At 53.6% G+C, this 115,343-nt stretch carries 85 protein-coding genes and 2 tRNA genes (2 of these 87 cut by a window edge); 49 read left to right on the top strand and 38 right to left on the bottom strand.

Features of this window, described 5'->3' with window-relative positions:
• The 4 genes from SH287x_RS00615 to SH287x_RS00600 form a co-directional block, all read right to left on the bottom strand.
• Positions 1-334: the 5' portion of a four-helix bundle copper-binding protein gene (locus SH287x_RS00615; RefSeq protein ID WP_479516475.1), read on the bottom strand. Its footprint begins 83 nt before the window's first position; the window shows 334 of its 417 coding nt (coding positions 1-334); its start codon is at positions 332-334; the stop codon falls past the left edge of the window.
• A 276-nt stretch (positions 335-610) separates the two neighbouring features.
• Positions 611-1,108 (bottom strand): hypothetical protein, encoded by a 498-nt coding sequence (locus SH287x_RS00610; protein WP_479516473.1) that lies wholly within the window; start codon positions 1,106-1,108, stop codon positions 611-613.
• A gap of 119 nt (positions 1,109-1,227) precedes the next feature.
• A complete protein-coding gene (locus SH287x_RS00605; RefSeq protein WP_479516472.1) occupies positions 1,228-1,785 on the bottom strand; it encodes a DUF2760 domain-containing protein in 558 nt (185 codons plus the stop codon).
• Between the two features lie 130 nt (positions 1,786-1,915).
• Complete coding sequence (locus SH287x_RS00600; protein WP_479516471.1) at positions 1,916-3,229, bottom strand: homoserine dehydrogenase; 1,314 nt, start codon at positions 3,227-3,229, stop codon at positions 1,916-1,918.
• Positions 3,230-3,720: 491 nt separating this feature from the next.
• On the opposite strand from SH287x_RS00600, the gene SH287x_RS00595 reads away from it, so the two are divergent.
• Together SH287x_RS00595 and mqnC are read left to right on the top strand one after the other, a co-directional pair.
• On the top strand, positions 3,721-4,752 hold the full coding sequence (locus SH287x_RS00595) for a menaquinone biosynthetic enzyme MqnA/MqnD family protein (protein ID WP_479516470.1): 1,032 nt from the start codon (positions 3,721-3,723) through the stop codon (positions 4,750-4,752).
• The gene (mqnC, locus tag SH287x_RS00590; protein WP_479516468.1) at positions 4,721-5,962 is read left to right on the top strand and encodes a cyclic dehypoxanthinyl futalosine synthase; all 1,242 of its coding nucleotides are present in this window, start codon (positions 4,721-4,723) and stop codon (positions 5,960-5,962) included. The genes SH287x_RS00595 and mqnC overlap by 32 nt, the downstream gene beginning before the upstream one ends.
• Before the next feature lie 303 nt (positions 5,963-6,265).
• On the opposite strand, the gene SH287x_RS00585 is transcribed toward mqnC, so the two are convergent.
• The gene (locus SH287x_RS00585) at positions 6,266-7,615 is read right to left on the bottom strand and encodes a Gfo/Idh/MocA family protein (RefSeq protein ID WP_479516467.1); all 1,350 of its coding nucleotides are present in this window, start codon (positions 7,613-7,615) and stop codon (positions 6,266-6,268) included.
• Positions 7,616-7,904: 289 nt separating this feature from the next.
• Complete coding sequence (gene ilvE / locus SH287x_RS00580) at positions 7,905-8,771, bottom strand: branched-chain-amino-acid transaminase (protein WP_479516466.1); 867 nt, start codon at positions 8,769-8,771, stop codon at positions 7,905-7,907.
• 545 nt (positions 8,772-9,316) lie between these two features.
• On the opposite strand from ilvE, the gene SH287x_RS00575 reads away from it, so the two are divergent.
• Positions 9,317-10,690, top strand: coding sequence for a Gfo/Idh/MocA family protein (locus tag SH287x_RS00575; RefSeq protein WP_479516465.1), 1,374 nt, complete (start codon positions 9,317-9,319; stop codon positions 10,688-10,690).
• Positions 10,691-11,135: 445 nt separating this feature from the next.
• On the opposite strand, the gene SH287x_RS00570 is transcribed toward SH287x_RS00575, so the two are convergent.
• From SH287x_RS00570 to leuS, 3 genes are all read right to left on the bottom strand, one after another.
• The gene (locus SH287x_RS00570; RefSeq protein ID WP_479516464.1) at positions 11,136-12,260 is read right to left on the bottom strand and encodes a hypothetical protein; all 1,125 of its coding nucleotides are present in this window, start codon (positions 12,258-12,260) and stop codon (positions 11,136-11,138) included.
• A 107-nt stretch (positions 12,261-12,367) separates the two neighbouring features.
• Positions 12,368-13,465 carry a tetratricopeptide repeat protein gene (locus SH287x_RS00565; protein WP_479516463.1) on the bottom strand — a complete coding sequence of 366 codons (1,098 nt, stop codon included), beginning with the start codon at positions 13,463-13,465 and terminating at the stop codon, positions 12,368-12,370.
• A 645-nt stretch (positions 13,466-14,110) separates the two neighbouring features.
• On the bottom strand, positions 14,111-16,939 hold the full coding sequence (leuS, locus tag SH287x_RS00560) for a leucine--tRNA ligase (RefSeq protein WP_479518750.1): 2,829 nt from the start codon (positions 16,937-16,939) through the stop codon (positions 14,111-14,113).
• A 620-nt stretch (positions 16,940-17,559) separates the two neighbouring features.
• On the opposite strand from leuS, the gene SH287x_RS00555 reads away from it, so the two are divergent.
• The 4 genes from SH287x_RS00555 to SH287x_RS00540 all read left to right on the top strand — a co-directional run bounded on the left by SH287x_RS00555 (position 17,560) and on the right by SH287x_RS00540 (position 26,924).
• Entirely contained in the window at positions 17,560-22,473 is a 4,914-nt protein-coding gene (locus tag SH287x_RS00555; RefSeq protein ID WP_479516462.1) for an outer membrane protein assembly factor BamB family protein, read from the top strand.
• Positions 22,474-22,565: 92 nt separating this feature from the next.
• Positions 22,566-24,953 carry a carboxylesterase family protein gene (locus SH287x_RS00550; protein WP_479516461.1) on the top strand — a complete coding sequence of 796 codons (2,388 nt, stop codon included), beginning with the start codon at positions 22,566-22,568 and terminating at the stop codon, positions 24,951-24,953.
• Positions 24,954-25,328: 375 nt separating this feature from the next.
• A complete protein-coding gene (locus SH287x_RS00545) occupies positions 25,329-26,321 on the top strand; it encodes a DUF1559 domain-containing protein (RefSeq protein WP_479516460.1) in 993 nt (330 codons plus the stop codon).
• Between the two features lie 162 nt (positions 26,322-26,483).
• Positions 26,484-26,924 (top strand): hypothetical protein, encoded by a 441-nt coding sequence (locus SH287x_RS00540; RefSeq protein ID WP_479516458.1) that lies wholly within the window; start codon positions 26,484-26,486, stop codon positions 26,922-26,924.
• Positions 26,925-27,045: 121 nt separating this feature from the next.
• On the opposite strand, the gene uvrB is transcribed toward SH287x_RS00540, so the two are convergent.
• Positions 27,046-29,169 carry an excinuclease ABC subunit UvrB gene (gene uvrB / locus SH287x_RS00535; protein ID WP_479516457.1) on the bottom strand — a complete coding sequence of 708 codons (2,124 nt, stop codon included), beginning with the start codon at positions 29,167-29,169 and terminating at the stop codon, positions 27,046-27,048.
• 230 nt (positions 29,170-29,399) lie between these two features.
• Here uvrB and SH287x_RS00530 point away from each other — a divergent pair, with 230 nt between their 5' ends.
• Positions 29,400-30,788, top strand: a complete 1,389-nt coding sequence (locus SH287x_RS00530; protein ID WP_479516456.1) for an RtcB family protein — start codon at positions 29,400-29,402, stop codon at positions 30,786-30,788.
• Between the two features lie 112 nt (positions 30,789-30,900).
• On the opposite strand, the gene SH287x_RS00525 is transcribed toward SH287x_RS00530, so the two are convergent.
• Positions 30,901-32,910: a sigma 54-interacting transcriptional regulator gene (locus SH287x_RS00525; protein ID WP_479516455.1), complete on the bottom strand. Its 2,010-nt coding sequence runs from the start codon at positions 32,908-32,910 to the stop codon at positions 30,901-30,903.
• A gap of 589 nt (positions 32,911-33,499) precedes the next feature.
• Between SH287x_RS00525 and SH287x_RS00520 the strand changes: the two genes are divergently transcribed.
• Genes SH287x_RS00520 through SH287x_RS00505 form a run of 4 tightly spaced genes read left to right on the top strand, consistent with a single transcriptional unit; the run spans position 33,500 to position 37,642 of the window.
• A complete protein-coding gene (locus SH287x_RS00520) occupies positions 33,500-33,787 on the top strand; it encodes a putative quinol monooxygenase (RefSeq protein WP_479516453.1) in 288 nt (95 codons plus the stop codon).
• Between the two features lie 60 nt (positions 33,788-33,847).
• Positions 33,848-35,521: a dihydroxy-acid dehydratase gene (gene ilvD / locus SH287x_RS00515; RefSeq protein WP_479516452.1), complete on the top strand. Its 1,674-nt coding sequence runs from the start codon at positions 33,848-33,850 to the stop codon at positions 35,519-35,521.
• A 43-nt stretch (positions 35,522-35,564) separates the two neighbouring features.
• Complete coding sequence (locus tag SH287x_RS00510; RefSeq protein WP_479516451.1) at positions 35,565-36,773, top strand: AAA family ATPase; 1,209 nt, start codon at positions 35,565-35,567, stop codon at positions 36,771-36,773.
• Positions 36,770-37,642 (top strand): DUF4276 family protein, encoded by an 873-nt coding sequence (locus SH287x_RS00505; protein WP_479516450.1) that lies wholly within the window; start codon positions 36,770-36,772, stop codon positions 37,640-37,642. Before SH287x_RS00510 ends, SH287x_RS00505 begins: the two co-directional genes overlap by 4 nt.
• Before the next feature lie 131 nt (positions 37,643-37,773).
• On the opposite strand, the gene SH287x_RS00500 is transcribed toward SH287x_RS00505, so the two are convergent.
• Both SH287x_RS00500 and SH287x_RS00495 read right to left on the bottom strand, forming a co-directional pair.
• Positions 37,774-38,226 carry a hypothetical protein gene (locus SH287x_RS00500; RefSeq protein WP_479516449.1) on the bottom strand — a complete coding sequence of 151 codons (453 nt, stop codon included), beginning with the start codon at positions 38,224-38,226 and terminating at the stop codon, positions 37,774-37,776.
• Positions 38,227-38,434: 208 nt separating this feature from the next.
• Positions 38,435-39,451 carry a DUF1559 domain-containing protein gene (locus SH287x_RS00495; protein ID WP_479516448.1) on the bottom strand — a complete coding sequence of 339 codons (1,017 nt, stop codon included), beginning with the start codon at positions 39,449-39,451 and terminating at the stop codon, positions 38,435-38,437.
• Between the two features lie 253 nt (positions 39,452-39,704).
• On the opposite strand from SH287x_RS00495, the gene SH287x_RS00490 reads away from it, so the two are divergent.
• Positions 39,705-39,778, top strand: a tRNA-Ala gene (locus SH287x_RS00490).
• A gap of 34 nt (positions 39,779-39,812) precedes the next feature.
• Here SH287x_RS00490 and SH287x_RS00485 read toward each other — a convergent pair.
• From SH287x_RS00485 to SH287x_RS00470, 4 genes are all read right to left on the bottom strand, one after another.
• A complete protein-coding gene (locus tag SH287x_RS00485; RefSeq protein WP_479516447.1) occupies positions 39,813-41,987 on the bottom strand; it encodes a tetratricopeptide repeat protein in 2,175 nt (724 codons plus the stop codon).
• A gap of 222 nt (positions 41,988-42,209) precedes the next feature.
• Complete coding sequence (gene smpB, locus SH287x_RS00480) at positions 42,210-42,692, bottom strand: SsrA-binding protein SmpB (RefSeq protein ID WP_479516446.1); 483 nt, start codon at positions 42,690-42,692, stop codon at positions 42,210-42,212.
• Positions 42,693-42,805: 113 nt separating this feature from the next.
• Positions 42,806-43,750 carry a signal recognition particle-docking protein FtsY gene (gene ftsY, locus SH287x_RS00475; RefSeq protein ID WP_479518749.1) on the bottom strand — a complete coding sequence of 315 codons (945 nt, stop codon included), beginning with the start codon at positions 43,748-43,750 and terminating at the stop codon, positions 42,806-42,808.
• A gap of 205 nt (positions 43,751-43,955) precedes the next feature.
• The gene (locus SH287x_RS00470) at positions 43,956-44,936 is read right to left on the bottom strand and encodes a DUF1559 domain-containing protein (RefSeq protein ID WP_479516445.1); all 981 of its coding nucleotides are present in this window, start codon (positions 44,934-44,936) and stop codon (positions 43,956-43,958) included.
• Between the two features lie 554 nt (positions 44,937-45,490).
• Here SH287x_RS00470 and SH287x_RS00465 point away from each other — a divergent pair.
• Both SH287x_RS00465 and hemQ read left to right on the top strand, forming a co-directional pair.
• Positions 45,491-47,995, top strand: coding sequence for a cytochrome c peroxidase (locus SH287x_RS00465; protein WP_479516444.1), 2,505 nt, complete (start codon positions 45,491-45,493; stop codon positions 47,993-47,995).
• A 289-nt stretch (positions 47,996-48,284) separates the two neighbouring features.
• Positions 48,285-49,124: a hydrogen peroxide-dependent heme synthase gene (gene hemQ, locus SH287x_RS00460; RefSeq protein ID WP_479516442.1), complete on the top strand. Its 840-nt coding sequence runs from the start codon at positions 48,285-48,287 to the stop codon at positions 49,122-49,124.
• A 158-nt stretch (positions 49,125-49,282) separates the two neighbouring features.
• Here hemQ and SH287x_RS00455 read toward each other — a convergent pair whose 3' ends face one another.
• Positions 49,283-49,729 carry a hypothetical protein gene (locus tag SH287x_RS00455; protein ID WP_479516441.1) on the bottom strand — a complete coding sequence of 149 codons (447 nt, stop codon included), beginning with the start codon at positions 49,727-49,729 and terminating at the stop codon, positions 49,283-49,285.
• A gap of 89 nt (positions 49,730-49,818) precedes the next feature.
• On the bottom strand, positions 49,819-50,787 hold the full coding sequence (locus SH287x_RS00450; protein ID WP_479516440.1) for a DUF1559 domain-containing protein: 969 nt from the start codon (positions 50,785-50,787) through the stop codon (positions 49,819-49,821).
• A gap of 556 nt (positions 50,788-51,343) precedes the next feature.
• On the opposite strand from SH287x_RS00450, the gene SH287x_RS00445 reads away from it, so the two are divergent.
• The 5 genes from SH287x_RS00445 (at position 51,344) to SH287x_RS00425 (ending at position 60,184) form a co-directional block, all read left to right on the top strand.
• Entirely contained in the window at positions 51,344-52,078 is a 735-nt protein-coding gene (locus SH287x_RS00445; RefSeq protein WP_479516439.1) for a hypothetical protein, read from the top strand.
• 124 nt (positions 52,079-52,202) lie between these two features.
• Positions 52,203-53,306 (top strand): cis-3-hydroxy-L-proline dehydratase, encoded by a 1,104-nt coding sequence (locus SH287x_RS00440; protein ID WP_479516438.1) that lies wholly within the window; start codon positions 52,203-52,205, stop codon positions 53,304-53,306.
• A 126-nt stretch (positions 53,307-53,432) separates the two neighbouring features.
• The gene (locus SH287x_RS00435) at positions 53,433-56,369 is read left to right on the top strand and encodes a S9 family peptidase (RefSeq protein WP_479516436.1); all 2,937 of its coding nucleotides are present in this window, start codon (positions 53,433-53,435) and stop codon (positions 56,367-56,369) included.
• A gap of 187 nt (positions 56,370-56,556) precedes the next feature.
• Positions 56,557-57,927 (top strand): ABC transporter permease, encoded by a 1,371-nt coding sequence (locus SH287x_RS00430; protein WP_479516435.1) that lies wholly within the window; start codon positions 56,557-56,559, stop codon positions 57,925-57,927.
• A 487-nt stretch (positions 57,928-58,414) separates the two neighbouring features.
• A complete protein-coding gene (locus SH287x_RS00425; RefSeq protein ID WP_479516434.1) occupies positions 58,415-60,184 on the top strand; it encodes a hypothetical protein in 1,770 nt (589 codons plus the stop codon).
• Positions 60,185-60,413: 229 nt separating this feature from the next.
• Here SH287x_RS00425 and SH287x_RS00420 read toward each other — a convergent pair whose 3' ends face one another.
• Positions 60,414-60,803, bottom strand: coding sequence for a translation initiation factor (locus tag SH287x_RS00420; protein ID WP_479516432.1), 390 nt, complete (start codon positions 60,801-60,803; stop codon positions 60,414-60,416).
• A gap of 23 nt (positions 60,804-60,826) precedes the next feature.
• Positions 60,827-62,170 carry a histidine--tRNA ligase gene (hisS, locus tag SH287x_RS00415; protein WP_479518748.1) on the bottom strand — a complete coding sequence of 448 codons (1,344 nt, stop codon included), beginning with the start codon at positions 62,168-62,170 and terminating at the stop codon, positions 60,827-60,829.
• 343 nt (positions 62,171-62,513) lie between these two features.
• Here hisS and speA point away from each other — a divergent pair, with 343 nt between their 5' ends.
• The 6 genes from speA (at position 62,514) to SH287x_RS00385 (ending at position 71,742) form a co-directional block, all read left to right on the top strand.
• On the top strand, positions 62,514-64,424 hold the full coding sequence (speA, locus tag SH287x_RS00410) for a biosynthetic arginine decarboxylase (RefSeq protein ID WP_479516430.1): 1,911 nt from the start codon (positions 62,514-62,516) through the stop codon (positions 64,422-64,424).
• A gap of 177 nt (positions 64,425-64,601) precedes the next feature.
• A complete protein-coding gene (locus SH287x_RS00405) occupies positions 64,602-65,984 on the top strand; it encodes a leucine-rich repeat domain-containing protein (RefSeq protein ID WP_479516429.1) in 1,383 nt (460 codons plus the stop codon).
• A 104-nt stretch (positions 65,985-66,088) separates the two neighbouring features.
• Complete coding sequence (locus tag SH287x_RS00400; protein ID WP_479516428.1) at positions 66,089-66,916, top strand: dienelactone hydrolase family protein; 828 nt, start codon at positions 66,089-66,091, stop codon at positions 66,914-66,916.
• 216 nt (positions 66,917-67,132) lie between these two features.
• Positions 67,133-67,360: a hypothetical protein gene (locus tag SH287x_RS00395; RefSeq protein WP_479516427.1), complete on the top strand. Its 228-nt coding sequence runs from the start codon at positions 67,133-67,135 to the stop codon at positions 67,358-67,360.
• 104 nt (positions 67,361-67,464) lie between these two features.
• Positions 67,465-69,042 carry a hypothetical protein gene (locus tag SH287x_RS00390; protein ID WP_479516425.1) on the top strand — a complete coding sequence of 526 codons (1,578 nt, stop codon included), beginning with the start codon at positions 67,465-67,467 and terminating at the stop codon, positions 69,040-69,042.
• Positions 69,043-69,849: 807 nt separating this feature from the next.
• Positions 69,850-71,742 carry a GYF domain-containing protein gene (locus tag SH287x_RS00385; protein ID WP_479516424.1) on the top strand — a complete coding sequence of 631 codons (1,893 nt, stop codon included), beginning with the start codon at positions 69,850-69,852 and terminating at the stop codon, positions 71,740-71,742.
• A 397-nt stretch (positions 71,743-72,139) separates the two neighbouring features.
• On the opposite strand, the gene SH287x_RS00380 is transcribed toward SH287x_RS00385, so the two are convergent.
• The 3 genes from SH287x_RS00380 to SH287x_RS00370 all read right to left on the bottom strand — a co-directional run bounded on the left by SH287x_RS00380 (position 72,140) and on the right by SH287x_RS00370 (position 76,441).
• Positions 72,140-73,591 carry a threonine synthase gene (locus tag SH287x_RS00380; RefSeq protein WP_479516423.1) on the bottom strand — a complete coding sequence of 484 codons (1,452 nt, stop codon included), beginning with the start codon at positions 73,589-73,591 and terminating at the stop codon, positions 72,140-72,142.
• A gap of 150 nt (positions 73,592-73,741) precedes the next feature.
• A complete protein-coding gene (locus SH287x_RS00375; RefSeq protein WP_479516421.1) occupies positions 73,742-74,863 on the bottom strand; it encodes a citrate/2-methylcitrate synthase in 1,122 nt (373 codons plus the stop codon).
• A gap of 360 nt (positions 74,864-75,223) precedes the next feature.
• Complete coding sequence (locus tag SH287x_RS00370) at positions 75,224-76,441, bottom strand: hypothetical protein (protein ID WP_479516420.1); 1,218 nt, start codon at positions 76,439-76,441, stop codon at positions 75,224-75,226.
• Positions 76,442-76,859: 418 nt separating this feature from the next.
• On the opposite strand from SH287x_RS00370, the gene SH287x_RS00365 reads away from it, so the two are divergent.
• The 17 genes from SH287x_RS00365 to trpA all read left to right on the top strand — a co-directional run bounded on the left by SH287x_RS00365 (position 76,860) and on the right by trpA (position 95,384).
• On the top strand, positions 76,860-77,090 hold the full coding sequence (locus SH287x_RS00365) for a hypothetical protein (RefSeq protein WP_479516419.1): 231 nt from the start codon (positions 76,860-76,862) through the stop codon (positions 77,088-77,090).
• A gap of 139 nt (positions 77,091-77,229) precedes the next feature.
• Positions 77,230-78,915 (top strand): cytochrome c, encoded by a 1,686-nt coding sequence (locus tag SH287x_RS00360; protein WP_479516417.1) that lies wholly within the window; start codon positions 77,230-77,232, stop codon positions 78,913-78,915.
• Positions 78,916-79,013: 98 nt separating this feature from the next.
• The gene (gene coxB, locus SH287x_RS00355) at positions 79,014-79,829 is read left to right on the top strand and encodes a cytochrome c oxidase subunit II (protein WP_479516416.1); all 816 of its coding nucleotides are present in this window, start codon (positions 79,014-79,016) and stop codon (positions 79,827-79,829) included.
• Positions 79,830-79,936: 107 nt separating this feature from the next.
• Entirely contained in the window at positions 79,937-81,733 is a 1,797-nt protein-coding gene (locus SH287x_RS00350; RefSeq protein ID WP_479516415.1) for a cytochrome c oxidase subunit I, read from the top strand.
• Between the two features lie 148 nt (positions 81,734-81,881).
• Positions 81,882-82,859 carry a COX15/CtaA family protein gene (locus SH287x_RS00345; protein WP_479516414.1) on the top strand — a complete coding sequence of 326 codons (978 nt, stop codon included), beginning with the start codon at positions 81,882-81,884 and terminating at the stop codon, positions 82,857-82,859.
• Positions 82,860-82,863: 4 nt separating this feature from the next.
• The gene (cyoE, locus tag SH287x_RS00340; protein ID WP_479516413.1) at positions 82,864-83,784 is read left to right on the top strand and encodes a heme o synthase; all 921 of its coding nucleotides are present in this window, start codon (positions 82,864-82,866) and stop codon (positions 83,782-83,784) included.
• 83 nt (positions 83,785-83,867) lie between these two features.
• Complete coding sequence (locus SH287x_RS00335; protein WP_479516412.1) at positions 83,868-84,923, top strand: cytochrome c oxidase subunit 3; 1,056 nt, start codon at positions 83,868-83,870, stop codon at positions 84,921-84,923.
• A gap of 59 nt (positions 84,924-84,982) precedes the next feature.
• Positions 84,983-85,363 (top strand): cytochrome C oxidase subunit IV family protein, encoded by a 381-nt coding sequence (locus SH287x_RS00330; RefSeq protein ID WP_479516410.1) that lies wholly within the window; start codon positions 84,983-84,985, stop codon positions 85,361-85,363.
• 224 nt (positions 85,364-85,587) lie between these two features.
• Entirely contained in the window at positions 85,588-86,694 is a 1,107-nt protein-coding gene (locus tag SH287x_RS00325) for a VWA domain-containing protein (RefSeq protein WP_479516409.1), read from the top strand.
• Positions 86,695-86,716: 22 nt separating this feature from the next.
• Complete coding sequence (locus SH287x_RS00320) at positions 86,717-87,742, top strand: tetratricopeptide repeat protein (RefSeq protein ID WP_479516408.1); 1,026 nt, start codon at positions 86,717-86,719, stop codon at positions 87,740-87,742.
• Between the two features lie 253 nt (positions 87,743-87,995).
• Positions 87,996-88,907 carry a DUF1559 domain-containing protein gene (locus tag SH287x_RS00315; protein WP_479516406.1) on the top strand — a complete coding sequence of 304 codons (912 nt, stop codon included), beginning with the start codon at positions 87,996-87,998 and terminating at the stop codon, positions 88,905-88,907.
• A 170-nt stretch (positions 88,908-89,077) separates the two neighbouring features.
• Positions 89,078-89,551, top strand: a complete 474-nt coding sequence (locus tag SH287x_RS00310; RefSeq protein ID WP_479516405.1) for a peptidase associated/transthyretin-like domain-containing protein — start codon at positions 89,078-89,080, stop codon at positions 89,549-89,551.
• 368 nt (positions 89,552-89,919) lie between these two features.
• Positions 89,920-90,663 carry a 30S ribosomal protein S2 gene (gene rpsB / locus SH287x_RS00305; protein WP_479516404.1) on the top strand — a complete coding sequence of 248 codons (744 nt, stop codon included), beginning with the start codon at positions 89,920-89,922 and terminating at the stop codon, positions 90,661-90,663.
• A 395-nt stretch (positions 90,664-91,058) separates the two neighbouring features.
• Complete coding sequence (tsf, locus tag SH287x_RS00300; RefSeq protein WP_479516403.1) at positions 91,059-91,895, top strand: translation elongation factor Ts; 837 nt, start codon at positions 91,059-91,061, stop codon at positions 91,893-91,895.
• 207 nt (positions 91,896-92,102) lie between these two features.
• The gene (pyrH, locus tag SH287x_RS00295; protein WP_479516402.1) at positions 92,103-92,882 is read left to right on the top strand and encodes a UMP kinase; all 780 of its coding nucleotides are present in this window, start codon (positions 92,103-92,105) and stop codon (positions 92,880-92,882) included.
• Positions 92,883-92,988: 106 nt separating this feature from the next.
• Positions 92,989-94,206, top strand: a complete 1,218-nt coding sequence (gene trpB, locus SH287x_RS00290) for a tryptophan synthase subunit beta (RefSeq protein ID WP_479516401.1) — start codon at positions 92,989-92,991, stop codon at positions 94,204-94,206.
• A gap of 362 nt (positions 94,207-94,568) precedes the next feature.
• Entirely contained in the window at positions 94,569-95,384 is an 816-nt protein-coding gene (trpA, locus tag SH287x_RS00285; protein WP_479516400.1) for a tryptophan synthase subunit alpha, read from the top strand.
• A 51-nt stretch (positions 95,385-95,435) separates the two neighbouring features.
• On the opposite strand, the gene SH287x_RS00280 is transcribed toward trpA, so the two are convergent.
• The 8 genes from SH287x_RS00280 to SH287x_RS00245 all read right to left on the bottom strand — a co-directional run bounded on the left by SH287x_RS00280 (position 95,436) and on the right by SH287x_RS00245 (position 105,205).
• Entirely contained in the window at positions 95,436-95,852 is a 417-nt protein-coding gene (locus SH287x_RS00280) for a flagellar hook assembly protein FlgD (protein WP_479516399.1), read from the bottom strand.
• A 168-nt stretch (positions 95,853-96,020) separates the two neighbouring features.
• The gene (locus SH287x_RS00275; RefSeq protein WP_479516398.1) at positions 96,021-98,432 is read right to left on the bottom strand and encodes a flagellar hook-length control protein FliK; all 2,412 of its coding nucleotides are present in this window, start codon (positions 98,430-98,432) and stop codon (positions 96,021-96,023) included.
• A 100-nt stretch (positions 98,433-98,532) separates the two neighbouring features.
• Positions 98,533-99,210, bottom strand: coding sequence for a hypothetical protein (locus SH287x_RS00270; protein WP_479516397.1), 678 nt, complete (start codon positions 99,208-99,210; stop codon positions 98,533-98,535).
• Positions 99,207-99,650, bottom strand: a complete 444-nt coding sequence (locus tag SH287x_RS00265; protein WP_479516396.1) for a flagellar export protein FliJ — start codon at positions 99,648-99,650, stop codon at positions 99,207-99,209. Before SH287x_RS00265 ends, SH287x_RS00270 begins: the two co-directional genes overlap by 4 nt.
• 301 nt (positions 99,651-99,951) lie before the next feature.
• Complete coding sequence (locus tag SH287x_RS00260; RefSeq protein WP_479516395.1) at positions 99,952-101,307, bottom strand: FliI/YscN family ATPase; 1,356 nt, start codon at positions 101,305-101,307, stop codon at positions 99,952-99,954.
• A complete protein-coding gene (locus SH287x_RS00255; RefSeq protein ID WP_479516394.1) occupies positions 101,304-102,065 on the bottom strand; it encodes a FliH/SctL family protein in 762 nt (253 codons plus the stop codon). The genes SH287x_RS00260 and SH287x_RS00255 overlap by 4 nt, the downstream gene beginning before the upstream one ends.
• 440 nt (positions 102,066-102,505) lie before the next feature.
• Entirely contained in the window at positions 102,506-103,501 is a 996-nt protein-coding gene (gene fliG / locus SH287x_RS00250) for a flagellar motor switch protein FliG (protein ID WP_479516393.1), read from the bottom strand.
• Positions 103,502-103,555: 54 nt separating this feature from the next.
• The gene (locus tag SH287x_RS00245) at positions 103,556-105,205 is read right to left on the bottom strand and encodes a hypothetical protein (RefSeq protein WP_479516392.1); all 1,650 of its coding nucleotides are present in this window, start codon (positions 105,203-105,205) and stop codon (positions 103,556-103,558) included.
• 667 nt (positions 105,206-105,872) lie between these two features.
• Between SH287x_RS00245 and SH287x_RS00240 the strand changes: the two genes are divergently transcribed.
• The 4 genes from SH287x_RS00240 (at position 105,873) to SH287x_RS00225 (ending at position 110,051) form a co-directional block, all read left to right on the top strand.
• Positions 105,873-106,517: a carboxypeptidase-like regulatory domain-containing protein gene (locus tag SH287x_RS00240; protein WP_479516390.1), complete on the top strand. Its 645-nt coding sequence runs from the start codon at positions 105,873-105,875 to the stop codon at positions 106,515-106,517.
• Between the two features lie 243 nt (positions 106,518-106,760).
• A tRNA-Gln gene (locus SH287x_RS00235) sits at positions 106,761-106,831 on the top strand.
• A 627-nt stretch (positions 106,832-107,458) separates the two neighbouring features.
• Entirely contained in the window at positions 107,459-109,411 is a 1,953-nt protein-coding gene (locus tag SH287x_RS00230) for a GTPase (protein WP_479516389.1), read from the top strand.
• A gap of 124 nt (positions 109,412-109,535) precedes the next feature.
• On the top strand, positions 109,536-110,051 hold the full coding sequence (locus SH287x_RS00225) for an REP-associated tyrosine transposase (RefSeq protein WP_479516388.1): 516 nt from the start codon (positions 109,536-109,538) through the stop codon (positions 110,049-110,051).
• Between the two features lie 56 nt (positions 110,052-110,107).
• On the opposite strand, the gene SH287x_RS00220 is transcribed toward SH287x_RS00225, so the two are convergent.
• Positions 110,108-110,281: a hypothetical protein gene (locus SH287x_RS00220; RefSeq protein WP_479516387.1), complete on the bottom strand. Its 174-nt coding sequence runs from the start codon at positions 110,279-110,281 to the stop codon at positions 110,108-110,110.
• Between the two features lie 300 nt (positions 110,282-110,581).
• On the opposite strand from SH287x_RS00220, the gene SH287x_RS00215 reads away from it, so the two are divergent.
• Positions 110,582-111,775 (top strand): S1C family serine protease, encoded by a 1,194-nt coding sequence (locus SH287x_RS00215; RefSeq protein ID WP_479516386.1) that lies wholly within the window; start codon positions 110,582-110,584, stop codon positions 111,773-111,775.
• A gap of 50 nt (positions 111,776-111,825) precedes the next feature.
• Here SH287x_RS00215 and SH287x_RS00210 read toward each other — a convergent pair whose 3' ends face one another.
• From SH287x_RS00210 to SH287x_RS00200, 3 genes are read right to left on the bottom strand one after another with little or no spacing between them, the layout of a single operon-like run.
• Positions 111,826-112,017 carry a VOC family protein gene (locus SH287x_RS00210; protein ID WP_479516385.1) on the bottom strand — a complete coding sequence of 64 codons (192 nt, stop codon included), beginning with the start codon at positions 112,015-112,017 and terminating at the stop codon, positions 111,826-111,828.
• A gap of 48 nt (positions 112,018-112,065) precedes the next feature.
• Positions 112,066-112,476, bottom strand: a complete 411-nt coding sequence (locus tag SH287x_RS00205) for a DUF1398 domain-containing protein (RefSeq protein ID WP_479516383.1) — start codon at positions 112,474-112,476, stop codon at positions 112,066-112,068.
• Positions 112,477-112,507: 31 nt separating this feature from the next.
• On the bottom strand, positions 112,508-112,960 hold the full coding sequence (locus SH287x_RS00200) for a MarR family winged helix-turn-helix transcriptional regulator (RefSeq protein ID WP_479516382.1): 453 nt from the start codon (positions 112,958-112,960) through the stop codon (positions 112,508-112,510).
• Positions 112,961-113,327: 367 nt separating this feature from the next.
• On the opposite strand from SH287x_RS00200, the gene SH287x_RS00195 reads away from it, so the two are divergent.
• On the top strand, positions 113,328-113,873 hold the full coding sequence (locus SH287x_RS00195) for a DUF4256 domain-containing protein (RefSeq protein ID WP_479516381.1): 546 nt from the start codon (positions 113,328-113,330) through the stop codon (positions 113,871-113,873).
• A gap of 234 nt (positions 113,874-114,107) precedes the next feature.
• On the opposite strand, the gene SH287x_RS00190 is transcribed toward SH287x_RS00195, so the two are convergent.
• Both SH287x_RS00190 and SH287x_RS00185 read right to left on the bottom strand, forming a co-directional pair.
• On the bottom strand, positions 114,108-115,070 hold the full coding sequence (locus tag SH287x_RS00190; RefSeq protein WP_479516380.1) for a DUF1559 family PulG-like putative transporter: 963 nt from the start codon (positions 115,068-115,070) through the stop codon (positions 114,108-114,110).
• A gap of 265 nt (positions 115,071-115,335) precedes the next feature.
• A protein-coding gene (locus SH287x_RS00185; protein ID WP_479516378.1) for a serine/threonine-protein kinase crosses the window boundary here: on the bottom strand, positions 115,336-115,343 show its end. It continues 4,138 nt past the right edge of the window; 8 of the gene's 4,146 nt are visible here — the last part of the coding sequence; the start codon falls outside the window, past its right edge — the gene reads right to left on this strand; the stop codon is at positions 115,336-115,338.

Here is a 115,343-nt window from a genome sequence, read left to right as displayed (position 1 = left end):
CGCTGCACATCTTCACGCAGTCGAGGCACGTCTTTTCGCACAGTTCACAAGCAGCTTTCCAGTGCGGTGATTTGGTCTCGATCATCCCTGCGCACACAATGCACATCGATGAGCAGATCTCGCAGCACTTGGCACACTCGGGACGATCTTTCTTGCAGCATTCAATGCAGTCAGCACAGACTGCCGCACACTCCCGGCATTGTTTGGCGCAATCATCTTCAGCGACGATCGCAGACGCTGTCGCTGAACGCGTCAGGCTGGTGGTGCCAGTGGCGGCCAAGGAGGCAATTGCAATCGCACCCAGCATCGAATTCAAAGCAGTACGACGATCCATGATGAAAACCTTCTCTTAATCAATGAGGCAATGAACGCCTGGCCGGTGGACAGCAAACAACGCGTCTTTCCCTGACCAGAGCGAGTAAATTTCGGAAATGCAGAGATCATGAGCACGCACAATGCGTGAACTCATCGGGCCAATGACAAGCGTTAGCGATGGGCTTTCGTTGGGCGTGCTGAAAAGAAAATCGGCGACTCAACAAAGCACAACGAGAACCTGTGATCAACTTCACACTTCAGAGTGAGGGAGGATCAACAGAGATGCCAGAGACGCTCAACATTGCCAACTGCAATGGAGCTTCTGCCTGTCTGGAGGCGAGAAGTGAGGACTTTCTGTGGGATTGATGGGGACATTCACCACCCAGCAGCAGCTTCCGGGAAGATCGGCTGCAACGGGGAGAATGGCAGTCACCAGGCTCAATAAGCCAGCCGCATCATAGTCCACCATCGTCGAGGGAATGGCATGGTCAGGAGTAGCCGCCTCAAGAATGGGACAGGTCTGCCCGGGATTAAACAGGCCATAAGGATCTAGGCAGCAGTGAAGATGCACGCTTTCTGCTGGTTGATGGCAGGAGTCCGTCCGTTCTGCCTGTTTTTCCGTGCCGGAGGTACGGCAGCAGTGGCCAGCCTCATCCTGGGAAAAAGACGTCAGGGAAGGATCAACTTGCCCAGCGATCTGCCTTGAGCCACAGCACTGTGTGAGCAGAATCGCCGGGACGTACCCCGAGCCAATCTGCAGCAAGCACAGAGCCATAACAAAGGCACGCGACACGATCCCGTTCCTTACTCGATTTGTAAGTCCCGATCACTCAGAAACGCAGACACACCTCGTCCGCCAGAATTCGCTCAACACATCATACGCAAGAACGGAGAAAAGCGAGAGACCAGTTTTCAAACTTCCAGTTCTGCAGCGGCAACAATCAACGCCACCTCTGGCTTTCCTGAAAATTGGGGCAACTCGCATTTTGTGGCCTGCCAGCCCCCATGCACGATGTTTCCCGTGAAGGGAGGCCCGCCATCGACCTTGCCTGTGACTGTCCAGCGGTTGCCAATCTCCCCGGCTTCGACTGTCGCGCGCGTCCCCTCATCGCGAGTCTCAATCCGCTCCAGGCCAAAGACGCGACTCACCACTTTACGGCAATCGCGGTGAATATCCTTCGCCACTGCCCCCACTTGAGCGTCGTCAAACCCTGTCAAATCTTCCTGCAAAAAATCAACCAGTCGAGCCTCCCGCTGAAGCATCGCCAGCAAAGTGACAGCAGGATTCTGAGTGGGTGGAGTGACCACAGCCACGGGAGACTGAGGCTTGACGGGCGGTACGACAGCAGGTGCCGGTGCTTCTGAAGGAATCAGCGTTTTGCCTGCCAATGCACCTTCCACCAGAGCCGCTTTTTCATCGTTGAACAAAGTGCCAAAAAAGGCTTTGAACGCGGTTCCCAGATGGATCATACCGACTCCGTTTCGTTCCGATTCAAGGCTCTATTCACGTAGGGCAGGCTCCCGCCTGCCTTTCTTGATTGAGGATCAGGTGATCGTGGCTAGCAGGCGGGAGCCTGCCCTACGAATCATTTTCGATCCTTTAATCCGCGACCGCCAGACACACGCGCGGGCCGCGAACGCTGCTGGAAAGCTCCAGTTCGCTCAGCGCCTCACGTAACTGACCGGCTGATGTCCGATGTGTCATGATGATGAGCGGCACGACCGGGGTATTGCTCTTGGGATCCACTTCAGGAGCCTCTGGCTGGACGATGGAAGCCAGGCTGATCCCCTTCGCCCCCAGAATCCCCGTGACTTCAGCCATCACGTTGGGCTTGTCTTCCACCCGCAGGCGGAGGAAGTACCGGCTTTGCGTCTGGTCGGCGTGCATGACTGGGAATTCGGGGTTGTCTCGCCAAAGGTCAAGACGGTTGAACGTCAACTGAGCGCGTCCCACCGCTAAGTCGATGAGGTCAGCCGCACAAGCAGACGCTGTGGGCGCCTGGCCAGCCCCACGGCCGGAATACCACATTTTTCCCACCATGTCCCCTTCCAGCAGCACGGCATTGAACGGGCCAGAAATCTGAGACAGCGGCGTATCCTTCTTGATCAGAGTAGGCCGCACACTCATTTCCAGTTGACCACTGGTAAGCCGTGCCTGAGCCAGCAACTTGATGTGATAACCCAGATCACTGGCACATTTGAGGTCGCTGAGATCGAGGTGATCGATGCCCTGAATATCAAACTGATTGGTCGTGACCCGTGTTCCAAAAGCCAACTGGCAAAGAATCCCCAGCTTTTGCCCCGCATCCAGACCACTGACATCAAAAGTGGGATCAGACTCGGCATAGCCCAGATCCTGAGCCTGCTTCAGCGCAGTATGGTAATGCTGCTCATGCGTCTGCATCTCGGTGAGGATGTAGTTGCTGGTGCCGTTGAGAATCGCCTGAATGGCAATAATCTGGTTCGCCGCCATCGACTGCCCTACGGCTGCGATGATGGGGATCCCCCCCGCCACCGCCGCTTCAAAGCAGACGGTGCGACCATATTTTTTGGCGGCGTGAAAAATCTCGTCGCCATGTTCACATAACAACGCTTTGTTCGCCGTAACAACATCTTTGCCCGCTTTGAGAAGCGAAAGAATGACTTCTCGCGCCGGGTGAATCCCGCCCATCAATTCCATGGCAACGGTAATTTCCGGATCATTGACCACAGCATCAATGTCGTTGGTCAAGACACCTGGCTCAAGACGGATGTCTCGTGGCTTATTCAGGTTGCGAACAACGGCTCGTTTCAGTTGAATCGATCGGCCGGCCCGTTCGGTGATCCGGTCAGGGTTCTCGGTGAGAATCCTGGCCACACCGGTTCCGACATTTCCCAGACCAATAATTCCAACCTGCAAGGGTGCAACCGACATAAGGTGTCCGACGATCTCAGAAGGAAGCCCCACGATGAGAGACAGAGACAAACTGTCATCTCAATTCAGGGCATCTGAAAGTTAAGTTTGTTGTGGGATTGCGGTTCTCCATGAGTGGAGAACAACTTCCGTACGACCAAAAGAACATAACCAGAAGAAATCGTAATGACCACGCCAGCCCCATTCCACACAGCGGCGGCTGGCGAGAAATTTCACTTGAAGTACACCGCAGTGAAAATCATGTAACAGACATCAGCCAAACAACTTGTAAATCTTCATGCGATAGGCCAGGCCATATTTTGAATAACACCATCTCTCGTCGCAGAACGGTTCTCCAGAATGATTTGGCTCCTTCAAACGACAAAATCTTCTCGTGACCGTAAAACCTGTATCCTGCTTGGGCTGATCCGAGTTCAACATCGGGATAATCCCGGCTGACAGAAAGGAGGTCTCCGATTTCCACAAACTTCTCTTCATTTCAAGTGGGGGCGGTGACGTACCTCAACTCCAAGCCGCTAATTGAAGACCTGGAGCATTTGCTTCCCGAGGCCACATTACGGCTCGATTATCCCAGTCGTCTGGCGGATGATCTGAAGGTCGGTCGGCTGGATGTGGCTTTAATTCCGTCGATTGAATACTTCCGTATTGCCGAGCATGCCGCTTGCCGGGTGGTGTCCGATGCCTGTGTGGCCACACACGGTGCGGTGCATAGTGTGAAGCTTTATACGCGCGTCCCCTGGCAATCGATCCGAACGGTCGCCCTGGATGAAGGGTCGCGAACCAGTGCGGCTCTTGCGAGAATCCTGCTTCATGAGCGATATGGGCTGCTCCCCGAGCGACAACCTTTTCCGCTTTCGACACGCATTGAAGAGACCACCGCCGACGCAGTGCTGATGATCGGTGATCGAGCCATGTCTTCCCCGCGAGAAGAATTCCACGATGTGTGGGATCTGGGCGAAGAATGGCTCAAACAGACCGGCTTGCCGTTTGTATTCGCCATGTGGGTCGCCAGCCCTCAATTCTGTGCAGAAAGCGATGGCACAAAAAACTCCGCGATCAACACCAACGCAAACATCACTGCCAATCCTCATCAACCGGTTCAAAAAAACAGTTCCCACGAACCTGATGACGTTCCTGTTCCCTGGAGCCTGCCTGTCGATAACATACCTGAGAAAGCCATGACTCAGGCCAAAGCATCACGACTTCAAGGCTTGTGCGGTGGTGAATCAAGTCACGATCTGGGACGATGGAGGCCGTCGCAGCGTTTCGAGACATTGCAACGACAACTTGCCGAATCACGTGATCGCGGGGTGGCTCGCATCGAAGCCATTGCTCGCCGCGAAGCGCCACTTTTGCAGATGACGACAAAAGAAATCATCCGCTATTTCACCGAGAATCTGTTTTTCACATTGGGATCAGACGAACGACAGGGCTTGCAGTTGTACTATCAGCTAGCCGCTTCGCTCCAACTGGCCCCTCGAGGAGTATCCTGTGACTTCCGCGATCCAGTCGCTGCTCGATAAAGCTGTTGCCGGCGAACGCCTGACCTTCGAGGAAGGGGTGGCCATCCTCTCTTCCCATGATCTGCCGGCCATTGGTGAAGCGGCCCACCGGGTCACGACCCGCCTGCATCCCGAGCCATTTCGCACATACAACATTGATCGCAACATCAACTATACGAATGTCTGTACGGCGGTCTGTGATTTTTGTGCCTTCTATCGTCCACCCAGGCATGCGGAAGGTTACGTTCTTTCTCAGGAAGAACTTCTCCAGAAGATTGAAGAGACCGTCGCACTGGGCGGAGACCAGATCCTTCTTCAAGGAGGGCTGCACCCTCAATTTAAGCTGGAATGGTATGAAGAGATGCTGCGGGGAATGAAGTCAGCCTTTCCTCAGGTCAACATTCACGGGTTCTCGCCGCCAGAGATCTATCACTTTACAAAAGTGAATAAGCTGCCACTCAAGACCATTCTGGAACGCTTGCGAGATGCTGGCCTGGGAAGTCTTCCCGGCGGTGGTGGCGAAATCCTGGTTGACCGCGTCCGTAAAGAAATCACTCGCGGTAAAGTGATGACCGACGACTGGCTGGACGTGCATCGCGTCTGGCACGAACTGGGCGGCAAATCGACCTGCACCATGATGTACGGCCACGTCGAAACATTGGCCGAACGAATTGAACACCTCGAACGCCTCAGGCAACTTCAGGATGAAACCGGCGGCTTTACCGCTTTCATCTGCTGGTCATTCCAGCCCGATCACACCGATATGGCGCACATTCCACCCGCCGGAGCGTTCGAGTACCTCAAGACGCAGGCCGTCGCGCGGCTCTATCTGGATAACATTCCGAACATCCAGTCATCGTGGGTAACTCAAGGCGAAAAAATCGGCGGATTGGCTCTCTTCTATGGTGCGAACGACATGGGAAGCCTCATGATCGAAGAGAACGTGGTGGCGCAAGCCGGGACTGTCCACCACCTCACGCTTTCGACGATCCGACGGCTGATCGAAGATGCGGGCTACATTCCCCGCCAGCGGAATGTCTTCTATGACTACATCGACCAGTACCCTTTGGCGGAAGGAACCTTGTTACCCGATCTCCCTGTGAAGTCCGTTTCTGCGGAGAATTCTTCCACCGGATCGTGCGGTACCAACACTTCTTCCTGCTCCACCTCAGTGGCAACAGAAGCAATCACCGCGACCCAAGGCAACCTTCTGCCAATCCTGAAATCGTAGACCTCGTCAAGCTTGTCCATTATTGGACGCCCCGTTGTTCGCATCGCAGCATGCGACACCTATTCCGATTTAAAATAGCGATCTGTGTGCCATGCTTGCGGCTTTGCGCATCTCTCAACGCGCCGTTGATTTCTGGAATGCGTATTGCTACTCAGCACACGATTTATTTATGAACCTTGCGACATAAAGGAAGCCCGGTTTCTATGACAGAAACCGGGCTTCTCATCGTGCCCATCACTTGTAACTCAATTCCCGGAATTTCATGTCAACACCAGGAATCAAGACAAGGACTTTCACCGTTCCTTAGGTCAATTCCCAGCCCTTGCGGTATTCGCGGGTCAGGAACTTGTTGGCGTCGGGAATGTTGGTGACCTTCATGTTGACGCCATCCCACTCGATTTCCTTACCGGCACGCAAAGCGACGTTGCCCAGCAGGACGGTTTCGGTCAGGCGGCAAGCGTAATCAAAGTTTGACATCGCCAGTTCAGGCTTGTTTTCCTTGATCGCGTCAGCGAATTCCTTGAAGTGGCCAGGGGAAACCTTGTATTCGGGCTTCACATATTCCTTCCACTGGTCGGAAGGAAGCAGTGTGTAGGTGCCGTGATAATCGTTATCCGAGAAGATGCTTCCCTTCTCGCCGATCACCAGCGAACCGCTCGCGCCCTGCTTCACACCAGGCATCAGTGAAGGATCAGGACGATTGCCACCATCGTACCAGTGGAGGGTCACTGGGCCGCGCTTGTCGTTTGCCTTGAACTTGTAGGTGATCTTCGAGTTCTTGGGATACGACTCGTTTTCAATAATCCCCGATGATTCCGCGACCACGGAGACCGGATCAAACAGGTCAAGCGCCATCACCGACATATTCATCGTATGACAGGCCATGTCGCCCAGGGCGCCGGTGCCAAAGTCGAGCCAGCCACGCCACTTGAAAGGAGCGTAAGCCGCATTATAAGGACGGAAAGGAGCAGGCCCGAGCCACAGATCCCAGTCGAGATTCTTAGGCACCGCTTCTTCACCAGCAGGACGTCCCAGACCCTGTGGCCAAATCGGGCGGTTCGTCCAGATGTGAACTTCTTTCACAGCACCCAGATCACCCTTGCGAATGATCTGAACCGCTTCACGCAGGCCGCCTGAGGAAGTCCCCTGGTTCCCCATCTGGGTGCAGAGCTTCTTTTCATTGGCGAGTTGGTGCAGCAGGCGGGCTTCTTCAATGGTGTAAGTCAGTGGCTTCTGACAGAACAGGTGTTTGCCTTCCCGCAGAGCACGAGCTGCTGATACGGCGTGAGTGTGGTCAGGCGTGCTGACGGTCACGGCATCGATGTCCTTGGACATCTCGTCAAACATCTTGCGGAAATCAGTATACTTCTTGGCCTGTGGATAGCGGGCAGCGGCCTTTTCCAGGCGATCGGTGTCAACATCGCACAGCGCCACGATCTTGCCATGACGGCCAGCGTCGTCACGATCGCTTGACCCCTTGCCTTCCACCCCGATGCAAGCGAAACGGATTTCGTTGTTGGCCGAACGCTCAGCTTCCTGGGCGACAACACTCTTGGATCCCACGTACAAAGCGGCGCCAATCGCACTCGTCTGTTTGAGGAAGTCACGCCGGCTAGACTGGGACGCGGCTGATAAACCATTCGGGCTTCGCATGAAGAATTCCTCTGGGTGTGGTGGGCGACGATGTTTGAACAGACAGTCGTATCCAATGCGGGGAGCAGCGAGCGCGGCAGGAGCATGACAGCCAATCACACCAAACATGAATCGGCTGTCACGGTACAACGAACCCTTTTCTTTCGTCAGGATCTGTCGACGGTCACCCGTCAAATATATCAACAGGCACCTGCGCGTAAAACGTCCTGCAGAGAATTTTCTCCGAAGTCATCAACATTCTGCCAATTTCAGGCCTGACAACACCGGTGAACCAACATGCCTGTGCAGATCAGAAACCACCCTTGCGGGTTAATTCCTGAAATCGCTTGAGCAGATCCTGAGTGATCGGGCCGGGCTGGCCAGTTCCAATCGGCCGCCCATCCAGACTCACCACTGCCACCACTTCTGCCGCCGTTCCCGTCAGGAAGCATTCGTCTGCAACATAAAGATCGTGCCGGGTCATGGCTTCTTCTCGCACGGGATACCCCGCTTCCCGGGCCAGACGCATCACCGCATTGCGGGTGATGCCCTCAAGAATCCCGGCATCTTTCGGCGGTGTCAGCAACGCACCGTTTTTCACAATGAAAATATTGTCGCCAGTACATTCCGCCACTTCCCCCTTGTGGTTGAGCATCAGTGCTTCCACCATTCCGGCGTCCGTTCCTTCAATACGGGCCAGAATATTATTGAGGTAGTTCAGCGACTTGATCCGGGGACTGAGTGCTCCCGGATGATTGCGAATCGTGCTGGCTGTCACCAACTTCATGCCCAGCGTATAGGTCTCTGGTGGATAGAGCGAAATCGTATCGGCGATGACAATCACCTGAGGATTCGACGTCCGGCGGATATCCAGCCCCAGACTGCCCGCACCACGGGTAACAATCAGTCGGATGTAGCCATCTTGAATGTTGTTGGCAGCCACCGTCTCTTCCACCGCTTTTCGCAGTGGCTCAAGCTCCATGGGAATGACCAGACGGATCGCGCGGGCACTCTCGTAAAGCCGCTCGAGGTGTTCATCATGCAGGAACACTTTCCCACCGTAAACACGAATCCCTTCAAACACTCCGTCACCATAGAGAAGTCCATGGTCAAACACACTGATTTTGGCGTCGGCTTCATCGACAAGTCGATCACCGAGAAAAATTTTGAGAGGCATCTGTCCGCATCCCGCTGGAAAACATCAATGGTGAAAAGTCGACTATACGTTGTATCCGGCTGATTGCCCGAGGGGAACTCTGGCTGTGTCAGCCTGCGTCAAACGGGAACGCGGCATATTCTGGATTGACCGTTCCCCTCACATTTCCTGCTCGGTTGATACGGTTTGAATCATCCTGCCGCAAACTTGTTAAACTTTGAAGAGCTAACAACATCTTCCGAAGAGAGTGACCACCGCTTATGATAACCATTCGACCGGTTGGACAATGAAAGTCGGCAGCGGTTCCATACGATCGCCTTATTTTTCAATGATTCACTCCCATTTTTTCGTAGTGAGATCACATCTTCTTAGAGAGCCTTAAGCGAAGGTTTCTTCGGAACTGGATATTCCGATGTGTTGATTCGTCTGTGGCGGTGAAGTACGTTGGAGCCTGCCATGAATCGATGCGGAACTGTGGGATGACTGACGACCAAAGCGTTCTCGCCTGCGACTCCAACCGCCGCTCCCGCCGCAAATTTCCTCTTTTCCTCTGATGAGTATCCACTATGTCACACGCAAACCTGACGTCACGTCGTCAATTCCTCGCAACCGTGGCTGCCACAGGTGCTGCTGCCGCTTTCATTCAGCCCATGCACCGGGCTTTCGGTTACCAGTCTTCCAACAGCCGCCCTGTTTTTGCCACAATAGGACTACGAAACCAAGGCTGGGGAATCACCAGTAAGTCGTTCCCCTTTGCCGATTTCGCAGCGCTGGCCGATGTTGATGAAAAGATCCTGGGCGAAAATGTTGAACGCACAGAAAAACGCCAGGGTAAAAAGCCAGATGCCTACAAGGATTACCGCAGGATTCTGGATCGCAAAGATATCGATGCCGTCATGATCGCCACGCCCGATCACTGGCATACCAAAATCTCTGTAGAAGCCATGTATGCCGGGAAAGATGTTTACTGCGAAAAGCCTTTGACACTCACAATCGACGAAGGCAAGCTGATCGAAAAAGTGGTCAAGGAAACCGGCCGTGTTTTCCAGGTCGGAACCATGCAGCGAACGGAATCTGACCAGCGATTCCTGCAAGCGATTGCTCTGATTCGTGATGGCCGGATTGGTACTGTCAAGAAGGTGACTTGCGGGATCAACGGCATGGAAGCCTCGCCGGTCATTCCAGTCACTCAGGTTCCTGCTGAACTCGACTGGGAATTCTGGCTCGGGCCAGCCCCCAAGGTCGACTACCGTGCGCTTCCCGAATTGCGAAAGGGTTATGGGGCCGGTGTGCCTCTTTATAGCAACGGGCACTACTCCTTCCGACATTGGCATGAATACTCGGGTGGCAAACTGACCGACTGGGGTGCTCACCATGTCGACATCGCCTGCTGGGCACTGGGAGCCACCGATACTGGCCCCAGCAAAATCACACCTGTCGAATACAAGCTGCCTGTGGAATACAAGAATGGCTGGCCGACAGTTCAAGACCAGTACAACACTGCCACCAGCTTCAAGATTCAGGTCGCGATGCCCAACGATGTGGAAATGATAATCACCAGTGAAGGTGACAACGGCATTCTCTTTGAGGGAACGGAAGGCCGGTTCTTTGTGAATCGTGGCAAACTGGCCGGTAAGCCGGTCGAAGATCTCAAAGAAAAACCATTGCCACAAGGGGCTATTGAAAAGGTCTATGGCGGCAAGGTGAGTGCTAATCACACAACGAACTTCATTGAAGCCATGCAGTCACGAAAGCAACCGGTTTCCGATGTGTGGTCACATAACCGCATGCTGGAAATCTGCCACTTGTCGAACATTGCGATGCGATTGGGCCGTGAACTCAAGTGGGATCCTGCAACACGACAGATTGTCGGCGACGCCCAGGCCAATTCCTTCCTCTCCCGTGAATACCGCAAAGGCTATGAAATCCAGATGGGTTAACTCCACAACTGGTCTCGTGCAACTTCCTTTCTGATTTGACAGGTTAAGTGATGAGTGACGAACTGGCCAAAGAGCCTGCGGACAAGTTCAGCAACCTGTCAGAACAGAGTGGTCGTACCACGAGGTGAGAAGTTTTTAAATAAATAAATGGAACAGCAGGCAGAGAAAAATCGCTTTGCCTGCTGTTCCATTTATTTTGGCTGTTCCATTTATATAGAGTGAGCATGCCGAACGACTGCATTGTCAAAGGATAAAATTCGGGTCTCTTCTGTTGTTAAGTCCGACAACGGAGGACGTTGCGGCGACATCAACCCGAAGACAAAGCCGTGACACGGCACTACGTTTGATACTGATCCTTAATATGCCGACAGAGCGACTTGCTCCTCAGAGCCACAAGCATGGCACGAATGTGCACACCCGGTAGACATCTGAAGGAGAGCCGTGTTCATGGAGCGGGTGCTGACTGGGACGGCATCGGTGAAGGGGGCGGAGACTTCTTAAACAGTTCTGCCATCGAGGGGCGGGTGTATTTGCGGAGGGGATTGCTAATAGGGGTTGGCAGGATTGGCTTGTTCTGCGCACGCAATGCTGACGCAGTCGCCAGCGTTTGATCCCGAAATTTAATCGCCTGATTTCGTTGATAAGTGTCGATGATTTGAGCGGCTTTCAACAGGATTTCTGAGTCTTCTGAACTGACCCCATCTTTCGTCGCAGTCAATTGCAGTTCGAGAATGGTTTGTGCCTTGATCGCGTCCGCTTCCGGATCGACAGGCAAGCAATCCTTCACATCCTCGTCACGCCACCCTCGGTACAGTGAATCTCCAAATGCGAACTCGGGAACACTTCTATTCACCCATTCCATTTTCGTCGCTGCCTGCAACCAGCCACTGTTGGCTTCATACCATTCCCGCCGGAAGTCACCACTCCATGTCCGGGTACGAGGTTCGCCGATGAAATACAGCAACGGCTTTCGGTCAAGGGCCAGAGATTCCCAGTACAGTTCACAGGCTCGTCCATGCTCGAGCTTCTCTCGATACATGCGAGCCTGACGGTTCAGATACCGCTGATGAAGCCCAAAGGAAATTCCCCTTAACTCCAGGGCATGTGTTTCCGCCTTGGAATACCACTTGATCGCCGTGTCGTAATCCAGAGCCAAGAACTTAAAATAGTCTCCTGCCAATTCATAAAGGTGAATTTTTTTAGGGAGATTATCCCCCAGGACAAGCTCGTTGAGGCGGACGAACTCCTCCATCTCAGCAATCGATCTGCCACTCATTTTCCATCGATGAAAACGTTGAGTGAACTCTTGCCAACACTTGCTTTCCTCTGAGTTGGCATAAACAGGAGTTTGGGATGAATCCGAGGAAGGAACAGCTGAAACTATCGGTGTGGCAACCGGATGCTGTAAAGCGACGAGCGGCAACCCTGGCTCTGGGTTCGGAGAAGCGGCAAGAAGGTTCCGCCAACCAGCGACCCCAATCCCCATCAGCAACACCGGGAAAATCAGTGCCGGGGAAATCAACACGGAGAAAATACTGGTAGCAAAACTTCTGGCTGGCGGCTTCTTCATGACATGCGACTCCGTTCCACAAGAATGCGATGAACCCGGCCATTCGGAATGCTGATAAGAAGGGAAGGCAATATCTGCACGCCAATTTGATAACAGTTTCTGTCGCCTCACTTCTTTTCAGGAACGTTGATTTTGCGAGGTGGCAGTTCCGGTGGGCCAGGAAGGTTGATATTGGGATAAGAATGACGCGGCGGCAGATTGCGGAGATGATCCATGTTCGGCTGGGGCCAATCCTTCAGCAATCTCTCCACAATAGCCAACGACTCCTCCAGTGGCTCCCGATCCCCCTCACGTAACCATTCGGGCGATTTCAGCATGACCTGCAACCATTTTTTCACTTCAGTCATTTTAAGTTGCGAACTGATTCGCACGACTTTGATTCCTTTCTCGAGGTTGGTAAAGCCAGCGTAACCTTGCCTTACCAATGCATCGTATCGCATCGGATCAATCGCCGTCCCTCGCTCGCGGTGCTCCTCCATACTTGCGGCATTGACCAAGTAACGGGTGGCTTCCCAACCCAGAGTCGTGATCCGATCCTCTAGCGGGTCACGCGGTACTTTCCCGGCCAGCGCATAACGGCGAGTCTCCAACCGTAAGGCTTCCTCAAACGCTTTCATCGCCTCTTCTTTAAGGCCTGCGTTGGAAAGCGCGAACCCTTTCTCGAACTGCAGTTGCATCTCCAGGATCAGCATTTGTGCCTGTATCTGATAAAGGGCAGTGACGGCCTCTTCGGCCAATGGCAGTATCGTTTCCAGAGGTTCGTCCCGGTTGACCGCCAGCGAGCAGACCGACTGCTTCACCAGCCAGGCCCGATAGGGATCATCAGGATCCTGCTCCAGTACCTCCTGCCCTAGCAGAGGAACAGCCGCCCAATCCCCACGCGCCCCTTCCCCCAGCAACCTGCGAACAGCCCTGGAAGTCACCTGCACGGTGGGAACTGGTGTGGGAATTGACGGGGGAGTGGTCATACTTCGAGGTAACTCCCCTGATGCATTGGCACCCCCACCAATCACAGAATTTGATTGAGAAGTGGACGCGGCCTCCCATGGTGACTGACCGATTGATGGATTGCCGCCGGGTGCCTGCATCGTCGGATTGACACCGGTTGAGAATAACCAGCCATTGATGACGGCCCCCATCGCGAAGCCAGACACGAAAACGAGCACGGTGAAACGAAACGGCAACGCTTGTGACTTCTTGTTCATGGCGTTGAGCTCCGGATGACTTGATTATCGAATTGAATCACATTGCCTGGCAGAAGTGCTCGCTTGTGTACAATTAGTTCCTGAAACAGCGCCATGCTCATGGTTTTGAATTAAGTTTTAAAGCCTAAAGACATCATCTCAAACAGGATGCCATCAGGCGAAGCGGAAGACACCAATGCCGTTCACTCTGGCCATGTAATGGTCACAGAACAGAAGCCCTCCCCATTGTCACAAATTCCATAACGTCTACCCATGGACAGGCAACCCCTGATTTAGCAAGACTACTGGAGCTTCAATTCTGATTTGACAGGTTAAGCAAAGAGTTGTGAAGGCCAACGATCCTGCGGATGGACTTACCCATGAAATGTGGGCGTTGGGTGGTGGCGCCCAATGATTGTTAGAAATACGATTGGGATTGGCACCTCATGCTCTTCACCTCACTCCCTGTGTCCATTTCGTTAAATCGCCGCGGATTCACTCTACACAGTCTACCTGGTGACAAAGCCGCAGATTCTGGAAAGACAAAACTGGGGCTTACTGACAATCTCGCCAGCCGCCAGTCAATAGAGTGATAAACTTGCGATTCCCTTCATGCAGGGTGCTCTCTGCCAATCTGTCGTCTACAGAGAGCCTCCTGCCAGCACTTTACTTCACCACAAAATTCATCATGCGGCCGGGGACATAGACCCTCTTAACGATCGTCTTCCCTTCAAGGTGGCTGGTGACGTTGGGATCATTGGCCGCTTGGGCTTCAACCGCTTCCGCCGTGGCTTCCTTGGGGACGACAATCTTCGCTCGCACCTTCCCATTGACCTGCACGGGAATCTCGATGGTTGATTCCTCAAGGAGCGACTCATCAAACTTCGGCCATGCTTCGTAAGCGAGCGATTCTTGATGGCCGAGGAGTTCCCAGAGTTCTTCGGCGATGTGCGGGGCCAATGGCGAGATGAGGAGCACGAAGGATTCCATGGCTGATTTAGGCCGTACTTCCGCAGATGTGAACTCGTTGACAAATTCCATCATGCGACTGATGGCGGTGTTGAACGACAGCCGGTCGAGGTCGTCCGTCACGGCTTTGATCGTCTTGTGAAGGACACGGGCCTGCTCTGCTGTCGGCTCGACATCCTGCACCTTGGGATTGAGGCAAATGTCATCAGCCTGATCCTCGGTGATGAGCCGCCAGACGCGTCCCAAAAAGCGGTAGACCCCTTCCACGCCCGACATGCTCCAGGGCTTGGTCGCCTCAAGCGGCCCCATGAACATCTCATACATACGCAGAGCATCCGCCCCATACTGTGAGACCACCTGATCAGGGTTGATGACGTTCTTTCGCGATTTCGACATCTTGAATGACCGCGCATCCACCGCAATCTGAGAATCTATCTTGAGCACAAAGACATCGCCCTGCTTCTCGACATCTTCCGCCGTAAGTTTCACGGGTGTGACGACAGCCCCCAGAGCATCCACTAAACGACCGACATCAACCCCCTTCGCGGTGACGAACTCGCCCGCCGCGTTCTTGAACCCGACAAACTCCATTTCACCAAGAATCATTCCCTGGTTCACCAACCGGTGGAATGGCTCGGCATGGGTCACGTGGCCGCGATCAAAGAGCACCTTATGCCAGAATCGCGAGTAGAGCAGGTGGAGCACCGCGTGCTCGGCACCACCGATGTAAAGATCCACCGGGAGCCAGTATTTCTCCTTCTCCGGATCAATGAACTGCTCATGGTTTTTGTTGTCACAGAAGCGGAGGTAGTACCAGCAGCTGCCGGCCCATTGGGGCATGCTGTTGGTTTCCCGCTTGAGCTTGGTGCCGTCCGATGCAGTGGCGTAAAGCCACTCCGCCGGTGCCTTCGAGAGAAGCGGCTCGGGCGTGCCGGTCGGCTTAAAGTCTTCCATTTCAGGAAGTTTGACGGGAAGTTCGCTCGCGCTGACGGCGCGCACCATTCCGGTTGGCTCACCCTGTTCATCCAGTTCGTGCCAGATGGGAAATGGCTCGCCCCAATAGCGCTGGCGGCTGAAAAGCCAATCGCGCAGGCGGTAGTTGATCGCCTTTTTGGCAACACCCTTGGCAGCCAGATCAGCAACGATCTTGGCCTTCACTTCTTCTGTCGTGAGGCCCGTGTATGGCCCGGAATTCACGGCCAAACCCGCGCCGGTAAAGCCAATGAGACCTTCCTGCGGTGTCTCGGGAGGAGCAACGACTGGGATCACGTTAATCCCAAACAGCCTGGCGAATTCAAGGTCGCGCTCGTCATGCGCGGGAACAGCCATGATCGCGCCGGTGCCGTAACTCATCAGCACATAATCAGCGATCCAGATGGGGATCCTCTCACCGTTGACGGGATTGATGGCGTAGCCGCCAGTGAAGACGCCCGACTTTTCCTTGGCAAGATCTGTCCGGTCGAGATCACTCTTGAGAGCCGTTTTCTGCCGATAAGCGGCTACGTCAGCCTCGCGAAGATCAGTCGTCACCCGATCCACAAGGGGATGCTCCGGCGCGATGACCATATAGGTCGCGCCATAGAGCGTATCGGGCCGCGTCGTATAGACCCGGAGCTTTGTGGCAGCGGCAACGATTTCGTCGTCGGCCATCATCGACGGGGTAGAACCCCCTTCGTCAACCAGAAAATCAACCTCCGCCCCTTCACTGCGGCCAATCCAGTTTCGCTGAAGCAACTTGATCGATTCCGGCCAGTTGACCTGATCGAGTTCGCCAATCAGACGCTCGGCGTAAGCCGTGATACGGAGCATCCACTGCTTGAGGTTCCGACGTTCAACGGGATGGTTGCCACGATCGCTCTTGCCGTCGGCGGTTACTTCTTCGTTGGCCAGCACGGTTCCTAAAGCCGGGCACCAGTTGACCGGGGCTTCATGGATGTAAGCCAGACGGTGGTGATCCTGATATTTACGAACAGCCTGTTCTCCCTGAACCGTGACTTCAGCAGGAATAGGAAGTTCACTGATTGACCGGCCACGACCAGTGCGCTGAAGACCTTCCGGCCCCATCCACTGGAAACCCGGGTCGTACCAGGTGTCGAAAAGCTGGAGGAAAATCCACTGTGTCCAGCGGACATAATCCGGGTCAGTCGTGGCCAGTTCACGATCCCAGTCATAGCTGAAACCAAGACTTTTGAGCTGTCGCTTGAACGTGGCGATGTTCTTTTCCGTCGTGAGGCGGGGATGCGTCCCCGTCTCGACGGCATATTGCTCGGCGGGCAGGCCGAAGGCATCCCAACCCATGGGATGAAGAACGTTTTTCCCTTGCATGCGGCCGTAGCGGCAGGTGATGTCGGTTGCCGTATATCCTTCGGGGTGGCCAACATGCAGTCCATCACCCGAGGGATAGGGGAACATGTCGAGGACATACAACTTCGGCTTGGAGGTGTCCATCTCCGTGCGGAATGTGGCGTGAGCATCCCAATAGGCCTGCCATTTGGGTTCGATGCGGGCGGCGTCGTAGCGGGGCATGTTCAACCAGACAACAAAGGGAACCTGAAACATCACAGTGAGCATGCGCCCACACATCAATCCATTCCACAGATGATGGATCGACTCCAGAGGTTCGCAAGTTTATGCCTTACGCTGCGCCACTGCCACGCTACCGGCGGGGGAAGCATGCTTCTGCACAATGATTGAAGGTTCACAGCGACAAAGTGCCCTTCCACACGCTCAACCAAAGCCGCAGACCACCAGGTTGATTGAACTCACTTTTTTTGCCGGGATTGCCCTCAGGTCTGGGCATTTGACGATCCCCCCTTCTTGATTCAGAGGCACAAAATTTGCCCTTGTTGCTCGCGAGAAGAGAAAGACAGCATGACGCAACGGAATCACATCGGATATGCTGGTGATATCTCAAGAGAATCCGTGTCGTCGCTTTTAAGAAATACGAAGCCTCAGCTTAAGAGGAGTGAAGCCTCAGTGGGGCGGGCGACCACATGACAGATCTCTGGGGGAACCGGACGTTTTGCAGGAAAAGGATGAAAAAGAGGCATTCAGGCTGAAAATCATCTCTTCTCCAGGAAAGATTTTCCTCAGAAAATAGTTCCTCAACGCGTAAGGATGGCACGGAGAGTCAAGAGGAGTCGCGGATGGATCGCAGCAGGATCAGACAAAGCTGGCGAGCAACCTTCACGGGATTCGTGAAAGGAACGTCCATCGTCTGGCTGGGAATGACATGCCTCTTTGTCGAGACCGCTGCGATTCAGGCTCAACCGGGGCCAGTGCCTAATCCCTTCAAAGTTAACCCGCTCCAACCAACGACTGCTGAAGCTTTTGCGCCGTCACAAACCATTCCTCCACCACGGGAATTGACGAATGCTCTGGAAGAGGCCGACATCAATCTGTTGATGGAAGATTACTCTCCCGCGATTGACCGTCTGGCTTACATTCTCAAGCGGAAGGAAGACTTCTTTGCGAATCGTGAGGGAACAAAATCCCTGCAAGAAGAAGCCCTCCAGCGGTTGCTGCTGCTGCCGGAAAAGGGAAGGAAGCAACTGGAGCTACAGCTTGGCTCGGCGGCGCGTCCTCAGGTGGAAGCCGCTTTTAAGGATCATGACACCGCACAGTTAATCACCTTGGCCCGTCAATACGCGGGAACGGTCGCGGGTGAAAACGCGGCCCTCTGGCTGGCTGGCCGGGCCATCGATCTGGGAAGGCCCTGGGAGGCTTCGCGCTGGCTGGCGCTGCTGCCACAGGGGGAGCGTGGCCAGCGTTTGGAACCCCGGCTTTCGTTGTATCGCCGCCTGATTCAAGACATAACGCAACCCGGCACCCAGGACACTCCGGCGACTCCCTCTCAGCAATTGTTAGCGCAGCCGCCAATTTCGCCAACGGACTGGGCCATGGTGCGCGGTTCCTCGCGCAGGATGGGGCCATCAATCGCAGCGACACTGGCGGGCGAACCGCTCTGGTCGACGCGACATCTGCTCTCCTCGTCATTGCTCAATCGTTCCGGCTCGCGAAGTCGTCCTGAGGAAACTCAGTGGCAGCTGATGATGGATCATATTGACAACCGCCTGCGAGACGAACAAAAACTGCGAATTCCTTCAGCGCAGCCTCTCGTGACTGGCAATACGCTGATAACACGCCTGCCGGATGCTCTGGTGGCCTGGAATCTGACGACGGGAGCAATCCAGTGGATTTCTGCCGACCATGACGCCAGTCTGCTCGTCAGTCTGCGGGGCATGGCGCTCCCCGCGGAAGACGAAGAGTCCGCCGCCATGCGTATGACGATGGAATACCAGTTATCAGGGTTTCTCCAGCAGCGTATGTATCGCGATGCGACCTGGGGTTCGCTCTCCACGGATGGAAAGTATGTTTATTCCACGACCGGATTGCAGATCCCTTCCAACCCTTATCAGTTTGGGCGAATCCAGCTCAGTACTTTGACCGACTCCCGTGTGAACACGCTGCGGGTTCATGAAGTCGCGACGGGGAGGCTGGTTGCTGAAGTTGGCTCCCGTGAGAACAGTCCCGGAGCGTCGGCGTTCAGTGTTCAGGATCCTTTCGCTCCAGGAGAAAACAACGTCCCTGATGACAAAAACCCTCAAACGCCTGCGATTTCGAAAGCTGGTGCCGGACGAGGGATGTCTCAGAAGTTGACTCCGCGCGATGCTTTGGCCGGCGGCTATTTCCTTGGCCCTCCTTTGCCGCTGCGTGGCTTGCTCTATGCGCTCCATGAACAAAGCAACGAGATCCGTCTGGTCGTGCTGGAAAATACCCTGGCGAATCAAGAGCCAGGCCGCCCGGAGACCAGCACGGGAAGTCCACCGGGGCGAGCCTTTGAAGTTCGCTGGATTCAGTCACTCGCCAGTGCCGATCGAGAGCTTTCGCAAAGCACCATTCGATCAGTGGCTGGACTGTCACCGACAGAAGTCGATGGGACATTAATCTGCCCGACAGGAGCAGGCCGGATCGTGGCGGTCGATCCTTTGCGCCAGCAGTTAATGTGGACATATAGCTATCCTTCATCGAACCCCAGTCTGGCGCTGGATCAGCGGGCGATGATCATGGTGCAGATGGCAGGACAGGACCCTTCCGCAATTGTTGATGAAGAAACCTCACGCTGGGTGGAAGGCTTACCGATGGTGGTCGGATCCAAAGTCATCCTCACACCACGGGATTCCCACGAGCTTCACTGCCTGGATCTGGCAACGGGGCAAGCCCTCTGGAAGCGTCCGCGTGAAGACGCCTTGACGGTCGCGGGTTATCTCCAGGATCAGCTGCTGGTGGTTCGTCGCACCGATGTCGTGGCTCTTTCGCTGAAAGATGGCCAGCCCGTCTGGCGGCGTCCCACACCGATTGAACAGCCTGCGGGAACGCCCATCATCGCGGGCGATGTGCTCTATATTCCCGTGGAAAGCCAGCAGATCGTCGCCATTGACGCAACGACGGGTCGCTTACTGGCGCGAGCTAACATTGACGAGCGAGGATCGATTGGCAACCTGATCCGCGCGGGCGACCGCTTGATGATGCAAGGGATCGACGGTGTGACGGTCTTTCAAAATGTGGGAACCGTGGAGGCACGCTCCACCGAACTTCTGGCTCACACAGAAACACGAGGCGAAGGGCTGGCATTACGAGGTGTTTTACGACTTTTTCGCGGAGCAACTGACGCCGGTTTTGACGATTTGAAAAATGCGGTTCGAGAAACCAGCAACCCTCAGCATCAACAATGGCTCATTGGGTTGATTCTCGATAGCTATGAGCAGGATTTCGAGAAATTCCGCCGGGCTGGTGCTGAACTGGATCAACTGGAACTGACTCCATCGCAACGCGGAATCTATCTTCAGCGCCTCGCCTCCGGGTTGATCGAACGCAGGGAGTATGCGGCAGGTCTGGAGGCTTTATTACAACTCTGGACGGTCTTGGGGCGTCATCATCAAAAAGAAATCATTGAGATTGGTGAATGGAACTGCCGCCTGGATCATTTTCTGGCAAGCGGGTTTGACACCTGTTTGAACGGATTAAAAGGGCCAGAGGCCGATGAAGGCTGGAAGCGGGTCAATGAGAAAATCGCTCAGGAACTGACGGCCAGTTCAATGCTTTCCCCTGATCAGCAGTTGGAAAAGACGGTTGAGCTGCTCGCGATTTTCGGCATTCGTCCCAAGGCTTTGGAAAGTCCGCTGAAAACGATTCTGAATGCTCGAGAACTCGCGGAAGAACCCGTTTGGGCAGAGCGTTGCCTGCTGAACATCGTGGCCGATGAAACGCATCCTTTGCGGGGTCTGGCACTGGCCCGCTGGATTGAGTTACTGACCAGACAGGGAAAACCCGACCTGGCGGTTAAGCTGTTCCCACTCATCCCCACCACTCCCGATACGCTGGATCAGATGACAGGAGCCGAAGAGCTGGTTGCTTTGAAAGCAGACCCCCGTTTTGTGAAAGCCCAGGCAGAATCGGCCTTCTGGAATGAACCCGTCACAGAAACCCGGCGTAAACTGATGCCTCCCGGATCAGGTCGACGTTTTCTCGTTGAACAGGTCGGAGGGAGATCGCCTCTCCTGGCCAACTGGCAATTTGAGTTGGATCTGGGAATGCAAAATCTGCTGGCGCGAGATCCTCTTGGAAATCTCCGCTGGCAGATGCCCACCGCCTATGTGGAACCCCAGGGCTTGATGCCCGCTCCCATCCTGTTTGGAGTGAATCCCTCGGGAAACCAGATTTACGCCTCAGGGAGTTTGCTGGTCTTTCCTCTGGGTAGCCATTTCACTGTTGTGGATACTCTTTCCGATCCGGCGGGGCCACAAGTTTTGTGGCAGCGCCGACTGGCCCCCGCTGGGGCACCGCTGAACACGGGGCGTGCCATGGGAGTGCGGATGGTGATGAACGCCAATGGGCGACGATTTCCCCTGGCGTTTGATTCCATGGGAACGCCTTCCGGACAGGTGCATGGCGTCGCTGAAGATCTGGTCATCTATCAGGTAGGGACACGTCTGTTCGCGGCCAATTTGCTCACCGGGGAGATTGCCTGGTCGCGCCGCAGCCTCCCCCGCCTGGCGGAAGTAACGGTCGATCGTGCGATGGTCACTGTCTACAGCAACGCCTCGAATGAAGCCCTGATGTTGCGAACTCGCAGCGGGGAACTTGTGCAGGAAACCGAGTGCCCTTCTCCTGTCGAACGGGTCTGGCAGCGGGGCAGCGAGGTGATCAGTGTGCATCGCCACGAGGCGGGGACTCAACTGGTCTACACCGATTGGAGGCAACCCGATGCCGGCTGGAAACGTCCGCTTCCTCCAGCAGCCCGGGTCGCGATGGTTGAACCGGCTACTTCAGTCGATGGCGATACTGCAGGCTCGATCAGTTCACCCGACAGTCGGTATCCCCAGGTGGCGACTCTTCAGGCTGACGGGCAGTTCGAGGTCTTTGACCGACGAAACCAGAAAGAACAGGTGACAGCCAAACTGGAAGAAGGTTTCTCTCATGGCATTTTGATTGTTCGTCGGAAGGGCGACCAGTTTCTTGTCGTTGCCAGCCGCGAGATTGACCAGTCTGATGGACTGCGCATTCAAGGTTCAGAACCTTCAGCAATCCCAATTGACGGGATGTTTTATGGGATCAATGCGATCAGCGGCGCTGTCAACTGGACGGTTTCTGTGCCGCAGACCTCGCTGGATCTCTCTCAATTAAGCGAACTGCCGATTACGGTATTCTGTGCCAGGGTCAATCAACCCCCGAGGATCGCCGATGGCCGGATGTTTATTAAAAGTGAGTTCCGGGTCACCGTCGTAGATCATCGGACAGGCCAGCTTCTCTATGCCACGGTCGAACCCCAGACCACGGGTGGCTATATGATTCTTCCGCAACCCGCCGAACGACGGTTGCTGGTGAATCTGTTTGCCTGGGGGCTGGAGATTGATTTTGCCCGGGATGGGAAAGAAGAGGCCCCTGCCGTCGTGCCGGCAGAGACTCCCGTGTCCCCAAAAACTCCGCAAACCTCAAAAACCTCAGAGGTCGCTCCTGGTCGTCGCCCTCGTCCGGGAAGTCCTGCTGCCAACCCTTGAAGGGAAAGTGTCCCCTCTCGCTGATTCTTGCCTCTGAGCAGTCAGAGTGAAGATCTTCTCCTGCCTGATACCGATTTCATGATGGTCACCACATGTTGAACTGGAGCTGGCACGGGCCAGAAAATCACTGCTTCTCGCGGCTACTTCGCTGGTCGTGGCCCATTCTCTGCGGATTTATCGGATTGATGGCTTTGGGGTCTGGGAGTCATGCCCGGGCAGCAGAAATCCGGTTGAAAAACGGGATGATTGTGGCCGGGAAATCGACTCCCTTGCAGAGCTTGATGCAAGTGTCGCCCAAGAATGCAGGGCCAATCCCTTCGTATCCGATCATTCAGGTCGACAATGGCTGGCAGAAGATTTTTGTACCGATCCGGCAGATTCCTGACGCCGACAAAGTGGTGGGGCAGGCCGATCTCTTTCCCTGGGTCGTGTTTGAACTGACACAATTGAAGACCGGTCGCCAGCAGGCTTTGGCACAGATCGGGGGCTTCAGTAATGTCACTCCCTTTGATGAGTTTGGCCGGCGCCGGCTGGAAATCAACACCTCTCGAGGAGCGCAAAACGTCATTCAGGGAATCACTCGCCTGACCCCACAATACGCCACGGTCGACGCTCTGACACATCTGTGGCAGTCGGGAATCTCCACCTCCAGCCTGCCACCAGAAACCCTGAAAGAAATACTGCGAAAAGCGACCAACCCGCGAAACCCAAAGGATCGCCTCGCCATTGTCCGCTTTCTGCTTCAGGGGGAATTCTATCTGGAAGCGAAGAGCGAACTGGAAGCCATGGCCCTTGAGTTTCCCGAAATGCGCGAGCAACTGGAAAGAACGCGGACGGAACTGATGCAGGTCAGCGGGCGGCAGTTTGTTCAGGCATTGAAAGCCCGCAAGTCTCAGGGCCAACACCAACTGGCGGAAAGCGTGGCCAGGCAAGCCCCGGCTGACCTGTTGGGGCCGGTCGTGATGCGGGAGATCGACCTCTTTCTCAAACAGTACGATCAAGCGCGCGAACAGAGGGAGCTGGCGGCTTTTTTTCTGGGCGAGCTTCAGGCAAAAGTCGCGGATCGCAGTCTGAGAGATCGCCTGGCACCGCTTCGATCAGAAGTCATTCACGGACTCTCCATCGAGACGCTGCCTCGCCTGGAGCCTTTTCTGCGTGCAGAGAAAGATGCCACGCTCAGCCCGGAAGAGAAGCTGTCTTTGGCCTATTCTGGCTGGGTCTCCGGTTCTATCGGTGCGTCGACGGATCTGACAAAAACGCTCTCGCTCTGGGAAGCACGGGAGCTCATTCGCCAGTTTTTCAAAGAGGAGCAACTCACAGATCGCGAGGCCGTTCTGACTCAACTGCTCCGTTTGGAAGGAGTGGGCGGGAAGGCCGTCAGGCAATTGATCCCTCAGTTACCACCTTTCCATGCTTTGGGAGAGTTGCCACTCGCAGGCGATCAAACCGATCCCGACATGCGCGATGTCATCTTCCCTGATGGGAAAGGCGAACCAGATTTTGGCTACACCGTGATATTACCACCAGAGTATGACCCGGCTCATCAATATCCCGCCATCATCGCCTTGCGGCCTGAAGGTCGTTCGACTGCCGAGATTGCCACCTGGTGGGCAGGAACCGCCGATCGCCCCGGTGCCACAAGGCGGCATGGCTATCTCGTGATTGCACCGGATTATGTCGAACCAGAAGCCGTGAAATATAACGGCGAAGGTGCCGCTCATCTGCGTGTGCTGGCGTCGCTCTCTGATGCGCGCGGCCGATTTTCCATTGATGCTGACCGTGTCTTTCTGGCTGGGCACGGCATGGGAGGAGACGCCGCTTATGACATTGGCATGTCGCACCCTGATGAATTCGCCGGCGTGATTCCCATCTGCGGACGAGCCGATACTTATCCGCGATACAGTAAGGGAAACGCGCAGTTCACCCACTGGTATGTAGTCATGGGGGAACTTGACCGCGACTTGATGAGCGAGAACGCCTTTGTTCTGGAATATCTTTTTAAACACGGGATCCGGCACGACATCATGGTCGTTCAGGTCAATGGCCGTGGCATGGAAATGTACTCGGAAGAACTCCCCCGGATCTTTGAGTGGATGTCACTGCACCAACGGGCGGCTGCACCGAGGGATCTGGAATGGTTTTCACTGAGGCGCACAGACACACGATCATATGGCGTGTCAGTGCTTGATCTCCCCAGAACCATTGTGCTTCCCAATCCTCAAGGGGCGGCTCCCCCTTCGCCACAGGTCGTGAAATTCCGCATCACGCCGAGTAACAGTGTCTATCTCACATCACCGGGAAGGCGGCATGTCGTTCGTCTGACGACCGAGCCATTCAATCTGGAAGAACGGGTCAGCATCACGGTCAATGGCAGCCGTAAGTTCCGGGATTTTCTGGTTCCGGATATTCGCGATCTTCTGGAAGAACTCCGTCAAACCGGCGATCGCTCCCGGTTGGTCGACGTGATGTTTGAGTTTTAGTGGTACGACCACCCTGTCCTGACAGTGTTATTAAAGCCATGTTGTTAAAGCCGTCCGCAGGCTCGTTGGCCTGCTCACAACTCGTTGCTTCACCTGTCAAAATCCGAATTGAAGCTCCACGAGCGCCGTGTGGCGGCATTGTCTACAGGTTGATGTCGCATCAAAAAACGCCATAAATCACCGTTGGCAGGCACCTTACGGTTGAATTCATAAACAGGCGATTGTGCCATTCCGTCCACGTGAACTACTTGACATGCAATGCTTGCCGACATAAGAATGTGTTGTTGCGTTTACTCCATATTTTTATTTTCGGCATGATGGGAGTTTCTCATGGCACACGTTCCCGGCTTACGCAAGCCCTTGGAAGCCAGCAGAATGGTAAATCCAGTTGGTTCGTCGCAAAGCACTTCATCAAAAGGCTTTACGCTGATTGAGCTTCTGGTGGTGATTGCGATCATTGCCATTTTGATTGCCCTGCTTTTGCCCGCAGTGCAGCAGGCCCGTGAGGCAGCACGCCGCAGCCAGTGCAAGAACAACCTGAAGCAGTTCGGTCTGGCACTCCACAACTACCACGACACCCACAGCGCCTTCCCCATGGGCGTCACCTATATGACTAGCCTGCCTGCTGAGTGGTGGGATTGGTCAGGAGTCGGCTGGGGCGCACGCGTTCTCCCCTACATTGATCAAGCTCCTTTATTCAATAATATTCGTTTTAATGTGAAGACTCCTATGCGAGATTCTGTCAACACCCCAGTTTCTCGTGTTCCTCTACCAGTCTTTCGCTGTCCCAGTGATCCAGGAGTAGCCCCTAGCGCTAATCATGGCCCTACCAACTATGTAATCTGCTCTGGAAGCGCTAGTAATCAAGCTGTTTGGGGCGGCGGTGGAACGGGAACGAACAACGGGAGATCCGTGATCTATGGTAATAGCAAGACGAACTTTCGAGACATCACTGATGGAACATCGAACACCATGATCATCTCTGAATGCCTCGTTGGGAAGCGTTTTGAAGGGAGCCAGACCTACGATACAACCATGGTGGAAACGTGCTCTGATAATGCGATTTTCACCAGCAGCACCCACTCAGAATCTGCAAACACTCGAGGTGCTGCGTGGTTTGCAATGTATGGCGACCGAGGAGCCAACTATGCCTTCACCACAAATTTTCCACCCAATGGGTTGCGGACAATCAATGCCTGCTCCAGATCTCTCGCGATCTACAATGCCGACGCGCAAAGCCAGCATACCGGTGGCGTGCATGTGCTGATGGCTGACGGAGCGATTCGGTTTGTCTCCGAAAACATCCATCTGACCACCTGGAGAAATCTGGGAGATAAAGCCGATGGCAACGTCCTCGGTGAATTCTAATTCCTCGCGGTGACGAAACCTGATACCCACTGCTGACTTGCCAGCAGTGGGTTGACTCACGACTGGGCCACTGAGCAATTTTTACGGTGTGGAACAATTATTAGCCACAAGCTGGCAATCGCATTCGCGCCTGCAAATTAAATAGATATTGAGTCAACCGCTATGAAGTCATCGCTCGTCAATTCGATTTATGGACTCTCTTTTATCGGCCTGAGCCTTCTGTGCACGGGCTGTGGATCTGGAGGACTTTCGTTCGATCTGGCCCCCGTTAAAGGCACGATCACCTATAAAGGGAAGCCACTGGAAAAAGGAATCATTCGCTTTATCCCTGACACAAAAGTCATTGACGGACAAGTCGCCGGGAAATTGGCCTTTGCCAATATCAGTCAAGGGAATTACAGCATTCCCAGCGAGCGAGGAGCGACTGTTGGTAAAAACCGGGTCGAAATTACCGCCTACCGGGAAACTGGCAAAACGACACAAGTGGAGAGTTCCATCACCAAAGAAGAAGTTCAATTCCTGCCTGAAAAATACAATATTGCTTCCACACTCTCGGAGGATATCAAGCCGGGTGAGAACACCGTGAACTTTGAACTGGATTAATGGGAAACGACTCGCAGACTAAATGATCTGCATACCGAAAACGGTAAGAGGTATGCAGTCATCTCCTCCACCTCACCGCTTAATCCTCCGGTGTCACAGCTTGATTGAGAACTCTCTCTGATCATTGACCAAACTTCTTCGGCTTAGGAATCCTTCCTCGCGTGGTGGGTTGACCTTCCCCGCGAGCTTGATCACTGCGACTCTTTTTACGGCTGCGATTCTTGGGCTGGCGATCGCGCTGAGTGCTCAGGTCTTCATCCGAAGGGACGGCTTGGCCGACCTGCTTTTTCAGTTGCAGAATCCGGTCACGTAACTGAGCCGCTCGTTCAAAGTCAAGGGCTTCAGCGGCTTTCAGCATTTCCGCCTCAAGCTCTGAGAGGTATTCCAAGGTGACATATTCGACTTCTGTCGATTTGCCACTGGCCTGCTGCACAATCTTGTTGGCCTCGGCGTCTTCTTCAATCCCTCGTCGGATCGATTTGCGGATCGTCTCGGGGGTAATCCCATGTTTTTTGTTGTATTCCATCTGCAGCTTACGGCGGCGATTTGTCTCATCAATCGCCCGCTGCATACTGTTCGTCACGCTGTCCGCATAGAGATAAACTTCAGCGTTCACGTTTCGAGCCGAGCGCCCGATGGTCTGAATCAGTGACGTCTCACTTCGCAGGAAGCCCTCCTTGTCGGCGTCGAGAATCGCCACGAGCGAGACTTCCGGGAGATCTAATCCTTCTCGCAAAAGGTTCACGCCCACCAGAGCATCATACTTCCCTTCCCGCAGTTCCCGCAGAATTTCGACACGTTCAAAAGCGTCGAGTTCACTATGCAGCCAGGCGCATCGCAAGCCTTCTTCTCGCAAGTAAGCGGCCAGATCTTCCGAGAGTTTCTTGGTCAATGCCGTAATGAGAATACGCTCTCCTTTTTGAGCGCGCTCCTTGATCAACCCGATCAAATGCTGTACCTGGCCCCGTGAAGGATGAAGATGAATGACCGGGTCAAGGAGGCCAGTAGGACGAATCACCTGCTCCACAACTTCCCCCTGCGACTGCTGAAGCTCCCAGTCAGCAGGAGTGGCTGAAACGAAGACCGTCTGCTGACGGCGGGATTCCCACTCGTCAAATTTCAATGGCCTGTTATCCAGTGCCATCGGCAGGCGAAACCCATGGTCAACCAGCGTGGTTTTTCTCGCATGATCCCCGTTGAACATGGCCCGGATCTGCGGAATCGTGACGTGCGATTCGTCAATGAATGTCAGGAAATCGTTGGGAAAGAAATCCAGCAGCGTATAGGGCGGCTCACCGGGCGGCCGACCTGACAGCGCCCGACTGTAGTTCTCGATCCCCGGGCAGAAGCCCACTTCGCGCAGCAGTTCCAGGTCATGACGCGTACGGGCATTGAGCCGCTGGGCTTCGAGCAGTTTGCCTTCCTTTTTGAACGTTTCCAACTGTTCGGCTAATTCTTTTTCAATTTCCCCGACAGCGCCGGAGATCCGTTCTTCCGGCAATACATAGTGCTTGGCCGGATAAAGATAGATTTCCTCCAGCGAGCGGACTTCATCACTGGTCACGGGGTCAATGATAGAAAGCTTCTCAATCTCATCTCCCCAGAGTTCAATTCGATAGGCGAATTCTTCATAGGCCGGCCAGACGTCGATGACATCGCCTCGCACCCGAAAATTCGCCCGCTCAGGAGCGTAATCGTTCCGGGTGTATTGGATATCACAAAGTTTACGCAGCAATTCATCGCGGTCGATCGACTCCCCCTTGCGGAGTGGGATCATCATTTCCAGATAGTCTTTCGGCGAACCCAATCCATAGATACAACTGACCGAAGCGACCACAATCACATCTCGCCGGCTGACCAGCGCACTGGTGGCAAGTAATCGGAGACGATCAATTTCCTCATTGATCGAAGAGTCTTTTTCGATGTAAATATCACGTTGGGGAATATAGGCTTCCGGCTGATAGTAATCGTAATAACTAACGAAATAGGTCACGGCATTGTTGGGGAAGAACTCTTTGAATTCGGCGTAAAGCTGTGCCGCCAGAGTCTTATTGTGGGAGAGGATCAGGGCGGGCCGCTGCAATTGTTGAATGACGTTCGCCATGGTGAACGTCTTGCCCGAGCCGGTCACCCCCAGGAGTGTCTGGTTCTTGCGTTCGTTCTGAAGCCCTTTAACGAGCGCCTGGATCGCCTTGGGCTGATCACCGGCTGGTTGAAAGCGGGAATCGATCTGAAACTGTGACATGCCTGAAGCTCCATGGGAATAGGAGGATTGTACCCTACGCTTCAGAAAAATCGCACTCGACTTTCGTTTAAGCAGTCGCCAGAGTCCTTTTGTGCCGTCTCTGATCAGGAGAGATTCCTCTTTGCGCGAACCCGTTTCTTTTGTCCACTGTCCATCGCCGTCACCACCACAGTGAAAACCACCACAGTGAAAATGAATTGGCGAAAACGAAATTCAGGGCCGGAAAGATTATGAACACCAGCCAGCTACGAAAAATTGGGCTTCCCGACCATGCCATTGTCCCCGCCATTCAGGCGATTCAACAGATAAAAGCCGGTGAAAATGGGCGGGATGTCAACGTCAAGCAGTTGCTGGTCGATCTGCTAGCCAACCCCGCCAGCTATACCGAGCATGAAAGCTGCGGGGCGTTGGCGCGTCTATTGATTGAAGACCCGGTCTCTCCCAAGCGGGAGGTGCCCGCAGAATACCGGACATGGGGAGAGGATATCGACCCTGGTGCTCATGCTCAGATGCGTGTGGCCTGCCTGTTGCCCATGGCTCATGGGGCCGCCCTGATGCCCGACGCTCATATTGGATATGGCTTACCTATTGGTGGTGTGCTGGCTTTGGAGAACGCCGTCGCCCCCTATGCCGTGGGTGTGGATATCGCCTGTCGCATGAAACTTTCGGTGCTGGATGTTCCGCCCGAAAGCATGACGACTCACTTTGATCGCTTTCGACATGCGATTGAAGCCGGTACGCGATTCGGGATCGGGTCTGTGCATCAGACACCACAGGATCATGCCGTCCTCGATGCGGATTGGAACATTACTCGCATTACCCGTGAGCATAAAGACAAAGCACGCAAACAACTGGGAACGTCAGGTTCTGGAAACCATTTTGTGGAATTCGGGGTCTTGACGCTGGAGACCCGTGATGAAGAGTTGGGATTAGATGCCGGCACGTATACGGCGCTGTTAAGCCATAGCGGAAGCCGGGGGCCAGGAGCTGCCGTTTGTGATACTTACAGCCGGATGGCTCAATCACGTTTGCCGCGAGGCTGCGAAGACTTTGGCCGGTTAGCCTGGCTCAGCCTGGATAGTGAAGCGGGACAGGAATACTGGGCGGCCATGAATCTGATGGGTGATTTTGCGGCTGCAAATCATGACGTCATCCACCGTCTGGTCAGTAAAAAACTAGGCTCACAAATCATTTCAGGAGTGGAGAATCACCACAATTTTGCCTGGAAGGAAATCCATTTCGGGAAAGAGCTGATCGTTCATCGCAAGGGAGCCACGCCCGCTGGGCAGGGGGTTCTCGGTGTGATCCCCGGATCAATGGCCGACCCGGCATTTGTTGTTCGCGGCAAGGGAGTTCCCGAGAGCTATCAGTCAGCATCTCATGGAGCAGGCCGCGCGATGAGCCGCACGAAGGCGCGGGAGCAGTTCAACTTTTCCAAGACCCGCAAAGAGTTGGAAGCGAAAGGAATTCGCGTGCTTTCGGCAGGTTCGGATGAAGTTCCCGGCGTTTACAAGAACATTCTTGACGTGATGGCAGCCCAGGCGGATCTGGTAGAAACGGTGGCTCGCTTCGATCCCCGGATCGTCAAGATGAGTGATGACGGTAAAGCCGAAGATTAACGGCAAACATGCTCTGCGCATGTCGTTGAGGTTAATCGCATCAGGTGCATTTGCATGCTGCCAGCGTCCCGATGATCTACTAAATATCAATCATCAAGTTTTTAATAACGTATTACTCATCACCCTCTTCGTCCCCTTCTCCGGCCTCTGCCATTCCCAGTTGCCGCATTTTTCGGTAGAGGTTGGAGCGGTGAAGTCCCAGCAGGCGGGCGGCTTCGCTCATGTTGTTACGTACGCGTTTGATGGCTCGGCGGATATATTCCTGCTGGAACGAGTTGGTGGCTTCGCTCAATCCCATATCCAGCGATGGCTCATGAAAGCTATCGCGATCCGGACTGAGAATGAAGGCCAGGTCTTCCACTTCGATGCGTTCTGCCGGGGCTAAAAACGCCACGCGTTCCATCAGATTGCGGAGTTCACGCACGTTCCCCGGCCAGGCATGTGATTGCAGTCGGCGCTTGGCTTCTGACGAAAGGTGCATGCGTCCCCGTCGTGCTTGAGTCGCAAACTGTTGGAGGAAATACTCTGCCAACGGAATGACATCATCCGACCGTTCCCGCAATGGTGGGATATCTAATGTGACGACATTAAGACGGAAGTAGAGGTCTTCCCGGAACTTCTTGGCTCTGACAGCTTCCGCCAATCGAGCATTGGTGGCGGCAATCACACGGGCATTAATAGGGATCGTCTGCGAACCGCCCACACGCGTGATGACTTTCTGCTCAAGGACGCGCAAGAGTTTGGCCTGACCACCAGCACTCATGTCGCCGATTTCATCCAGAAAGATGGTGCCTCCTTCGGCCAGTTCAAACTTACCCCGGCGCATTTCGTGAGCATCGGTAAACGACCCTCGTTCATGGCCAAATAGTTCACTTTCGAGAAGTGTTTCAGTTAAAGCCGCACAGTTGACGGCAATAAATGGTCGGTCGGCCCGCGATCCCTGATAATGGAGCGAGGACGCCACGACTTCTTTCCCAGTGCCACTTTCCCCCAGAATCAAGACAGGAAGATCTGTCGTAGCCAGCCGACGGATTGTGCTGCGCATGGCCACAATCGCCGGACTTTCGCCAATAATGTTTACACCTCGAGAGACTTGCTCGGTGAGTTGGCGATTGGATACGACGAGCGATTCCCGCTCCCGGGTGTTTTGCAAAGCGGCAGCAATTTGGAGGCTCAGATCGAGCAGCGTGGTCTCGTCTTCCAGGCTAAAGGGGCCGCTTTTGTGGTTGATGACCTCAAAAGCTCCAATCACCCGCTGATCGAGATCACGCAGCGGGCCGCAAAGCAGATTGAGCGTTTTGTACCCACTGGCAGCGTCAACTTTCCGATGAAACCGTGGGTCAGCGTAGGCATCATCCACGCGAATCAATTGGCCCGAAGCGATGACTTCACCCACGACGCCCACTTTGTCGGACAACCGAAGTGAACTCCCTTCAACACCTAAAGCCGGGCATGCAATCACCTCGTGATGCTCTTTATCCCAGATAAAAATGCTGGCACGGTCGCAATCGAGCAACCGTGTGGCTTCTTCGGCAATTCGGGTCAATAGCCGCTCTGTCTCTTGCTCGGAAGCGAGCGTGGCGGCCAGTTTGAGTGTCGCCCGCAGTTTCTCTGTACGATGAGTTCCATTAAGCGATTGCTGGCAAAGGTGAATGGTGGTGCGAAAAACCTGAGCCGCAAACATAATGAGCGACAACTGCTTTTCCGAGAACCCTTTCCCCGAGATCACCAGGACGGCATCACCACTGGCCAGATTTTCCTGACCCTGTGGCAATGGGGCAATCATGATCGATTGGCCGCTGGCTGGCCCGGTTGTGATCGCCTGGAACGTCGCGGCATCACGGTCGAGTGACTCGATCATCAAGTCTTGCGGCAAGTCATCGGTGGAGAGACGCCCATACTGAAACACCGGGTTCCAGGCGGGCGAGCGTTTCCAGACGGCGACCGCGTTGGCTCCCAGTTCACTGGCGAGCAAAGAGGCTGATTCCCGACCAAACGACTCCAGCGACGAAGTCCGCGGCAGAAGGCTGGTCACTTGTTGTTGCCAGACCGCCAGCCGTCCCAGCTCGTGGCTGTCAAGAACATGAGTGAGTTGCTGTCGAGTAAACCAGACTGCGGGCATAAAAAATTCCTGCGCCACGTTTTTGCGAAACTCAAAGTGGCTCTGAAGACGGGATCAAATCCAGCCGTTTTCAGGGAAGCCAACACGCGTTCAAAATTCCAAAGCGGTGTGCGTTTGATTCTTAATCGATGGCTGAAGCACCATTTTTGACGTCAACTGCACCTTTTTTGCGGCAGTCTGTCGTCGGCCAGATGTATCATTTCGATTTTCCACACTGTGGTCAAGCAACTTTTTGACTTTTCATCGCGGCTTCTGGCGGTCAGTTTGACGTCTGCACCGAACAGGCCATCTTGAAGGGATCACGTCGTCGTATCAACCGCCCGATTAAGGAAAACCGCGAAAAACCCCCCAAACTGGCGAACTTCAGATCGGTTTCCATCGTCTGGCGAACGACCTTCTGAAATGAGAAGCATTCGGCAAAGCCAGCAGCAAAAATCAACGTACGCCGCTATGATTTGAGACCGCTATCTCAAGCAAAAACAAGTCCTCTGGATCTCTCTGTGAACTCCCTCTCCCTACGCGGGAGGAGCTTGACGGTTCACAGGCAGGCTCCCGGTGATAACCTCAGACCCAGTCACGGGCCAACCTCATGATTTACATTAATGTGCTGCTGACAGTGCGTCACGATGGCGATGTAGCCGAAATTCGCCCGCTACTACAAAAGCAGGGAGAGTTGTCTCGAGTCGAACCCGGCTGCCTGCGATTTGAAGTTTATCAGTCGAAGAATGACCCCAAGGTTTTCATCCTCAACGAGCACTGGGAATCTCAGGCAGCTCTGGATGCTCATCGGCTGGCGGAAGCCTACACAACGATTTATGTTCCCCTGGTGCTCCCGAAGGTCGACCGCGTCCCTCATCCCAGCGACCTTGTCCAATAGATTTAGCAACTCACGTACTTTCCCTTTGTAACGTTCACCTGCTTGATTAACGGTCTTTCCATGCTCAACAAGTTCTCTTCACGTATCACCCAGCCACGTTCGCAAGGTGCCTCTCAAGCCATGCTCTATGCCACAGGCATGAGCCGTGAGGATATGGATAAGGCACAGGTCGGTATTTCCAGCGTGTGGTATGACGGCAATCCCTGCAACATGCACCTCAATAAGCTGGCTGACAAGGTGAAGGAAGGCGTCGTTGCCGCCGGTCTGGTGGGCATGCGGTTCAACACCATCGGTGTTTCAGATGGCATTTCCATGGGAACCGACGGCATGTCGTATTCCCTCCAATCCCGCGATCTCATTGCCGACAGCATCGAAACCGTGATGTCTGCCCAATGGTATGACGCCAACATCTCGCTGCCCGGCTGCGACAAGAACATGCCCGGTTGCGTCATGGCCATGGCACGCCTCAACCGCCCCTCACTGATGGTCTACGGCGGCACCATCCGCGCGGGTTGCACACCTCGTCATCCCAAGCTGGATATTGTCTCGGCGTTCCAGGTCTATGGTGAATATCTCGCCGGCAAGCTCAGCGATGAAGAGCGGCAGGAAGTCATTGAGCACGCCTGTCCGGGAGCCGGCGCTTGCGGTGGAATGTATACCGCCAACACCATGGCTAGCGCCATTGAAGCACTGGGCATGTCGCTCCCTTACAGTTCATCAATCCCGGCGGAAGATCCTCTCAAAATCGGGGAATGCCTTGCAGCAGGGCAAGCCATTCGCACTTTGCTCGAAAAAGATATCAAACCTTCCGACATCATGACGCGAGCCGCCTTCGAGAACGCCATGGTAACCGTCATGGCGACCGGCGGTTCGACCAATGCCGTGCTTCACCTGATTGCTATGGCCCGTTCGATTGGCGTTTCTTTGACCATTGACGACTTCCAATCCGTCTCTGACCGCATTCCCTTTATCGCCGATTTGAAGCCAAGCGGTAAATACGTGATGGAAGACCTTCATCATGTGGGTGGCACACCGGCTGTTCTTAAGTATTTACTGGAAAAAGGTCTGCTCGATGGCTCCTGCTTAACGGTCACAGGCAAGACACTCGCCGAGAATCTGGAACCACTCCCCGGCTTGGCAGAAGGTCAGCGGGTGATTGTTCCTGTTGAAACCCCGATCAAGGAGTCCGGCCACATCCGCATCATGCGCGGCAACTTCGCCCCTGAAGGTGCTGTGGCCAAAATCACGGGCAAAGAAGGACTGATCTTCAAAGGCCCGGCCCGTTGCTACGATCAGGAAGAAGCGATGCTCAAGGGGCTGGAAAACAACGAAATTCAGAAGGGTGATGTCATTATCATCCGCTATGAAGGCCCCAAGGGCGGCCCCGGCCTGCCCGAGATGTTGACCCCCACCTCCGCCATTATGGGTGCCGGCTTAGGTAGCGACGTCGCATTGCTGACAGACGGACGCTTCAGCGGCGGTTCGCACGGCTTCATTGTCGGCCACGTCACACCAGAAGCCCAGGAAGGCGGCCCGATCGCCCTCGTCAAGAACGGCGACATCATCACCATCGACGCCGAGAAAAACAGCATCGACGTCAACTGGACTCCAGAAGACTACGAAGCCCGCAAAGCCGCCTTCGTCGCCCCGCCCTACCTCGCCACTCGCGGCACACTGTACAAGTACATTAAGAATGTCAAGAATGCGAGCGAAGGCTGCGTGACGGATGAATAGCTAGATTTGCAGGGATTTACAATGCCCTGAAGGAGCATTGATTATGTTGAACTCGATCACATTTGAGAACTTCAGATCAATACGCAATCTGTGTATTGATCTGAAGCCTATCAATGTTCTGTTTGGCCCCAATGGTTCTGGAAAGTCGACACTACTTCAAGGTTTGGCGTTTCTAAGGGATAGTGTTAAAGAAGGGTTGGATGCTTCCATTCGCCATGCAGGTGGGGCCGGGAACCTGCGGAGCTTTGGTTTGTTTGAAAATGAAGCGACGTTAATTGCTGTAACGTCTGGTAATTTTCACTATCAAAGGGCTATTAGGCCACATCAGATTCATGAGAAGGGCGTTGGATCGGAGTTAGTTAAACGAATTTCTCCTCCAGACTCTGCCGCCATTTTTAACTCAGAAGGATCGGGTATCCTCGACACATTACGTGAGGAAGATCCATCAACAGTTCGATTGCGATCTCATGTCAATCGAAGTTTGTGGGAAGACGCATTTTATGAAGTCAATCAGATTTTTATTGATAATAAAGGCGAGGCGATAGAGTTCCTTCGCTTTCACGAACAATTAGGGCAAATTCGGAGTTTCGCCTGCCGTCGTCTAGCAATTGATGTACTTGCAGAAACTGGCTCCCGAGCAGATGAAACGAGAGTTCTGGGGAGAGCCGGTCAGTTTTTGTGGAGTGTGCTGAGAGATCTGCGTGACACAAAAGAGACTGAGCGTGCGTACGATATGGTGATGCACTATCTCAGAAAAGCTTTTCCTGAGTTTATTGAATTTGAGCTACGGACATCGGGAAATTATGTCCAGTGCCGAGTTGTTGAGAAAAGATATGAAGAGATTGTGCCGCTGATTGCTTCGCCCGATGGTCTTATCCACTTGGCATTTTGTCTCACCGCTTTGTTTTGCGACAATAAATACTCTCGCACAATTATTCTTGACGAACCCGACCTCTCCCTACACCCGTGGGCGCTGACGGTTCTCTCCGATGCCATCAAGGAGGCCACGTCGAAGTGGAACCGGCAGGTCATCCTCGCCACTCACTCTCCCACATTGCTATCAGAATTCAAAGAAGATGAAATTCTGCTAATGCAGTCCGGGGAGAATGGCGTGACGGCCACGCGAGTCAGTGAGATTCAGGAAGACCGTGATTTGCTGAATGAGTACGACCTCGGATCCCTCTACCGCATGAACATCATTGGTAAGCAAGGTGATAAAGCACTGTATGATGATGTGGAATCGCCGCGATGAGTGGCTCGAATTATGTTCATTTAAGGATATACGTTACTGGCGAGGGTGAAGAGAAGTTTCTGAAGTTTTTCTTCAGAAGTCTGATGTCAGTTGGTTTTTTAAGTATCACAACGAAAAAGGCTTTTGAGCAGCATGTTCCACCGATCAATTCTACGAGAAAAACGCGTAATACAAGGGTGATGCCAACTCGGATAGAAGAATTTGCAACTGATGTAGGCCGATGGGTACGTAGTTCAGAGACACATTTCGCTTTGCTTGTCGACGATTTGGAGCACGTCGATGTCAGAAAACCTGCGTCAAAAAGCAAAGGTCAAAGGGCCGGCCACGACTCGAATTCATCACTTGGTGAAAGAAATTCAAACGCGAATGAGCGGTACTTGTACTACCGTGAGTTTGTCGAAAGGAGGTTGGCCAAACATCCTGATCTTCTTTTTCGTTTCTCTGTGCATTTTTTCGTCAACATGATCGAAGCTTACTACTTCAAGCATCCTGAAGTGGTGAATCAGGTTTGTGAGATATCGCTTGGTGTATATCCGGACGATGTTGAGAATATTCGCCATCCGAAACAAGAAATCGACAAAGCGATTCGCTCAATAAAGCCCAACAGTAAATTTGACCAAGTAGATCAGGGTGAACGAATCGCAAAAGGACTTGATCTCGCTAAGGTCTTGGACAATCCCAACCATTGCCGTGCGCTGCGAACACTTGTGGCGTGGATGTGGGAGGTCATTGGTCTGGAGCGAGGAGATTTGTTTCAACTTCAAGTGGGTCAGTATTGGGATGTAACTGTAGGGCAACTCCACACGATCCCCGACAAGCACCAGATCTCTCCGCTTGACGAGAAGGCCGATAGTAAGCCATCCCACTAGACCTGTTGCCGTGTCGCAGGCTTACCATTGAAAACGGCATGAAACCGATCTGGAAGGTCGGAGTGATGCTGAAACGCTGGCCCATCACGGGACTCTTTCACTATGCGGCAGGACGGGGTGCCTGACGTCCTTCACTCGGTCAAATCGAAGGCAAAGTCGTTCTTGGTGGCATCGGTGTCGACGGTGGCGGTAAGGCCACTGGTGAGATGGCCGGTGTACTTGGGTGGAATCAGTGGCTTGGGGAGTGACGCCGGTTTGGCTGGCGGATCGACGGCATCGTTGTCGACCACCTCGCCGGCGCTGTCGTAGAGCGAGATCGCGACTTTATGATTCCCCACAAGAGCACCTTTCAAGTTTTTCGTCCTCAAATTGAAGACTCCCTTCTCGTCGGTGACACCCGCTGCCACCGGCCCTTTCTCGGGGATGAAGACGACATTCGCACTGGCGAGGGGCTTCCCCTTGAAGAAGACAATTCCTCCCCCGTCGGCCAACCGCGGCGCGTCACTCGCCCCGCAACCAACAAGGCTCAGAATTGCAATCGACCACACAGCCAACATCGAAAATAAACGGAACGGAGCACGCATGTCGTCTTCCCGGCGAGCGGTGGGGTCAACCCACTTGTTTCTGATTCTTGATGACGCCAAACAAACACCACGCATAGCGGTGGCCGCAACTTGATGAATGGTCTGGCGGTTCGTCAAACTTAAAAAGCGAGGTTGAACAGGTTGCTAAATCCGACAACGGAGGATGGTCATCACGTATGAAACCCCAAGACAAAGCCGTGGTACGGCATTAGAATTCGCCGACAACCTTGCCATCCGCCCGACCACCCAGAGCCTGGTAGACGTTCGCATGGTCAATGTTCTCGCTGAGAAAGCGGACGGTGCCATCGACGAACAGGAAGTGCGCACCGCCTGTGTGCGGTGATCGGAAGCCATGCACGAAGTACCAGTTGTCCTGTCCGGTGCAGGCAGGAAACTGAGTGTCGGAATTCCTACCGGGGCAGGTGGTGAAGTCGTTGATGGGGACAAGAGTGTGCCCCTCGGCGTTGACTGCCCCAACCGAATGCAGCCAGCTCGAACGATCGGCACTCGAACATCCCGGAGTCACTTCACCCACGTGGATGGTGTTTGAGGTGCCATCCGTGACATCGGCGATAGAGATCGCCGCGCCATTGCGGGAGAACATCCCCGAGATGAGCGATTTGTTGCTTGTCTGGCCGAAGTTCGTTCCACTCGGCAGGAGGGAGACACTCGCGAATGGGGTGCAACCGGTGTCCGTCGCGGACGTGGGCTGCGAGCCAACCGAACCGCCGTAGCTTCCTTGTGCCCAGTCGCTCACGACGGAGGAACTCGGTTCGCTGGGGCACAAGACGAAGGGGAGCGTCAACTGACGGAATTGCCGCCCGTTCGACAGAATCTGATAGGGAACATCATATCGATTGCCGGCTGCGAGATAACTGGTCGCGGGAAGCTGGCCCGCCATGTCGAGTTCGTTGTAAAGAGGTGCCTGGTCAACGAATGGAAGAACCCGCACCTGCCAGCTCACTCCCGGTGGCACATCGCGGCTGCCGGCCCCACCTATCGGGAACATGCGGTTCGTGTCGTGATAGTTATGCAAAGCCAGACCATATTGCTTGAGGTTGTTCTTGCACTGCGTCCGGCGAGCCGCTTCGCGGGCCTGTTGAACAGCAGGAAGCAGCAGCGCGATCAAAATGGCGATGATGGCAATCACCACCAGCAATTCAATCAAAGTGAAAGCTGAACGCGACCGGGAATTGGCGATACGGTTACGAAAAATAAGAAACATCACACTCTCCAGAAGTCTTGGTTAGTCACCGGGCAGAAGTGCTCGGGGGATGACAACAAAGTTGACTGAAGGTGTATTAAATTTCTCTTAAGTCGCAACGTGGATTTTGCGAAATTTAAGAAAAAAAGTTTCTTTTCAGGAAACATCTTGATACAGGAACAAAGATTTAACAGAGAAAAAGCGACATTCCCGAATGGGGACGGAAGTTTAGATCTTTCCGGAAACACTGAAATCAGATAGACTTATGTCACTGGGGGCGGTAGCTCAGTTGGGAGAGCGCAGCGTTCGCAATGCTGAGGTCGGGGGGTTCGACTCCCCTCCGCTCCATTTGCCCCAAATCCTCATCAGTTTGCCCGAAGTTTTACTTCGAGGCACCGGGACTGGCGTCTTGCGATTGAGACGGTGCATGCGGCCAATGGGGGAGCCGGCGGATGATTGGTGGCTTGGTCACCGTTTGTGACACAGGCTGCGAGGTCGTTCGCTTTGTCGATGCAGCCACATCGGCATCCGGAAAGAGCGTTCCCATTGGAAGATCGTCTTCAAACGGATGCTTGGGAACCAGCGGTCGACTGTCGATGACGTCCACTATTTCAATGCCTGGTGTGGCTTCTTCCAGCGGACTTCCAGCAGGGGTTCCCAGTTGCACGGGGTTTGTTCGCTGCCGGGCCAGGGCGGATTCCGCACGTGGAGCAAAGCGGGTCACTAATGCTTCATCTGACCCGATCTGGGCAAGTTGCCAGCGTGGCCCGCGTTGAGCGAGAGTTGTGTTTTCCGAAGAAGGTCGGCCTTCCAGCACCAGACGGATGGGCGGAAGCTGGGGATATTCCAGCACAATCGTGGAGCGAGCCAAACGATCAGGGGGGCTACCCAACGGGTGACCCCATTCGGCAATTCCTGGAAAGCTGGCTGTCACATATCCATTTTGCTGGGCCAACTGGGGCTGTCCATACCGCTGGCCGTTCATTTCCAGTGTGACGCGGGCTCCTTCAATGTTCCAGTTGGGTTGAGCCGCAATCACAAAATCATCGGCTCCAAAGTTCAGCTTAGGCATCCCCTGGATGGAAGCTGTCAATTGTTGCCTCAGGCTGGGAGGCGTTTGGTCTCCGAGCACCGAACTGCAGGCTAACAGCACAGGGACAGGAACCTGGCGAAGTAATGACTGATCGGCTAGCCGGGCCTGCAATTTCTCGGTCGCCCCGCTGGAACAATAGAGCGAAAGCAGCGCGACCTGGCTGGGAAGCACCACGGCTTTACTGTCAAGATTCCGCAGGATCGCTTCTTCTGCCAGATCAAACTCGCCTGCTCGCTGTAAAACCGCAGCGGCCAGCAGATGAGATTCCCACGACTCATGAGAAGCAGCCAGCGCTTTTTTGGCGGTATCAGGAGCTTCTGGTAGCCCCAGCACCGTTTGAATCGCTGCTTGATTCGCGAGAGATGCGGCTAGCATTTCATCTTTACGAAAATGCCCTTCCTGTAATCTGGCGAGCTTATCATAGGTTTTATTGGCATCGGCAAGGCGGCCCAATCCCTGTTCGGTCCGCGCTACATAATAGTAGTAAGGCGGCCATGCCTCCATGAACGATTCACTACGTTTCAATCGACGAAAACGCGTTTCCAGATCAGGCTCTGCCCAGGCCAATTCCAATTGATCCAGATCATCCGAACGCACGAGCCATGTGTCGGGAATCTGTCGTGTCCGGGCTAGCTTCCAACTGGTTTCTAGGAACTGGATCGACTTTGAGTTAATGGCTTGAAGCCGGGCCTTTTCCACCCGCCAGAGGTCAAGGTCGCGGTTCAAAGTGGTGGTGCGATAGTCCCACCAACTGGCGGCACCGGTGCGAATCGCTTCTGGAAAGCTGGCGGTCGCCAACTGAGCAGCAATCGTAAATGCCCCCAGCGTGGCCCCTTGCGCAATAGCTCCCTGGTATTTATCTTGTAGAACAACACGCTCCTGATCAGCGAGTCGGTGCTGTCCCACTTCATCGAGAATCGACGAATAGAGTTTGACCACCTCTTCGTCCGCCACCCCGCCGAAGTCGAGATGGTTAAGAATTTTTGTCTGTTCTTCGTGCATGACTCGCACAGAAGGGTTTCGACGAATTCGATGAAGCGATGACCGGCTGTAGTTGAGTGCAACGGCCGTTGCGCGGGCTTTTTGCGGATCAAATGTCTGAGTGACCAGTGGCGGTGGGGAGGCGATGCTACTCGTTGCGGGTGGCGCAGCAGGCAGATTGCCGATGATTTGCGCTTGAGGGACGCCAGCAGCATTCAATTGTGCCAGCTGTTGCTCTGCATTTGGACGATCAATGAAAGGCTGTGGTGTGGGAGACGTCGACATTGGCCCGGCATTCATGGGGATGTTGGTTCCCATGTCGCTGGCAGGGTTAAAGGTGATGTTGACATTCTGATTGGTGGGCGGAAATTGGGCCGCGAAAACTGAAGGGAGTGAAATAACCATGGCGCAGCCGCCAGCCACTCCCCGGATGAATACCGGGTGAAACAGGACATTCAGGCAGTCATGTAGCCGCATCAACACCAAGTGCTCCCTCCCGTCAGGTGCAGGCAGGAACGAAGAGAAACGACAAGACCTACAAGGGGACTCCCTGAGAGCCTACCTGATAGAATTCCGGGAGCCGGAAGTTTGCCCGCAGTTCAACGCATTTCGTCCCATGGACAATCGCATTAGCGAAGCGTGGCAAACTTTTCCGGCTGCTGCTGGATCTGATGCCGTTTTCTGATGCCGAAACATTCAACCGGATTACCCGCGGCGAGTGACTTGCCGGATTTCTCGGCGAGCGTCCTGGGCTTTGATTTTTTCTCGCTTGTCGTGCGTTTTCCGGCCTTTCGCCAAGGCGATTTTGACCTTCACAAACCCGCGGCTCAGATAAATTTCCAGCGGGACGATTGTGATTGTTCGCTCGGTCGCTTTGCCGCAAAACTTTTTGAGTTCCCGTTTATGCGCCAGAAGCTTGCGGACCCGCTTGGATTCGTGGTTGAGCCATGAGGCCTGCGGGTACTCGGAAATATCGCACCCGACAAGAAACAGCTCGCCAGCCTGAACGCGCACCCAGGCTTCTTCCAGCGAGATTTTGCCCGCACGAATGCTTTTGACCTCGCTCCCCATGAGGACGATGCCGCAATCCAGCTGGTCGAAGAGTTCGTACTCGTGCCGCACACGCCGGTTCCGGCAAACGGAAACGTCATTGGGCTTGTCGTCAGAAGGTTTTGATTTACCGGCCATGGAAGTCAGATGCTACGAGAATAAGGAAGGGGGAGGTCATGACACCGAGATGGCCAGCAGGTTCGTGGGCATCTCGAAAAGAGCGTCATCCGCTGACGAGGTCGCCTCTCGGCTCATTCGGCGAAAAGAGCGTTGGCAAACTGATCTGGATCAAAGACTTCGAGATCGTCGATCCCTTCACCCACACCCACATATTTCACGGGAATGCCCATCTGCTGGCGGATTGCTACTGCCACTCCGCCACGGGCTGTGCCGTCGAGTTTACTGAGAATCAGTCCCGTTGTCCCCACCGCTTTCGAGAACGCCATCGCCTGATTCAGCCCGTTCTGTCCGGTGGTGGCATCAATCACCAGCAAGGACTCATGAGGAGCACCAGGCACCTGCTTGTTGATCACCCGCTTGATCTTTTCCAGTTCCTGCATCAGGTTTTGCTGATTGTGCAGGCGGCCAGCCGTGTCGATGATGAGGACATCAACGCCAGCCTTAAGGGCTTCTTCGCAGCCCGCAAATGCGACAGCGGCGGGGTCTGTGCCGGAAGGTTTGGTGACAATGGCGCAACCCAGTCGCTGGCTCCAGAGCGCCAATTGTTCGACAGCGGCTGCCCGGAAGGTATCGCCCGCCGCCAGCATGACGCTCTTTCCGTTGGAAGTCAGCAATCGGGCCAGCTTGGCAATCGTGGTTGTCTTGCCCGTGCCATTCACACCGGCCACAAGAATGACCGTTGGCTTGCCTTCCGAAAAGATCAGGGGAGACAGGGGTTGCTCGGGATTGCCAACAACGGCTGCGGCATCTCCCTTCAGGATCGAACGAACGGTCGAACGGACGGTCTCCCAGAGAAGATCCACCTGCATCGTTCGACCCAGATGAGCCTTGCGCAACTCATCGACAATGCGAGTGGTGGCTGCAACGCCCATGTCGGTTTGAATGAGTTTGGCTTCAAATTTCTCCAAATGAGATTCAGAAAGAATCTCGCCTGATCGAAACAGGTCACGAATATCCGTCCGCAACAATTGCGAAGTTTTCTTGAGACCGGCCTTCAGCTTATCAAAAAATCCCATGTCCGCTTTCCTCAGCGCTGCCTTTGCCGATGGTTCATCGGGAATGGCAAGATCGGGCGTGCCCCGATTGGTTACTGCCACACATTCTTCCCTGATGGTAGCAGATTGCTGCGCAGAAGCATGTCCACGGGAGACTGAGCTATCTGAACATTTGATCGGAACCGTTTTTACCGCTCCGTTTTTATCGTTCACTGGCCACGGCCGTTTAAAACTCTCCCAGAACTTCCCCGCCATCGCGTGTGTGAAGATTGATACAGAGATCAACATCCATGTTTTCGCTCAGCGAACGCACGGTTCCGTCACCCAGCAGAACAGTGGCAGAGCCGGTGTGGAAACTGTACAGCGTCTGGGCGTTACAGGTGTTGATCAAACGATTGTATTGAGGATTTGTCACGACAGGTGGCCCAACGACGTAACGATTCCCTTCCGCGCTGCAGTCCGCGGTGGTGGGGTAGAGTTGAAGGGCATTGGGGCTTGACCATGCGGCCCAACCGGGTTGGTCACTTGCCACCCCGGTCAGAGATCCACTGACGTATTTTTGAGGTCGTCCAGCAATCTCACCGAGAAGAATGGTGTTGGATAACCCGTCGGTAAACTCAGCCAGTCGCGTATGTTTGTTAGAATTCAGTGCTGGAGCACCCCTCTTGCCTGTGATATCAATGTGATACCCCAACTGTGGAGCGCGAGCATAGTAGTCAGAAGCTGCACCATAACGATCGGCTAGCAACTGCGCTGCAGTGGGGCCGGTCGCAAGTTGTACCGTCCTCTCACCATTCGGTGTCGACGGACAGATAAAAACCGGCATCTTTGTGCGAACAGCCGTCTGGTTCACAGCTTCAAAATGAGGCAGGTTAAAGTTATAGATATTGTAAACATTCGCCTGATCCAGAAATGGGAGCAGGCAAACCGACCAGCCCGAATGTACGGCATTAGGCAATGCGAGATATGGCCCCGTAATCCGTGAATAGGGAAACGCGTTATGCGTGTCAGCATAATTATGGAACGCCAGCCCTAATTGCTTGAGGTTGTTCTTGCACTGAGTCCGGCGGGCGGCCTCGCGGGCTTGCTGTACAGCTGGCAAGAGCAGAGCGATCAGAATGGCGATGATAGCAATGACGACCAACAGCTCAATCAACGTAAAACCCGACATGCGAGGAGCCTGCCGGCGAATCTGGGAAGACGACATAGAACGCGATCTTTCGTTGATAAACTGAGCCAAAGCGGCGTGTCTGATCTGAATCGATCAAAGACCATTCATCCGAACTTGACGCAAAACCTGCGCCGCTCTGATTTTCTTTCTCCTGGTGTGACTACTTGAGATTTCATGTCAGAAAACCACCCATCACGCCTCTGTGAAAATCAGTCCAGTGGCGCAATGATGGCGATTTGTCCGACATGCTGTCGATAAATGCGACGAGTGGGTGTTGCGCCATGATTCATCTGGAAATCACGGCGAAATCCCGCCTGAAGAATTCAAAATCTCCCCGAATCACTCGTTGCTGATCGGTGATGACTGGTGTTAGATTGCCTGTCACGATGAACCAGTGAAATGGCCTGTGAAAAGAATCCGGATCTTGCGTAGGTCGGAACTCACCCACAATCAATGGTCTGCAGCCACGATCTCCTGACGGCCCGACTTTAACTATTCGATCTCTCTACAATAGTTCGTGGACTAAAGTAGCAAGAAGCATGGCCGGGCAGTCGGAATCGATTGTCTCTCATCGACTCGAGGAGTGCTTTGTGGAAACTCAATGTGACGCTGATACGGTTATTAAGAATGAGCGAACTATGGTGAACCGTCCTGATCTTGTTTCCAGGCGATTGGGCCATCAATGTCTCGCGATTGCCGTAGTATCACTGTGGGGCCTATGGAGTTCTCTGCTATTAACGGCCGCTGAGCCTGCGTTAGCGGCCGAGCCTGTATTAATAGACAAGCCATCAACATCACCCACTCTGGCTGGTCGAAAATTAAATGTTCCGGCTCAACTTGAAAACTATGCCCAGCCCGTCTGGCCTGAGTATTTCACGGCAGCCGGTGTTTCATTTTTTGATATGACACCCTCTGACAATCCTCTCACCGATGCAGGGGCCACCTTGGGGCGTGTCCTGTTTTACGACGTGGCCTTGTCCGTGAATGGACAGGTCTCGTGCGCGTCCTGCCACCGTCAGGAACATGCTTTTTCTGACCCACGAGTGGTCAGCGTCGGTTTTGATGGTCAAAAAACTGATCGCAATTCGATGGCACTGACTGACCTTCGATTTGTCCGTGGCACGTTCTTCTGGGATGAACGGGCCCCCACGCTCGAAGCGGCTGTCATGCAGCCATTGCTCAGCCATGTCGAGATGGGACATACCGAGGAGTCATTGGCGGCCGCCGTCAAAGCCGATCCCCGTTATCAACCCCTGTTTCTGGCCGCCTTTGGAAACGAAGAGATTACCAATGAGCGGATCGCCCGAGCACTCTCCCAGTTCCTGCGAGCCATCACATCGACCCATTCCAAATATGATGCAGGAGCCGGCCAGGCACCTTCTGCCAAGGTCGATTTCCCCAACTTTACCGCTGCCGAAAATCTGGGGAAAAAAGTCTTTTTCGAGAAGTGCCAGGCCTGCCATCATCTGGGAAATCAAGAAAAAGTAGCTCTCTTTTCCATGTTTCGCTCGCTCAATAATGGCATCAATCCCACAGCAGAAGCCAGAGATGGAGGACGCGGCGACGCCACCTTTAACCCCAGCGACATTGGCCTTTTCCGCGCCCAATCTCTTCGGAATATCGAATTCACCGCTCCCTATATGCACGACGGTCGACTGGCCACGCTGGAAGATGTCGTTGCACATTACAGCGAGAACGTCGCACGACATCCCACCGTCGGCCCTGTGCAGAGATTCCAGTTCACACCGGCTGAAAAAGAAGGCCTGGTCGCATTCATGAAAACGCTGAGCGATCACGACATCATTCGTGATCCCCGGTTCTCCAATCCCTGGGAAATGCCTTCCGATAACCAGGCCAGCCTCCCTGAACTGATTGCATCGACTCAAACGGCAACCACCCCTGTTCTCTCAGTCGACACAAGTAACCGCGCAACTCCTCAGGAACTCCTTGACCAAGGGCAGGGCTTAACATCTCAGGAAACCTTAAGCTGGTTAATTTCGCTGGATGAGAATCACGACAAAGCACTTTCGCTGAAAGAACTGCAGCCTGTCGTGCTCATTCTGGCCAAAACAGGTCAGACTCAAGGTTTTCTGGGCATCTCTGAAGAAACGGGGCCGCGTGCCGAACGCACCCGCCGGGGAGGAAACAGTGCCGCGACGCGCGACAGCCTGATCCCTTCCATTCCGGTGGAACATCTCCCGCTCACGGCGGATCTGAATGCCGATGGCACCATCGATGATCAGGAAGTCCGTCTGTTTCGCTCGTTGGAACGTATTGTCAGCATGAAAGACGGCGGGCGACTGGAAGTCTTTCTTGATCGGTTGATTAATGGCTTTTCGCTGACACCCGACGGAGTCCTGGCGGCACGGGCCTCCATCCGCAAAGCCAAAGGTCAACTCGAACGGGAGTGGCTGGCTCTGGATCAGCAGACCTTGGCTCAACTTGAAAAAACATTGGGGCCAGAACTCTTCGCCAGATATCGCATGATGGTGATCAATGGACAGGTCGCAAACACACCTGCAAACACTGGAGTCACCGCAGCGGCGCGGGAATCGGCTCAAAAACGAGTCCTGAGCTTCGATCGCAATCAGGATAGTTCACTGGATCACGATGAATTGAATGCTCTCTGCCGTTCCCTCTCTCAGGATCCGGGAGGGTTTGGCCAAGCCGTTCCTCCGGGGATTGATGTCAGACGATTTGTCAATCGCCTGATGGCCTTTGATAGCAATGATGACGGCATTCTGGAAATTGGCGAGCTTCCCGAGCGAATGCAAAACTTTGCACGCGGCGGTGATCAGGATCAGGATGGCCGGCTGTCACTCAAGGAAGCCCAACTTCGTTTTGAAGATGTGGCGTTTGAGCGGCTGATCATCAGCGGCATTTACGTGGGGGGCGCCTTCGCCAACACGCTTCAACAGACCGCATTCCGGTTGCCCGAATTAAACCTTTCGACAGAACTTGAAGCACAGGTTCGCCAGATTCTGGCCGACCACCGAACCGCCACATGGAAGGTGACAGCTCAGGCAGTGGCCGACCAATCCGCCGTCATTCGTGACTTGCGTCAACTCAAAGTGAGTCAGGTGACGACGCCCTGATCGGCTGCGGGTTGCTTGACGATAAGGACGTTTCAAAAAGGGAAATCAACGAGATCACTGGCATGGATCATGGAAAACCCGGAGATCTTCGTTGGATTCGATCCATAAAATTCCCTGATTGAAGTGGCGTCAGACTTGCTCATGATGTTCTTGCGGCAAAAGATGAGGGCATGATTCGGGACAGGAGATTGAAAGGGAGTTGGCGTGATTCGATCAGCGCGTCTTTCCCCTTTGATTCCTGCCTGCCCGAGTTTTTCGCCCGTATCTCATTTCCCACCTGAGCATCGCCATGAGTCATCCCGCACCTCCCCGTGACCTGCCCGCCCCCACCGCTTGTCTCAAGGAGGGCTGGCATTGCCTCCATCTCTATTACCAGATCAATCAGGCCAACTACGCTCGCCTGACAGATAGTCAACGAGCGACAGGCCGAGAAGAATTGTTGGAACTGCTTCGGCCCGATGCCCCCGAAGCCCCTGTCCGGCTGCAGACATCGGTGGTGGCCGGCCACCGGGCCGATCTGTCATTAATGCTCATGGATTCCGACCCGTTCAAGATTGAGCGGCTGCGCCAGAAGATCCGTGCCAGCACACTGGGGGTGGCCCTCGAACCGACTTGTTCATTCGTTTCCATTACCGAAGTCTCAGAATATGTCCCTACGGTAGAACAATTTTCTGAACGATTAATTCGCGAAGGTGCCAACGCAGAAGACCCGGCTTTCACGGCTCGTGTGAATGGCTATCGTCAACGACTGCCGATGATGAATCAGCAGCGTCTCTGCCCCGACTTTCCCGCCTGGCCCGTGATGTGTTTCTACCCCATGAACAAGGCTCGTCACCCCTTGGCCAACTGGTATGAAGAACCATTCAGCGTGCGCAGTGCGCTGATGGCCGAGCATGCGACCAGCGGGATTGCCTTTGCTGGTAAAGTGAGCCAGCTTATCACCGCATCGACAGGATTGGATGACTGGGAGTGGGGCGTGACTCTTTGGGGCCGGACGCCGGAGTATCTCAAAGAGATCGTCTATACCATGCGATTTGACAAGGCCTCGGCACACTATGCCGAGTTCGGGCCGTTCTATACCAGCTACATCCTCGACCCAAAATCCGCCCTCGACCACGTCCGACTCTAACAAACTCGAGAAAATCCACAGAAGCCGCTGGTATTGCCGTTGTATTTAGAAAGCCGCAGACAAACATCACCGTTTTTTGCGGCTGATAAACTAAATAGGCGCCAGCAATTGGCACAAGATTTTCTCTGGTAAAAAGTGAGAGCGATGACTTCGCAAGACTATTCAGAGAGCTTTGAGGCCCATTTCACATCAAATTGAGCCGTGTTTTTTTCTCCCCTCAGGATGGTTACTCGAAGTCTTGATTGAGCATCAAACTCGGAAGCAATCATCCGATGTGGCATCTGGGCCTTTTGGCGAAGTAATTCATGGCTGACGCCAGCAAGAATCGCCTCCACATCCGGTGGATTTGAAGCAATCATGACCTGAAATTCACCTGGCCAGGGGCCATGTTCTTGAGGCAGATGAAATTCACCATCGCGAATATTGGCCACAATTTTAGGGCCAGACTCGCGACTGAGTGGCCTGAGAGTGATTGTACCGCTACTTAACGGTTCGCCCTCAACAGTGACTTTCCCGGAAAAGACCTGATGGGGAGGCAATGCACTGCCGCACCCCCACACAGCCAGAAAAAACAGGGACAGGGAATATCTAGTCGCCAGATTCATCGAGATGTCCCGAAAAGCATCTATAATCTTTAATAGACATTGAATATACCGTTATCGACTTACCATACACTCACGCTGATATTCCTCTTTCATAAATCTCCAATGACTTCTCCATCATGACGGTTTGATAACCGATCTAATGTAAAGCTATCAATGTTTGTGGAAAGCATCCGAACAGATCCGTCTCCCATCACAAAATTGACGCCAGCCGTATGAGGACTCCGGAAGGTCTCCATAATAGAGATCGAATCATCAACAGCTGGTTCCATGCGTTTGACATTGAATTTCCCGGCAGTTGACGCCGCCACAATCCCCATTCGCGGATAGCCTCCAATCCAGGTCGTATACCCTGGCGGATTGCTCATTGTGTCTTCCAATGTCCACCCAAGCTCACCAGCCATCAATGTGTTGGTCGTCCCATCTCCACTGATGAGCGTGCTGATTGATGTTTTCTGAACAATAATCCCTTGAGCCCCCCGGTATGTCGCACCAATAGCCGCGTTGTTGGTGAAAACGTTGCAATAGTCAACGATCGCTCCGTTATTATCGTTTTGAACAAACAGCAATGACCCTGTTGACATGGCATAGCTCGTCGCTGAAGCCTGTGGGGTATATGCGGCCCAGGAAAAATAATTATTGGCCTGAGGGATGACATCTGAAGGGCAACGGTAAACAGAAATGGGTGTCGCAATTGCCTGGTTGCGATCAGGGTATGTCGCCCCCACTCTTCTGCCAAACATCTCAAATCTAGCCGTTTGATCCAGGTGAGGAAGTATGCTGAAGAATGCCGTCCGTGACGAACCGAACATCGGAAATCCCACATCCATAGAGAGCGGAGGTAAGAGCTTGTGAACATCATTGTAGTTATGTAGTGCTAGTCCAATCTGCTTGAGATTGTTTTTGCACTGAGCTTGGCGCGCCGCTTCCCGTGCTTGCTGAACAGCAGGGAGTAGCAAACCAATTAATATTGCAATGATCGCAATACTGACGAGTAACTCAATCAATGTGAACGCGTCTCGTCGATTAACGTGAAAAGCAGGTATAGAAATTTGAGACACTTTGGTGGGTCTTCTTAACAGGGAGACACAGGAGTACATATCGACTTCCTGGCAGAGGGAAATGGGAAGGACGCCAAGGCAGGGTTGAAAGCAATGCCGTGATGTGGCGAGTAAGTCACCAACATCACGGGGCAGGCAGGTCTGCGGCTTCGCAGTGATTGATACAAGAACGTCTCGACACCATGCTGGCGGAGCGTTTGCTAAAGAGGACAAACGACTGGCTGGCAGATTCCGTTTTTCTGGAAAGACAAAGCTTTCACTGAGATTGAGTCTCAGGTTAGAGTTGTTGATTGCTCATGTCAAATCTTATTCCTGTTTTTTCACTAATTCAGCATGGCAAAATCTTCTGCGCATTCGTTTCAGCGGAATGATGGGGGCACTCTCATGCTTGACCGCGATCACAGCAAATCGCGTCTCTCATCGGGAAACAGTACCAATATAATGAAACCCGACTCATGACGATTCTCATCGATCAATGGGCTGTCGCCTCGAATGACGAGAGTCGAATTGATCCACATTTGTCTGGAACTCCCTGGGAATTTATCGAGGGCTACCATTGAGCCAGAAACGCAAGAAAGTCACGCTCGACCAGTGGGTTGATCGCCAAATTCATGACGTCACTCTCTGGGCAGCCGCTGGCCTGTTTTTCGGAGTGTTTGCCAGTTGTTTTCTCACCCTGCTTTATTGGAACATGATCTGGTTGATCCTGATCATGCAGTTCCAATGGGCGATCGCACCAGGTTGGTACTCCGAAGTCACCACGGCCGTCTTTTGTCTTCTGGGCGTGATCTACTTTGCCGTCAACTGGGAAACGTTACAAAATCTTGGGAACAACTCGTCCACAGATTCCGGGCCACTGATGGGAATGGCTCCTGGCTTCATGGGGCTGCCCGGCTTGTTCGTGGGGCGTGCTACCGGTGTACTTTCTGCTCTCAAAGTGCTGTTAATGCTCCTGCTCATTGGCCCGGCATCATGGCATCTGGTGGTTTTCATGATTCAACGAATCTGGATGGCCCGCCATGCTGACCGTGAACGGTTGACTAAGGCTCTGGGAAAGCTTCTTGAAAGCGAAAGCCGTATCTCTGTTTCAGCGGCTCTGGGGGTGACTTCACCCCGGGATGTGAGGCAGGCGATGAGCGAACTGAACCTGATCCACGGCATCATCTTCATTGAGGCGCGGCCCCCGGGCCTGGTGATGACCGACTCCCTCAAGAACGAGATCGTCGCTTCCTGCAAGTCAGGTTCAAAAAAAGCGGCCACTGACCTCAACCAAGAGAATTGCAGCAATTGATCGCACAGAAACACCCCTTGATTCTTGTGCACAATATTCCTTTCAACGTATGGTGTTGTTGTGGATTCGTTCGACATGCAAAACGACGATTGTTCATTGCCTTTGAGTTGACGGACAGCAGTTGATGAAAATTACCCGAATTTTTGCCCATCGCGTTGAACTTCCATTGAAAGAAGGGAGTTACCACTGGTCGGGCGGCAAATCGGTCTCTGTCTTTGACAGTACATTAGTAGGTGTTGAGACGGATGTGGGGCTGATTGGCTATGGCGAAGTTTGTCCGTTAGGCCCATTTTATTTGCCAGCTTATGCGGAAGGAGTTCGGACGGGATTAAAAGAGCTGGCACCTCATCTGATCGGGATTGATCCCTGCGAACTGGGCGTTTTGAATGAACGGATGGATGCAGCCCTCAAGGGGCATCCTTATGTAAAATCGGGGATCGATATCGCTTGCTGGGATCTTCTGGGGCGAGCGACAGGCTTGCCGGTCTGCACGCTGCTGGGTGGTCGTTTTGGAGAGAAAATTCGCCTGTATCGTGCGATTTCTCAAGAGCCAGCGGAGGTGATGGCCAAAAAAGTGGCCGCCTATCGAACAGAGGGATATACCCGTTTTCAACTGAAAGTGGGAGGTGACCCCGACACTGATATTGAACGCATTCATGCCGTACGGCGACTATTACATCCTGCGGATCGTCTGGTGGCCGATGCCAACACCGGATGGACGCAACATGAAGCCATTCGTGTGGTGCGAGCTGTACGCGATTTAGATATCTATATCGAACAGCCCTGCCTCACTTATGAAGAGTGCCTGGCTGTCCGCAGGGCGACAGATCTCCCGTTTATTCTGGATGAAAACATCGATTCATTAAGCATGTTCCTCCGCGCCAAGGCAGACCTGGCAATGGATGCCGTCAATCTCAAGATCAGTAAGCTGGGCGGCCTGACTCGCACAAAACAGATTCGAGATTTGTGCGTTTCGCAGGGAATCGCCATGACATTAGAGGATAGCTGGGGAGGAGATATTACCACAGCAGCAATCGCCCATTTAGCTCACAGCACTCCAGAAGCCTATCGATTCACCAGCACGGATTTCAACAGCTATGTGACGGTCTGCAATGCCGATGGGGCGCCGCAACGAGAAGAGGGCTTTATGCAGGCCAGTTCTGCGGCAGGCTTGGGGATTATTCCGCGCTTCGAGGTCTATGGCCCTCGATTAGTCGATATTTCATAACAAATGCCGATCGTTTGTAAGAATGCAACCTGTTTGATGGTTCCGTGTTACGTGTGCATTTCTTTTGAAATCTATCCCCGAATTTATTGAATTTCATCGCTAAAGCGAAAAAACGTCGAGGTGAACATGTCTTTGATGCTGAGGCGGATTGTCATGACGGTGTTGGCGGGAATGGCAGTCAGTGCAGGCCTTGAAACCTCTCTCGTTGCTGACGAAAAAGAGCGATTAACTCTCGATAAAATCTTTGGGAGTCGAGAATTCGATGAGCAGCGTGGAGTTTCCCTGAAGTGGAGCGCCGTCACTCCCAGCTATTTTCTTTTAGAAAAGAAGTCGCCAGATGCAGAAGGCCCGGATCTGATTCGTGTCAATATCGAGTCAGGTGATAAAGAAGTCCTGATTTCTTCAAAATCATTTGTCCCACAAGGAGCTAACAAGCCTCTGGCGATCAATAGCTATCAATTCACTTCTGATGAATCAAAGCTTTTAATTTACACCAATAGCCAGAAGGTCTGGAGGCAGAACACCCGTGGTGATTACTGGTTGTTTGACCTGAAGACGTCGCGACTCGTTAAACTTGGCGGCGAAATCCCTACTTCACAAATGATGTTTGCCAAGATTTCACCCGATCAGAAAAAAGTTGCATATGTCTATCGAAACAACCTCTATACACAGGCTCTTGACACTCTCGAAATCACGCCACTGACCAAAGATGGCTCACCCACCTTGATTAACGGGACTTCCGACTGGGTGAATGAGGAGGAACTATCAATTCGCGATGGCTGGCGCTGGAATCCCGATAGCCAATCGATCGCTTTTTATCAGTTTGATACGACTGATGTGCCACTGTTCCATATGATTGACTATGGACAGGGTAACTATCCTCAAATTACGACCTTCCCTTACCCTAAAGTTGGTGAAAAAAATTCAGCGACGCGGATCGGTGTCGTCGACATCACTGGTGCAAATTGTCGCTGGATCACACTTCCTGGCGACCAGAGAGAACACTACATCCCCCATGTCGAATGGACACCAGATGGGAAAGAGTTGCTGATTCAGCAGATGAATCGCCCGCAGAATCAGAATGTTGTTTTTCTGGCCAATCCGGCTAATCAGCAACTTCGCACCGTCCTCACTGAAGTCGATGAGGCCTGGATCGAAAACGAAAATCCCGTGCGCTGGCTAAATGACGGGAAAAATTTCCTATGGATCAGTGAACGCTCCGGCTGGAGGCACGCCTACCTCGCGAACCTGTCGGACGGATCACTGGCGCCGATCACGCAGGGGAAGTTTGACGTGATCGATATTGACGCCATCGATGAAGCGGAAGGACTCCTTTATTATTCCGCTTCACCCGACAACCCGACACAGCGGTACCTCTATCGTGTCAAGCTGGCAGGTGGTCAACCAGAACGAGTCACGCCCGCAGATCAGGCAGGTTGGCATTCTTATCAGATTGCACCTAAATATCAGTTTGCGGTGCATACCTGGTCGAATCTGGTCACACCTCCGCGATCAGAATTAATCCGACTTCCCAGTCATGAAGTTATCCGAACGTTAGTCGATAATCAGGCGTTAAAGGACAAGCTCGCGAAGTGGAATCTCCCTCATGCCGAGATATTCCGAGTTGATATTGGCGGTGGAGTCGAACTGGATGGCTGGCGCTATCTACCACAAGAAATTCAGGGCGACAAGCAACATCCCCTCTTCTTTCACGTTTACGGCGAACCACACGGGCAGGTCGTGAAAGACGCCTGGACGGGCAAGCGTGGCCTCTGGTACGCCATGCTGGCTCAGGAAGGCTACATCATTGCCGCTGTCGATAATCGCGGCACGATGTCGCCTCGCGGTCGAGCTTTTCGTAAATGTGTCTATAAACAAGTGGGTGTGCTAGCATCGCAAGATCAGGCTGCTGCGGTAAAAGCCCTGTTAGCAAAGTGGCCTGCTGCTGATCCCGCACGCGTAGGGATCTGGGGTTGGAGCGGCGGAGGGAGTATGAGTCTGAACGTCCTGTTCCGTAGTCCTGATCTCTATCGGATGGCGATTGCCGTTGCTCCCATGCCTGATCAAAAGCTCTATGATACGATTTATCAAGAGCGATATATGGGACTGCTGAACGATAATCGGGATGGCTATCGTCTCGGCTCACCAACGACTTTCGCCCCGCAACTTAAAGGGAAATTGCTCATTGTTCATGGCACGGGTGATGACAACTGTCATTATCAGGCTACCGAACAATTGATGAATGAACTCATTGCTGCGGGAAAGCAGTTCAGTGTCATGCCTTACCCTGCTCGCTCACATAGTATCAGTGAAGGACGGGGAACCAGCCGGCATCTCTATGAACTGATGACAAGGTTTCTCCATGAGAACCTGCCACTGACTCCTGCCATTACAGAAGTTCAAAAATCTCAGTCAAAAGCGGTTTCATCCCACGAAACGAAAGAACTTAGCGGCTGGACAGTGAAAGTTGATCGAAAGATCATAGAAACGGAGCCAGAAAAGCTCGCTCAGGCGATGAAGCTATTGAAGGCTCAGCTCGATGAGATTCTTCGTGTTGTGCCAGAGAAAGCGGTGATGGAATTGCAGAAAGTGACTCTCTGGATGTCCCCTGAATACCAGGGGATTTCTCCCAAAGCAGAATATCACCCGAATGGCCAGTGGCTGAAGTCTCACGGCCGCCTTCCCGAGATGGCCAAGGGAATTGAATTCACTAATGTGCGAATTTTTGAGGAGGAAACTCGCCGCATGCCCAATTTTGCGTTACATGAATTGGCTCATGCTTATCATGATCGTGTCCTCCAAGGAGGTTTTGGGAATTCTGAAATCATCCGGGCTTACGAAGCGGCTAAAGAATCGAAGACTTATGATCGAGTTGAACAGCGATTAGGAAGTGGTCGTTCGATCCAGGCCAGAGCCTACGCGCTCACGAATCCCATGGAATACTTTGCCGAATCCAGTGAAGCTTACTTCTCGACCAATGATTTTTCGCCTTTCAATCGGGAGGAACTTCTCCAGTACGATCCCAACGCGGTGTCACTGCTTAAGCAGCTTTGGAGTGAATAACGACCTGAAAACAGCCAAAGTGATTGCGCGCGAATAAAGCCTCTGTGAGAGAAGCCCGGCAGCGGTGCAACCTTTCTTGAGAGAGAGTAAGCTTGGTCGCATTCTGGCGGCGTAAGACCCATTCGTAAATCAACAACTGGCCCTCATACGCCGCCCCAACCCCCGTAAGGGGAAGGATTGAAGACGGATGGGAATGTTGCATTTTGCGTGGCAGAATCTCGCAAGTCGACCGGCTCGTTCGGTGCTCGCACTGCTGGGCCTGACTGTGGCGATTACGGGGATGGTCGGGCTGTTTTCAATAGCAGTTGGCTTACAACGCACTGTCGATATGACGTTTGAACGCATTCCCGGACTGGCGGGAATGCAACCGGGGGCACCCATTCCCCTCTTCTCCCGGATGCCTGCTGCCTGGGCCGAGGAAATTCGTACGGTTCCTGGTGTCAGTAATGTTCGTCCTGAATTATGGGCTCGTGCTCAACTTATCAATGGAAAAATGGCGGTCAATCCCCCGCGGTTTCTCTTCGGGACAGATATTGCCGTCACTGAGGCGATGCGTACGGCGGTTTATCGAGATGACATCAAGGCTGGCCGGTTTTTGAACGCTTCTGATGTGGGGACATTGAATTGTGTGATCAGCGACGCGATTGCACAGGAAACGAAAACGAAGCCGGGTGATCTACTTAAAGTTGACGGGAATGCACTGAAGGTTGTCGGTATTTATAAAACCGGCTCACTCTTGCTCGATGTCGCTATTGTTATGGATCAGTCGACGGTTCAGCGGCTGCATCATATGGATCCTGCCATTATCTCGTCGGTCTATATTGAGCCAGGCGAGCATGTGGATGGCGAGAAACTCGCGAAGACCATTCAGGAAAAATTTCGTGGTCGGTCACTGGGACGATGGAAACCTTCCGGCCAGGTGATTGCGGGGCTTTCCGGTCGACAAGAACCGACATTTGCCGATCAAGTTGTGGCCGGGCTTTCGGGGATGTTCGATGGCTCAATGCTTCGCCAGAAAGAGGGCGATGCGTCCCGGTCGGTTACCGATGAGATCACAACGACTGAGACGGCTGATTCTGGCGATGATGGAGACAAGTCTCAGGAAGAGGGGTTGGAAGTTCGTTCGGCACGCGATTGGGGAGACAAAATCCAGGAGTTCAGCGCCGATCTGGATATTTTTCTCTACCTGATGAGCGGTATTGGAGTGGTGATTGCCCTGTTGAGCATCCTGAACACCATGCTGATGAGCGTGACCGAACGCATGACCGAGTTTGGTATTCTTAAAGCCAATGGTTGGTCATCGTGGGATTTATTGCGACTCATTGGGTTTGAATCGGCAATTCTGGGTCTGATTGGCGGTGTTTTCGGCTGTCTGCTCGGGTGGGCGGGGACACTTGTGGTGAACTTCGCCGCTCCTGACAAACTCAATCTTTACGCGAGTCCGGGGCTGCTGCTATTCAGCCTTTTTTTTAGTATGGCGCTGGGTGTTTTGGGGGGGCTTTACCCCGCCCTTTGGGCCACACGCCTGACACCGATGGAAGCGATCCGTCGTGCCTGAGTGACTTTGAACAACATCTTCCGCTCTCTGGAAGTCGGTCAGCCCCCACGACGGAGAGAGCCATGTGATGCTGAACACCAGCAGCGGCCTCAACAGCCAGCAGATTGTGGATTCAAGGAACGCCCTGACGGCTTCGCTTTCAAAGGAATGAAACGATGGGTGCCAGGTGAAAAGGATTGTCTATCAATCATGCCTGACAAATTGCGTGAAACCAGATTGTCTTGAGTCAGGTACATGAGGGAGTGCCTGATCGATTGATGAGGCGATGATTGCCGGGAAGAACCAATGTTTATCCTCGCAAAGAATTCTCAATTGAGTTCATTTTCCGAACACGCCATGCTATTGCCAATGAATCGCCCAAGGTGGGGCGAGGAGATCATTGGTGGAGACGATGAGTAGACCTGTTAATTTTGAATGTCGAAGTTGACTTGTCGGCGTTGCCATACTGACGTTTCACCATTTCCTGAAATACCGAAAGAACGGGTTCATGAGACAACTGTTTTGGATGTCGACGCTCAGCCTGGTGCTGGGGTGTGCAAGTTTCTGGGCGGCTCCTGTCGCCATGGCGCAAGCCACTGCGACCAAGCCTGCGGCAGCAGCAGACGCGGAAGACGATGAATATGTGGCGGGCGAGTACCTTCTGCCGCCCGGAACGACATTCTTTCTGGCCGTCCCTGATGTGCCTTCCTTTGTGGAAGGCGTGAAAGCCTCCACCTTTGGTCAACTGCTTGCCGATCCGGCTTTTGAACCATTTCTCAAAGATGTCCGTGCGAAGATTTCTGAAGGTTCTGACAAGCTGAAAGAAGAGTTGGGTCTGACGATTGAAGACCTTTTGAGCGTTCCCCAGGGCCAGGTGGTCTTTGCCATTATCCCGACAGATGGCGGCGAAATTGGTGGCGTTTTCATGGTGGATTATGGTGACGCTGAAGAAACCGTCACCAAGCTCAACAAGAAGATGGAAGAAGCCCTGAAAGAAAAAGGGGCAGAGATTTCCATTGAGAAGAAGGGTGAAGTCGATGTGACTGTGGTCACATTGCCAGAAGATGCCACTGCTGATAGTCCTATCAAGAAGCTGGCTTATTTCAAATCAGACGGCACTTTCGTCTTTGGGACATCGGTGGGTGTGATTGACGCGATTCTGGATCGATGGGATGGCGAGAATACCGAAGTCTTTGCCAAAGACGAGATTTTTTCCGCGATCATGGAAAAGGTTGGCCGTAAGGACGACAGCCTGGAACCCGACTTCAAGTGGTTCATTAATCCTGTCGGGCTTGTCGAAGCCGTTGCCAACATGATTCAAGAGCAGCAGCCACAGGCTGGTATGGTTGTGGGAATGATGCCCGTGCTGGGTCTCGATAAGTTGCGCGGTGTTGGTGGTTCGGTCATTATCGATGAAGAAGAATTTGATTCGCTCGCGAAGTCATTTACTTATGTCGATCAGCCAACTTCAGGGATCATCAACCTCTTCAAGTTCCCCAGCATCACCATGGCTCCTCCTAAGTGGGTGGGTGCCAATGCTTCGATGTACACAGGGGTCAACTGGGACTTTGTCGCTGCTTATCAGGCTGCAGAGAGCATGTTTGATTCCTTTAGCGGCCAGGGAGCCTTCGCCCGTCAGGTGGATGCGATTGCTGATCAGGGGCCGAACATCCACATCAAGAAGGACGTAATTGATCTCCTGGCTGGCAAACTGCATGTCACTTCGACCGGCACCGGGGTGACCGAAGGGAATCCTGTCGGTGACTTGACCGTTGCTATTGAAGTGAAGGACACCGCCGCTGCTTCAAAACTGATTGAGAAACTTCTCGATCAGGGTCTCGCTCCTTTTGAAACCCGGAACTTTGAAGGAACCAAGATTTTTGAGTTTGATAGCTCACAAGAAGGTCTGGCTCCGGCCTTGGCAGTGACTGCGAATTCCATTGTTGTCACCGCTAACGTGACAGCCATCGAGGGAATGATTCGTGGGACAAAATCGCCTCTGACCAGTTCACCAACTTATGTGAAGCTGTCGCGATTCTTCCCTGCGAAGGTTTCTTCTCTTACCTTCCAGAATGGCCAAACTCAGCTGAAGACTCTGTACGAGCAGTTGCGAACTGGTGAAGCGGATACCAGTGCTGTTGAAGGAATCGACTTCTCGAAGTTGCCTCCTTTCGAGAAGCTGGCGAAGTACCTGCGTTCATCGGCTGGCTATTCCACCAATGAAGAAAAGGGTTCACTGACCGTGCAGTTCACCCTCAAGGAAGCTGACCCCAAGTAATTGGTATCAGCACAAAGTTTTCAAAATCCTGGCCTCTCCCAGCACTTGTTGGGAGGGGCTTTTTTGCAGGAAAATCTCATGGAGCTTGCAGCCAATTGCAGCCTCCCTATCAAAGATCTGGCCTTAGACGCTTTCCAGAAATCAACGGCGCGTTGAGAGATACGTAAAGCATTCTTGCTCAGAGCCGCAAACATGGCACGCAAAGCGCCGTTAAATCCTGGGATCCGTATTATTTCTTTGCCACTCCTCCTGGCCCGCCTTTCCCTTTGCTCCCTGCGACCCGGTAGCCCATCGACTTCAGTGCCTCGGTTAATCGCTGGACATGTTGGCCCTGAATCACAAGATCGTGCTCTTCGATCGAACCGCCTGCTCCGCAGGTTTTCTTCAGGGATGTCAGCAAGGCGGCAAAATCGGTTGTCTCGGGGGAGAGACCTCTCACGAGGGTGACAAAGCGATTTCCCTTGCGTTTCTCTTCAAAGAGTTTCACTGTCTGCGTTGCCGGGTCAGCCCATGTGGGCGGAGTGACAACGGGAGGGCAGCCACACTCCGCCTGCAGTTTTTCACAGCGATCGCATTGAGGTGGCCGGTCAAATGAAGTTCCGGCAAAGAGACGAGTCATGACCGACCTTCCTTGCTCGATTCTCAGATGGTTGGTACTGGCAACGTGTTGGTTGAAAGGAGCGAGAGGAGCTTGGCTTCAAGGTCAGCGTCAGCCACCATTTCCTTGCTGCCGCTTTGAAGATCCTTGACTTGCCATTCCCCATTGGCGAACTCATCACTTCCCGCGATCACTGCGATGCGGAAGCCCTTGCGGTCGGCATACTGCAATTGCTTCCCGAGTTTCTTGTCCTCAGGGAAGACTTCTGTCGCGATTCCTGCGGCTCGCAGTCGACGGGCGAGTCCCATGTAGGCACCCAATCTGGCGGCATCGAACTGCGGAATGAAGACGACAGCTGGCGTGGTGGCTTTGGCGATCATTCCCAGGTCCTCCATGGCTGCCAACAGTCGATCCAATCCCAGACTGGCACCAACGCCCGGAAGTTGTTCCTTGGTGAACAAACCCGCGAGATTATCGTAGCGTCCTCCCGAACAGACGCTGCCGATAGTCGGCAGATCACTCAGAAAGGTTTCGTAGATCGTGCCGGTGTAATAGTCCAGTCCGCGGGCAATCGATAAATCGAGCGTGACGACATCCTGGGGGAGTCCTGCTTCTTTGGCTGCTGCAAACAACTCACGCAGGCGGCTGACCCCTTCCATCGCTTTGGCGTTACCAGCGAGCAATGTTTCGAGCGTCGCTGGATCTGCTGATCCTGACAGCAGATCCAGCACCTTGACGGCTTGTTCGCTGGTCAATTGCACTTTCTCGACCAACTCGGTCAGCACGACATCACGCCCGACCTTTGGCAGCTTGTCAATCGCGCGGAGCACGCCCACTGAGCGGTCGGCAACGTCTAACTGCTCTAAGACTCCATTGAGAATCAGGCGATTATTAACGCGAATGCCGAACTTTGGTTGACCATTTTGCGTAAAGCCGATGGCACTCAAAAGGTCGTAAATCACCAATAAAGTTTCAATGTCGGCTGCGTTTGAAAGCGTGCCGATTGTGTCGAAGTCGCATTGGACGAATTCGCGATAACGGCCTTTCTGGGGTTTCTCGCCGCGCCAGACGGGAGCAATGTGATATCGCTTGAACGGCAGGCCCAGTTCCCCCGCGTGCATGGCGGCAAAACGAGCCAGAGGCACCGTCAGATCAAACCGCATGGCCACGTCGCGGTCGCCATTGTCTCGAAAGCGAAATAACTGCTTGTCGGATTCATCGCCCCCTTTGCCCAGAAGAATTTCACTGTATTCAAGCACGGGCGTGTCGATCGGGCTGAAGCCATAACTGCGGTAGACTTTCCGCGCTGTCTCCATCAAATGTTCACGAGCCATCATTGCATCAGGGAGATAGTCGCGAAAACCGCCAAGCACACGAGGAGTAATCAATTCAGACATGGATCAAACTTCGACAGAAGGAAACGGCCAGAAAGAATGCAGTCGGGATGTTATACCAACCTGCATCTTGCCGGGCATTCCCTGATGGGAAAGAGAAGATAGTCAACAGAGTTGTTTCAAGACGAACACGTTGTGTGCAATGCCAGATTTCCAGGTTACCAACAGGCAACTTTTTTTGATGGCTTTTCTTCGCCTCTCGGCACGGTTTCAATAAGAGGGCAATCAGAGTCCAATAAGGGCTTTAACCGGAAAGGGCTTCAACTGGAGTCTGCTTCAAAAAAGCCGCCGTTTTTATCGCAACGTGTCAGCCGCCCCCTCTCCTGAGACTTTCACAATGGCAATGGACGAAGAAAAGCTCGAAATCGTACAGAATGTTTATGGCGTCGAGAACTGGTCGGCGGGCTATTTTGACGTTAATTCCAAAGGGCATCTGCTGGTCAGGCCCGCGCCCGGAGATGCTCGTTCGGTCGATCTTTTTGAACTGGTCAGCTCTCTTCGTGATGAACGAAAACTGCATACTCCCCTGCTGTTAAGATTTCCGCAGATTCTCACGCATCAGCTCAAAAAACTGGCGACCAGCTACCAGCTTGCCATTGAAGAATATGGCTACAAGGGCCGCCACTTACCGGTCTTTCCGATGAAGGTCAATCCCCGGCGAGAGGTTGTGGAGGAGTTTCTTAAAGAGTCGGCCCGTTTCACGGTGGGTTTAGAGTGTGGATCCAAGCCCGAGCTTTATGCGGGGCTGGCACAGAACCAAAGCCCCGAGTCACTGATGATCTGCAACGGGTTCAAAGATGAGTCGTTTCTGCGTCTGGCCATGCTGGGGGCTGAAGCTGGCAAGAAGATTGTGGTGGTCATCGAAAAACTCAGTGAATTGGTCACCACGCTCAGACTGGCTGATGAAACCGGCGTGATGCCGATGATCGGCCTGCGATCCAAGCTCTATTCACGCGGGTCAGGGAAATGGGCTTCGTCTGGTGGCGAGTCTGCGAAATTTGGCCTGACGACTTCCGAACTGCTTGACTGTGTTCGGCTGCTGAAAGAGCGAGGCAAGCTGAATTCACTAAAGCTGCTGCATTCGCATATCGGCTCGCAGATCACGGATATCAAACGAGTCAAAGCCGCCATGAAAGAGGCAGCGCGTGTCTATGCCAAACTGCGTCAACTTGGCACACCGATCGACACGATGGATATCGGCGGCGGGTTAGGAGTGGATTATGACGGGTCAAAGACTCGCTACGAATCTTCGATGAACTACACCGTGCAGGAATTTGCGAACGATGTGGTTTACACCATCAAAGCGGTCTGCGACGAAGAAAATGTGCCCCATCCCCATTTGGTCACCGAGAGTGGTCGGATGATGACGGCCTATCATTCGGTACTTATCACCAGTATTCGTGATGAAATCGAAACGTTCGCCGATGACAAGCCGCAGATCACTGTTGACGATGATGACCCTCAGGTAATTGTGGAACTGAAGGATCTTTACGACGGGATTAACGGGAAAAATTATAACGAATACTATCACGATGCGCTGGAGCACAAGGACGAACTCCACACCCAGTTCAATCTGGGTCTGATCAGTCTGGAAGACCGGGCGAAGGGGGAGGTTCTCTTCTGGGAGACTTGTGCGCGGGCGCTTAAAGAATCTGAAAACGCGAAATCACCGCCGGAAGAATTTGAAGATCTCAAGCGGATTCTGGCCTCCAAGTATCTGTGTAATTTCTCGCTGTTTCGTTCTGTTCCTGATAGCTGGGCGATTGGCCAGCTCTTTCCGATCATGCCGATTCACCGGTTGGATGAACCATTAACGGACTTCGCGACGCTGGTTGATGTGACCTGTGATTCCGATGGCCGCATCGACAAGTTTGTCGATTTGAAAGATGTCCGCGAGGTTCTCGAGCTTCACAAGTGGAAGCCCGATGAGCCTTATTACCTCGGCATCTTTATGGTAGGGGCCTATCAGGAAGTGATGGGGAGTTTTCACAACCTGTTCGGTCTGCCTAATGAAGCCCATGTGGTCATGGAATCGGAAGGCCGTTGGCATATCACCAAGCTCATTCAGGGGAGTAAGCTGGGAGAGATGGTGGCGTTTGCCCGCTATGATAAAGCCCAACTTCTTTCCGGATATCAACACCAACTGGAAGCACAGCAGGCTGCTGGTCAATTGACGGGCGAAAGGGCTGAGCAGTTGCTTGCGGCTTACGAAGAAATGGTCAATGACAATACGTATCTCAGTCGTTGATTCTGCTGTTTGAGAAACGGCGTTCTCAAAGATTTGTCTCAAGAAGCAGGCAACATGCCTTCGCATCGGTTAAAGTAATTGTGAAAGATGGACGCCAGGAGTCGACATTCTTCTCTGCGTTCATCGGCAGCATGCTAATCTCACTCTCGAATTTGCTCCCGCAGGAAACTTCTTCACATGACCTCGCCACGCCGTCATCTTCTCTTTTGCCTGCCTACGGCTTCAGGATGGAAAAATTTCGTAGCAAGCTCGGCTCTGCTGGCAGCAACTGCCACGCTTCCTGGCTGCCCCAGCGCTCCGCCCGCTCCTTCAACGTCCGTCTCGACAGAAACCAAGGTGGAACCAGATAGTCCTCAACTGATCGAAGAACTTCGGGCCAAAAGCGGCCTGTTGACACTGGATGCTCACGGCCGGGTGATCAAGGCGGACTTCACCGTCAAAGGCACCAAGGTTTCTGATGGAGAGTCAGCAGCCGAGACATCGATCAGCGATGACGATCTTGCCAAGGTGGCACAACTGAAGAACCTGGTCGAATTGCGTCTTGAAGGGCCGAAAATCACAGACAAAGGAGTCGCTCTCCTGAAGCCGCTGACTGGCCTGGTTGTCCTCGGGCTTGAGAACACGCAACTCACTGACACTGGCGCAGAAACGCTGGCGAGCTTCCCGAATCTGGAAGTTCTGTATCTTCGCCGTACGAATATTCTGGATCCCGCGCTGGCTTACCTGACCAAGCTCAATAAGCTGCGTGCCCTCGACCTGCGATTCACCAATGTCACCGACGAGGGGATCAAATCGCTGGCTGGCCTGAACCAGTTGCGTGATCTCCGATTGCAAGCAACACGAGTTTCTGACGCCTCGTTGCCGCTCATTGCCAAGCTTCCCAACCTTGTGAAGCTGAACGTCTGGGGGATCAATTTCACAGACGCGGGCTTGAGCCAACTGGCAGAGACCAAGTCGCTCCGCGTGCTGGAACTGGACGACACGCTCCTGACCAGCGAAGGCTTGATCAAGCTGGGTGGGCTGACTGGCCTGGAAGAACTGCATGTTCGCCGGACTCGCATCAAAAATGATGGGCTGGCTGTTGTTAAAAACATGCCCAATATGCGGCGGTTACTCCTGCGTGACACGCTTTGCACAGACCCAGGGCTGGAAGCTGTCAGTGGCCTGAATAAGTTGATCGAACTTGATCTGACCGAAGGCATTTTTGGTGACGATGGCGTTAAATTCCTCGCGAATCTCACCGCGCTGGAAGACCTGAGCCTCTGGGCCACGACCACGACAGACGCCGGGATCGAGTCGATCAAGAACTTGAAGAACCTCAAGGCATTGAACCTCGAACAGACACGTATCACCGATGCTGCCGCCAAGACGATTGCCGGTTTCAGCAATCTGGCAGAGTTGAATCTGTCGCAGACCGAAGTGACTGACGCCACGTTGAAAGAACTGGCAGCCTTGAAGAACTTGAAGAAGCTGTCTGTCAACAACTGCATTATGCTCAGCGGTTCGGCATTAGAAGAACTGAAAACCGCCAACCCCGGTTTACTGATTGTTGGGCCATAACGTTGTCACGGTTCGCTTAAGATCGTCATCGGAAGCCCTCGAAGTTGCTGACGCTCACTCGAGGGCTTCCGTTCATTCTCCATTACCGGCTACAGGACATTCTCATGACATCTCTCCGATTCGCTGTGAAGACTTTGGCCGCTTTGCTGGTGGCTGGTATGGCCTCCTCCCTGGCGCCGGTGATGGCTCAGGAATGGGCGCTCAAGCGATTGGAAGATTCTCCCCGCCATCTCGAATATGTCGACATTCAGGCGGGGTCTCGCAAAGTCAACTCCTTCATTGCCTTTCCGGAAGTGAAAGAGAAGGCTCCGGTGGTCATTGTGATCCATGAGATCTTCGGTCTCTCCGACTGGGTGCGAGGCGTGACTGATCAATTGGCCGAACGCGGCGTGATCGCGATTGCTCCCGATCTGCTTTCCGGCAGCGCTCCGAACGGCGGTGGAACAGCGGCTTTGGGTGGTGGCGACGGAGCACGCAAGGCGATCTCTTCTTTGCCCCCCGATCAAATTACGGCAGATCTTAAAGCGGTGATTGAATACGCCCGGAAGCTGCCTGCTTCCAATGGAAAAGTGGTGGTGATTGGCTTCTGCTGGGGTGGCGGGCAGACCTTCCGCTATGCCACCAACAGTTCCGACATTGTGGCTTATTGCCCTTTCTATGGCACTGGCCCCACCGATGAAGCGGCTATCGCCAAAATCTCGGCTCCGGTTTATGGTTTCTATGGCGAGAACGACGCCCGCGTAAATGCCACGATCGCTGGTTCCACCGCTTTGATGAAAGCAGCCGGAAAGAGTTATGAGCCGATCCTTTACAAAGGAGCCGGCCACGGCTTCATGCGGGCCGGTGAAGCCCCCGAAGCTTCAGAAGAAAACAAGCAAGCCCGCCTCGACGCCTGGAAACGCATTGAAACCATTCTGGAACCGCTGAAGTAGCTTGCTCGCTGGGGCGACACATTCGTGATCAACAGACCATGCAGTAGATAGGGGCGGATCATGTAGGGCAGGCTCCCGCCTGCCGGTTCGATGTACTTCACAGTTAATGATGGCCGCTAGAAACATCGGCAGGCGGGAGCCTGCCCTACTACTGTAGAATGAGTGGTACGTGTGCTGTACGTACAGTGAAGATGCAAATCGCGTGAAGGTTCGATCATGATTAAGAAGCTTACCAGCCAGGGCGATTCCACGGCACTGATTCTGGATCGGCAGATCATGCAGTTGATGGGGATCGATAAGGATTCACTGGTGAAAGTCACTTTGAATGGGCGGCAGCTTGTCATCGAACCACTCCCTGACGAGGAAAGGGCTGACAGGATCCGCGATATCCAGCAAAAAGTGACGAGTAAGAACGCTGATCTGTTCAAGCGGTTGGCGAAATAGCACTCCATCATCAATCACGCAGTATCAGATGATATTGAATCCATACTTACTGGAAAGTAAATACCAAACATCATTTTCGAGTCTGATGGATTGAGAAATCTCTGATGAATGATCGCCTAGTTGGGCATGGTACAAATCGCTGTCGATTTCCGTTGTGTCGCTTGCTGATCGTAGCAATAGCGATACTCAACTGGCTCACTTTTGACCGACCTTTACAGGCGGAGAATATCAAGCCGTTTGGCATCCGGGTTGTTGATCAGGAAACAGGCCGGGGGATTCCGCTAGTGGAGTTGGTGACCACTGCCCAGCAGGTGTTTGTGACCGATAGTGCCGGATGGGTGACAGTGGGTGAGCCAGAACTCGTCGGCCAAGACGTTCACTTCATGATTCGCTCACCCGGCTATGAAGCGGCTCAGGATGGTTTTGGCATTCGGGGGCAACGTTTCAAAATCACGCCTGGAACGACAGCTTCTCTTATGTTGTCTCGCCAGCAGCCCGCCGAGCGTCTCTACCGCACGACGGGGTTGGGGATTTATCGTTCAGCCCGCGAACTTGGCCTGAAAGAGCTTCCAGAGGAGCCTTCAGCCGCTGCAGGAATTGCGGGTTGTGACAGCGTGTTGCTGACTCGCTATCAGGGGAAACTCCATTGGTTCTGGGGTGACACCACGCCGCGAGGGTATCCACTGGGTAACTTCCATATGACGGGGGCGACCACGCCACTTCCTGAACCGGGGGAGAGTCTGGCGGATCGTCCGCCGCACTATCGTTATTTTCTCAAGCCCGAGGGCTTTGTGAAGCCGATGATGCCAATGCCGGGGGAAGGCCCCACCTGGATGGGAGGGCTGACTTCGATCAAAGACGAAACCGGACGTGAACGGATGGTGGGGGGCTATTCAAAGATAAAGAACGGCCTTGAATCCTATCGCTGGGGTTTGGCGATCTGGAATGATGAGCAGGAACAGTTTGAATTGCTCGTCGAGTTCCCTCCAGGTCAGGTGAACTATCCGGTTTCACAGAATCATTCATTAACGACAGTCGGCCACTCTGTGGATGATGGCTATCTCTATTTCTGCCAGCCATTCCCGTTGATGAGAGTGAAACGCGACTTAAAGTCCCTACAGAATATTTCTCTCTATGAAGGATATACATGCGAGGCGAATCATTCGACGGAGGCCGAGCCGCGATTGGAACGCGATGAGACCGGGAAACTGGTTTATCGTTGGCAGGCCGGCAAGGCTGCGATGACTCCCGAGAAGGTCAGATCGTGGAAAAAGCGAGGGCTGATGCGGCCAGAAGAGTCCTTGTTTGTGATGAAATCTCTTCCGGAGAACCGAACGATCCAGCCGCAATATGGCTCAACTTACTGGAATCCTTACCGTCAGAAATATATCACGATCTTCACCGAGATTTACGGGGAAGGTTCCATGCTTGGGAACGTCTGGTATACCGAATCAGAGACTCTGACAGGCCCTTGGCGGAAGGCCATCAAGGTGGCAGAGCATGGGCGATATTCGTTTTATAACCCGCGTCAGCACCCTGACTTCTCAGAAGCGGGCGGACAGATTATCTATTTTGAGGGGACATTCACGCAGAGCTTTTCCGGAATGCCACAGGGTGTTCCCCTCTATGATTACAACCAGCTCATGTATCGGCTGGATCTGGGAAGGCTTCAGTTGGACTGAACCTGCCTCACGATCCCGCGCCGCCTGAATGACGGGTTCAGGACTGATGGTTTGCTTGAAATCGCTGGCGGGTGTAATTGCTCCAATCCCTGAGAGACGAGGTGTTGTAGGACAGTGCGGCCTGAGAGGTTGAGATGGCTTGGGGGCAGTTTCCCTGAATCTGACTGTGTGTTACGGCTTTGCCTGCAGGTTGGTGTCGTCGCAACATCCTTTATTGGTGGACTTTACGGCCTGTTCAACCCTGCTTTTGAAGTTTAGCGCACCCTGGGGCATGTTTCAGGTTAAGCGATATGGCCGGTACATCAACGCTCGCCCATGTTATGAAGTGTAATTTGTCATTGGGCGGGCCACTCACCAAACCTGATCAACAACCTCACAATGCTGCATAGACCTTGAGCAAATGTGTGGCGATGGGACAGAGCATGGCTTGATTTTCAGCAGGTCTTAAGCATTTCCGGACTGGTGTGAACTACTTTTCGATGATGCTTGTGAACTTTTATCAAGACGGATCCAGAGAATCGCAAGATTGAATCTGTTAACTTTGTGTTCAGTTTTTGATTTGCACCTGATTTACACTTTATGGTTCAATGTTTGCTCGGGAAGAATGTTCCAGGCACCCGCCAATCGCTTTGTAGGATGTACCGAGTTACTCATCCAGGCAACTTGAGTTATTGGCACGGCACTTTTCGGGAAGACTCGTCTTCTCAAAATCTTGCAACGGCTTGTTATGAAACGCCAAAATCGATTGGCAGTTTTCGATCTGCTGAGATGTGACCCTTGAATCCCCGCGCTCATTGGCTCCCTGTTATGCCCACCCTTGCGACCACGACTTGGTATTACCGTTTATTTGGTGAAGAGTTCGGCCCTGTGCCGCACGAAATGCTGCTGGGTCTGTTAGAGAACGGCACATTGTCGGCCAGCGATGAAGTGCGTGCTGAAGGGGAGTCCCGCTGGGTTTCTCTGCAGAGCCTTCTGGATGCCCCCGAGGACCAGAACGCCGCGACTGACGAACAAATGCTGGAAACAGCGGGGCGTGAGACGCTGGAGCGGCTTGGTGAATCTCAGAATGGCTGGTTCTGTAAAGTTCTAGGCCGCGAGTTGGGGCCGTTGCCGTTTGAGGAGTTGCAATCTTTTGTCGAAGAGGGCCAGTTGGGGGCTGATGCCGAGGTAAAGCTGGGATCATCAGGCAAATGGCGAACCGTCCGCTCGATTGGTCGTCTGATGGCTGTGCTTCCCTTCCAGAAGGGAGAGCACAAAATCCCTGAAGGGCGATCATCGAAAGAGTTCACTATTCCGCCAGTGGTGGAAGAGGCTCCTGTTGAAAAGCCTCGGCGAAGTGAACCCCCACGTGCGAAATCCCGTTACGCTGATGACGATGATGATTTTGAAGACGAAGACGAGGAGGACGATCGTCGCTCACGGCGGAAGCGACGCAAACGGCGATCGTCTGATTCGGGGCAATTCAACCGTTCTGCTCCCGGTTATGGCATGCCCCCTTTCGCTCCTAACGGGGGCATGGGAGGATACGGTTTCCCCGGTGGACATACTCCCGGTTATGGCATGCCGGCGATGGCTGGTGGGGCTGTGGGCATGGGGGGATATGGCGGACAATGGGCACCGCCCGTTGCTCCGGCTCCGGTTGATCACCATTGGTACGCCTGGATTAATGGTCAGGAATATGGCCCCAGCGAATACAGTCAGTTGACCCAGTGGGCAGTGGCCGGGCAGTTGGCGGCAACGGACTATGTCAAACAGGGGACCAGTGGCCAATATGTTCTGGCATCAACGGTTTCGGGATTGATCCCAGCCACACCTGCTCCTGCAGCAAAACCGGCTGTGACTCTTCCGCCAGTCCCTGTTGAAGCCGTCGTCGCTCCCTCGAGTACGGTCGTCTCCCAGTCAGCAACGAAAAAGGTTGACGAGAAGCCAGCTTACTCGCAGCCGAATGCCAGTGATACCGCCAAGCTTTCCCGGTCTGAGACATCAGAGATCAAAACGGTTTCTTCGCAAGTATCCGCGTCTTCAGCCGTTGAAAAAGAGATTGTTGAGGAAGCCGCCAAGCCGGCTTATAGCTCTGCTTCCTCATCCAGTTCTGGTAGCTATGGTTCTTCGGGGGGGTATGGTTCTTCCGGGTTTGGTGGTGCGGCTGCTCGTCCCATGCCGCCACGTCCGCTTCCCAAGAAAAAGGCCTCGATGGAGCGGCCCGAATGGGTCGATGACGCCATTGGTCACATCAAATCCCCAACGGGGTTGGCAGCGGCTGGCTTAATGCTGCTGGTGGGGCTTTACTTTGCCTGGGGATTCCTCCCAGCCAGCACTGGCAGTGATCGCGCCTTGCAGACAAAACTGGAAACGATTCTGACCAAGGTCAAGACGTTACGCACCTCCAAGGCTCCAGCCTCAGAATGGGATGCACTGGCTCAGCAGGCCACTGCGGAATTCCCGCCCGCGTTTGTGGATCAGTTAAAGCAGACCGCCAGCCGCAAATACCCTTATAAGCAGCTTCACTTATGGTGTATTCGCGACCGCTTGCAGAAAATGCTGACGAACTCCCGGACGAAAATCTCTCATGAAGAGCATGACTTCGAGAACAATCTGCGTGAAGCGGCCAAGCTCCTGAAGATGCCCACGACTATCGTGGCAGCACCGGAAGTGGCTGCAACTGCTGGCGGGGCTGTTTCGGCCAGCAAGGGGCAATAAGAGGCGATCCGAGAACGCTCAAATCCTTCTCTCTTGAGGGAGAAGATGGCCGCAAGCCGGATAAGGGGGGAGTATGTAGTTCTCGATGAGAGGTTGCCTATTGCGATGAGGAACACGGAGGGTTAATCAGCCCTCACCCCGGTTCTCTCGTGCTGGCGGGAGAGGGAGGATCTCGGACAGGCTCTGAGTGAGTATGTCGAATGTGCGTTTGACGCCGATCTTCCATCAATTCACAGAGCATGTTTGCTCAAAGCCACATGGCAACGTAGAGCGATATTTCAAATTCAAATGCGTATTACACTGCCAGAATAGCTAATGTTGGTGCATTGCGCTGGCGCTTCATGCAACCGACATGAGACATCGATCATGCGGCAGGGCTTAATTGCTTGAGAAGACGTTATTCGAGGCTGGAGAGGAGTTCCAGGATCTTTCCCAAGTCATTTTCAACACCTCGCGGCATGTTCCGATAAGGCGTTTTGGTGACGCCGCGGCGGGCCAGCTTTGTCTCGAACATTTCGGCATTCCCCGAGTGATACGCGACTGTCGCATCGGGGTCTTTCAACTGGTGGCCCGTCAGAATGCAAACCACACGATCCGATGGAGCAATGATTCCCTGCTCGCGCAGCAGTTTGGCCCCCGCCACGCTGGCGGCACTGGCGGGTTCACAACCCAGACCGCCCGCTCCGACCTGTGCCTTGGCGTCGAGAATCTGCTGATCGTCGACATCGCGCACCACACCGTCGCAGGCTTCCAGCGCCCTCAGACATTTCATCAGATTCACCGGGCGGTTAATTTCGATCGCGCTGGCAATGGTATCCGCACGGCGTGAATGACTATCCATGTCTGCATAGAAACGGGAAATTGTTTCCACAGGAACTTTGCCATTGTTCCAGCGAACATTCTGTTCATTATAGAGCCGATGCAGAGTATTGGCCCCATGAGCGTTGATCACTGCCAGGCGCGGGATGCGGTCAATCAGTCCCAGTTGATGCAATTCGGTCAGAGCTTTGCCGAAGGAACTGCTGTTGCCGAGGTTGCCACCGGGAACGACGATCCAGTCTGGAACTTCCCATCCCAGGCCTTCCAGCACGCGGTACATGATGGTCTTCTGGCCTTCGAGCCGGAAGGGGTTCACGCTATTGCACAGGTAGATCCCACGTTCGGTGGAGACTTCCCGCACGCGGGCCAGTGCATCGTCGAAATCGCCCATGATCTGGACAGTGCAAGCGTCGTAGTCCAGTGCTTGTGACAGCTTGCCAAAGGCAATTTTCCCGCTGCCAATAAAGACAACTGTCCGAAAGGCTTTTGTCGTGCTGGCATAAATCGCCAACGAGGCACTGGTATTGCCGGTCGAAGCGCAGGCCGCCACGTGTGCCCCCACCATTTTGGCGTGGGTTGCTGCAGCCGTCATGCCGTTATCTTTGAAGCTGCCGGAGGGATTCAACCCTTCATATTGCAGGAAGAGATTCCCGGATTTGACGCCGACATAGTTCGCCACCGCCTGGGCGTTCTGCAACACGGTCTGCCCTTCGCCGATCGTGACAATGGACTCTTCCGGTGCGAAAGGAAGCAGCTCACGGAATCGCCAGACACCACTGAAATCGAGGGGCTGGTTGCGTCGGCTCCAGCGCTGCTCAAACCACCGCATGGAAGAAGGAACGCGGACGCGGTTCCAATCGTACCCGATATCCAGCAAGCTTCCGCAAGCGGTACATGACGTCAATGTCTGGTCGATGGAGTAAGTCGCCCGGCAGGTTGGCTCAATACAGATCTGAAAAGCCACGTCATTGATTGGCGATGTTGGCAGCTTTGCAGGAACGGCGGGGATGGTGGCAATGGGAGGAGTCATGACAGCGGCCTTCACGGGCAAAGTTCTTTTAAGGATGAATCAGGTCTTTGCCACGGTTGTTCAAACAGACAGAAAACAATCAAATTTCACGGACAGATCACTCGACCGTAAGCACATCGGGCATGCTGATTGGTTGAATTGGCGCTTCACTCACGCGCTGCGATCATCAACAGGAAGAAAGCGGAGATCAATCGGCCCGATATAGTCGCCGAGAGGTCTGAGCTTCCATGTCGTTCGTATCTGTTCCATATAATGAGCCATCCAGCCTGCGACTCGTCCTGTGGAAATCACCACCGGGGCAGCATCAATGGGTATTCCAAAATACTTCATCATTCTGACGACGATCCAAAGCAGCGTGGGGCCTTGTTCGGCTGTCTCCCAGGCGGCCGCTTCGATCCAATCCGCGTGTTCTTCCCAGATCTCAAAATCGACCTGATCGGCGAGCTGGTCGGCCCAATCATTGAGGACGCGGACGCGGGCGTCTCCTCCACGGGGAATGCGTGGCCCAAAGCCGGGCAGGATGGCTCGTTCTTCCCAGAGTCGTTTGATCAGTTCCTGACTCATTTCGGGGCTATTAACGGCGTCCAGTAAGTCGGCAACGGCGCGCGCTTCATCCAGTGGGCACTCACCGCTGAAAACACTGAGAGCAGCGACTAATGACCCCAATACATCCACGCGGGTTCCCGCTGCCAGACGAGCTGCCAGCGTGCTAGGCTCGTATTCAAAATCGGCAGAGACAACCAGTAAGGCATCCATGGCGGCTGCGTGATCGTCGCGAGGTTCGATCCCTGAAGCCAGACGTAAAAAGTTACCGCCGTAAGAAAGTTCGGAATGATATTCCGCATCATCCGGGAGCGTTCCTCCCACGACGGCGGCTGCCATAATGGGATAGCGGGCTAGTAAGCGATAGGCCTTTTCCCGCTGCGCGGAAAGAGAGATGTCCTGTGCTTGTGGGTCGAGCGTGGCGGTGAGACTTACGGCAGTTCGCAGTGCATCCAGTCCCGGAACGTGCATGGGCAGATTCGCCAGCCAGTTCGTCACTTCTTCATCGAGACGACCATCTTCCGAGAGGGCCGCTTCCAGGTCAGCCAACTCTTCCGGGCTGGGGAGAGAGCCTTCAATCAATAACCAGGCCACTTCCGGGAACTGGCCACCACGAGCCAGATCTTCGACACGATATCCCCGGTATTGAAGCGATGGCTGCTTCACAGTAATCGACGTATCTCCCACGACAAATTCGCCAGGAGAGAGTGGGGTCGGTCGGGAAGCCATATTCAGGTTGTTTCCTGTCCAGATACGTAGTGCCGTGTCACGGCTTTATCTTCGGGTGGATGCTGTTGCAACGTGCTCTGTGGCTGGACTTTACAGCAGGCGAGGCCCGATTTTTCCAGTTAACTATACGCTAAATTCAAGATCTCTGCGGCACCGTAGTTGTTGCCCGATTTTTAAGCAACCAGAAATAGATGACCATGCCTCTGCTGAAAGAACGCCCGTCTTAGATCGTTTATCGCAGACGGACGGAAATTGATCTTATCCACAAATCGCGGTCTCGGCCAGAGCCTGTTACGAGAGAAACGCCAACAATCAAGAGGGTTGATTCCACAGACATCCTGAATCAAAGGAAAGATCCGATCAATCGGGATCGGTGGGAACTGGGGGAGGCAAGGGAAGAAATCCTGTGGATAAAGAGCCATTAGCAGCCAAAAAGTCTGTGATCTCCCTTCTTTTTGCGGCATTCTCCCAACTGGTGTCTTTCTGCATGGCTTTCGCGAACTCCACGATTTTTTGGCGTCCGGAGAGGCTGGAGAAGGAGTCATGGCCATAGCGTTTGCGCAGCTCGGGCCAGCTTTCCCAATCTTTCCAGCGGGCCAGATCCACCACAGCAACTTCCGATAAGTCACTTCTGTTAAATAACTTACGCATCTGAACCCGAAGCTCTTCATCGGTGAGAGGCAAAGGTCGCTCTTCCCAAAGAAAGCGGAGCAAGTTGACCGTGGCATAAACTTCACTGGCGGGGACATCGGGATGATCCAGCTTAGCCTTGCAGATCTCCTGGAACCCCTCACGGCCTGTCAGCAAGACGTAACCAGCCATCATTCCATCGATCCCGAACCGGGTCTCGTCGGGCTGGACTGGCCGGAGAATTTCCTGTTGCATCCGGGTGGCGTCTTCTGATGTGCCGCAGATCCCTAACATCAGAGAGTAAAGCCCTTTGCGAGCAGGAATGACGCCTTTGTCCTGAGTCATTTTTCGCAATTTGGACGCGTTCATTTCCGGTTTAAGTGAGGCGACATCAGCAAAGCTCGCCCGGCTGAATTCGGCAAAGGAGTCGGTGGCAATTTCCGGGTCAGGGGCTTCCAGATAGTTCAGAAAATAACGTAGCCGGGAGCTGTTTTTGAGTTCAATATCAGGGGCTTTGCGAATGTAGCCGTAAAGGGTTTCATTGACTTCTTGCACAATCGACCATTGAGCCGAAGAGGGGGGATTATTGGCCGACAACGTCCCCATCAGGAGGAACAAGTCGCCGGGTTGTCCGTCTCGAGAAAAGGGAAGTTGCACCGACATTCCGCGTTGCCAGAGGTTTTTATCTCCTTTGAGAACGTCGACAATGGCGAGTTCCGTTTCGGCGGTTTGAAGTTCTTCATTGGCTCTGACAGCCTTCCACTGCACGAGCAGTGCCGCATCAGAAGTGGAGAGGGATTCTGCGAGCGTGGGTTGCGAGGGAGGACAGAAAGGGCACCAGAACGCGAGGGTTTCTGTCGTCCATGCTCCCAGGCCGCTCCACACGAACAGCAATAGGCAAAAAAACATCAGCGTCTGGAAACGGTGTCTCAGGCGATTGCCAGGCATTTTCATAGTCTTACGTCCGACAAAAGGTCATACGAACGACGATCCGTTGGCAACATTTTGCCTCTTTGAGATGGCATGGCTTGTATTGCTTCATTTCAAAAAACTTCTGTTAAAAAACTCAATTGCGAGGCAGAGCCATTTGTGGTCAAAATCATAGAGGATTTACAGCAATTTTCGCACACCATGTTGCGAATAATACATTCTCTCCTAACCTGTTTAATTTAAGCTAGTTATGACGAAAATCACTCACCAGCCAGTGGCCCGTTCCAAGACCTGCCGCTTCTTGGCTTTGGGAAACCGGGTAATTGCTGCCATGTGTTGGTTGTCACTGATTTTTTGACCCGCAACAATCTATCAATTCGGTGTCCTTTGATCCGTGTTGAAGCTTGGGATATTCATGCACGCTGGCCGTTCGCAAATGCGTTCCCGACCTCATCGGGCTTTCGTTTCGGTGCAAGCTTTATTTCTTGTGGTCATTCCTCTGCTTCTTATCGGCTGCGGTGGTGGGGCCATGCAAGTTCCTACCGTTCGACGAATCCCTGAAGAAGTGGTTGCGCCTCCAGCAGACATTATTGCTCCTGTGAAGATCATCCCTCCTGCCTCTGGAAAGCAACCCGCAGCGACCGAAGAAAAATCCGATACTGCCTGAATAATAGCCAACTCCAGATTGTCCAGAGTTTAGCCGACTTTGTTGAATCTGCTCACGATTGACTCTGCTCCTGGGGGCTGAACCCCATGATGAACACTCCACACTTAATCACGCCCGACTCTCAGACTGCCTGCCCTATATGACTTCATCTCACGATCATTCCTGCATCATTCTGGACTGTCCCAAGAAACGGCATTGGCACGCTTCTTCATTAATTGTGTTGAAGCGAACTCTCTGCTGGACAGGGGTCTTCTCGGCGTTGCTGCTTCTGTCAGCAGCCGGCTGCACGCCTAATCCTCCTGTGCAGTTTCAACTGCGGGAAACAACTTTAGAACTGGCTCCCAACGCCCGTCAGGCCGTTGAACACACTTTGCTCAGCCATTTCGGTACGCCGGAAGATCTGATCGTGTGGGATCGACTTCCCGTGATTGATTTTGGTGGAACCAAGGCGACTGTTGAGTCGGTGGAGCCAATGCCGTCTCCCGCTTCGCAGGCCATTCTGGTGATTGCTGGTGAAGAAGCCGAGGTGGCCAAGCTTCAAAAGGGAGCACCGATCCGCTGGGTGAATGGTTCAAGAGCGAAGATCGAAGGTGACAAAGTCGCAAACTTTGATGCTGCCAGTAAAAAACTGACCATCGCTCTTGCTCCGGCTTCTACCAAACAAGACGCGCCGACCACCACGGGGGAGACTCCAGCCACAGAGGTCGCGAGCAACGCAACGACCGTCCCTGCGGCGCCTGCTGCCGGGGACGAACTGGTGATTGACGACGGCGGCCAATTGGCGCTGGGCCGCGTGGTGTATCAGCGCAATTGCATGCACTGCCATGGAACGACCGGTGATGGGCATGGCCCGACAGCCAAGTACATGCAGCCACCTCCACGGGATTTTCGTAGCGGTATTTTCAAATTCACTTCTACACAGGCCTCTGAGCGGATCACAAGGGAGGATCTGACCCGTATTCTGAAAGACGGCATTCCCGGCACATATATGCCCTCGTTTCTCTTGATGGACGAGAAAGAAAAGAAGGCTGTCATTGAATACGTGCGCTGGTTGTCGCTTCGTGGTGAGATGGAAAAACGACTGGTTGATGAACTGGCCGACTTTTCGACAAAAGACCTCCATGCCGATTTCAAACGTAATGAAAAGGTCTATCAGGATTCCGTTGCCAAAGGTGAGGAAGCGGAGCCACCAACCCCCATTGCCCCAGCAATTGATGCCCTGCAAAAAGACTTCACTGAGTTTTTCGATAGCGATTACATGGGCATTGTGGAAGACACCGCAGACTTCCTGACAGGTGCCTGGGAGCGAGCCGAGGAACCCTCCAGCGTCCTGTCACCAATGATGGCACGTGTGCCGGATGATGCGGCGTCGCGCGAACGTGGACGCCTACTTTATTTATCAGATAAAACCAAGTGCTATACCTGTCACGGCCCTCAGGGGAAAGGGGATGGCCCGGCCAACTTTGAATTCTGGAAGATGCCCACGGGTGACGGAAACTATCCGCAACCAGGTTTACATGATGCCTGGGGAAATCCACTTCCGGCTCGCGACCTGACACGTGGTATTTACCGTGGAGGTCGCAAGCCCATTGATCTTTACCGCCGAATTGCAGCAGGTATTAAAGGGACGCCAATGCCTGCCTTTGGCGGGATCACGCTCTCTGATGCCGAAATGTGGGATCTCGTCAATTATGTCTTGAGTGTGGAATTTACTGCCAATGGCACGCCGTTGTCGGAGTTGGCGGTCACTCCGCAAGCCGTTAATCCACCGGCGGCCAATACAACTTCCGCAACCGATTCGCCTGAAACAGTTGCCGCACCCTGAATCTGGTTGAGACAAGTTCTACTGAAGAGACTCGGCTAAATAGACAATAAGAATTTCCATCCATAGCTATTCATTCATGCGATAAAGGCCCGTTCATCGTGGCACGATTCTGGTCAATTTATTTTATGAGCTGGGCCGCATTGGCGGTGGCGCTCTGTCTGGCGGCGCCTTCGTTGGGATGGTGGTTTCCCGAGACAGGCGTGGCGATGTCAACCATCGGGCGTCGCATTGATGGCCTGTTTTATATTATTCTCTGGATCACTAGCATTGTCTTTGTGGGCACGCAGATCGCGTTGGGTTATGTCCTCTGGAAAGGTGCGACGAAGCCTGCTCACGAAAAGGCGACATACACGCATGGTAACCATACGCTGGAAGTCATCTGGACGATTATTCCCGGAATTGTGCTGCTCTTTATTGCGATCTATCAAATGGATGTCTGGGCCGCTTTCCGCATGCGCAATTATGCTCCCCAGGAAATTGAAGCCATCGCTGAAGTGACGGCCCGTCAATTTGAATGGCGGATCCGCTATCCTGCGCCGGGCAAAGTTTTGATGCCCATGCCTCAGCCGGATGATGTTTACACCGTGAATGACTTGCGAGTTCCGGTTGGAAAACCCGTTTCTATCAGCCTTCGCTCTGGTGATGTCCAGCACTCGTTTTTTGTTCCCGTATTGCGAATCAAGCAGGACGCTCTCCCTGGTGCTGTGATTCCTGTCTGGTTCGATGTTCTGGCTCCTGGGAGCTACGAGTTGGTCTGCGCCGAGCTTTGCGGCTGGGGACATTACAAGATGAAAGGCCGCCTTATGGCGACTTCTGATGAAGAATTCCGCGCCTGGAAAAAGCAGGCTTTGATCGAACAATCCGACGATGGTGTGGCACAGACAGAAGCTGCTGAACCATCGGGCGACCGCTAGTTTTTATTATCAATGTCACTGACTGCCTCATATTTTTAAAGCGATACATCTCTCTATCCAACCTGGAAGTTGTTGATCTTCCGGGACAACTATTAAAGGACGTGCCATTGAGTACGACCATTCATCCCCATGCTGCTGCTCTGCCTGCTGATGACCATCAGTCGGCATTACATGCGGCACATCATCCGGGCTGGATCCGGCGATATGTTTTTTCGACCGACCATAAAGTGATCGGAATCCAGTTTCTCATCACGACATTACTCATGATGATGGTGGGTGGATCCTTGGCGCTGGGTGTGCGCTGGCAACTGGCCTGGCCATGGCAGCGTATGCCGCTGCTGGGCGATTTTCTCTATCCGATGGATGGCGGGCAAATCGCACCTGAAACCTATGCGATGCTATTTACCATGCACGCGACCGTCATGGTGTTTTTAGTGGTAATTCCGATTCTCGCTGGTGCGTTTGGAAACTTCCTCATTCCGCTCCAGATCGGTGCCGAGGATATGGCATTTCCCACGCTCAATATGATGAGCTACTGGTTCATGTGGCCCGCCATGATGGCTTTCGGTATCAGCTTTACCGTGGGTAGCGGGCCAACGGTCGGATGGACGATGTATCCACCGCTATCCATCGTCTCTGATCACTCGCAAACGCTCTGGCTCCTGGGTCTGACGTTTGTCGGCTTCAGTTCGATGTTCGGTTCGATCAATTATATTACGACCATTATCAACATGCGGGCACCGGGGATGACGCTGTTCCGCATGCCGCTTACGATCTGGGCGATGCTAATCACTGCTATCCTCCAGGCGTTTGCGCTGCCTGTGCTGACCGCTGCGGGTTTCATGCTGCTGGCGGATCGCGTCTTCGGAACAACCTTCTTTATGCCCGGCGGGATTATTGTCAACAACGCGCCCGCCACGGTGGGTGGTGGGCAGCCTTTGCTCTGGCAGCATCTGTTCTGGTTCTATTCTCACCCAGCCGTTTACATCATGTTGCTGCCGGCCATGGGGATGGTCAGCGATATGCTTTCTTGCATGAGTCGCAAGCCGGTCTTTGGCTACAAGCCCATGATTTTCTCGATGGCGACTATTGCGGGTCTGGGCTTTATCGTCTGGGGTCACCATATGTTCGCCAGCGGGATGAACCCCGCCGTCGGGATGACCTTCATGGTCTCGACGATCATGATCGCCCTCCCCTCGGCGATTAAAACGTTTAACTGGATTGGCACGATGTGGGGCGGAAAACTCCTGTTTAATACCGTGCTTCTCAATTGTGCCGCCTTTGTTTCGATGTTTATCACCGGCGGTTTGTCAGGGATTTTCATGGCGGCTGTTCCCGTTGATGTCTATATCCATGATACCTACTTTATTGTTGCTCATTTTCACTACATCCTTTTTGGATCAACGCTGTTTGGCATTTTTGCTGCGATCCCATTCTGGTTTCCGAAAATGTTCGGTCGCATGATGAGCGATCGTCTGGGACAAATTCACTTTTTCATTACCTTTGCGGCCTTTAACTGCACGTTCTTTCCCATGCACCTGCTGGGGATCGGCGGGATGCCACGACGCTATGCCGATCCTTACCACTTCCCTTACCTTGAACATCTTTTGCCGTTGAACCAATTCATGACATACGCCGCGATTGTCATGGGACTGGCCCAGTTCATCCTGCTCTTTAACTTCGGGTGGAGCATCTTCTTTGGCAAGAAGTGCGGGCGAAACCCCTGGAATGCCAACGGTCTGGAATGGCAGGCTCCTTCGCCACCGCCGCACGGCAACTTTGATGTCCCCCCCGTGACCTACCATGGCCCCTATGAATACAGTTCTCCGCTTTCCGGTGAGGCCGACTTCCTGCCTCAGACGGAATATGTCCCCAAGCGGCCGGGGTCAGCTCAAGGGCATTGAAAGAGCAAAAAAGCAGAGAAGCAGAGAAGCGAAAAAGTAGAAGAAGGTTGGAAGGAGAGAAGCCGGAAATCCTCCAGAATCAACAGATCACGGAACACTGAGACCACGCGAACGATATGTACCAAACGCCAAAGCCTGAACGCCTCCTATGAAATATCTTCCTTCCCTTTTCGCCTGGCTGACGCTGCTGTCTGCGTTGCCGCTGATCTCCATGGGAGCGGTGGTGACGACAGTGGATGCAGGGATGGCGTTTCCTGACTGGCCCACGTCCGATGGCTACAGCATGCTGGCTTATCCGTGGTTGCAATCGTTTGGTGAGCCAGACAAGTTTCTTGAGCACGGGCACCGACTGGCAGGCATGCTGACAGGGTTCTTTTCTTTGTTGCTCGTCGGGTCTGTCTTTATGACTCAGCAGACACGAGCTGTGCGGGTTTTGGCCACTCTGGTGCTGTTATTAGTGATCGCTCAGGGGGTACTGGGCGGAATGCGTGTCAGTCAGGTCAGCAAAGTTCTGGCGATGCTTCACGGTAACTTCGCCTGCTGGGTCTTTACGGTGATGGCGATTGCCGTCGCTGTGATGAGTCCGAAATGGTCGACTGTGGAACGACTTCCCGAGGGCACCCGCACCTGGGGCGCCATGACGGCTACCCTCGTTCTGTCGGTCATGTTCTTCCTGCAATCTCTCCTTGGCGGAATGCTGCGGCATCTCGGAGCAGCCCATGCCTGGCGTGATCACCCTTACTTTGCCTTCGTGGTCTTAGGGATGGCATTTGTCACCTGGGTCATCATTCGCCGGTTGCATCATCCCTGGTTATCCCATTGGGCCAATCTCCTGCTGATTCTGGTGAACCTGCAGTTTCTGATTGGAATCGCCACGTGGCTGATGCGCTATGGCTGGCCCGATTCGGGAATTGTCGCCATTCAGCAAACATCGGCGCTCAGTGCTGTTCGCTCACTCCATACTCTGGGCGCTGTGCTGGGGTTCATGGGGTTGGGCGTGATGGTGGCTCGTCTCTGCCGAACAACGCCTGCTCGACAGGTGACTTCGTTGTCTTTGAATTCTTCACAAGTGAATCACTCAAGAACCTCCGTCGCGTCAGGTTCCCTGGCCGGAGGTACCGTTTAGAGATATGTCACAAAATACACCCCATAGCCTGACTCTTGCTCCTTCTTTATTTAGCGGGTTGAACCGTCGACTTTCCGACTGGTGTTCAATAGCAAAACCCCGCATTGCCACCATGGTGTTAATCACGGTGACGGTTGGATATGCGCTGGCTCCTCGAGAAGGCTGGGACTGGGGTGTCCTGCTCTGGACATGGCTTGGCGTGGCGCTGGTCGCGACAGCTTCTTCCGCTTTGAATCAGTGGCTGGAGCAGGAAACAGACAGTCGCATGCGGCGAACAAAAAACCGCCCTCTGCCTTCGGGCCGCATGTCCCCATGGGAAGCCCTGGGAGGCGGCTTATTGATGGGATCGATGGGTTGCACCATTCTTGTTTCCATGGTCAACATTCAAACGGCAGTCCTTACCGCGATCACCTGGGCGCTCTACGTGGGAGCCTATACCCCACTGAAGCGAGTCTCTCCCATTTGTACGGCTGTGGGAGCAATTCCCGGTGCTTTGCCGCCTGTGATTGGCTGGGCAGCGGCTGGTGCACCGCTTGATTTAGCGGCCTTTTCACTCTTTGGCATTCTCTTTCTGTGGCAATTCCCGCACTTTATGGCAATTGCCTGGAAGTTTCGTGATGAATACCTGGTGGCAGGTTTGAAGATGCTTCCCATGGGGCTGCCTCGCCCACATGTCACAGGCCTGATCGCCACAGCTTATGCCACCATTTTAATACCCATCAGTTTGCTCCCTGTGGTCGCTGGTGTGGGTGGGCCAATCTATTTTTTCTCTGCGATCGTCCTTGGCCTGGGGTATTTAGCCGCCTCGGTTGCCTTTGCCTGGAATGAGCGGCCGGTCACCGCTCGTCGCCTGATTCTGGTTTCGATTATCTATTTACCTCTCGTTCTGATGGTTCTGGTCTGTGATCATCTGGCGGTTTTTTAACGGTGATCGCTTTCTGGCATTGAGCTGATTTTGCCTTCTGAATGCTCCTGATTGAATCTGACACTCTAATTGAACCCGATACTATGCATACCGCGACGACAGGACACTCGCCGACGGCTCATTCTCTTCCGCGAATGGGGCTTCCTATTCCTAACTCCAAGTTGGGGATGTGGCTCTTTCTCGGGACGGAGATCATGTTTTTTACGGCATTTATCGGTAGTTATATTATTGCTCGCATCGGTTCACCGGGATGGCCGACCGATCATCATGTGACGCACATCAATGTCTGGCTGGGCGGGCTAAATACATTCGTCCTGATTGTTTCCAGCTATTTTGTCGTGGTGGCCCATGAGAAAATGCTGGTCTCGCAATTTGGTCAAGCCCGCAAGTTTCTTGCGATGACGCTGATTCTTGGCGTTGTTTTTCTGGGGATTAAAGGGATTGAATACTCGGGAAAAATTGAGCACGAGATCCTGCCGGGCCGTATCCCGGAAACTCCGACGGAGGCCATGTTTACCACTGCTCATCGGTTGCAGCGAATTGTGGATCGGGAACTGGCAGAGATCTTCCCGGAAACGCTCCCTAGCGGTCGACTGGCAGAACTGGGCAATCGCATCGCAAACCCGGGAAACGAATCGGCAACGATCGATCCCAAAGATCCTCAGCCCCGGGGCAAGGCGGTCACACCCGCACAACTTGCTGCGATTTCACGATTAAACGAAGCGGCGACCAGTCTTGAAAACCATGTTCGCTTTGGGTTGGCGATGTCAGTCACGCCCGAACAACTGATCGAGTTCCGAGCGTCACCAACTCCCGAGAAATTTCCACCCGCTTCATTACGTGATGTCGATCAGTTTATCGCGACATTAAAGAAAGAGAGTGAACTCGCCCCTTTGCTGGCTGGCTTTCATCCCGCCGTGCCGATTCTCTATGGGAATTTGTTTGCGTCCAATTATTTTCTCATGACGGGCTTTCACGCCATTCATGTGATTATCGGCCTGATCATGTTTCTTGTCGTTCTTGCCATGGGAAGCAAGCTGGCGTTCAAACACGCGATTATCGTGGAGAACATCGGTCTCTACTGGCACTTCGTTGATCTCGTATGGATCTTTCTCTTTCCACTGATTTATATTATTTAACACCGCATCATCCAGCACGTTATTATTTAGCGCATTATTATTTAGCATGGCGCCTCAATATGACTGAATCGACTCACTTGCACGGCAACGTTTATTTTCGCGTCTTCCTGGGCTTATGCGGGCTGACAATTCTTTCCGTGCTGGCTGACGTGCTTCATTTGGCCGACCGCCGGATTTTGATTGCGATTGTGCTCGCGGTGGCGACGGCGAAAGCGCTTTGTGTGATGCTCTATTTCATGCACCTGAAGTTTGAGCGGGCCTGGAAGTATGTGTTGCTGGCTCCGACAGTGGTGCTGGCAATGGCGCTGCCGCTTTCACTCCTGCCGGATGTGGGGATGCACTATTATCCCCAGGACACCTTCCAGACCCGAGAGTATGCCCGCCAGCAGGCAGCGAGTGAAGCCGCGGAACATGCTTCAGGGACTCATGAGTCGCATTAGCCGCCCCTGTTGTTGGCCGGGATGATCCGGTTTCCCTTATTTGAATCACTCGAAACGCCAATTTGACACTGAATTCTCCATGAACCGGTGACTGTTTGCTCGTAAATTGGTCTGTGCCAAAGAGATTTGCGGGGTGAAGACGTCTTGCGGGATTGGTGGGCATCGGTCACTCTCAATCTGACGATGCGTCTCACGATGATTTTTTGTGGGAGTCAGAAAGCGGAATGGCCATCTCCGGACAGACAACCTCAGCTCCTGCCGAGCGTACCAACGCTGCGGTCTTTCCACGGCGGGGAGCTGTGGTGGGCTGGATTCTGTCCGGCAGTCTTCATGTGCTGGCGCTATTGCTACTGGCGGTGGTGATTCAGGGGGAACGCTTTGGCCGGGTTGGTTTTGGGGATGGCCCGGACGGCCCTGTCGGTCTGGTGATAATCGATCCCGATCTGTCTGATGGAGGCGTGACGAACGAAGCGGCTCCTTCAGAAAAGGGGATGGGGAACACGCCATTGCGTCAACCGGCGGGAGCCAGCCAGAGCACAGGGGAGGTGCTTTCCACCGCGTTGCCACCCTCCGAGCCACCGATCAAGCTGGCTTTGCCACAAGTGGGCGGTTCTTCGCGATTCAACCCTTCGGGGACAACGACGGGTTCCACCGCTGTGGTTCCTACCCCAGGGACACAAAACAGTGGCAGCGCCGGAACCGGCACCAGTTCCGACCTCCGCGATATGATTCAGGGAACGGGCACCCGCCAGCCAGGCGAAGGGCTGGGAGCCGCCATGCCTGGCACCACTTTCATGGGTATCAAAGATCATGGCACGCGTGTCCTGTTCGTGATTGACTGTTCGGGGAGCATGACCAATTACAACGCCATGCGAGTGGCCAAGTCGGCACTGGTGAGCAGTTTGCAAGCCTTGGATACAGGTCAGCAGTTTCAAATCATCTTTTACAATGACACGTCCGTGTTTCTCAAAGGAGCCAACCGCGACGGCAAAGCGAATCTCTGGTTTGCGACAGAGATGAACAAGACGCTGGCGACACAGCAAATTAACGCGATCCAGCCGGATCGTGGGACACAGCATCTGCCCGCCCTCAAGCTGGCTCTAAAGTTTTCTCCCGAAGTGATTTATTTTCTCACTGATGCTGACGAACCGGAATTGACATCGATTGAGCGGAAGGAATTACAGAGATTAAACCAGGGCCGCAGTCGCATTCACACGATTGAGTTTGGTCAGGGGCCTGAACTTAATACGGACAACTTTCTAAAAAAGGTGGCACGTGAAAACGGTGGAACCTCTCGTTATGAAGATGTGACTAAATTCAAAAGCCGCTGATAGCAGAAGGCAAAGGTTCTACATGAGGTTCATCCCCGAGGCTGTCCTACTCATCCTGCTGACGGGATTCGTCGATGCCAGTGTCGCCGCCGACCGAATCGTGCTTCAACAGCCTGGAACGGGTGGTCAGATTGTCGTCACGGGGACAATTCTGGATTACACCGGCGAGAGCCTGACGATCCGGCCCCGACAAGGGGGAACCATCGCCAAATACCTCGCCAGCGATGTGATTGAGATTTCCACGGATTACCTTCCCGATCATCAATTGGCGATTGATCTGCTCACCCGCGGTGACTGGAAAGCGGCCCGAACACAACTGGCTGCCGTGCTTGATCAGGAAGACCGTTTGTGGGTGCGGCGGATCATCCTGTCGCAACTGGTGCGGTCGGCTTCGTCCCAGGATGATGCTCTGGCAGCCGGTCGGTACTTTATGGCTTTGGTTCAAAGTGATCCTCTGACCGTTCACGCCAGTGTCGCCCCGCTGGATTGGATGGATGAAGTTCCCACAGAAGCGCTTCACCAGCAGGCTCAACAATGGTTGAAAAGCCCGCATCGACTCATTCGTCTTTTGGGGGCCAGCTACCTGCTGAGAGATGATGTCGTGGGGCCACAAGCGGTGGCTGAGCTTCAACAGATCCTTCGGTCGGAAGATCTTGCCGCCCGGACATTGGCTCAGGGTCAGCTTTGGAAGCATCGTCTCAATTCTCCCGAGTTATCAGAAACGGAAGTCGCTCGCTGGGAGGAAGCGATTCTGAACTGGCCGGATGGCCTCCAGCCGGGGGCATGGACGGTGATTGCCCGTGGTTACGAGCATTTTGGGTTGTGGCCCCAGGCCGCCGCCGCCTGGATTAGGTTGCCTGTGACATTCCCGGAATCTCCTTCTTTGGCGGCCTATGCTGGTCTCCGGGGAGCGATTGCGTTTTATGAGGCGGGGCAAATCCCTGCTGCAACGACGATTGCGCGGGAAGTCGCGACCCGGTTTCCCACAACGCGACATGGGTTAGATGCCGATGCGTGGCTGAAGAATCAGTCCAGACAACGTGAGTGATCGCCCTGATACCTCTTGGTTTTCACAGTCGGTTCGCCGTAAAGCAATTTCTATCAGGTTGTTATCAATTTTGATAAATTTCGCTGTGCTTATTGCGAAATCATATCAATCGTGGATAATCGGTAAACTGAGACTCAGTCTCATGTGGGTCAGCCAGGCGTGATTCAGGCTTCCTAGCCATCCCATCAAGCCACAGCCGTCGTTGAGGGACGGTTGTGATATCCAGCTTTTTGGCATTCTGGGGAGTCGTATTTTGTCACGCTCATCGTCGCGGCACGCATTTACGTTGATTGAATTGTTGGTGGTGATTGCGATCATCGCCATTCTGATTGCCCTGCTCCTTCCAGCAGTTCAGCAAGCGAGGGAAGCTGCTCGCCGCACTCAGTGTCGCAACAATCTCAAGCAGATTGGCCTGGCGATGCACAACTATGAGAGCACTTGCGGGATGTTTCCTCCCGGCGGGATTGCGACAGCGGCCACGGGCTACACCCCTGCTGCCAGCGCATTCGTCGTGATGCTGGCTTACCTTGAGCAGTCTGCAACATACCAGATTTACGATTTTAATAAGCTCTATACTGACGCCGGCAATGCCAGCGTCACGAGTCAGCGTGTGTCGTCCTATCTTTGCCCCAGCATGAACACAGGCCGCCCTATCCCTCAAACGGAATGTGGAGATCCCGCCTTTGCGCCTGGCAGCTATCTGGTCTGTGAAGGGACTGGTGCCTATCAAGGGCCTGGGCGTGGTATCTTCCCGCTCTTTCTGCCTTCGCCGATGATGTATCCCGCGACTGCCGTCAATCGCCCCGTCAAGCTTCGAGACATTACGGATGGTTCATCGAACACGCTCGCTGTTGGAGAGTCTTCCTATAACTTCCAGAATCTTAAATTCACTTCCGGCGCCTGTAATGGGCAGAATCGTTACGGCTACTCAATCTGGGGCGGTGGCTGGCCTGGCCGAGGTGTTGGCAATACCAGCAAGCAGATTAACGACACTTCTGCGACCAGTGTTCTGAGCATTAATGGGCAATTTTCCAGCCATCACGAGGGGGGCATCATGTCGCTATTCGCTGATGGTTCCTCGCGATTTATCTCTGAGAATATCGACAGAGGCCTTTTCAACGCATTAGGAACCCGCGACGGCAACGAAGTGAACGGTGAATTCTAGTGCCGTGTCACGGCATTGTCTTTGGGTTGATGCCTTTGCAACGTCTTTTGTTGTCGAACTTAGTAACAGGCAAGACTCAATTTCAAGCTTTGGCAATTCGATAAATAGTAACTCCCTATATCTGACTGGGATCTCATATTCTTTATTTTCAATTATCGGTTATACAGAAAATGAAATATCGCTTCACAACGCTACTGCTCACTGACTCGGCCTTGGCGATTTTATTAACGTCGTTTACCCTCGTGTTTTCCGTTGGTTGTGGCGCAAACCTGGGATCAGGGTCGACTCGTGTTCCTGTTTCCGGTTCGATCACAGTTGATAACAAGCCTGTCCCGTATGCCTATGTCGAGTTCTATCCTCCGGTCGATAACTCGGGGGTTGCTGCTGCCGTTGTCTTGGAGGAAGGGCGGTTTGTGATTCCTCAATCAGAAGGCCTGGCACCGGGGGAGTATGACGTACTGGTGACGGGTTACCTCCCTGAAGAACCTGAAAAGTTCGATCACGCCAAACTCATGGAGTTTGCCAAAGCCAGAGAACTGATTCCAGAGTTTTATCAACGACGCGGGACTTTGAAGGTTCGGCTTATCGAAGGAGAATCGGAAAACCTGTTGATCAAATTAACATCCAGGCCACCGAAGGGTTAACTAAATGCGAGGCTCATAATCAGGCAAACAGATGCTCAGGAAATTCGTGGAAGAAATTCTTTGCGGGCACTGTCTGTTGATCATGCTTGGCTGTGGCAATTTTTCTCGGCATGGCGAGGCTTTCCATTGGAGCAGGATCATGGCGGACAGTGGCTTTGCGTTCACTTCTTTTCTCTGGGCAGGTTTGACGTTGCCGGTGTGTGTCATTAGGATTTGAGCAACCAATGTGAACTGGAGGTCGTTTTTCACGACTGTTCAGCGGTGACTGGGAGGCTCCCACGTCGGCCGGCGAGGACTGTGGCAACGCTGCTGCGCTCGTTTTTCAGTGATTGAGCCCTGCCGTTTTCCGGCAGAATGCAGGTTAAGACATGAGCGATATCGTCGTCAAAGACTTTCTCGAAGCGGGTATTCATTACGGCCACCGCACCAGCCGCTGGAACCCTAAAATGCGGCCTTACATTTACGGCCGCCGTAATCTGATTCACATTATCGATATCAAGGAAACCGTTCGCGGTCTTCTGCGAGCCAAGCGGTACATTCAGAAAGTCGCTTCCCAGGGGAGCCTGATCCTGTTCTGCGGCACCAAGAAGCAGGCTTCGGATGCCATTCGCGAATACGCCAATCTGGCCGGCATGCCTTTCGTGGACTACCGCTGGTTGGGTGGGGTGTTCACCAACTTCCGTACGATTCGTGCTCGTATCAAGCGTCTTGAGCAACTCGATCAGTTGTTTGAGTCGGGCGAGATCGAAACTTACTCGAAGAAACGTCGTTCGACACTGCTGCGCGAACGCACCAAGATGACTCGCAACCTTGATGGTTTGCGCAACATGAACCGTCTTCCTGAAGCAATGATCATTGTTGATCCTCGCAAAGAGCACAACGCGATTCATGAAGCCAAGCTCGTAGGCATCAAGACCATCGCCCTGCTCGATACGGATTGCGATCCTGATCAGGTTGACCTGCCCATTCCTGGCAACGATGACAGCATCCGCTCGATTCAGCTGGTTCTTCAGCACCTGACCGAAGCAATCAACGAAGGCAAGAGCGTTCTCCCACAGGAGAAGATCGAGCCGATGGCCGAAGAACAACTCAAGCCACGTCCATCGCTCTAATTGCCTCCAGATCGACTTGCTGACTGTTCGCAAAAAGCAGTGCCTGTACAGACGACTGACTAATAATTCCCCTTGGGGTGGTCGTCACAAGAGCTTGATGGGAACATGGGCATGCGATGATCGCGGAAGCGAGCTTTCGCCAGCGATCAGTGTCTGAACAGCAGGTTGGTTTTCGAGACTCACGCTCCTTCTGACCAAAACTCGATTGTGGACTTCTGGTGAAGATGGTTTTTCGACACCAGAAGTCGCTTTTGTGTCAGGCTCGGATGGTTCATAGTTAAATGAGATTCCGTGGGATCTGCCGGTGCATCCCGCATCCAGGCCCGTCTAACAGCGAATAGTTTGCCAAAGCAAACGGGGTCACAGTAACGCTGACCCAGCAGGAGAGAATAATCATGGCGGAAATTACAGCAGCAGCGGTCAAGCAGCTTCGTGAACTGACCGACCTTCCCATGATGGATTGCAAGAAGGCTTTAACTGAAGCCGCTGGCGATCAGAACAAAGCCCTGGATCTGCTCAAGGAGTGGGGCAAGAAGGTCATGATCAAGCGGTCGGAAAACTCGACTCAGGAAGGTCTCATTCTGATTGAGATCAAGCCTGATGGCAGTGAAGCCGCCATGATCGAATTGCAGTGCGAATCCGCCCCGGTGGCTGTTTCGGAAGACTTCAACTTTCTGGCCAACCAGTGCATCAAGCAACTCCTGAACGGGCCAGGCGCTGCCACTCCAGAAGAACTGATGGCTCAGCCTGCCCCGGATCGTCCTGGCCAGACTTTGAACGAAGTGCTGGGTGAAGTGGTTAACAAAATCCGTGAGAAGATGGTTCTGGCCAAGGTGACTCGCGTTACTGGCCCAGTGGGCGGTTACGTTCACCACGATAAGAAGAATGGCGTGCTGTTCCAGGCAGAAGGAACCGGTAAGTCGGCGGAAGTCCTGCGTGACGTGGCGATGCACATTGCCGCTCTGCGTCCCAAGGCGACACATGCGACGGAACTTCCAGCCGATCTGGTGGCTGCCGAACGTGCCCGATTGACTGAAGAAGCTGTCAAGAGTGGCAAGCCAGCCAATGTCGCTGAAAAGATTGTCGAAGGTCGTCTGAAGAACTTCTATGTCGAGCAGGGTGTGCTGGTCGAGCAGCCATTCGCCAAGGACGACAGCAAGTCTGTCAGTCAGGCTTTGGCCGAACAGGGCTACAAGGCTAACGCCTTCACACGTTGGGTGATCGGTAACTAATCGGCCCCTCATTGCGACAGTGATGATTGAGCAGCGGGGGGCGTCCTGAACGGATTCCCTCCGCTGTTTCATTTCCTGATCAACAGGCTGTTGAAAAAACTCGTTACATCTCTTGGTCGTCATCATTTTTTACTGGTGCATTAGCATGCACCCTACGAAAACTGAACTTGCCGATATTCATTTCTCACTTACTCATTGGAAGCCACAATGCCCAATTCCCTCAGCAGCACTTCCAAGCCTCCGGTTCAGCGTGTGCTCCTTAAGCTCAGTGGTGAGAGTTTCTGTCCTTCGGGGCAGTCGGGTTTGAGTGTGCCGGAGATTGTGCTGATTGCCGAGCAGATTAAGCGAGTGGTGGCTTCCGGCGTGCAACTGGCCGTTGTTTGTGGGGGGGGGAATATCCTTCGCGGTCGTGATCTGGATGGCTTCAAGCAAACGATTCTTCCCGCAACAGCTCACTATATGGGCATGCTGGCGACCGTGATCAATGGTCTCGCCTTGCTGGATACGCTGGAAAGCTTGGGCGTTCCCGCCCGGTTGCAATCTGCGATCCGCATGGAAGGCGTTGCTGAGCCTTTCATTCGCCGTCGCTGTATTCGCCATCTGGAAAAAGGCCGTGTGGTGATTCTTGCCGCCGGTACGGGGAGTCCTTTCGTTACCACCGATACAGCTGCTGCGTTGCGATCACGAGAAATCGATGCCACGCTACTCATCAAGGCAACCCGCGTTGATGGGGTTTACTCGGCTGATCCTCTTAAGAACCCACACGCTGTTAAGTACAGCGAAATTTCCTACCAGGATGTGCTCCGTCAGAATCTGGGAGTGATGGACGCTCAGGCCATCCATCACTGTATGGAGCAGAATATCCCCATCGTGGTGCTCAATTACCAGAAGCCCGGCACCATCGAACGAGCCATTGCCGGTGAACGATTGGGAACCCGCGTTTCCACAATTTCCGAACTTGCCACTGGCAAGAGTGTCACTGGTTAAGAAGAGTGGGTTTTCCTTGACGAATGAAAAATTCGTTGACCGCCCCGGCCCTGATTTTCCGTGATGACGTTGATTGGTTTTACCTGCCTGGAAGCGACGGTGTTTCATGTCAACAGTTCCCACTCCGCCGATTTCACAGGTTCCCGACTCCCTGGGGCGCTACGGCGAATTTGGTCGTCGGTTCGTTCCTGAAACGCTGATGTATGCGCTGGAAGAACTGACGCAGGCTTATGAGAGTGCCCGCAAAGATCCTGAGTTCGTCGGGAAACTGGACGGCCTCCTGAAAAACTTCGTCGGTCGCCCCAACCCGCTCTATTTTGCCGAGCGGTTGAGTGAAAAATGCGGTGGGGCGAAGATCTACTTCAAGCGGGAAGACCTCAATCACACCGGTGCCCACAAGATCAACAACGCTCTGGGGCAAGCCCTGCTCACTCTCAGAATGGGGAAGTCCCGTATCATTGCAGAAACCGGTGCCGGCCAGCACGGCGTCGCCACCGCCACCGCCTGTGCTCACTTCGGTATCCCCTGCACCGTCTTCATGGGCGAAGAAGACGTGCGGCGACAAAAGCTGAACGTCTTTATCATGCGCACCATGGGTGCCGAGGTTCGCCCCGTGACCTCTGGGTCACGCACCCTCCGCGATGCCGTCAATGAGGCCTTGCGTGACTGGATGTCGACCGTCAAAGACACACATTACATCATTGGTTCCGTCGTCGGCCCGCATCCCTTCCCGATGATCGTCCGCGACTTCCAATCCATCATCGGTCGAGAAGCCCGCCAGCAATGCCTCGAAATGATCGGAAAACTCCCCGAAGAAGTTGTGGCCTGCGTGGGGGGTGGCTCCAATGCCGCCGGCATGTTCTATCCCTTTATCGACGACGCGGGCGTCAAGATCACCGGCGTCGAAGCGGGCGGACGCAGTTCAAAGCCCGGCGATCATGCCAGCGCTCTGACGTTTGGCAACAAAGGCGTACTCCACGGCAGCTATAGCTATGTGCTACAAGACGAAGACGGTCAGACATCTGATGTCCATTCCGTCTCGGCAGGACTGGATTATCCCGGCGTCGGCCCCGAACACGCCTATTGGAAAGATTCCGGCCGCGTGCAATACACCAGCGCCACTGACGATGAAGCACTCGCTGCCATGCAGTTAATGGCCCGCTCCGAAGGGATTCTCCCCGCCCTCGAAACCTCACACGCCATTGCCTATGCCGCCAAGCGAGCCAAAGAAATGTCACCCAGCGAATCATTAGTCATCTGCCTATCCGGTCGCGGCGACAAAGACCTGATCGAAGTCGCCCGCCTCACCGGCCAACAACTCTAACCCGCCCCGCTCACGCGGGCTTCGTGGCGGCGTATGGACGTCAAATGTAGGGGACGAATGGGTCTTACGCCGCCAGAACGATGGAGTCATACAAATTTCGCTGACGCGAACTTCATGAATTAGAAACGATCAAATCCTCCTCCCTTGAGGGAGCAGGTGGCCGAAGGCCGGATGGGGGGGATTGCTTCGGAAAAGGTGCGTATGGTTGTTAGATCTATTTAGCCAATGAAAATCTTGTGATTGATCCGCCCTCACCCCGGCCCTCTCCCGCTGGGAGAGGGAGTATTCAGGTCGACCTCGCTGGTTCGCTGCTGATTTCGCATCATGATTTGTGACGATTCCTGTTAATTAGAGTTTGCTTCATGTCCGACTCGCCCATCACTTGTGCTCTTTCTGCCCGGCGTGCCGCTGGAGAGATGTCTTTTATTCCTTTTATTGCCGCTGGAGATCCTGATCTGCCATCGACAATTCGTCTGATTCAAGCTCTCTCAGAAGCGGGAGCCGATCTGATTGAAGTTGGTTTCCCCTACAGTGATCCCATTGCTGATGGCCCGGTGATTCAGGCGTCGTATACTCGCGCTTTAGGAAAACACCTGAAGCTGGCGGAGCTTTTTGCGGCAGTGCGGCAAGCCTCGCAGACCATCAGCACGCCGCTGGTGGGGATGGTTTCGTTCGCCATGATCTTCCGCATGGGAACCGAGTTGTTTCTCAAGACGGCTAAAGAGGCAGGGTTTTCCGGGCTGATTGTTCCCGATCTGCCGGGCGATGAAGCTGCCGAATTTGCGGCTCAAACCCAAACGCACGGTCTCGATCTGATTCAACTTGTCGCGCCGACAACTCCTGCGGCCCGGATGGAGAAGATCCTTGCTGTGGCCACCGGGTTTGTTTACTGCATCGCCGTTGCTGGCACGACAGGAGTGCGAGAATCGACGACACACGATATTGAGGCGGGGCTTAAGCTGCTGCGAGAAAAGACCCAACTGCCGCTTTGTGTGGGCTTCGGCGTTGGTCGACCGGAACAGATCGAAGCATTACGCGGCAAGGCCGATGGCGCGATTGTCGGCTCGGCCATTGTGAAACATCTGGAAGGGGCACAGAGCGCAGAAGGTTTTGAAAAGTCGTTGGCCAGCATCCGGCAGTTTGCGACGGAACTGGCTGCTGCCGCGCATCATGCCTGATGAATGATCGACTACGGTCGATGAATCGTTGCTAACAGTGAAGCAAGCCGGTTAAGAATCCTGGGTCACATCGGTGATGTTGGCCAGTGGGACTTCCTTATCGCCCACCACGACGTAGGCCATTTTGTCTTTTACAAAGACACGATCCACTACGCCCGAGACTTCCGTCTCGTCGGCCATCTTGCCCTTGATGACCTTTCCCAGAAAGCTGGTGGAACTGTTCAATTGCTGGCTGAGGGTCAGTCCGTCCAGTGCGTTGGTCAGTTCCACGTCTGAGGTCAGGTTTCGCATCTGGGAAATCTGCGAGAGGAGTTCCTCGTTGGACATCGGGTTCGAGGGATCCTGGTTCTGAAGCTGGACGATCAGCAGCTTCATAAACGCCTCGGTATCCAAGGCATTAAACCCCTGCTTGTCGGCAGGGATGATCGGGATCTCTTTCGGCAAACCAGTCACAGGATCGATGGCCATGGTCACTTCCAAGCAACAATGAGATCACGACAAACAGCAGTGGCGGTGGTGGTGCAACGACTCTGGCAGTTCAACTACTTATAAACTCTAACAAAACCTCTGATGCCACAGGATCTAGAGAAGCATTTCGCAATTCCAAACAAGCACAACCGGTTTTGTCAGGGCTTATCAGATCTGGATGTTCACCCGTTCCCACTGAAGCGGGCCAGATCCTGCTGGTGGTACTGAGCCGGGATTGCTGGTTGCCAGCGGATTCCTGCTATCAGCTGTGGCATCTACCAGAGAATCCCGCTTCCCGTCAATGCGACGTTCCTGTGAAGGTTGATCACCTGATGAAGAATTTCCGTTGCCCGATCCATAAGAATCGCTCTGGCTGGACTCCTGTTGATTGTTCCTGGAGCTATTTTCCTGCGGACGCTCTTGCTGTGACTGCTCGTTGCCGGAATTTGTTGGAATGGTGGTTTCACGAGGTGATTCAGCGCGGGTCACTGTGATTTGATCGACGGACAATCCCCGTTGTTCCAGAATGTCTCGAAGATCCGCCAGGTTCTCGCTCAGCAGTTCATGTCCTGCGGATGTGGCGGCTTCCAGATGGACGTGGATGCCATCGTCATTCTGACGAACATCGATCTTCAGTTCGCCGTACTGTTCGGGTCTCAATGAAATCGAGAAGCTTCGTTCTGAACGAGCCGACTCCATCACGCCGCTTGCTGTCAGATCCAGAACTCCCTGTGCCACGACCCGAGAGGTTGATTCCAGCGGTGCGCTTGCCTCAGTGGCGGTGGCTTTTCCAAGGCCCGGTGCCGGGACGGACGGAGAATTCACTGGGAGATTGTTACTCGCGGGAAGTTGCTCAGGCGTGAGTTGTTCGGCAGTCACTGCCGATTTTCCCATCAAAGTCGATGACGCAGCCTGAGCGCTGGAAGCTGCAAGGACATTCGTCAGTGAAGCGAGATTTCCGCTCGCTGCTGTCATCCCCGCCAGATTCAGTTCTCCCGTGGAAGCCGCTGCACCAAATGTGGTAACGCCATTAGCATTTCCTGCATGTGATGACTGCCAGGGCGTTGCGCCTGTGGGAGGCTTCCAGCCGCCGGGACGCCAACCGCTGGTCAGTCCGCCTTTGGCCTGCCCGGCTGCGGCCAGCCCTGCCATTTGAGAGGCGTTGACGGCTTCAGTTCGAGATTGCAGCGAGCCGGCCATCATTGGAGACGACTCGACATCACTTTGAACCGACGCCTCTAACGAACTGGCAGAGTCATCGGGAGTGGCCACCACGTTATTGAGAAGTCCTCCGATTACGCTGGCAACAACACTGGCATCTTCCGCGCTGGTCTCGGTCGAAGAACTGGCCTGGGTGGCATTTTGATCCCTTGAACCTTCCGTTTGTGAAACGGGTTGAGAGGGAGAAGGTGGCTTCTGGCCGGTCTCGCCATTCGCCAGGTATTGCCGGAACGAATTCTGCCTGGCGGTTCCTGAACTTTGTTCGTTGCGCAAGGCTTCCTGGCGCGATTCGTAGGACTTCGCGGAGTAGCCGGGCGGTGATTTGATCGAGCTGACGGGCACGGAAGGATCGTCCTGAGAGGCGATGTTTCCGTCGTCATCGACCTGCTCACTTCCCTGCGCCTGAACCTGAATTTCATCCCCCCTGAATGCGACAAGTTCGTTGGAATTGTCGAATTCCGCACTCGTGTCTTGACTGTCAGAACCGGCAGTTGAGTTGGCGGGTGTTGATGGTGTTTCCTGTTGTCTGGCTTGCGGGGATGAAGCGTCTTCTGTCGTGTTTGATAAGGCTGAATCTTCCCCTGATGCCCGATTCTGCATGACCTGTGAAATGGCAGCTAAAAGAGTTTCATTCCCACTTGCCGGGGGCGAATCTTCACTTTCCGTCATACCGGCAGCTTCGATCTGATCCCTGATTAAGGAAGGTGAGGATCCTCCAACAATGCCCCCGGACGCTGCGGCGCGATTGGAGAATTCCTCCTGTTCATCAATTTGCTGTGCTGCCTCGGAAGTTGCTGGATGGTTTTGAAAAGTTCCGGCCTCTTCAGAACGGGTGGAGGCTTTTGTTTTGCTGGCAGCATTTGCGGTGGAATTCACTGAGGCTTGCCGAGATTCGTCTGTGTCACGGCTACGACGGAGTGCGGGAAGTTTAGAATCACTCGCTTGCTGCCGGGAACGAGAAGCCACTGATGATGAGCTGCTGAGGTGTTCCTGTAATGCCGACGCTGATCGCGATGACGGACGCGAACCAGAATTGGACTCGCGGGAACTTGTCGTGCGGCTAGTCGACGATCCGAAATCGCGCGCGGTGCCTGTCCGATTTGAAAGGACGAAGAGGTTGGTCTGACTGGCCGTTGAGGAACCTGCCAGCGAGGCTGATTCACCGGAAGAACGATCTGTCGGGCGTCCTGGCGAAGAAACCACCTGCGGGCCTTGCAGCAGGATCTGCCGCAATAAGTCCAGCGTGAAGCTGGGGTTCGTTGACGATTCCGAATTCGCTGTTTCGTCACTCTGCGTTGGCGAAGAGTGAGTGCGAGGGAACAAGATCGAGTTCATCGAAAGCGAATCGCGGATATCCATGGCCCATTCCTCACTGGCCGGTATTCACCGGTCACATGGCCTGCTTTTGATCCGTAAAGTAACGGGAGAGCAGGATTATCAGGAATATCGGCCACAACCCTTACAGGCCGCCAGCACCATTTTTATTAGGAGATAATGCTTGCTGAGCGGCGTTGAAGATGGCTCGTTCGGGTTCGCCGAGAACCAGGGCTTCAAAAATTTCACGGCCTCGTTTCTCTCGTTCGGGCGGCCCCACAAATTGTTGCAGGATTTTGGCAATCTGTTTTTCCGGCATGCCCCGCATGAGCAAAATCGATTCGTCGAGTGAAACTTCCATCAATCGGGAGGCAGCCACTTCTGGAGGAGAAGCCAGAAGCACGGCGCGGGCTTGTTCTGTCGCTTCACTTTGGCGCTGTTTGGCTTGCGCTAACAGTTCATTACTGAGCTTATTTTTGATTTGGTCGAGAGTTTCACGATCTTGAATCACCTGATTCATGGCGACAGAGATGGCGTCTTTGACGACATCCAGATCCTTCTCACGCGTTTCCAGATTCAGGACTCTAAGGACGCGTGCTTCACGAATCTCTTCGGCAGAAATTGCCGGAGTTCCTTCGGCGCTTTCAACCACAGGTGATTCAACGGGAGCCTGCCCTGACAGGACGAAGCGGATTTCTGCAAGATTTCTGGCCGACAAAGTTCCGCGATGCCAGAGCATGGCCACAAACGCCAGTTGGCCCAGCACAATGACCAGCGACATCGCCCCACCCAGAAACAGCAGCATTTTGATCAAACGTATCATGGGGTCACCTGTCCTGCCTGCCAGGCTTCTTCCTGCTCACGTGATTCTTTAAGGATGGCTTCATGATACGCTTCCAATGCGCGTTTATCGCGAATTTGTTCCAACGCCTTCACTTTTTGATCGGCTGTGACCAGCAGCGTTCGGCACTTTTCGAGAATCTCTTGCGATGCCGCAAGACGCGCTTCGGCTGTCCGAATCTCGATTTCTAATCGTGTGTGATGAAATCGACGGATGTTGATTGCCGAGATGTCCAGCTGTGGCATTCTCATCAGTTCGTTCAATTCTTCGGAGCAAGCCGCTCGAGCTTCTTCCGCTGTTCGTAACTCTGCCTGAAGTTCTTCCCTCAGTGCGATGGCCTTGGCCATCTGATGCCGGGCCTGATCCCGTTCCCGTTCCCGGATCGTCAGGACGCTCTGAAGTGAGAACCGTGATTGAGCCATTTCATCAACACCTAAAAAGTTTCGACTCAAGGAGCGGAACACTTGGGAGTCAGTTTGGGAATATGTCTCTGGTGAAAATGGTTAAATGAATTTCAATGGCATCATCTGCTAACTGTTATGTTTACGGTATTGAGGCGTGAGCATGCCGAAGATACGTTTACCGTCGATCTTCCTTCGTTTCTTAGAGCAAGCTTGCTCTAAGCCTCAAGCATGGCACGAAATTCCAGCGTCAGGCGAAGGTGGGTTGCGCAAAGCCTTAACCCACCCTACTCCGACTCAAGGCCGTGAGCATGGCTCGAAGCTATGAAGCATTAGGCAGTGTGGATGTCGCTGTGGGGATTTTTTTGCTCAGCAGATCACGCAACCGGGCGAGCCTTTCCAGTGTTGTCATGGTTTCGGTGATGGGGATCTGTTCGTGAGGCTTCTGGCCAAGAAACGACAAGATCTGCGGTCGGGCCTGGATGGCGGCATCCACCATGGGGTTTGTGCCTGCCTGATAGGCGCCAATGGAAATCAGATCTTCGTTCTGCTGATAGGTCGACAAAAGTTGGCGAACCACCTGTGCCCACTGCCGATGTTCGTTTGAGGTGATGTCATTCATGGAGCGGGAAATGCTTTGCAGCACGTCGATGGCCGGATACTGCCCCATCTGGGCCAACTTCCGGGAGAGGACAATGTGCCCGTCAAGAATCCCGCGCACGGTATCTGCGATGGGTTCGTTCGTGTCATCACCTTCCACCAGCACGGTATAAAGTCCCGTCATGCTGCCAGCTGGCGAGCAACCACTGCGTTCAAGGAGACGGGGAAGCATGGCGAAGACGCTGGGGGGATAGCCTCTTGTCGCTGGGGGTTCACCCGCCGCCAGTCCAATCTCCCGTTGTGCCAGGGCAAACCGGGTCACGCTATCCATCATCAGGACAACATGCTGCCCCTGATCTCGGAAATGTTCGGCAATGGCGGTCGCCATCCAGGCAGCGCGTATTCTCAGGATCGCTGGCTCATCACCCGTTGCCACGATAACCACGCTCCGCGCCAATCCTTCAGGCCCCAGATCTCGATCCAGAAATTCGCGGACTTCACGGCCTCGTTCACCAATCAACGCCACCACGTTCACATCAGCGGAACTGTTGCGGGCAATCTGTCCCAGCAAGGTGCTTTTGCCGACCCCACTGCCGGCAAAGATTCCCATGCGCTGGCCTTCACCACATGTGAGGAGGCCATCCAGTGACTTGACGCCTGTCTGCCAGACTTTGGCAATTCGTGGGCGTTGCAACGGGCCGGGAGCCTTGTTGTGCAAGTCTGCGCGATGCACCAGCATCGGTCGCGGCCCCTCATCCAGAAACTCGCCGCGACTTCCAATCACACGTCCTAAAAGTCCCGGCCCCACGTTGACGCAAGGGACTGATTCAATCAGTCGAACGCGGGCACCACGGCGGACGCCGACAAGTTCGCCCAGCGGCATCAGCAAGGTTTCTTCACCGCGAAAGCCGACGACGTCTGCTTCAATGGAGTGACCATGATCACGTTCAATACTGCACCGTGCGCCCAATGGTGCGGGGAAGCCGGTCACTGCTGCTGTCAGGCCGACAACGCGATCAATGCGACCCATCAAGCCCATGGGAAGAATATGCCGGGCGTGCTCGACCAATGTTGTCATGTGAGGTCTCCCGAAGCGGGTTGGCCCGGCGCAACAGGTTTGAAACGCCGTTCGGAAGTCCCCAGTAATTCCAGTGCCATGCGATCCAGCATTGTTTCGAGCGTGGCGTCGATTTCTCCGTGACGTGTTTCGACCAGACAGCTTCCACGGGAAAGTGTGCTGTCCTGGCGAACGGTGACATCGCCGCAACCTGCGAGTGCCTTCTGGACTTGAATCCCCGCGTCGCCACCCAGTCCTTCCCAATCGAGAGGATGGATGACCAGCGTGACTTCTTCCTGAGTGATCAGTTCCAGCGCGCCGCGCACCATTCCCGTCATCATGTCGGGCTGGATGTGCAGTTGCTGTCTCAGCAATCGCTCAGCAATTGCGACGGAGAGTTCCACTGAAAGCGTTTCCCAGCGAGCCAGCCATTCCTGGCGAACGGAACTGATCGTTGTGGCGGCTTGCTGCAACGCCGGAATGACGGCTTGCACGCGGGAATGGACTTCTTTCGTGACAGAGCTTTTCATTCTCGCGTCAAATTCTGCGAGAGCCTTGGCCTCCCCTTCGCGATATCCGTTAGCTAGCCCTTCGGCCTGCGCCTGGCTGCGGATTTGTTCGGCCTGCTGCTGGGCCTCATCGATAAGACTGCGAGCTTGTACGCGAACTTTATCCAGATAGGCCACCCCCAGGGTTTCCAGATCGTCGTAATTAAAAACGACCGACCCATTGGCTGCAGGAGCCATGCCAGCTTTCAATATTCGCGGGCTGGTCGACATAAGGGGTGATAAGCTCCATGGGTATCAGACGTGTGGATCGTTGATTAATAGTCGTGTTCGTAGCCGTAATTGCCGTGTCACGGCTTTATCTTGGGGTTTAAGCTTTGACAATGCTGTAGCAACCCACCAACTTAGAAAACCCCGTTCCAACGAGCGATTGCCTCAGGAATGATTATGTGATTAGTGTTTAGCATCGAATATCTGTCTTCAGCAGAACTACATACTGTTTGACTGTGTTGTGTTCGGGAGGTTGATTTGAGCAGTGAATCCGGAGAAAGGAAGAAAAAGAAATTGGTGCATTGCATGCACCCTACTGTCCGTCTTCAGAAGAACGGTGGGTTGCGCAAAGCCTTAACCCACCCTACATTATAAAACACATTAACAAACGCATTAATAGAAACATTAATAATCCGGTTGCTTTGAAGTCTTGTGGAGTGAAGCTAATTCACGAACTGTTCACCTCCACCGCCACTGGCGACGACAATTTCACCGGCGTCTTCCAGTCGACGAACGGCGTCTACGATCTGCTGCTGCATCTGTTCGACATCGGACAGCCGGACAGATCCCAGATATTCGATTTCTTCCTTGAGCATTTCGGCCGCTCGCTGTGACAAATTGCCGAAGATCTTCTGTTTGATTTCTTCTGAGGCCCCTTTAAGTGCCATCGCCCACTGGCTGTTATCCACTTCCTTCAGCAGCGATTGAATCGACTTGTTATCAAGCTTGAGCAGGTCATCGAAGACGAACATCAACCGGCGAATTTCATCGGCCAGTTCCCCATCTTCCTGATCGAGACTTTCCAGAATCCCTTTGTTTGTCATGCGGTCAGTGACGTTGAGAATCTGTGCCACCATCGGCACACCTCCCGCATTTTCCAACTGCTGGTTAAACATGCTGGTCATGCGGCTTTGTAAAGACTTCTCAATCGTGGAGATGACTTCGGGACTGGTCTGTTCCATGCCAGCAATACGACGGATGACTTCCAGTTGGCGAAGTGATGGCAGACCACTCAGAACTTCAGCTGCCAGTGAGGCGGGCAAGTGAGACATGATAAGGGCAATGGTCTGCGGGTGTTCTTCTGAAATGAACGTCAGCAGATTCTCAGCACCAACCTTGTGCAGAAAAGAAAAGGGAACGGAGTTCATTGATTGCCGGACATTTTCCAGAATCTGTCCGGCACTTTCTTTTCCTAGCGATTGTTCCAGTAATTCATTGGCTGCTCCCAGTCCGCCTCGTTCAATGGGTGTCAGCTCACGAACGCCATTAAAGAATTCATCAAAGACACTTTCCTGCTGTTCGCGGGTCACGTCGTCGACCTTGGCGATTTCCAATGTCACCTTTTCGACATGGTCGCGCGTCATGCTCGCCAACACCTCGGCAGCGAGGGGCTTTTCCATGCTCAAGAGCAAGATGGCGGCTTTTCGAATCGCGTCCACGGGACAATTCTCCCCTACCCATGTGATGGCCCTGGGCTGGCCGGAAATTCGCGACTATTTCGCTGCTTGAATCCATTTGCCCAGAAGGGCTGCCGTGGCTTCGGGGTTATCTCTCACAATCGCCTGTAACTGATCCCGACGTGTTGCGGGCTTGGCGGGAAGGGACGTTGCCGCTCCATTCATCGCTGAAGCGGCCATGGACGTCTCAGGACTGCCATCGGGTGTCACCAGATTCAATCCCCCATGCGCTCCCCCTTGTGCCCCGCTTGCCGATGCACTATTAGCAGTGAGCGTTCCCATGGATTTTCTGAGTAAAAGAATCACATATAAAGCAAACGCTCCCAGCGCGAGAGAACTGCCATATTCGCGAAGGAACTGCCAAAGAGTTTCTGTGAATGGAATTTCAATGGTGGGCTGAACCACTGGTAACGTGTCGATCGTGCTGACAACAATCGCGTCTGTGGGAGAATCAGCAGGAATCAGCCGCGTGACACTTTTGGAAACCGAAGCGAGGACTTCTTTTTCAATCGCCGGGACTTCGATGAGTGCCGGGTCTTTCTCACCACCGGCAGTGCGTTGGGCGGCAATCCCCCGGTAGTAGTCGCGCGGGACACTGACACTGACCTGCACGGCTTTGGGCATCGCGGCCAGCAGTTGTTTCTCGCTGATTTCAAAGCTGACACCGTTCACGACACGGTTGTCGGACTCAGTCATCTGCCGATTTCGGTCACTCCCTGCGCTAGCGCCGAGACTTGCTGGCCGATTGGCGACTTGTCCAGGTTCTCCGCGAGGTGCCCGCTGTGATTGAGTATCATTCACTGTAAATTCATTTGAGATCACCGGTGCGGATTTTTTGGGATCAATCTGCTGTGTCCGGATGACTGATGACTTGAGGTTCTCGATATCGACATGCACCGTCACGTTCACGCCCGGGATGTAGGCCAGGCTTTTGGCGATTTGTGATTCATACTGCCGCGTCAGTTCGCGGATTCGTTGCACAAGCTGGCTGCCAAGAGGATCACTTTCAGAATCGCCGGCATAAGTGACTTCGTTGACCGGATCGAAGACCGTCACTTCGGATGTTTTGAGGTCAGGAACCATACTGGCTACGGCTGCGCGAATGGAGGCCACCAACCGCTGAGAAAGCTCCCTTCCTTTTTTAGGAGTAATCGTGACGTTGGCGGTGACGATCCCCTTTTGGCTCCAGGAATTTCTGCGGTTAGGATTGGCAATCACCACGCGGGCATCATCCACGTTGGGAATCGCTTTCAGCGTTTGCGCGACTTCCTTGAGAAGCATGGCTTCCCGCATCTCATGACGCTGCTTCTCAGTGATGAATGGACTGAGTGATTCATAGTGCTTGAGCAACTGCGACCCGAGGTCTTCGGGCATGGCATCGAATTCCAGCAGGGCAGCGTTATAACGATCTTTCTCTGATTCCGGGACGAGCAGCATCCGCCCTTGCCGCTGGTAGTTGGTCAGTCCCGCCTCCATGAGAGCGTGTTCCGCCGCGATCAATTCTTCAGTGGTGAACGCTTTGCCCCAGGAAAGGGCTGTCATTCCGGTGTTTGATCGAGTCCAAAGCAGCGCACTGAATCCCACAACCAGCAGCACTGGCGCAAGAATCAGTGAGACTCGCTGTGCCGAGTTCATCGAACCCCACAGCGAAACAAACTGCTGTTGCAGTGATTGAAGGAAGTTCATGGGAAGTGCTATGCCGGAGGAGGGGACGCATGTTTTCCAGGGAAAACTGCGGGGAAGTCAATCAGTCAGAGGAGAGTAAGTTGAGCGAGACAGAAGGGGAGATGCGGTAGGGATGAAGCGATATTTCTGCAATGGGAACGGGGTGATATCGAATATTGACCTGTCGTGTCGAGAGCGGATTCGCAGTCGACCATCAACAACTTGAAGCGAACTCTGCTGGCGAGAGAAAAAAATAATAAATCGAGGTTGACGTGTTTTGACTCATGCGGCAGATTTCCCCCGCTTGAGTGAATTCTCAAATGTTGTTTCGGCAGATGTCACCTTCAGGTCGCCTCTGTGAAGCAACTGCGGGGAACCTCGGGTCATCTCTCCAGTCCTGTGGTCAGCAATTCTCAGGAAGCCTGAGTTGCGTCGACCGTACCGCAAATCACAACCCTTTGATGATGCCGATGTGAGCAATCTCATCTTGCCATTGAAGATCATGCCCCTCGTCCTGCCCGTTTCCAAACGCAACTCTCAACTGTCATTGCAACCTGCGAAATTCTTGTTTTAGTCCCTCCGGCGATTCACGTTTCATCACATGGATTGAAGGAATCAGGGACAAAAACAGAAGGTCAACCCAGGGTTGCCTGCGAAATTCCCGTTTCTTGAATAGCAAGGATTGATCATGCGAACCACGAAATTCATGCGTGCCGCAGTCGCTGCACTTGTTGCGACCGGCATGATTTGCCCTCCCGGCCTGGCAATGGCGAATGGCCCGCAAGCTGGTGGCGGTTTCTCTGCACCTCCCGCGGCCTCTGCCCCAACGGCACCCGCCGCCCCAACGGCACCCGCCGCCCCTGCGGCACCCGCCGCCCCTGCGGCACCTCCTGCCAAAGAAGCTCAGCAGACCACAGACGTCGCGCTGGTTCAGGGGGAATTGCAAGGCCGCCTGGTGGATGGTCAAGGCCTTCCGATTGAAGGGGCAGCCGTTTCTGTCAATTCTGCTGAAGGCCCTGTCGCCCAGACCACAACCAATGCTCAGGGGCAGTTCAACGTTAAGGGACTCAAAGGTGGTGCCTACCGCGTAACAGCCGGCCAGGAAACACGTTCCGTCCGTGCCTGGACAGAGCGAACTGCTCCTCCCGCTGCCAAGCCAGGACTGGTAATGGTCTCGAACGCTCCTGCCGTTCGTGGACAGTTTGGCGGTGCGACACCAGGAATGGTTCTGTTAACCACCGGTGTGATTGCCAGCGTTGTGCTGGGAGCCGTTGCCGTCAGCCAGAATAATGACATCAAGGACGAACTCAACCAGATCCCCAAGACGCCATAACAACTGATCAGAAAATCTTTTACAAGTTTTTCAAAGATGAAATAGCAAGCCGCCAGGGGAAACCGTTTTTCCTTGGCGGCTTGACTTTTGTTTAGTTCGATCCAATTTGCCAGCGCTGATGCGTAGAGGTGATTCAGGCAGAAAGCGTCAAGAAAATTGGCTGCAAATCAAGTTGGCTTGCCGGTCAGTCGAGCGGGGACTAAACTCCACTCTGTCAGGAATGGTTTTAGCCCTCCTGACTCTTACCCCGTAGTGTAACGGTAGCACAGCAGGTTTTGATCCTGCACGTTCAGGTTCGAATCCTGGCGGGGTAATTCTCTGGCTCGTCTCCAGTCCTCTGGACTCCGCAAAACCCCTGAAAAACAGGGGTTTCTTCGTTTCCGGTTCAAACGGGTGAGGACTCCAGATGGCCCAAGATGGCTACTGTGTGCCCCACTTTGTGCCCCAACTTTTTCGCGGACTTCGGTGGAGTTTCAACCGCCAGTCGGAAGTGCTCGTCGGTCACCTGCCTGTAATGCTCCACCGCGAGTTCGTTGGAATGACCCAACCATTGTGCGACGACGTGGCCAGGAAATTGATCCCGAACTGCTGAAACCCATCATTGCGAAACTCTCGAAACAACTGCTGGCTGTCGAAAACAAGCCCTCTCAGCGTGCGATGGCACGTTGCTTAAAGCGCGACCTCGCATGGCCTGGTCGCTATGGCAGGATGCGACGCACCGAGCCGCCAAAGCCAGCAGGGCGTGACGCCGCAGGTGGATGTTGCGCTTCTTGCGTCGCTGTTGATATCTGTGTTGATATCACTGTAGACAGAAGCGAACCGAACGTTGCCAGCGGAAACACTTGTGATTGATTACCATCTCACCATGTTATGGCAACGCCGTGTTTCCCTCAGCAGTCACGAGAGCAATACGGTCATTACGTCCTTGAGCATGAGCAAACATGGGATCAGAACTGAAACCACTGGCGGAGCGACTGGGGGCTTTTCAGGCTCATCTGGAGTCGCTCGCCCATTCAGCACGGGAGCGCTTGGGGACAGATGGCGGTTACCGTGAAACGAAATGGTATGGGCTACTGACGAACAAGCTTTTGCCTCAACTGGTGGAAGATCCGTTTCTGGTGGTGGCGATTGTTGGTGGAACCAACACGGGCAAAACAACGATTTTCAATCACCTTGCAGGTGAGATTCTGGGTGAGTCCAGCCCACAGGCCGGCTTTACGCGATTTCCGTTATGTCTGACGCCACCAAGATTCATCGAGACGCGAAACCTTCAACAGGTTTTCCCGGCGTTTGAAGTCGCACCTCTTCCCGCAAGCCGTCTTGTTCAGCAGGAGTTCGTCTCAGTTCCTGGTTCATTCTCTGAACCCGCACGAGTGTGTGATTCAGAAAACCTGCTGTTTTACACCACGGGCCAGCATCTTCCTGAAAACTTGCTGTTGCTGGATACTCCCGATATCGACGCGATGACCGATAATCTGCGTCGCGCCACGATGATTTGTCAGGCCAGTGACCTCTTGATTGCCGTGCTGACCGATCAGAAATACAACGATGCGGCAGTGAAAACATTCTTCCGTGAAGCCGCCAGACAGAAGAAAAGTGTGGTTGTCGTTTTCAGCAAACTCGACTGGCCCGATCCCGATCACGTCTGGCGCCTCTGGCTGGAGACGTTTGAAAAAGAAACAGGCGTGAGGCCGCTGGCAGTCTATGTGGTTCCTCGTGATAGCTCTAAAGAAAAGTCGCAGTTGAAATCACTGGGTCTCCTGTTTCTGCCGGTGGAAAATCGTCTGGGCACGCCCCGTGTTGCAAGCGCTGGCGACGGGAGCATCAAGGAGACGAATAACGGTGTTTGCAATCCTCTCCTGGGGATGCTGACACAACTTCATTTTGCTGACCTGAAGCTCCGTTCGACGCGCGGTGCCATTGACCAACTGGTTATGGGGAGCAGCCAATGGCTGGAGAGTCTCCGCCGCAAAAGCGAAACGCTCAGGCATCTGGCTTTGTCGCTGGAAGGGTCGCTGGGGCGCGAACGGCTGAACTGGCCGACGGCTCCCCGAAGTCTGGTGGTCGATACGCTCTGGAAGATCTGGAACACAGAGCGTGCTCCTGTTGCCCAGAACATTCATTGGGCTTATGGAAAACTGGGTCAGGCGCTCATGGCGCCGGTGGGATGGATTCGAGGACAATCGGCCCAGGTTGTCACACCCATCGAGCAATTTCGTAAGGATGAATGGAACGCGATCTCTCAAGTTGTCCATCATTTGTTTGGCCAACTGGAGCATGCCACGCCTCAGCCCGGCAGCATGAACGAAGGCCATGAATTCACCCCACGACTGCAGGCCATGCTTTCCGGCGAAGGGCGGGAAAAAGTGCTGGATGAGCTTCGTCTGGCACACTCGAATTGTGATTTATCCAGCGAGCTGAATTCATTAGTTGAACAAGACTTTCGCGATTTCCTGGCCCGGCAGCCGAAGCTCAAGTTGACGTTGCAGGTTCTCGATCAGGCGGCGGCTTTCAGTCGGGTGGGAGTTTCTGTAGTTCTGGCTTTTGCCTTACCCGGTTTTGAATTGGCAACGCAAGGGCTGGGGCAAGGTCTGCTGCAAAGCACCATCCATTTGACCAGCGAAACTGTTATCGGAGCCGCTGCCGCCGGGACGACCGATGTCGCTGCCAGTTATGGTGCCGGAAAAGGATTGGAGCAATTTCAGCAATGGCTGCTGCGTGTTGATGAACAGTTTGTCGCGGGCCGGATTCGCTGGTTTGAATCGGCTTTGGCGAACACCGGCTTGGGCAAGTTCATGGGTTCGATCAGCGAAGGATCCCGATTGGCTGATGTTGGGTCATGGAAATCGCTTCAGCAATTGATCGAAGAGATCGACAAGCTCAGTCGGAAGTAATGCGCGTTTCAATCTGAAACAGCGAGTTGAAAAAAACGCAGGGTGGCCCAGGTTGCTTTGCAACCTGGGCTGGCGAAGCCGGTGTGAGGTTGCGACCAGAGGGCGTCCATTACAAAATGGGGCCATGTCCGACCAGCGACGCATCGCCGATGACCAGCTCTCTTGTCATTTTGTGACGTTTTCCTGCCATCGTCGTCGTCGTCTGCTTGATCATGATCAACCCAAACGCATTTTACTGGGACAACTCAACGATCAGCTTCGCCGGCAAAATGCCAAATGTCTTGGTTTTGTCGTGATGCCAGACCATGTGCATGCCATTATCTGGTTTCCGAAAGTGCATCAACTCAGCCGATTCATGCACGGCTGGAAGCGACTCTCCAGCTTTGCCATTCGCACCTGGTATCGCGATTATAACCCGCAGTATTTCTCGACGGCAGATGAAGAAGATCGATTGTGGATTCCGAAATACTATGCCTTTGAGATCTATGCCAAGAAGAAGCTGGAAGAGAAAATTGCATACATGCATTTGAACCCGGTGCGGGCGGGGCTGGTCGAGAAGGCCGTCGATTGGAAGTGGAGTTCTGCAAGATGGTATGAACAGCGTCGGAGCGTGGGAGTCCCCATCAGCCGGGCTGACTAAAGCTGCGACCTCTCACCGGCCCCGGTTGCGAAGCAACCGGGGCTACCCGCTTCGTATTATGACACCCCATTCTCAGAGGGGAGCCTTTGACCGATATTTTTTAAGTTGCGATGATCCTTGCGCAAAATCAAGACCACGAGCGTGATCATCGCAATCGGCGAACCAAATACCAACAGACCGAGGAACATAACAATCATGACTTCGAGGAAATTGATGTTGGTATGAAACATTTCGCAACCCTGTTCCTGAGCCGAATTGTCGCCTTGAGAATCCCATTGATTTGGGAACCACAAACCTGGCCAGCCAGATCTAATTGTCTGTACCTGAAATTTCAGCGAAGTGCAACGTTTTAAAGATCAGCCGCAGGGCATTCCTTCTGTGGGCGGCCTCTTGTGCTTTGCCACCCACGACATAATCACCAGCAGTGAAACGACTTCCGTGATGTCTTCGCCGTCTTCAGGCTCCCCGTCTTGTTGGCTCTCGCAAAATCACCTATAGAATGCCCATAGGCGACCAACACGGAGGATTTCATGATGCGTTTTATATTGGCCTGCTTCGCCTCGGCTTTGTTGGCCAGCATGCTGACGGCCTACTGGTTGCAGCCGAGTCAATTACTCACTCAAAGTGAGGCCGTGGCTCAGGATCGTGGAGCCAGATTGAAGTCGACACCTTACGATGAGAATTCGGAAAGTGAACAGCCGGCAGTTCGTCCGATCTATCTTTCTGATGGACTGACGCCCGAAGAAGCCATCAACATCACGGTTTATCAGGCGGCCAACAAAAGCGTGGTGAACATCACGACAAAGGCGGTTCAGCAGGGACGGTTTTCTCTGCTGGAACTGCAATCCGAAGGGAGCGGTTCAGGCTCTGTTCTGGATAAAGCAGGGCACATCCTGACCAACTATCATGTGGTGGAAGGGGCCAAGGAAATCAGTGTCACGTTGTATTCTGGACAGTCATTTGATGCGACCCTTGTGGGGGCTGACCCGGTTAATGACATTGCCGTTTTGAAGTTAGAAGCACCTGAAGAACAGCTTTTTCCCGTGGAATTCGGGGATTCTCGTAAGCTGCGGGCCGGGATGCGTGTCTTTGCTCTCGGGAATCCGTTTGGTCTCGAACGGACACTGACCACGGGCATCATTTCCAATCTGAACCGATCACTACAAATTCATGGCAACCGCACCATTCGTTCGATCATTCAGATCGATGCCGCGATTAATCCAGGCAACAGTGGCGGGCCGTTGCTCGATGCTCATGGCAAGCTGATTGGCATTAACACGGCCATTGCCACGACATCGGGACAGAGTGCCGGTGTCGGTTTTGCCATCCCGATCAATCTGGTAGCCCGTGTGGTGCCTCAATTGCTGGCGTTTGGAAAAGTGGTGCGGCCCGAGGTGGGGATCACCAAGGTTTATGAAACCGAAAAAGGGTTGCTGATCGCTCAGATGAAACCCGGAGGGCCAGCCGAACGCGCGGGGTTGCGCGGGCCGAAGGTGGTGCGGACGCGGCGTGGCCCTTTTGTGACAGAATCGGTTGATCGAACGGCGGCGGACCGGATCATGTCGGTCGATGGGAAGAAGATTTCCACCGCCGATGACTTTCTGGGGTATGTTGAAGACAAAAAGCCAGGGCAAGTGGTGGTGCTGACCATTGTTCGTGAAGGCCAGGAAATGAATGTCGCGTTGACACTGGTGAACAGTGACTCTCCTGAACGCCTTCCCTGATGGTTGCTGAGTCGATCCTGAATAAGTCCCTCGCGGTTCTGATACGGAACTCAGGTATTTGACGGTTCGCCCGTTGTGCCTGCACGAAACAGAAGCAGTACGTTTTTGCCGGCGACATCGAGGGCGACCAACCGATCAGTCTCAAGCAAGATGGCAAAGCCGAATAATCGGCGGTAGAACGCGGCCGTGATCGCCGGATTTGCCACATACAGAGCCGTTTCCAGAATACCATTGATTCGCATGGCCTCTCCTCATGTTTTTCGGATGTTGTCTGTTGCCGTGCCTGGCGTTTATGTAGTCGTTGGCGCGGGCGGAAAATGCTCGACATGTGAGTCTCCGTTGCGCCCAAAATAGATGGCGCGGCGGCCGGTGATCTGGACGAAATACCCGACACATCCAGCGGCCATCGTCTTGCCGATAAAATCCAGATAAGTGTGTTCGTTCCGCTGGCTTTGACGAACAGCCGCCTCAACGGCAGATGGCGAAAATTCGACTGCTGCTATGTGCGAAGGATGAGACGAGGCGACGACCAAAGAATCGCCGTCGGAAAGATAGTAGGTGATTTCCTGGCGGCTGTAGTCGGCGTGGTAACGCTCAACGCCAATTTCGGCGAGCCTACCGACAATTTCAGGAAAGGTCAGTTCCCCGGTCAATGCTCCCTGGGTGCAAACTTGAATGACTTCCGTCTGTTCTGTGTTCATGGTTTTCCCTTTGTGATTATATAGCCAGAGTTCAATCGACGGGCATTACCTTCCATCCCTGTTGACGAACAATTGTCTGCAACAGGCACACCAGTCCGTCTTTTTCTTCAGGTTTGAGATGGCCGAAGAATTCGCGGTCGTTCTCATCGGCAAGCTTGGCCAGGATGGGTACTAATCGCTGACCGGCTGCTGTCAGTTTGACGGTTTGATAGCGCCGGTCGCCGTCTGAAGTCGAACGTACGGCGAGCTTCTTTTGACAGAGCCGCTCGATGAGCTTGGAAATCGCTCCTCGTGTTAAGCCCACGGTGTCGGCAAGATGGCTGGGATTCGCAGCCTTTTGATGAAACATCTCTCGCAAAAGCACCCACTCTGCGACCGTAACACCGTGGGCTTCGACTTTCCGTGAGAAAGCGTGAGAGACATGGTTGGAGACGTATCGCAGCCAGTATCCTGCGTGAGCTTCCAGAGTGCTTACCGATGTCATAGAGATTGCGCCTTCCTATAGTTTCCTAGGAAACTATAGGAAGGCGAAGAGGAGTGTGTCAATCAGGAAAACCGAGACTCCTGGGTTGCCGCCAAGCGAGCGGCCGAGAAGTTCCGCTGGTGTCTCTGTTCTGCTGCTGTTACTGATTTGTCATCATGCATTTTTTGCGTGATTTGGATCCGACTCATTTGTTGTGCGGTCGAGGGGAATTTTCTTCGGTCAATTTGAACATGTCCTCATCACTCAGGGGGATGGATCTGTCGGGACGATCTGGTATTCTCAGCCCGTTTGGTTCAGGGGATCCCTGGGAAGCCGGCGCAGTGTTGGCCCGCAGGAACTTCAACATGCCCATCACAAGTTGAGGCTCATGAAAGCACAGGAACGCGACGATCTGCTCAAGATTCTGAAAGTGCGTTTTGATCAGAACTCAGGGCGCCATGAAGGAGTGGACTGGGAGATGGTTGAGGCCAGGCTGAAAAGCTTGCCAAAAGCGATGAAGGTCTTGGCGCAAATGGAAAGCACGGGAGGAGAACCCGATGTGATCGCATACGACAAGTCGACCAATGAGTACGTCTTTTGCGATTGCTCTGCTGAAAGCCCCGTCGGGCGGAGAAGCTTGTGTTTTGACGGGAAGGCGCTGGCTTCACGCAAGGAAAATAAACCCAAAGGAAGTGCTCATCAAGTCGCAACAACCATCGGTATCGAAATGCTCAACGAGGAGCAGTACCGGTCTCTGCAACAGTTGGGAGAGTTTGATTTAAAAACATCGAGCTGGATCGCCACGCCAGACGACATACGGGCACGGGGAGGCGCGCTATTCTGCGATCGTCGCTACGGGAAAGTGTTCGTCTATCACAATGGAGCCGAGTCTTACTATGCCGTTCGCGGTTTTCGTGGCATGCTACGTGTGTAGCCACTCAGTTCTCGGCAATGATGCGATGTTCGTTACTTTTCACTATTTGAAATGCCGCTCTTTTTAACTGGGCCAACGCATTAACCAGGCCAACGCAGTGAGATCTTTTTGCGATGGCCTCTCTTATTGAAGAGGCGTGCCCTGCCTGCACAGAACGGCAAGCAGGGCACGTAAAAGCGAGACTTCAGGTTGAAATGCGTCTCAAACAATCGCCATCAGATTTAGCTGGCCGCGTTAGAAATTATCGCCAATGTTTTCACGGCCGTTGCGTGTTTGCAATGCGCGGAAGACGTTGTGATCAATGGACTTCGAGATGGATTTCCCCGAACCATCAACCATCGCAAAGTTGGCGATCTGTCCGTGAGCGCTTCCAAAGGTGAAAGAATTCACGACACCGTTGATCTGATGAAAGTCGAAGTCATCAGTCTGTGCATCAGGATACGAAACGCAGCAGCTATAGCCATCGGCCCAGAAGCCAAAAAGAGAATCGCCAACAAAAATGGTCTGACCTTGACCATCGGTCACATCGCGCTGATTGACGGCACTATTTCGATAGAGCATGCCGTTATAACGGGCTTGCCCCGCTGATGAATCAAAGGTCCCCGCAGCCCCGCGATACGTGGAATAGCCCAGGTTGCCAGGGCGACTGTTTGGAAGAGAAGCACTGGGGCAGACGAAAATATCAATTTTTGTTTCGGCAGCCGTACGATTGATACCATTCCATGCACAGCTGTTATCAGGATCGAAACGAAGCGTTTTGAAATCGATATTCACATTCCCCTGATCGATCTGCGAGAGGATCAGCGAGTTCCATGACCAGTAATCCGGCATCGTCCATGTGGTCAGCGTGAGCATTTGATTTCTCACCAGTTGAATCTGAGCGGGTTCCGGAAAATCCACAGGCTGGGTGCAATCGTTCCCTGTGTCTAACCATCCCGAGGGATAGCTGCGATGGGTGCTTTCATAGTTATGAAAAGCCAGGATCAGGTTATGCAAACCGCTCAGACATTGTGTCCGCCGGGCAGCTTCACGGGCTTGCTGCACAGCAGGAAGCAGCAACGCAATCAAGAGAGCGATAATGGCGATCACCACGAGCAGTTCAATCAGAGTGAAGCCTGAATGAACTCGAGGTTTCCTGGTGCCAATAGTCACTGAAACGGGTTGAACAGCAGAATCCGACAATGCCAGCCGATTCATCGAAGGTTCTCCAGAAGCGTGGGTCTCAGTGAATTCCGTTTAAGGGAGAGATACCGAGAATTGTTTGAAATGTTGGTATTTACTGACAGTCCCTCAGCCGTTTCTGCCTTGGGAGTTTTTGCCTGAGGGATTCATGTTGATTTTTCATGAAGCTTAGCGACTCCATGAAGACAAACCTACACTGAAAGTCGCGAAAATGGTTAACCGGTGTTCGTCAAATAGTAATGGGAAGTGCGTTCCTTAATCGGTGACTTGTGACTTGAAATTAAAACC

The organism is Planctopirus sp. SH287 (assembly GCF_056500625.1).
The sequence above is the reverse complement of the archived record's forward strand: the minus strand, read 5'-3'. Positions and strand labels throughout refer to the sequence as shown.

What these genes read in the sequence shown, in the direction of transcription:
- SH287x_RS00470 (WP_479516445.1), bottom strand. Translation starts at nt 44,936, where the DNA reads ATGTCGTCTTCCCAGATTCGCCGGCAGGCTCCTCGCATGTCGGGTTTT.
- SH287x_RS00320 (WP_479516408.1), top strand. Translation starts at nt 86,717, where the DNA reads ATGAGGTTCATCCCCGAGGCTGTCCTACTCATCCTGCTGACGGGATTC.
- pyrH (WP_479516402.1), top strand. Translation starts at nt 92,103, where the DNA reads ATGCCCAATTCCCTCAGCAGCACTTCCAAGCCTCCGGTTCAGCGTGTG.
- SH287x_RS00215 (WP_479516386.1), top strand. Translation starts at nt 110,582, where the DNA reads ATGATGCGTTTTATATTGGCCTGCTTCGCCTCGGCTTTGTTGGCCAGC.
- SH287x_RS00400 (WP_479516428.1), top strand. Translation starts at nt 66,089, where the DNA reads ATGACATCTCTCCGATTCGCTGTGAAGACTTTGGCCGCTTTGCTGGTG.
- SH287x_RS00555 (WP_479516462.1), top strand. Translation starts at nt 17,560, where the DNA reads ATGGATCGCAGCAGGATCAGACAAAGCTGGCGAGCAACCTTCACGGGA.
- SH287x_RS00600 (WP_479516471.1), bottom strand. Translation starts at nt 3,229, where the DNA reads ATGTCGGTTGCACCCTTGCAGGTTGGAATTATTGGTCTGGGAAATGTC.
- SH287x_RS00585 (WP_479516467.1), bottom strand. Translation starts at nt 7,615, where the DNA reads ATGCGAAGCCCGAATGGTTTATCAGCCGCGTCCCAGTCTAGCCGGCGT.
- SH287x_RS00440 (WP_479516438.1), top strand. Translation starts at nt 52,203, where the DNA reads ATGAAAATTACCCGAATTTTTGCCCATCGCGTTGAACTTCCATTGAAA.
- SH287x_RS00500 (WP_479516449.1), bottom strand. Translation starts at nt 38,226, where the DNA reads ATGCGTGCTCCGTTCCGTTTATTTTCGATGTTGGCTGTGTGGTCGATT.
- SH287x_RS00505 (WP_479516450.1), top strand. Translation starts at nt 36,770, where the DNA reads ATGAGTGGCTCGAATTATGTTCATTTAAGGATATACGTTACTGGCGAG.
- hemQ (WP_479516442.1), top strand. Translation starts at nt 48,285, where the DNA reads ATGAGTCATCCCGCACCTCCCCGTGACCTGCCCGCCCCCACCGCTTGT.
- SH287x_RS00200 (WP_479516382.1), bottom strand. Translation starts at nt 112,960, where the DNA reads ATGACATCGGTAAGCACTCTGGAAGCTCACGCAGGATACTGGCTGCGA.
- SH287x_RS00550 (WP_479516461.1), top strand. Translation starts at nt 22,566, where the DNA reads ATGTTGAACTGGAGCTGGCACGGGCCAGAAAATCACTGCTTCTCGCGG.
- SH287x_RS00430 (WP_479516435.1), top strand. Translation starts at nt 56,557, where the DNA reads ATGGGAATGTTGCATTTTGCGTGGCAGAATCTCGCAAGTCGACCGGCT.
- SH287x_RS00240 (WP_479516390.1), top strand. Translation starts at nt 105,873, where the DNA reads ATGCGAACCACGAAATTCATGCGTGCCGCAGTCGCTGCACTTGTTGCG.
- SH287x_RS00605 (WP_479516472.1), bottom strand. Translation starts at nt 1,785, where the DNA reads ATGATCCATCTGGGAACCGCGTTCAAAGCCTTTTTTGGCACTTTGTTC.
- SH287x_RS00210 (WP_479516385.1), bottom strand. Translation starts at nt 112,017, where the DNA reads ATGCGAATCAATGGTATTCTGGAAACGGCTCTGTATGTGGCAAATCCG.
- SH287x_RS00425 (WP_479516434.1), top strand. Translation starts at nt 58,415, where the DNA reads ATGAGACAACTGTTTTGGATGTCGACGCTCAGCCTGGTGCTGGGGTGT.
- SH287x_RS00570 (WP_479516464.1), bottom strand. Translation starts at nt 12,260, where the DNA reads ATGAAGAAGCCGCCAGCCAGAAGTTTTGCTACCAGTATTTTCTCCGTG.
- SH287x_RS00310 (WP_479516405.1), top strand. Translation starts at nt 89,078, where the DNA reads ATGAAATATCGCTTCACAACGCTACTGCTCACTGACTCGGCCTTGGCG.
- SH287x_RS00405 (WP_479516429.1), top strand. Translation starts at nt 64,602, where the DNA reads ATGACCTCGCCACGCCGTCATCTTCTCTTTTGCCTGCCTACGGCTTCA.
- SH287x_RS00335 (WP_479516412.1), top strand. Translation starts at nt 83,868, where the DNA reads ATGCATACCGCGACGACAGGACACTCGCCGACGGCTCATTCTCTTCCG.
- trpB (WP_479516401.1), top strand. Translation starts at nt 92,989, where the DNA reads ATGTCAACAGTTCCCACTCCGCCGATTTCACAGGTTCCCGACTCCCTG.
- SH287x_RS00365 (WP_479516419.1), top strand. Translation starts at nt 76,860, where the DNA reads ATGCGTTCCCGACCTCATCGGGCTTTCGTTTCGGTGCAAGCTTTATTT.
- SH287x_RS00395 (WP_479516427.1), top strand. Translation starts at nt 67,133, where the DNA reads ATGATTAAGAAGCTTACCAGCCAGGGCGATTCCACGGCACTGATTCTG.
- SH287x_RS00510 (WP_479516451.1), top strand. Translation starts at nt 35,565, where the DNA reads ATGTTGAACTCGATCACATTTGAGAACTTCAGATCAATACGCAATCTG.
- ilvD (WP_479516452.1), top strand. Translation starts at nt 33,848, where the DNA reads ATGCTCAACAAGTTCTCTTCACGTATCACCCAGCCACGTTCGCAAGGT.
- SH287x_RS00220 (WP_479516387.1), bottom strand. Translation starts at nt 110,281, where the DNA reads ATGTTTCATACCAACATCAATTTCCTCGAAGTCATGATTGTTATGTTC.
- SH287x_RS00455 (WP_479516441.1), bottom strand. Translation starts at nt 49,729, where the DNA reads ATGAATCTGGCGACTAGATATTCCCTGTCCCTGTTTTTTCTGGCTGTG.
- ftsY (WP_479518749.1), bottom strand. Translation starts at nt 43,750, where the DNA reads ATGGGATTTTTTGATAAGCTGAAGGCCGGTCTCAAGAAAACTTCGCAA.
- speA (WP_479516430.1), top strand. Translation starts at nt 62,514, where the DNA reads ATGGCAATGGACGAAGAAAAGCTCGAAATCGTACAGAATGTTTATGGC.
- SH287x_RS00575 (WP_479516465.1), top strand. Translation starts at nt 9,317, where the DNA reads ATGTCACACGCAAACCTGACGTCACGTCGTCAATTCCTCGCAACCGTG.
- leuS (WP_479518750.1), bottom strand. Translation starts at nt 16,939, where the DNA reads ATGCCCCGCTACGACGCCGCCCGCATCGAACCCAAATGGCAGGCCTAT.
- uvrB (WP_479516457.1), bottom strand. Translation starts at nt 29,169, where the DNA reads ATGTCACAGTTTCAGATCGATTCCCGCTTTCAACCAGCCGGTGATCAG.
- tsf (WP_479516403.1), top strand. Translation starts at nt 91,059, where the DNA reads ATGGCGGAAATTACAGCAGCAGCGGTCAAGCAGCTTCGTGAACTGACC.
- SH287x_RS00530 (WP_479516456.1), top strand. Translation starts at nt 29,400, where the DNA reads ATGAACACCAGCCAGCTACGAAAAATTGGGCTTCCCGACCATGCCATT.
- SH287x_RS00195 (WP_479516381.1), top strand. Translation starts at nt 113,328, where the DNA reads ATGAAAGCACAGGAACGCGACGATCTGCTCAAGATTCTGAAAGTGCGT.
- SH287x_RS00230 (WP_479516389.1), top strand. Translation starts at nt 107,459, where the DNA reads ATGGGATCAGAACTGAAACCACTGGCGGAGCGACTGGGGGCTTTTCAG.
- SH287x_RS00275 (WP_479516398.1), bottom strand. Translation starts at nt 98,432, where the DNA reads ATGGATATCCGCGATTCGCTTTCGATGAACTCGATCTTGTTCCCTCGC.
- smpB (WP_479516446.1), bottom strand. Translation starts at nt 42,692, where the DNA reads ATGGCCGGTAAATCAAAACCTTCTGACGACAAGCCCAATGACGTTTCC.
- SH287x_RS00370 (WP_479516420.1), bottom strand. Translation starts at nt 76,441, where the DNA reads ATGCCTGGCAATCGCCTGAGACACCGTTTCCAGACGCTGATGTTTTTT.
- cyoE (WP_479516413.1), top strand. Translation starts at nt 82,864, where the DNA reads ATGTCACAAAATACACCCCATAGCCTGACTCTTGCTCCTTCTTTATTT.
- SH287x_RS00265 (WP_479516396.1), bottom strand. Translation starts at nt 99,650, where the DNA reads ATGGCTCAATCACGGTTCTCACTTCAGAGCGTCCTGACGATCCGGGAA.
- rpsB (WP_479516404.1), top strand. Translation starts at nt 89,920, where the DNA reads ATGAGCGATATCGTCGTCAAAGACTTTCTCGAAGCGGGTATTCATTAC.
- SH287x_RS00540 (WP_479516458.1), top strand. Translation starts at nt 26,484, where the DNA reads ATGAAGTCATCGCTCGTCAATTCGATTTATGGACTCTCTTTTATCGGC.
- SH287x_RS00495 (WP_479516448.1), bottom strand. Translation starts at nt 39,451, where the DNA reads ATGTTTCTTATTTTTCGTAACCGTATCGCCAATTCCCGGTCGCGTTCA.
- SH287x_RS00270 (WP_479516397.1), bottom strand. Translation starts at nt 99,210, where the DNA reads ATGATACGTTTGATCAAAATGCTGCTGTTTCTGGGTGGGGCGATGTCG.
- SH287x_RS00520 (WP_479516453.1), top strand. Translation starts at nt 33,500, where the DNA reads ATGATTTACATTAATGTGCTGCTGACAGTGCGTCACGATGGCGATGTA.
- SH287x_RS00345 (WP_479516414.1), top strand. Translation starts at nt 81,882, where the DNA reads ATGAAATATCTTCCTTCCCTTTTCGCCTGGCTGACGCTGCTGTCTGCG.
- ilvE (WP_479516466.1), bottom strand. Translation starts at nt 8,771, where the DNA reads ATGCCTCTCAAAATTTTTCTCGGTGATCGACTTGTCGATGAAGCCGAC.
- SH287x_RS00435 (WP_479516436.1), top strand. Translation starts at nt 53,433, where the DNA reads ATGTCTTTGATGCTGAGGCGGATTGTCATGACGGTGTTGGCGGGAATG.
- SH287x_RS00385 (WP_479516424.1), top strand. Translation starts at nt 69,850, where the DNA reads ATGCCCACCCTTGCGACCACGACTTGGTATTACCGTTTATTTGGTGAA.
- SH287x_RS00360 (WP_479516417.1), top strand. Translation starts at nt 77,230, where the DNA reads ATGACTTCATCTCACGATCATTCCTGCATCATTCTGGACTGTCCCAAG.
- SH287x_RS00565 (WP_479516463.1), bottom strand. Translation starts at nt 13,465, where the DNA reads ATGAACAAGAAGTCACAAGCGTTGCCGTTTCGTTTCACCGTGCTCGTT.
- SH287x_RS00280 (WP_479516399.1), bottom strand. Translation starts at nt 95,852, where the DNA reads ATGGCCATCGATCCTGTGACTGGTTTGCCGAAAGAGATCCCGATCATC.
- SH287x_RS00325 (WP_479516409.1), top strand. Translation starts at nt 85,588, where the DNA reads ATGGCCATCTCCGGACAGACAACCTCAGCTCCTGCCGAGCGTACCAAC.
- trpA (WP_479516400.1), top strand. Translation starts at nt 94,569, where the DNA reads ATGTCCGACTCGCCCATCACTTGTGCTCTTTCTGCCCGGCGTGCCGCT.
- SH287x_RS00420 (WP_479516432.1), bottom strand. Translation starts at nt 60,803, where the DNA reads ATGACTCGTCTCTTTGCCGGAACTTCATTTGACCGGCCACCTCAATGC.
- SH287x_RS00225 (WP_479516388.1), top strand. Translation starts at nt 109,536, where the DNA reads ATGTCCGACCAGCGACGCATCGCCGATGACCAGCTCTCTTGTCATTTT.
- SH287x_RS00330 (WP_479516410.1), top strand. Translation starts at nt 84,983, where the DNA reads ATGACTGAATCGACTCACTTGCACGGCAACGTTTATTTTCGCGTCTTC.
- SH287x_RS00245 (WP_479516392.1), bottom strand. Translation starts at nt 105,205, where the DNA reads ATGAACTTCCTTCAATCACTGCAACAGCAGTTTGTTTCGCTGTGGGGT.
- SH287x_RS00375 (WP_479516421.1), bottom strand. Translation starts at nt 74,863, where the DNA reads ATGGCTTCCCGACCGACCCCACTCTCTCCTGGCGAATTTGTCGTGGGA.
- SH287x_RS00545 (WP_479516460.1), top strand. Translation starts at nt 25,329, where the DNA reads ATGGTAAATCCAGTTGGTTCGTCGCAAAGCACTTCATCAAAAGGCTTT.
- SH287x_RS00260 (WP_479516395.1), bottom strand. Translation starts at nt 101,307, where the DNA reads ATGACAACATTGGTCGAGCACGCCCGGCATATTCTTCCCATGGGCTTG.
- SH287x_RS00390 (WP_479516425.1), top strand. Translation starts at nt 67,465, where the DNA reads ATGAATGATCGCCTAGTTGGGCATGGTACAAATCGCTGTCGATTTCCG.
- SH287x_RS00190 (WP_479516380.1), bottom strand. Translation starts at nt 115,070, where the DNA reads ATGAATCGGCTGGCATTGTCGGATTCTGCTGTTCAACCCGTTTCAGTG.
- SH287x_RS00380 (WP_479516423.1), bottom strand. Translation starts at nt 73,591, where the DNA reads ATGACTCCTCCCATTGCCACCATCCCCGCCGTTCCTGCAAAGCTGCCA.
- SH287x_RS00525 (WP_479516455.1), bottom strand. Translation starts at nt 32,910, where the DNA reads ATGCCCGCAGTCTGGTTTACTCGACAGCAACTCACTCATGTTCTTGAC.
- SH287x_RS00255 (WP_479516394.1), bottom strand. Translation starts at nt 102,065, where the DNA reads ATGTCGACCAGCCCGCGAATATTGAAAGCTGGCATGGCTCCTGCAGCC.
- SH287x_RS00205 (WP_479516383.1), bottom strand. Translation starts at nt 112,476, where the DNA reads ATGAACACAGAACAGACGGAAGTCATTCAAGTTTGCACCCAGGGAGCA.